The organism is Rahnella sp. R3(2024), assembly GCF_042920125.1.
Classification (GTDB): domain Bacteria; phylum Pseudomonadota; class Gammaproteobacteria; order Enterobacterales; family Enterobacteriaceae; genus Rahnella; species Rahnella rivi.
On the sequence record NZ_JBHGBU010000001.1, the window covers coordinates 3,400,255 to 3,515,597 of the forward strand.

The 115,343-nt window shown below is 53.2% G+C and carries 105 protein-coding genes, 9 tRNA genes, 1 other RNA gene and 1 riboswitch (2 of these 116 only partly in view); of the genes, 62 read left to right on the top strand and 53 right to left on the bottom strand.

The window, feature by feature from the left end:
• Both ABSH60_RS15270 and ABSH60_RS15275 read right to left on the bottom strand, forming a co-directional pair.
• Nucleotides 1-1,055 carry the 5' portion of a sucrose-6-phosphate hydrolase gene (locus ABSH60_RS15270; protein ID WP_390974643.1) on the bottom strand. The gene continues 385 nt to the left of window position 1, outside the view, so 1,055 of the gene's 1,440 nt are visible here — the first part of the coding sequence; it begins with the start codon at nucleotides 1,053-1,055; its stop codon lies off the left edge, out of view.
• The gene (locus ABSH60_RS15275; RefSeq protein ID WP_390974645.1) at nucleotides 1,052-2,302 is read right to left on the bottom strand and encodes an oligosaccharide MFS transporter; all 1,251 of its coding nucleotides are present in this window, start codon (nucleotides 2,300-2,302) and stop codon (nucleotides 1,052-1,054) included. Before ABSH60_RS15275 ends, ABSH60_RS15270 begins: the two co-directional genes overlap by 4 nt.
• A 473-nt stretch (nucleotides 2,303-2,775) precedes the next feature.
• On the opposite strand from ABSH60_RS15275, the gene ABSH60_RS15280 reads away from it, so the two are divergent.
• The 5 genes from ABSH60_RS15280 (at nucleotide 2,776) to ABSH60_RS15300 (ending at nucleotide 6,593) form a co-directional block, all read left to right on the top strand.
• Nucleotides 2,776-3,186 carry a cupin domain-containing protein gene (locus tag ABSH60_RS15280; RefSeq protein ID WP_136374824.1) on the top strand — a complete coding sequence of 137 codons (411 nt, stop codon included), beginning with the start codon at nucleotides 2,776-2,778 and terminating at the stop codon, nucleotides 3,184-3,186.
• A gap of 131 nt (nucleotides 3,187-3,317) precedes the next feature.
• Nucleotides 3,318-4,373 carry an alcohol dehydrogenase catalytic domain-containing protein gene (locus tag ABSH60_RS15285; protein WP_390974647.1) on the top strand — a complete coding sequence of 352 codons (1,056 nt, stop codon included), beginning with the start codon at nucleotides 3,318-3,320 and terminating at the stop codon, nucleotides 4,371-4,373.
• A 260-nt stretch (nucleotides 4,374-4,633) separates the two neighbouring features.
• Nucleotides 4,634-5,659, top strand: a complete 1,026-nt coding sequence (locus tag ABSH60_RS15290; protein ID WP_338019880.1) for a diguanylate cyclase domain-containing protein — start codon at nucleotides 4,634-4,636, stop codon at nucleotides 5,657-5,659.
• Between the two features lie 42 nt (nucleotides 5,660-5,701).
• Entirely contained in the window at nucleotides 5,702-6,052 is a 351-nt protein-coding gene (locus tag ABSH60_RS15295; protein WP_235533382.1) for a hypothetical protein, read from the top strand.
• 22 nt (nucleotides 6,053-6,074) lie between these two features.
• A complete protein-coding gene (locus tag ABSH60_RS15300; RefSeq protein ID WP_390974650.1) occupies nucleotides 6,075-6,593 on the top strand; it encodes a cupin domain-containing protein in 519 nt (172 codons plus the stop codon).
• A gap of 70 nt (nucleotides 6,594-6,663) precedes the next feature.
• Here ABSH60_RS15300 and ABSH60_RS15305 read toward each other — a convergent pair whose 3' ends face one another.
• Nucleotides 6,664-6,909, bottom strand: coding sequence for a hypothetical protein (locus tag ABSH60_RS15305; protein WP_056771428.1), 246 nt, complete (start codon nucleotides 6,907-6,909; stop codon nucleotides 6,664-6,666).
• Nucleotides 6,910-7,250: 341 nt separating this feature from the next.
• On the opposite strand from ABSH60_RS15305, the gene ABSH60_RS15310 reads away from it, so the two are divergent.
• From ABSH60_RS15310 to cspE, 5 genes are all read left to right on the top strand, one after another.
• Nucleotides 7,251-8,264, top strand: a complete 1,014-nt coding sequence (locus tag ABSH60_RS15310) for a Ppx/GppA phosphatase family protein (RefSeq protein ID WP_390974652.1) — start codon at nucleotides 7,251-7,253, stop codon at nucleotides 8,262-8,264.
• Between the two features lie 34 nt (nucleotides 8,265-8,298).
• Nucleotides 8,299-10,353, top strand: coding sequence for a prolyl oligopeptidase family serine peptidase (locus tag ABSH60_RS15315; RefSeq protein WP_390974654.1), 2,055 nt, complete (start codon nucleotides 8,299-8,301; stop codon nucleotides 10,351-10,353).
• A gap of 206 nt (nucleotides 10,354-10,559) precedes the next feature.
• Nucleotides 10,560-11,690 (top strand): ABC transporter substrate-binding protein, encoded by a 1,131-nt coding sequence (locus ABSH60_RS15320; protein WP_056771439.1) that lies wholly within the window; start codon nucleotides 10,560-10,562, stop codon nucleotides 11,688-11,690.
• 203 nt (nucleotides 11,691-11,893) lie between these two features.
• Nucleotides 11,894-12,634: a DUF2076 family protein gene (locus ABSH60_RS15325; RefSeq protein ID WP_390974657.1), complete on the top strand. Its 741-nt coding sequence runs from the start codon at nucleotides 11,894-11,896 to the stop codon at nucleotides 12,632-12,634.
• 176 nt (nucleotides 12,635-12,810) lie between these two features.
• Nucleotides 12,811-13,020: a transcription antiterminator/RNA stability regulator CspE gene (gene cspE / locus ABSH60_RS15330; protein ID WP_056772010.1), complete on the top strand. Its 210-nt coding sequence runs from the start codon at nucleotides 12,811-12,813 to the stop codon at nucleotides 13,018-13,020.
• Between the two features lie 86 nt (nucleotides 13,021-13,106).
• Here cspE and ABSH60_RS15335 read toward each other — a convergent pair whose 3' ends face one another.
• The 4 genes from ABSH60_RS15335 to ABSH60_RS15350 form a co-directional block, all read right to left on the bottom strand.
• Nucleotides 13,107-14,294 carry a multidrug effflux MFS transporter gene (locus ABSH60_RS15335; RefSeq protein ID WP_056771445.1) on the bottom strand — a complete coding sequence of 396 codons (1,188 nt, stop codon included), beginning with the start codon at nucleotides 14,292-14,294 and terminating at the stop codon, nucleotides 13,107-13,109.
• 9 nt (nucleotides 14,295-14,303) lie between these two features.
• Entirely contained in the window at nucleotides 14,304-14,960 is a 657-nt protein-coding gene (locus ABSH60_RS15340; RefSeq protein WP_217204942.1) for a TetR/AcrR family transcriptional regulator, read from the bottom strand.
• Nucleotides 14,961-15,382: 422 nt separating this feature from the next.
• The gene (gene crcB / locus ABSH60_RS15345; RefSeq protein WP_122095890.1) at nucleotides 15,383-15,766 is read right to left on the bottom strand and encodes a fluoride efflux transporter CrcB; all 384 of its coding nucleotides are present in this window, start codon (nucleotides 15,764-15,766) and stop codon (nucleotides 15,383-15,385) included.
• Between the two features lie 64 nt (nucleotides 15,767-15,830).
• Nucleotides 15,831-15,893, bottom strand: a riboswitch (Fluoride riboswitch).
• 22 nt (nucleotides 15,894-15,915) lie between these two features.
• A complete protein-coding gene (locus ABSH60_RS15350; protein ID WP_390974660.1) occupies nucleotides 15,916-17,259 on the bottom strand; it encodes an aminotransferase class I/II-fold pyridoxal phosphate-dependent enzyme in 1,344 nt (447 codons plus the stop codon).
• Nucleotides 17,260-17,490: 231 nt separating this feature from the next.
• Between ABSH60_RS15350 and ABSH60_RS15355 the strand changes: the two genes are divergently transcribed.
• The 6 genes from ABSH60_RS15355 (at nucleotide 17,491) to tatA (ending at nucleotide 22,585) form a co-directional block, all read left to right on the top strand.
• Nucleotides 17,491-18,450 (top strand): nitrate ABC transporter substrate-binding protein, encoded by a 960-nt coding sequence (locus tag ABSH60_RS15355; RefSeq protein WP_136377084.1) that lies wholly within the window; start codon nucleotides 17,491-17,493, stop codon nucleotides 18,448-18,450.
• Between the two features lie 17 nt (nucleotides 18,451-18,467).
• On the top strand, nucleotides 18,468-19,262 hold the full coding sequence (locus ABSH60_RS15360) for a deaminated glutathione amidase (protein ID WP_056771460.1): 795 nt from the start codon (nucleotides 18,468-18,470) through the stop codon (nucleotides 19,260-19,262).
• Nucleotides 19,263-19,455: 193 nt separating this feature from the next.
• Nucleotides 19,456-20,364 carry an ABC transporter substrate-binding protein gene (locus ABSH60_RS15365; RefSeq protein WP_122095887.1) on the top strand — a complete coding sequence of 303 codons (909 nt, stop codon included), beginning with the start codon at nucleotides 19,456-19,458 and terminating at the stop codon, nucleotides 20,362-20,364.
• Complete coding sequence (locus tag ABSH60_RS15370; RefSeq protein WP_122095886.1) at nucleotides 20,361-21,344, top strand: amino acid ABC transporter permease; 984 nt, start codon at nucleotides 20,361-20,363, stop codon at nucleotides 21,342-21,344. Before ABSH60_RS15365 ends, ABSH60_RS15370 begins: the two co-directional genes overlap by 4 nt.
• Entirely contained in the window at nucleotides 21,341-22,138 is a 798-nt protein-coding gene (locus tag ABSH60_RS15375) for an amino acid ABC transporter ATP-binding protein (RefSeq protein ID WP_238485285.1), read from the top strand. The genes ABSH60_RS15370 and ABSH60_RS15375 overlap by 4 nt, the downstream gene beginning before the upstream one ends.
• 240 nt (nucleotides 22,139-22,378) lie before the next feature.
• Nucleotides 22,379-22,585: a Sec-independent protein translocase subunit TatA gene (tatA, locus tag ABSH60_RS15380; protein ID WP_056771468.1), complete on the top strand. Its 207-nt coding sequence runs from the start codon at nucleotides 22,379-22,381 to the stop codon at nucleotides 22,583-22,585.
• 131 nt (nucleotides 22,586-22,716) lie between these two features.
• Here tatA and lipA read toward each other — a convergent pair whose 3' ends face one another.
• The 14 genes from lipA to leuS all read right to left on the bottom strand — a co-directional run bounded on the left by lipA (nucleotide 22,717) and on the right by leuS (nucleotide 37,820).
• Complete coding sequence (gene lipA, locus ABSH60_RS15385; protein ID WP_056771471.1) at nucleotides 22,717-23,682, bottom strand: lipoyl synthase; 966 nt, start codon at nucleotides 23,680-23,682, stop codon at nucleotides 22,717-22,719.
• A 360-nt stretch (nucleotides 23,683-24,042) separates the two neighbouring features.
• Entirely contained in the window at nucleotides 24,043-24,981 is a 939-nt protein-coding gene (locus ABSH60_RS15390) for a YbeF family transcriptional regulator (protein ID WP_056771474.1), read from the bottom strand.
• A gap of 168 nt (nucleotides 24,982-25,149) precedes the next feature.
• Entirely contained in the window at nucleotides 25,150-25,848 is a 699-nt protein-coding gene (gene lipB, locus ABSH60_RS15395) for a lipoyl(octanoyl) transferase LipB (RefSeq protein ID WP_390974664.1), read from the bottom strand.
• Nucleotides 25,849-25,905: 57 nt separating this feature from the next.
• Nucleotides 25,906-26,169, bottom strand: a complete 264-nt coding sequence (ybeD, locus tag ABSH60_RS15400) for a DUF493 family protein YbeD (RefSeq protein ID WP_056771481.1) — start codon at nucleotides 26,167-26,169, stop codon at nucleotides 25,906-25,908.
• A 125-nt stretch (nucleotides 26,170-26,294) separates the two neighbouring features.
• Nucleotides 26,295-27,503: a D-alanyl-D-alanine carboxypeptidase DacA gene (dacA, locus tag ABSH60_RS15405; RefSeq protein ID WP_056771485.1), complete on the bottom strand. Its 1,209-nt coding sequence runs from the start codon at nucleotides 27,501-27,503 to the stop codon at nucleotides 26,295-26,297.
• Nucleotides 27,504-27,642: 139 nt separating this feature from the next.
• Entirely contained in the window at nucleotides 27,643-28,779 is a 1,137-nt protein-coding gene (gene rlpA / locus ABSH60_RS15410) for an endolytic peptidoglycan transglycosylase RlpA (RefSeq protein ID WP_390974667.1), read from the bottom strand.
• 9 nt (nucleotides 28,780-28,788) lie between these two features.
• Complete coding sequence (gene mrdB / locus ABSH60_RS15415; RefSeq protein WP_056771490.1) at nucleotides 28,789-29,901, bottom strand: peptidoglycan glycosyltransferase MrdB; 1,113 nt, start codon at nucleotides 29,899-29,901, stop codon at nucleotides 28,789-28,791.
• Between the two features lie 6 nt (nucleotides 29,902-29,907).
• A complete protein-coding gene (mrdA, locus tag ABSH60_RS15420; RefSeq protein ID WP_136376400.1) occupies nucleotides 29,908-31,812 on the bottom strand; it encodes a peptidoglycan DD-transpeptidase MrdA in 1,905 nt (634 codons plus the stop codon).
• Between the two features lie 43 nt (nucleotides 31,813-31,855).
• Nucleotides 31,856-32,326, bottom strand: a complete 471-nt coding sequence (gene rlmH, locus ABSH60_RS15425; protein WP_056771495.1) for a 23S rRNA (pseudouridine(1915)-N(3))-methyltransferase RlmH — start codon at nucleotides 32,324-32,326, stop codon at nucleotides 31,856-31,858.
• Between the two features lie 3 nt (nucleotides 32,327-32,329).
• A complete protein-coding gene (rsfS, locus tag ABSH60_RS15430; protein WP_056771497.1) occupies nucleotides 32,330-32,647 on the bottom strand; it encodes a ribosome silencing factor in 318 nt (105 codons plus the stop codon).
• Between the two features lie 208 nt (nucleotides 32,648-32,855).
• A complete protein-coding gene (gene nadD, locus ABSH60_RS15435) occupies nucleotides 32,856-33,533 on the bottom strand; it encodes a nicotinate-nucleotide adenylyltransferase (RefSeq protein ID WP_390974670.1) in 678 nt (225 codons plus the stop codon).
• Nucleotides 33,534-33,553: 20 nt separating this feature from the next.
• Nucleotides 33,554-34,579, bottom strand: coding sequence for a DNA polymerase III subunit delta (gene holA, locus ABSH60_RS15440; protein WP_056771502.1), 1,026 nt, complete (start codon nucleotides 34,577-34,579; stop codon nucleotides 33,554-33,556).
• The gene (gene lptE, locus ABSH60_RS15445) at nucleotides 34,576-35,223 is read right to left on the bottom strand and encodes an LPS assembly lipoprotein LptE (RefSeq protein ID WP_217204936.1); all 648 of its coding nucleotides are present in this window, start codon (nucleotides 35,221-35,223) and stop codon (nucleotides 34,576-34,578) included. Before lptE ends, holA begins: the two co-directional genes overlap by 4 nt.
• A 14-nt stretch (nucleotides 35,224-35,237) precedes the next feature.
• Nucleotides 35,238-37,820 (bottom strand): leucine--tRNA ligase, encoded by a 2,583-nt coding sequence (gene leuS / locus ABSH60_RS15450; RefSeq protein WP_390974673.1) that lies wholly within the window; start codon nucleotides 37,818-37,820, stop codon nucleotides 35,238-35,240.
• 270 nt (nucleotides 37,821-38,090) lie between these two features.
• Here leuS and ABSH60_RS15455 point away from each other — a divergent pair, with 270 nt between their 5' ends.
• Nucleotides 38,091-38,585, top strand: a complete 495-nt coding sequence (locus ABSH60_RS15455) for a zinc ribbon-containing protein (protein ID WP_056772013.1) — start codon at nucleotides 38,091-38,093, stop codon at nucleotides 38,583-38,585.
• 52 nt (nucleotides 38,586-38,637) lie between these two features.
• Here the strand turns inward: ABSH60_RS15455 and ABSH60_RS15460 are convergent, their stop codons facing one another.
• The 9 genes from ABSH60_RS15460 to miaB form a co-directional block, all read right to left on the bottom strand.
• Nucleotides 38,638-39,363 (bottom strand): amino acid ABC transporter ATP-binding protein, encoded by a 726-nt coding sequence (locus tag ABSH60_RS15460; RefSeq protein WP_056771512.1) that lies wholly within the window; start codon nucleotides 39,361-39,363, stop codon nucleotides 38,638-38,640.
• Nucleotides 39,360-40,037, bottom strand: a complete 678-nt coding sequence (gene gltK / locus ABSH60_RS15465; RefSeq protein WP_122095879.1) for a glutamate/aspartate ABC transporter permease GltK — start codon at nucleotides 40,035-40,037, stop codon at nucleotides 39,360-39,362. The genes ABSH60_RS15460 and gltK overlap by 4 nt, the downstream gene beginning before the upstream one ends.
• Nucleotides 40,038-40,039: 2 nt before the next feature.
• Complete coding sequence (locus ABSH60_RS15470) at nucleotides 40,040-40,780, bottom strand: amino acid ABC transporter permease (protein WP_056771518.1); 741 nt, start codon at nucleotides 40,778-40,780, stop codon at nucleotides 40,040-40,042.
• A 194-nt stretch (nucleotides 40,781-40,974) separates the two neighbouring features.
• Nucleotides 40,975-41,871: an amino acid ABC transporter substrate-binding protein gene (locus ABSH60_RS15475; RefSeq protein WP_056771522.1), complete on the bottom strand. Its 897-nt coding sequence runs from the start codon at nucleotides 41,869-41,871 to the stop codon at nucleotides 40,975-40,977.
• A gap of 457 nt (nucleotides 41,872-42,328) precedes the next feature.
• A complete protein-coding gene (gene lnt / locus ABSH60_RS15480) occupies nucleotides 42,329-43,870 on the bottom strand; it encodes an apolipoprotein N-acyltransferase (RefSeq protein ID WP_390974676.1) in 1,542 nt (513 codons plus the stop codon).
• Between the two features lie 6 nt (nucleotides 43,871-43,876).
• The gene (gene corC, locus ABSH60_RS15485; protein ID WP_056771527.1) at nucleotides 43,877-44,755 is read right to left on the bottom strand and encodes a CNNM family magnesium/cobalt transport protein CorC; all 879 of its coding nucleotides are present in this window, start codon (nucleotides 44,753-44,755) and stop codon (nucleotides 43,877-43,879) included.
• A gap of 111 nt (nucleotides 44,756-44,866) precedes the next feature.
• Complete coding sequence (gene ybeY, locus ABSH60_RS15490) at nucleotides 44,867-45,340, bottom strand: rRNA maturation RNase YbeY (protein WP_056771531.1); 474 nt, start codon at nucleotides 45,338-45,340, stop codon at nucleotides 44,867-44,869.
• Complete coding sequence (locus ABSH60_RS15495) at nucleotides 45,337-46,335, bottom strand: PhoH family protein (RefSeq protein WP_390975785.1); 999 nt, start codon at nucleotides 46,333-46,335, stop codon at nucleotides 45,337-45,339. The genes ybeY and ABSH60_RS15495 overlap by 4 nt, the downstream gene beginning before the upstream one ends.
• Before the next feature lie 316 nt (nucleotides 46,336-46,651).
• Nucleotides 46,652-48,076: a tRNA (N6-isopentenyl adenosine(37)-C2)-methylthiotransferase MiaB gene (gene miaB / locus ABSH60_RS15500; RefSeq protein ID WP_056771538.1), complete on the bottom strand. Its 1,425-nt coding sequence runs from the start codon at nucleotides 48,074-48,076 to the stop codon at nucleotides 46,652-46,654.
• 192 nt (nucleotides 48,077-48,268) lie between these two features.
• Between miaB and ubiF the strand changes: the two genes are divergently transcribed.
• Complete coding sequence (gene ubiF, locus ABSH60_RS15505; protein WP_390974679.1) at nucleotides 48,269-49,453, top strand: 3-demethoxyubiquinol 3-hydroxylase; 1,185 nt, start codon at nucleotides 48,269-48,271, stop codon at nucleotides 49,451-49,453.
• A gap of 105 nt (nucleotides 49,454-49,558) precedes the next feature.
• On the opposite strand, the gene ABSH60_RS15510 is transcribed toward ubiF, so the two are convergent.
• From ABSH60_RS15510 to nagB, 11 genes are all read right to left on the bottom strand, one after another.
• Nucleotides 49,559-49,633: transfer RNA gene (locus ABSH60_RS15510), tRNA-Gln, on the bottom strand.
• A gap of 60 nt (nucleotides 49,634-49,693) precedes the next feature.
• Nucleotides 49,694-49,770 (bottom strand) — tRNA-Met (locus ABSH60_RS15515).
• A 90-nt stretch (nucleotides 49,771-49,860) separates the two neighbouring features.
• Nucleotides 49,861-49,935: transfer RNA gene (locus ABSH60_RS15520), tRNA-Gln, on the bottom strand.
• A 64-nt stretch (nucleotides 49,936-49,999) separates the two neighbouring features.
• Nucleotides 50,000-50,074: transfer RNA gene (locus ABSH60_RS15525), tRNA-Gln, on the bottom strand.
• A 23-nt stretch (nucleotides 50,075-50,097) separates the two neighbouring features.
• A tRNA-Leu gene (locus ABSH60_RS15530) sits at nucleotides 50,098-50,182 on the bottom strand.
• Nucleotides 50,183-50,190: 8 nt separating this feature from the next.
• Nucleotides 50,191-50,267, bottom strand: a tRNA-Met gene (locus ABSH60_RS15535).
• 228 nt (nucleotides 50,268-50,495) lie between these two features.
• Nucleotides 50,496-52,160, bottom strand: coding sequence for an asparagine synthase B (gene asnB, locus ABSH60_RS15540; protein ID WP_056771545.1), 1,665 nt, complete (start codon nucleotides 52,158-52,160; stop codon nucleotides 50,496-50,498).
• A gap of 349 nt (nucleotides 52,161-52,509) precedes the next feature.
• Nucleotides 52,510-53,262 (bottom strand): HAD-IIA family hydrolase, encoded by a 753-nt coding sequence (locus tag ABSH60_RS15545; RefSeq protein WP_056772017.1) that lies wholly within the window; start codon nucleotides 53,260-53,262, stop codon nucleotides 52,510-52,512.
• A gap of 57 nt (nucleotides 53,263-53,319) precedes the next feature.
• Nucleotides 53,320-54,543, bottom strand: coding sequence for an ROK family protein (locus ABSH60_RS15550; protein ID WP_390974681.1), 1,224 nt, complete (start codon nucleotides 54,541-54,543; stop codon nucleotides 53,320-53,322).
• A 20-nt stretch (nucleotides 54,544-54,563) separates the two neighbouring features.
• Entirely contained in the window at nucleotides 54,564-55,703 is a 1,140-nt protein-coding gene (nagA, locus tag ABSH60_RS15555) for an N-acetylglucosamine-6-phosphate deacetylase (RefSeq protein WP_056771549.1), read from the bottom strand.
• A gap of 84 nt (nucleotides 55,704-55,787) precedes the next feature.
• Nucleotides 55,788-56,588, bottom strand: coding sequence for a glucosamine-6-phosphate deaminase (gene nagB, locus ABSH60_RS15560; RefSeq protein ID WP_056771552.1), 801 nt, complete (start codon nucleotides 56,586-56,588; stop codon nucleotides 55,788-55,790).
• 397 nt (nucleotides 56,589-56,985) lie between these two features.
• Between nagB and nagE the strand changes: the two genes are divergently transcribed.
• From nagE to chiQ, 4 genes are all read left to right on the top strand, one after another.
• Nucleotides 56,986-58,938, top strand: coding sequence for a PTS N-acetyl glucosamine transporter subunit IIABC (gene nagE, locus ABSH60_RS15565; RefSeq protein ID WP_056771555.1), 1,953 nt, complete (start codon nucleotides 56,986-56,988; stop codon nucleotides 58,936-58,938).
• A gap of 224 nt (nucleotides 58,939-59,162) precedes the next feature.
• Nucleotides 59,163-60,833 carry a glutamine--tRNA ligase gene (glnS, locus tag ABSH60_RS15570; protein ID WP_056771557.1) on the top strand — a complete coding sequence of 557 codons (1,671 nt, stop codon included), beginning with the start codon at nucleotides 59,163-59,165 and terminating at the stop codon, nucleotides 60,831-60,833.
• Nucleotides 60,834-61,301: 468 nt separating this feature from the next.
• Entirely contained in the window at nucleotides 61,302-62,714 is a 1,413-nt protein-coding gene (locus ABSH60_RS15575) for an OprD family outer membrane porin (RefSeq protein WP_238485296.1), read from the top strand.
• A gap of 13 nt (nucleotides 62,715-62,727) precedes the next feature.
• Nucleotides 62,728-63,069, top strand: a complete 342-nt coding sequence (chiQ, locus tag ABSH60_RS15580; RefSeq protein ID WP_122096114.1) for a ChiQ/YbfN family lipoprotein — start codon at nucleotides 62,728-62,730, stop codon at nucleotides 63,067-63,069.
• 138 nt (nucleotides 63,070-63,207) lie between these two features.
• Here the strand turns inward: chiQ and fur are convergent, their stop codons facing one another.
• Nucleotides 63,208-63,663 (bottom strand): ferric iron uptake transcriptional regulator, encoded by a 456-nt coding sequence (gene fur / locus ABSH60_RS15585; RefSeq protein ID WP_013576469.1) that lies wholly within the window; start codon nucleotides 63,661-63,663, stop codon nucleotides 63,208-63,210.
• A gap of 314 nt (nucleotides 63,664-63,977) precedes the next feature.
• A complete protein-coding gene (gene fldA, locus ABSH60_RS15590) occupies nucleotides 63,978-64,505 on the bottom strand; it encodes a flavodoxin FldA (protein ID WP_056771565.1) in 528 nt (175 codons plus the stop codon).
• A gap of 418 nt (nucleotides 64,506-64,923) precedes the next feature.
• On the opposite strand from fldA, the gene ABSH60_RS15595 reads away from it, so the two are divergent.
• Nucleotides 64,924-66,588, top strand: coding sequence for a methyl-accepting chemotaxis protein (locus ABSH60_RS15595; RefSeq protein ID WP_390974685.1), 1,665 nt, complete (start codon nucleotides 64,924-64,926; stop codon nucleotides 66,586-66,588).
• Nucleotides 66,589-66,663: 75 nt separating this feature from the next.
• On the opposite strand, the gene ybfE is transcribed toward ABSH60_RS15595, so the two are convergent.
• Together ybfE and ybfF are read right to left on the bottom strand one after the other, a co-directional pair.
• The gene (gene ybfE / locus ABSH60_RS15600; protein WP_056772022.1) at nucleotides 66,664-66,945 is read right to left on the bottom strand and encodes a LexA regulated protein; all 282 of its coding nucleotides are present in this window, start codon (nucleotides 66,943-66,945) and stop codon (nucleotides 66,664-66,666) included.
• Nucleotides 66,946-67,208: 263 nt separating this feature from the next.
• Nucleotides 67,209-67,991 carry an esterase gene (ybfF, locus tag ABSH60_RS15605; protein WP_390975788.1) on the bottom strand — a complete coding sequence of 261 codons (783 nt, stop codon included), beginning with the start codon at nucleotides 67,989-67,991 and terminating at the stop codon, nucleotides 67,209-67,211.
• 236 nt (nucleotides 67,992-68,227) lie between these two features.
• Between ybfF and seqA the strand changes: the two genes are divergently transcribed.
• From seqA to ABSH60_RS15620, 3 genes are all read left to right on the top strand, one after another.
• Nucleotides 68,228-68,785: a replication initiation negative regulator SeqA gene (seqA, locus tag ABSH60_RS15610; protein ID WP_122095872.1), complete on the top strand. Its 558-nt coding sequence runs from the start codon at nucleotides 68,228-68,230 to the stop codon at nucleotides 68,783-68,785.
• Nucleotides 68,786-68,809: 24 nt separating this feature from the next.
• A complete protein-coding gene (gene pgm / locus ABSH60_RS15615) occupies nucleotides 68,810-70,453 on the top strand; it encodes a phosphoglucomutase (alpha-D-glucose-1,6-bisphosphate-dependent) (RefSeq protein WP_056771576.1) in 1,644 nt (547 codons plus the stop codon).
• A 170-nt stretch (nucleotides 70,454-70,623) separates the two neighbouring features.
• Nucleotides 70,624-71,340, top strand: a complete 717-nt coding sequence (locus ABSH60_RS15620; RefSeq protein ID WP_056771579.1) for a PadR family transcriptional regulator — start codon at nucleotides 70,624-70,626, stop codon at nucleotides 71,338-71,340.
• Here ABSH60_RS15620 and kdpE read toward each other — a convergent pair.
• Genes kdpE through ABSH60_RS15650 form a run of 6 tightly spaced genes read right to left on the bottom strand, consistent with a single transcriptional unit; the run spans nucleotide 71,330 to nucleotide 79,219 of the window.
• Nucleotides 71,330-72,019, bottom strand: a complete 690-nt coding sequence (kdpE, locus tag ABSH60_RS15625; RefSeq protein ID WP_056771582.1) for a two-component system response regulator KdpE — start codon at nucleotides 72,017-72,019, stop codon at nucleotides 71,330-71,332. The two genes, ABSH60_RS15620 and kdpE, sit on opposite strands and share 11 nt — an antisense overlap.
• Nucleotides 72,016-74,712 (bottom strand): two-component system sensor histidine kinase KdpD, encoded by a 2,697-nt coding sequence (gene kdpD / locus ABSH60_RS15630; protein ID WP_390974688.1) that lies wholly within the window; start codon nucleotides 74,710-74,712, stop codon nucleotides 72,016-72,018. Before kdpD ends, kdpE begins: the two co-directional genes overlap by 4 nt.
• A 7-nt stretch (nucleotides 74,713-74,719) precedes the next feature.
• Complete coding sequence (kdpC, locus tag ABSH60_RS15635; protein ID WP_056771588.1) at nucleotides 74,720-75,313, bottom strand: potassium-transporting ATPase subunit KdpC; 594 nt, start codon at nucleotides 75,311-75,313, stop codon at nucleotides 74,720-74,722.
• A 17-nt stretch (nucleotides 75,314-75,330) separates the two neighbouring features.
• Entirely contained in the window at nucleotides 75,331-77,397 is a 2,067-nt protein-coding gene (kdpB, locus tag ABSH60_RS15640) for a potassium-transporting ATPase subunit KdpB (protein WP_390974690.1), read from the bottom strand.
• Nucleotides 77,398-77,440: 43 nt separating this feature from the next.
• Complete coding sequence (gene kdpA / locus ABSH60_RS15645; RefSeq protein ID WP_390974692.1) at nucleotides 77,441-79,129, bottom strand: potassium-transporting ATPase subunit KdpA; 1,689 nt, start codon at nucleotides 79,127-79,129, stop codon at nucleotides 77,441-77,443.
• Nucleotides 79,130-79,219 carry a K(+)-transporting ATPase subunit F gene (locus tag ABSH60_RS15650; RefSeq protein WP_071823630.1) on the bottom strand — a complete coding sequence of 30 codons (90 nt, stop codon included), beginning with the start codon at nucleotides 79,217-79,219 and terminating at the stop codon, nucleotides 79,130-79,132.
• A 296-nt stretch (nucleotides 79,220-79,515) separates the two neighbouring features.
• Here ABSH60_RS15650 and ABSH60_RS15655 point away from each other — a divergent pair, with 296 nt between their 5' ends.
• The 5 genes from ABSH60_RS15655 (at nucleotide 79,516) to ABSH60_RS15675 (ending at nucleotide 84,228) form a co-directional block, all read left to right on the top strand.
• Nucleotides 79,516-79,722, top strand: a complete 207-nt coding sequence (locus ABSH60_RS15655) for a YbfA family protein (RefSeq protein WP_056771596.1) — start codon at nucleotides 79,516-79,518, stop codon at nucleotides 79,720-79,722.
• 193 nt (nucleotides 79,723-79,915) lie between these two features.
• Nucleotides 79,916-80,869 (top strand): DUF523 and DUF1722 domain-containing protein, encoded by a 954-nt coding sequence (locus ABSH60_RS15660; RefSeq protein WP_056771599.1) that lies wholly within the window; start codon nucleotides 79,916-79,918, stop codon nucleotides 80,867-80,869.
• Between the two features lie 10 nt (nucleotides 80,870-80,879).
• A complete protein-coding gene (phrB, locus tag ABSH60_RS15665) occupies nucleotides 80,880-82,310 on the top strand; it encodes a deoxyribodipyrimidine photo-lyase (RefSeq protein ID WP_390974695.1) in 1,431 nt (476 codons plus the stop codon).
• A 34-nt stretch (nucleotides 82,311-82,344) separates the two neighbouring features.
• The gene (locus ABSH60_RS15670) at nucleotides 82,345-83,325 is read left to right on the top strand and encodes an MBL fold metallo-hydrolase (RefSeq protein WP_217204925.1); all 981 of its coding nucleotides are present in this window, start codon (nucleotides 82,345-82,347) and stop codon (nucleotides 83,323-83,325) included.
• A 159-nt stretch (nucleotides 83,326-83,484) separates the two neighbouring features.
• Nucleotides 83,485-84,228, top strand: coding sequence for a type 2 GTP cyclohydrolase I (locus ABSH60_RS15675; protein WP_056771606.1), 744 nt, complete (start codon nucleotides 83,485-83,487; stop codon nucleotides 84,226-84,228).
• A gap of 108 nt (nucleotides 84,229-84,336) precedes the next feature.
• Here the strand turns inward: ABSH60_RS15675 and ABSH60_RS15680 are convergent, their stop codons facing one another.
• The gene (locus ABSH60_RS15680; protein ID WP_390975790.1) at nucleotides 84,337-85,737 is read right to left on the bottom strand and encodes an MFS transporter; all 1,401 of its coding nucleotides are present in this window, start codon (nucleotides 85,735-85,737) and stop codon (nucleotides 84,337-84,339) included.
• Nucleotides 85,738-86,040: 303 nt separating this feature from the next.
• Between ABSH60_RS15680 and pxpB the strand changes: the two genes are divergently transcribed.
• The 6 genes from pxpB to ABSH60_RS15710 all read left to right on the top strand — a co-directional run bounded on the left by pxpB (nucleotide 86,041) and on the right by ABSH60_RS15710 (nucleotide 91,427).
• Entirely contained in the window at nucleotides 86,041-86,706 is a 666-nt protein-coding gene (gene pxpB, locus ABSH60_RS15685; RefSeq protein WP_056771611.1) for a 5-oxoprolinase subunit PxpB, read from the top strand.
• Nucleotides 86,700-87,629 carry a 5-oxoprolinase subunit PxpC gene (gene pxpC, locus ABSH60_RS15690; RefSeq protein WP_390974698.1) on the top strand — a complete coding sequence of 310 codons (930 nt, stop codon included), beginning with the start codon at nucleotides 86,700-86,702 and terminating at the stop codon, nucleotides 87,627-87,629. Before pxpB ends, pxpC begins: the two co-directional genes overlap by 7 nt.
• On the top strand, nucleotides 87,619-88,353 hold the full coding sequence (gene pxpA, locus ABSH60_RS15695) for a 5-oxoprolinase subunit PxpA (protein WP_390974700.1): 735 nt from the start codon (nucleotides 87,619-87,621) through the stop codon (nucleotides 88,351-88,353). Before pxpC ends, pxpA begins: the two co-directional genes overlap by 11 nt.
• A 53-nt stretch (nucleotides 88,354-88,406) precedes the next feature.
• Complete coding sequence (gene pcp / locus ABSH60_RS15700; RefSeq protein WP_056771620.1) at nucleotides 88,407-89,057, top strand: pyroglutamyl-peptidase I; 651 nt, start codon at nucleotides 88,407-88,409, stop codon at nucleotides 89,055-89,057.
• The gene (nei, locus tag ABSH60_RS15705; protein ID WP_217204921.1) at nucleotides 89,057-89,851 is read left to right on the top strand and encodes an endonuclease VIII; all 795 of its coding nucleotides are present in this window, start codon (nucleotides 89,057-89,059) and stop codon (nucleotides 89,849-89,851) included. The genes pcp and nei overlap by 1 nt, the downstream gene beginning before the upstream one ends.
• A gap of 142 nt (nucleotides 89,852-89,993) precedes the next feature.
• Entirely contained in the window at nucleotides 89,994-91,427 is a 1,434-nt protein-coding gene (locus ABSH60_RS15710; RefSeq protein ID WP_217204920.1) for a DUF1996 domain-containing protein, read from the top strand.
• Nucleotides 91,428-91,503: 76 nt separating this feature from the next.
• On the opposite strand, the gene ABSH60_RS15715 is transcribed toward ABSH60_RS15710, so the two are convergent.
• Nucleotides 91,504-92,787, bottom strand: coding sequence for a citrate synthase (locus ABSH60_RS15715; RefSeq protein ID WP_056771627.1), 1,284 nt, complete (start codon nucleotides 92,785-92,787; stop codon nucleotides 91,504-91,506).
• Nucleotides 92,788-93,544: 757 nt separating this feature from the next.
• Between ABSH60_RS15715 and sdhC the strand changes: the two genes are divergently transcribed.
• The 25 genes from sdhC to pnuC form a co-directional block, all read left to right on the top strand.
• Nucleotides 93,545-93,934, top strand: coding sequence for a succinate dehydrogenase cytochrome b556 subunit (gene sdhC, locus ABSH60_RS15720; RefSeq protein WP_056771631.1), 390 nt, complete (start codon nucleotides 93,545-93,547; stop codon nucleotides 93,932-93,934).
• On the top strand, nucleotides 93,928-94,275 hold the full coding sequence (gene sdhD / locus ABSH60_RS15725) for a succinate dehydrogenase membrane anchor subunit (protein WP_095921202.1): 348 nt from the start codon (nucleotides 93,928-93,930) through the stop codon (nucleotides 94,273-94,275). Before sdhC ends, sdhD begins: the two co-directional genes overlap by 7 nt.
• 3 nt (nucleotides 94,276-94,278) lie before the next feature.
• The gene (gene sdhA / locus ABSH60_RS15730) at nucleotides 94,279-96,045 is read left to right on the top strand and encodes a succinate dehydrogenase flavoprotein subunit (RefSeq protein ID WP_056771638.1); all 1,767 of its coding nucleotides are present in this window, start codon (nucleotides 94,279-94,281) and stop codon (nucleotides 96,043-96,045) included.
• 20 nt (nucleotides 96,046-96,065) lie between these two features.
• Nucleotides 96,066-96,782, top strand: coding sequence for a succinate dehydrogenase iron-sulfur subunit (locus ABSH60_RS15735; protein ID WP_112168978.1), 717 nt, complete (start codon nucleotides 96,066-96,068; stop codon nucleotides 96,780-96,782).
• 384 nt (nucleotides 96,783-97,166) lie between these two features.
• Complete coding sequence (gene sucA / locus ABSH60_RS15740) at nucleotides 97,167-99,974, top strand: 2-oxoglutarate dehydrogenase E1 component (RefSeq protein WP_056771644.1); 2,808 nt, start codon at nucleotides 97,167-97,169, stop codon at nucleotides 99,972-99,974.
• A gap of 46 nt (nucleotides 99,975-100,020) precedes the next feature.
• Nucleotides 100,021-101,256 carry a 2-oxoglutarate dehydrogenase complex dihydrolipoyllysine-residue succinyltransferase gene (odhB, locus tag ABSH60_RS15745; RefSeq protein WP_056771647.1) on the top strand — a complete coding sequence of 412 codons (1,236 nt, stop codon included), beginning with the start codon at nucleotides 100,021-100,023 and terminating at the stop codon, nucleotides 101,254-101,256.
• Nucleotides 101,257-101,356: 100 nt separating this feature from the next.
• Nucleotides 101,357-102,523: an ADP-forming succinate--CoA ligase subunit beta gene (sucC, locus tag ABSH60_RS15750; RefSeq protein ID WP_056771651.1), complete on the top strand. Its 1,167-nt coding sequence runs from the start codon at nucleotides 101,357-101,359 to the stop codon at nucleotides 102,521-102,523.
• Entirely contained in the window at nucleotides 102,523-103,395 is an 873-nt protein-coding gene (gene sucD, locus ABSH60_RS15755) for a succinate--CoA ligase subunit alpha (RefSeq protein ID WP_056771654.1), read from the top strand. Before sucC ends, sucD begins: the two co-directional genes overlap by 1 nt.
• 717 nt (nucleotides 103,396-104,112) lie before the next feature.
• Complete coding sequence (cydA, locus tag ABSH60_RS15760; RefSeq protein WP_122095862.1) at nucleotides 104,113-105,681, top strand: cytochrome ubiquinol oxidase subunit I; 1,569 nt, start codon at nucleotides 104,113-104,115, stop codon at nucleotides 105,679-105,681.
• Between the two features lie 14 nt (nucleotides 105,682-105,695).
• A complete protein-coding gene (gene cydB / locus ABSH60_RS15765) occupies nucleotides 105,696-106,835 on the top strand; it encodes a cytochrome d ubiquinol oxidase subunit II (RefSeq protein ID WP_056771659.1) in 1,140 nt (379 codons plus the stop codon).
• A gap of 10 nt (nucleotides 106,836-106,845) precedes the next feature.
• Nucleotides 106,846-106,959: a cytochrome bd-I oxidase subunit CydX gene (cydX, locus tag ABSH60_RS15770; protein ID WP_013576433.1), complete on the top strand. Its 114-nt coding sequence runs from the start codon at nucleotides 106,846-106,848 to the stop codon at nucleotides 106,957-106,959.
• Nucleotides 106,959-107,252: a cyd operon protein YbgE gene (ybgE, locus tag ABSH60_RS15775; protein ID WP_056771661.1), complete on the top strand. Its 294-nt coding sequence runs from the start codon at nucleotides 106,959-106,961 to the stop codon at nucleotides 107,250-107,252. The genes cydX and ybgE overlap by 1 nt, the downstream gene beginning before the upstream one ends.
• 151 nt (nucleotides 107,253-107,403) lie before the next feature.
• Entirely contained in the window at nucleotides 107,404-107,808 is a 405-nt protein-coding gene (gene ybgC, locus ABSH60_RS15780; RefSeq protein ID WP_056771664.1) for a tol-pal system-associated acyl-CoA thioesterase, read from the top strand.
• Nucleotides 107,805-108,494 carry a Tol-Pal system protein TolQ gene (gene tolQ, locus ABSH60_RS15785; protein ID WP_056771666.1) on the top strand — a complete coding sequence of 230 codons (690 nt, stop codon included), beginning with the start codon at nucleotides 107,805-107,807 and terminating at the stop codon, nucleotides 108,492-108,494. Before ybgC ends, tolQ begins: the two co-directional genes overlap by 4 nt.
• A gap of 11 nt (nucleotides 108,495-108,505) precedes the next feature.
• Nucleotides 108,506-108,937 carry a colicin uptake protein TolR gene (tolR, locus tag ABSH60_RS15790; protein ID WP_013576429.1) on the top strand — a complete coding sequence of 144 codons (432 nt, stop codon included), beginning with the start codon at nucleotides 108,506-108,508 and terminating at the stop codon, nucleotides 108,935-108,937.
• A gap of 114 nt (nucleotides 108,938-109,051) precedes the next feature.
• Complete coding sequence (tolA, locus tag ABSH60_RS15795; protein WP_056771668.1) at nucleotides 109,052-110,284, top strand: cell envelope integrity protein TolA; 1,233 nt, start codon at nucleotides 109,052-109,054, stop codon at nucleotides 110,282-110,284.
• Between the two features lie 130 nt (nucleotides 110,285-110,414).
• A complete protein-coding gene (tolB, locus tag ABSH60_RS15800) occupies nucleotides 110,415-111,707 on the top strand; it encodes a Tol-Pal system beta propeller repeat protein TolB (RefSeq protein WP_056771671.1) in 1,293 nt (430 codons plus the stop codon).
• 47 nt (nucleotides 111,708-111,754) lie between these two features.
• The gene (gene pal / locus ABSH60_RS15805; protein ID WP_056771674.1) at nucleotides 111,755-112,264 is read left to right on the top strand and encodes a peptidoglycan-associated lipoprotein Pal; all 510 of its coding nucleotides are present in this window, start codon (nucleotides 111,755-111,757) and stop codon (nucleotides 112,262-112,264) included.
• Between the two features lie 9 nt (nucleotides 112,265-112,273).
• A complete protein-coding gene (gene cpoB, locus ABSH60_RS15810) occupies nucleotides 112,274-113,065 on the top strand; it encodes a cell division protein CpoB (protein ID WP_056771676.1) in 792 nt (263 codons plus the stop codon).
• A gap of 197 nt (nucleotides 113,066-113,262) precedes the next feature.
• Nucleotides 113,263-113,338: transfer RNA gene (locus ABSH60_RS15815), tRNA-Lys, on the top strand.
• 72 nt (nucleotides 113,339-113,410) lie between these two features.
• Nucleotides 113,411-113,486, top strand: a tRNA-Lys gene (locus tag ABSH60_RS15820).
• Between the two features lie 63 nt (nucleotides 113,487-113,549).
• Nucleotides 113,550-113,625, top strand: a tRNA-Lys gene (locus tag ABSH60_RS15825).
• A gap of 14 nt (nucleotides 113,626-113,639) precedes the next feature.
• Nucleotides 113,640-113,759: non-coding RNA, RtT sRNA (locus tag ABSH60_RS15830), on the top strand.
• Between the two features lie 280 nt (nucleotides 113,760-114,039).
• Nucleotides 114,040-115,104: a quinolinate synthase NadA gene (gene nadA, locus ABSH60_RS15835; RefSeq protein ID WP_390974709.1), complete on the top strand. Its 1,065-nt coding sequence runs from the start codon at nucleotides 114,040-114,042 to the stop codon at nucleotides 115,102-115,104.
• Nucleotides 115,105-115,143: 39 nt separating this feature from the next.
• Nucleotides 115,144-115,343, top strand: partial view of a nicotinamide riboside transporter PnuC gene (gene pnuC, locus ABSH60_RS15840; protein ID WP_056772028.1) — the start only. It continues 523 nt past the right edge of the window; the window shows 200 of its 723 coding nt (coding positions 1-200); it begins with the start codon at nucleotides 115,144-115,146; its stop codon lies off the right edge, out of view.

Sequence of the window (115,343 nt, forward strand, 5' to 3'; positions counted from 1 at the left end):
ACGCTGTCTCTGAGCAGGCATGGCGAAAGAGGAGAATGCTCACGGCGCAGCGTCCGCACTTCTTCCACCGGAACCATCCGCACGCTGCCATCGTGCAGTGTCAGTTCGCGCGGCAGCGTCATGCAACCCGCCCAGCCTTCGGCCTTTGACGGCATCACGGATTCCCACATGTCCATCCAGGCGATGATCACCCGACGACCGTCGGCTGCGGTAAATGACTGGGGCGCATAAAAATCATGGCCGTGATCCAGCTCGCGGAAACCTTCGCGAACCTCAAACTCCTGCCCCGGTCGCCAGGTTCCGCGCAGGCAGCCACTCTGGAATAAGTTTAGATAATCATCGCCTTGCGCTTTGATGCCCTGCGGGGAACACATCAGAATATGTTCATCGCCAAGCGGGAAAAAATCCGGGCATTCCCACATGTAACCCGTGTTGCGGTCGGCTTTGGCGAGCACGCGGTCGAACGTCCAGTCGCGCAGGCTGTTGCCCTTGTACAACAACACCTGGCCGATATCGCTGTCATCCCGCGCCCCGATCACCATCCACCAGTGGCCGTCTTCGTACCAGACTTTCGGATCACGAAAATGCATGATGTTATCGGGTGGTGTGAGGACCACGCCCTGTTTGGTGAAATGAATGCCGTCCTCGCTGGTGGCAAGGCATTGCACCTCACGGATGGCGCTGTCATTGCCTTCGCCGCTCAGCCAGACGTGGCCGGTGTAAATCAGGCTCAGCACGCCGTTATCGTCCACGGCGCTGCCGGAGAAACAGCCGTCCCGGTCATACTCTTCGCCCGGCGCCAGTGCGACAGGCTGATGTTGCCAGTTCACCATGTCCTGGCTGGTGGCGTGCCCCCAGTGCATTGGTCCCCAGTTCTCGCTAAACGGATGATGCTGATAAAACGCGTGATATCGCCCCTGGTGATAAATCAGCCCGTTCGGATCATTCATCCATCCCGCCGGTGGCGCGAGGTGAAAATGCGGGTAAAAGGATTTGCCGCGCGTTGCTGCTCCGTCGCGCAACGCCTGTTCTGCGCGTTCCAGTCGCTGTTTCATAAAATCTCACTCTTTTTGAATAATACGGAAGGGGTTGTCCGGCTCTTTTCGCCGATGAGCAGGAATCCCGAGATCGTGGTGAGGATGAGCACCAGCATCCCCATAATCATGTAGGTGTCGGCAAAGCCGATCCGGTCGTAGCCGTAACCGGCCAGCGGGGAAAACACACTGGCACACACCTGCGTGATGAACTGGAACCCGACCAGATACAGCGTGGCTGAAAGGCGCGGGTCGAAGCGGGTGGTGATGTACTTAAACATGGCGATCAGCAGGATCGGCAATTCCACGGCGTGCAGCAGTTTCATGCAGGAAATGGTCACCGCATCCGCTGCCAGACCTGAACCAAAAACGCGCAGCGCCATAATCAGCCCGCTGAGCAGCAAGCCGTTTTTTGCCCCGATTTTATTGACGACGAACGGCGCGAGGAACATGCCGCCCGCTTCTAAAAACACCTGGAAGGAGTTAAGAAAACCGTACATCTCATTGCCGTTTTTAACGTCCGGGAACAGAGAAGCGAAGTACACCGGAAACTGCTGATCGTAGACGTTGTAAACGCTGACGCCGGTCACAAACACAATCAGCGCCCAAAAACGCGGCAGGCGGAACAGGGCAATCGCATCAGAAAGCTGAAGATTACCGGGCTTGCCGTACTCGAGCTGATTCAGCGCATCGGTCTTCACCTCACGCAGCCGCCACAGCAGCAGCAGGAAAATGATCGCAGAAGACGAAGCCATCCAGAAGTTAAGGTTCGGGTTGATGTTAAACAGGATCCCGGCGAGGAAGGTGGCGGCCGCCCAGCCGAGCGATCCCCACATTCTGGCTTTACCAAACTCAAACCCCAAGATACGGCTGACACGCTCGGTATAGGATTCGAGCGCACCAATCCCGGCAAAAAACGTCGCGCCCACGTACAAGCCGCCGGCGGCGGCGCCCAGCAGAATATTAATTTGCAGCAACGGGGCAAAGACGAAGATAAAGAAAGGTCCGCTGGCCAGTAACAGTATGCCGATGGCCCACAGCAGGTTTTTACGTAACCCCAGCTTGTCCTGAATAAAACCGTACAGCGGCTGCGCGCACAGCGCCGTCAGGGCAATGGCGGAAAAGAATAACCCCGTTTCCGCGCCTTTAAGCCCGACCTTCTGGCTGAGCCAAAGTGAGATCAGCGAAAAAGCAGATGACCAGGTGTAAAAGAAGCAGAAAAGTAATCCGCTTAACAGCATGTAGTGACTTCGGTGACTTGTTTTCATGGCATATCCGTGCGCATTCGAAGAGGTAGTTCACATTGTTAACGTTAACTTATTGCTTTTCACAGACAGGTGATAACGGATTTATGATGTTAATCACAAATGTTAACGTTAACACATTTAAAGTGTGATCTTCACTGCACATTTTTGCCGATCAGTTCACCGGCAGCGGGGGAACACCGGGCAGCCCGCACAACCCGGCAACTTCGGCGGCTTGCGTGCGAAAGATAACTGTTTATTTTTGGTGCTAATTGTTGAGCCTGTCCGCCGCCTGATTGATGAATTCTCCTCATAGCGCCTTTCACATTTTGCTGCCTAGTCCTGTTCGCCGTATGGCGGTAACGTAGTGCCACTACACTCACGCAGCCCATCATGAAGGAAAAAGTGACATGAACGGCATCAGAGCAACTACGCTTTCACTGTCTGTCATGATGTCCTGTATGGCCCCGGCAGCTTATGCCGAAGCGGAGAATTCAATGAGCGAAAAAATCAAAATCACCCGGAACGGCTCCACCCCATCGCAGCAAGGACCGGAAAGTTACTTCACCGGCAACGTGCGTATTGACGCGCCGTTCAGCGGCACCGAATCTGCCCGCGTTGGCGGTGCGACCGTGACCTTCGAACCTGGCGCACGCACCGCATGGCACACCCATCCGCTGGGGCAGACGCTGATTGTGACCCACGGTCGCGGCTGGTTACAGGAAGAGGGCGGCGAGATCCGCGACATGAGCGTGGGGGATATTGTGTGGATCCCGGAAGGGATCAAACACTGGCACGGCGCGACGCCGGAAAATGCCATGACGCATATTGCGATCGCCGAATCCCTGAACGGCAGTCCGGTCGAATGGCTGGAAAAAGTGACCGACGCCCAGTATCAGAAACGTTAATTCCGTCATCATTAACGCGCAGGCCGGGTTTCCGTCATCGGCAGAAACGCGGTACCGCTTCAGATTTCCAGCCCTGACATGCTTATGTCAGGGCCTTTGTCCGTGCTCACCCCTCATTTCGGAGAAATAACATGACCCTGAAAGTTCTCGGATACGCTGCTCAGTCAGCCAAAGTGCCTTTAGCTCCCTTTGAATTCGAACAACGCGAAGCGCGCGAAGATGACGTTGTCATCGACGTGATGTACTGCGGCGTCTGCCACTCTGATTTGCATCAGGCGCGCAACGACTGGGGATTCAGTACTTATCCGCTGGTTCCCGGCCACGAAGTGGTAGGCCGCGTGGCGAAAGTCGGTAAAAATGTCACTCAGTTCAAGGTCGGTGATTACGCCGGTATCGGGTGTATGGTCGATTCCTGCCGTGTCTGCACCCCGTGCGAAAAAGGTCTGGAGCAATACTGTCTGGAAGGCAACACGCAAACCTACAACAGCGTTGACCGTCACGACCATATGCCGACTTACGGCGGTTACGCCAAAACCATCGTGGCGAGTGAAAGCTTCGTGCTGAAAATGCCGAAAGGTATTGATCTCAAAGCCGCTGCGCCGCTGTTGTGCGCGGGCATCACCACCTGGTCGCCGCTGCGTCACTGGAACATCACCAAAGGCAGCAAAGTCGGCGTGGTCGGTCTGGGCGGTCTGGGTCACATGGCGCTGAAACTGGCCAACGCGCTGGGCGCAGAAGTGACGCTGTTCACCCGTTCCGCCGGTAAAGCGGAAGATGCCCGCCGTCTGGGCGCGCATCACATCGTGGTGTCGACAGACGACGCGCAGATGGCGGCTACCCAAGGCGAGTTCGATCTCATCATCGATACCGTTCCTTATGTCCACGATATCAACCCGTACATGCCGACGCTGAATATCGACGGTACGCTGGTCTTCGTCGGTTTCCTCGGTGATATCAGCCCGATGCTCAGCACGTTGTCGATGATTCTGGGCCGTCGTTCTGTCGCCGGTTCATGCATTGGCGGTATTGCGGAAACGCAGGAAATGCTCGATTTCTGCGCTAAACACGGTATCGGTTCTGACATCGAAATGATCAGCATGCCGGACATCAATGACGCCTACGAACGTATGCTGAAAAGTGATGTGAAATACCGCTTTGTGATCGATATGGCGACGCTGACGGCGTAAGAAAAGAGTCAGTTGCCCCCTCCCGGCCATATTGGAATGCCCATTCTGATATGGCCGTTTTTTATTCATTTGCCAGTGTTATCTCAAATTTCCCCGTTAAATCCCTAAGACGCTCTAAATAAGTCAAAAAGACCCTCTGTTCCTGCCATTGAATACCGTGCTTTTTGTAGATGAGTTATCACTAACTCGACTACTATAAAAAGAATTACATTCAGCGAGCTTTGTCAGGTATGCCATATTATTTCCCGGATGATCACCATGTGCGTGAACGTTCGGATCGTTTTCTGCGACGAATGTATCTCATGCGCATGCTGGGCACTTTCCTGTGCTTTTTCCCGATCGCGTCGGTACTGGTGGAGCGCGGTGCATCCTGGCTGCCTCTCGGGTTGCTGGTACTCAATGTGTTTGTCTGGCCACACGTCGCCATGCGGATTTCCCGCCGCGCTAAAAAATCGAATCAGGCTGAGTTCAGAAATCTGGCTTTTGATGCCGTTGCCGGAGGCGCCTGGGTGGCGATGATGGGGATCTGTCCGCTGCCGTCGGCCATTATTACGTCTATCCTTATTGCTGACCGTTTCTCCGCGGGCGGCTGGCGGTTATTACGCCGTGCGATGGTGTTCTTCTGCGCCGGTTTTATTGTGTGCTGGCCGTTGTCCGGTATGACGTTGTATCCCGTGGTCACCGACAGAACGTTGTGGCTGACGTTGCCGCTGTCGACGATTTACATTATCGCGTTCAGCGCCGCCAACTATTCCATCTCCAGAAAACTGCGTGATAAACAGCATGAACTGGAGAAAACCGCGCTGATGGATCCTTTTCTGGGGTTGCCGAACCGCCGGTTGCTGGACCGACGGCTGATGCTGGAGTTCGAGCGTTCAAAACACGATCTTTCGTGCCTGATGGTGCTGGATGTCGATGATTTGAAAATGGTGAACGACCTGTTCGGCACTGAGGCGGGCGACTATGTCCTGCGGGCCGTTGCGACGATATTGCGTCAGGAAACCGGCGAACATGATTTTCCGGCGCTGTTGGGCGACGATGAGTTTGTGGTGATCTTGCCGGGAATTTCCGAAGAAGAAGCCTACGCGGTGGGGTACCGGTTATTACTCAAGGTGTCGGAGATCCGCCTGTCGCAGGACGCGGGTTTCCAGTGTTCGCTGAGTGTGGGGATTGCCACGTCACGCGGCCGGGAAGATTACCATCAATGGCTGGCCGCCGCCGAGCGCGCGGTCGCCAGCGTGAAGCAAAATGGCAAAAACAGTATTGGCAGTGCAGGCAGGGCATAACCTTTTTTTTCTGATTGGGATAAACATTTTTCGGGATGAATAATGATGAAAAATAGTCAAAAAGTGATGATAGCAACAGTCGTGTTGATGAGTTTACTGGCAGGATGCTCAAGTATTGATGAACCGGTGGGCGATGAAACCTATCGTCCTGCCAATTTCGATGCGTCTTTCGCGCAGGGGCAGGCGAGTTATTTTTCGTCCGTATTTTCCATTCTGGAACGTCACCGCCGCGCGGATACCTATAAAAAGATTTTTGATTTCTGTAGCGGAAAATTCCAGACGCTGGGCGAAAGTAATGACGGCGAAAAGGTGCACATAAAATTTGCCTGTCTGCCTAAAGAGCAGGTGCAAAGCATTTATGCCACGCCGGTGAAATCACCAACGCAGTATTAAATCCAGTTTCCTCAGAGGCATTATGAGCAAGGAAAGACCCGATTTTATCCGTCACTGGACGGAGCTTGAAGGCCCGGACGACGGCAGTTATCCCGGCGATGATGAGCTGATGTCAATTGGCGCGCCGCTCGGTAAAGCACTGGGGCTGACGCGTATCGGTATTCACCACGAACGTTTGTTACCGGGGCGTCGTACCAGCTACCCGCACGCAGAAAGTGCGGAAGATGAGTTCGTGTATGTGTTGCAGGGGCATCCGGATGCCTGGATCAACGGGGATTTGCACCCGCTGAAACCGGGTGATGCTGTCGCATTTCCCCAGGGAACCGGTATCTGTCATACCTTCATTAATAACACCGATGATGAGGTGCATTTACTGACGATTGGCGAAGCCAATAAAGCGGAAAATCGGATTTACTATCCGAAGAATCAGCAATACGAAGCGACACGTAAAGACCGCTGGGTGGATGTGCCGCAGCAGGTATTCGGCGAGCATGACGGGTTATCTGACCAAAAAAGAGATAAAAAAAAGCCGGTGTCATAACCGGCTTTTTTATTCGAGTAATGCATTTAACACTTTCATCGAAGCGGGGATCATCATGTCAAAGACGTCTTCATTGGATGGAAAGCGACTGCCAGCGTTGCTGACAATACGGCATCATGCGGTGGATCTTCAGCGTTTGTGGTTCATGGCGGTTCAGTGAATAACCTTCCGGTGTGATTTCTAAGGTGTCACCGGTCTTCAGGGAGAAATTGTCATCGACTGACAAAATCAGCTTCAGGTTTTTAAATGCCTGAATGCAGATATATTTCAAGCCTGTGTGCGGGATGTTCAGGATATCTATAATTTTCCATTCCATATTTTTACTCCTTTATCGTACTGCCTGATTTAGTGCCTCATTCTTACCTCACAATTCCGTCATTTTTTGTCATCACAAGGTAATGATTTCTTTATAGGCGTTCCTGTTATTTCAATGCTTGAACTGACTCACAAAAAGCCATAGCCAGATCATCGCTGGATCGCATAACTCATTATTTAGGACAAAATGCAGTGTCTTTTCGCTTTTTTTATGCCGCCGGATTGCGCTTTTTGGCAAAGCCAGCGGGTAAACAGAAAGCAAAAAAGCTTGAAATCACAGCGATAAAACAGGTATTCCTGAGTGCTTTATGATTTTTATTATATTTTTCAGGGCAGGATGAAATGAATTTCACACGTAATAGTCTTCTGGGGCTGGTACTGGCATTAAGCACTTTTTCGGCGCTGGCCAGCCAGTGTATAGAAACCCGCGCCGGTATTGATATGGGCTCGGGCACCACTAAAATTCAGGTCGCACAGGTCGATATCTGCCGTCATCAGCTGGGCAAAGTGCTGTATGAAGATCAGCGTCCGCTGGGGTTTAACGAAGATTTAGGCAAATCCGGCAACAATCAAATCAGCAGCGCGATGCAGCAGCAGGGCGTCACTGCGCTGAAAGAGATGGTGGACAAGGCCCGCACTTTCCACCCGCAACGCATCACCGGTGTGGCGACGGCGGTGTTCCGCTCGGCGTCAAACGGGCAGCAGGTGATCGACCTGTTTAACCAGCAGGCACAGGTTCAGCTGCGCATCATCACGCAGGAACAGGAAGCCGCACTGGGGTTCCTCTCGGCAAAAACCGCACTGCATGACAACAGTGTGAAAAATGAAGATCTGCTGGTGTGGGACATCGGCGGCGGATCGATGCAGATGACGGCATTGCGTGAGCAAAACGGCAAAACGGTCACGGACATTTATCAGGGCAAACTGGCGTCGGTGACGCTGAAAGAATTTATTATCAGCGTGCTGAAGAATCAGGCGCTGGATAAAGCCGCGTCTCCGAACCCGATCGGTTCGCTGCGCAATACCGTGCTGCGTTACGTGAATTTCTATGCGAGAACGCACGTCAGCCCGCAAATCAAACAGGATGCGCAGACCCGCCGGGTGATTGGTATCGGTGGTGTTCACGGCTTTTCTGTAAAAGATCAGCTGCGTCCGGCGAACAATACTTACACGTTGGAAGATGTGCAGCGCGTGTCGAAAAATCAGGTATGGAAAGGCGACAGCGAACTCACCGGCGAATATCGCGCCACCGACGTCAGTAATTTACTGCTGGTGGAAGGTTTTATGCAGGCGCTGAACATTTCGCAGGTGACCGTGGTCAAGGCCAGCCTGATTCAGGGCATCCTGGTGCAATAACTTCGCAAACTCATGACTGAAGGAGCAGAACCGCATGACGACTGACTCAACAACCCCGCAGCAGGATGACTTTATCTGGCTGGAAGGCATACGCAACGAACAGGCGCTGGCCTGGGCGCATGAACAAAATCCGGTCACGCTGGCGGCGTTTACTCAAGGCCGCGATTTCGAGCCTCTTCGCCAGAAAGTGCTTGAGGCGCTGAATTCTCCGGATCAGATCCCCGGCATCAGCAAATTCGGCCAAACCTGGTGCAACTTCTGGCAGGATGCGCAGAATCCGCGCGGCCTGCTGCGCATCACGTCGCTGGAGGAGTACCGCAAAGCTGAACCGCACTGGGAAACGCTGCTGGACATCGACGCGCTGGGCAAAGCGGAAGGGAAAGACTGGGTGTACCACGGCGTGTACCCGCTCAAACCCGATTTTAAGCGCGCGCTGATTTTTCTTTCACCCGACGGGGGTGATGCGTCGGAAGTGCGTGAGTTTGATCTGCAAACGCGCGAATTTGTCTCTGACGGCTTTTTCCTGCCGGTGGCGAAAAGTCGCACGGGCTGGATTGATCATGACCATCTGTTTGTCGCCACCGACTTCGGGGAAGATTCACTCACCGACTCCGGTTATCCGCGCATCGTGAAAATCTGGTCACGCGGCACACCGCTCAGCGAAGCCACAACGGTTTACAGCGCCGGTAAAAAAGACATGATGGCGGTCGGCTATCACGACAGTTTTAAAGGCTTCGAACACGATTATGTGGTGCGGGTGATCGACTTTTATCATCGCGAAGTGTTCCTGCTGGATGAGAAAAAGCATCTGGTCAAAATTGATGTGCCGGCCGATGCTAAATTCAGCTCGTGGCGCGAGTGGATCCTGATCCAGCCTGCCAGCGAATGGCAGGTCAGCGGCGAAAGCTGGCCCTCGGGTTCTCTGCTGACCATGAATTTTGACGCCTTTATGGCCGGTGAACGCGCGCTGAAACCGCTGTTTATGCCGACCGCACAGGATCAGCTCAGCGGGTATTCCTGCACCCGCGATCACATCATTCTCAGTATCACGCGCGACGTGGTAAACCGCCTTGAAGTCCTGACGCCGGAACAGGGTGACTGGCGGCGTGAGCCGTTCGGACATGTGCCGGAACTGAGCAAAATCAATGCCTGGGGCGTGGCAGACGATTCGAACCAATATTTCATGAGTGTCAGCGGATTCCTGCAACCGGCCAGCCTGTCGCTGGGGGATCTGGACAACGGCGCACACCAGCCAGCGGAATTACTGAAACAGGATCCGTCGCATTTCGATGCGTCCCGGTATCAGGTCAGTCAGCATTTTGCGCAATCCGACGACGGCACCCGCGTGCCTTATTTTGTTATCTGCCGCAAAGACGTGGTGTATGACGGTAAAAATCCGACGCTGTTGTACGGTTATGGCGGGTTTGAGGTGTCGCTGGATCCGTATTATCTCGGCGTCAGCGGCGTGGCGTGGCTGGATCGCGGCGGTGTATTTGTTCTGGCCAATATTCGCGGTGGGGGCGAATACGGACCGGAATGGCACAAAGCGGCGCTGAAAGAAAAACGTCTGCGGGCATATGAAGATTTCGCGTCAGTCGCCAAAGCGCTGATCGCCAGTAACGTCACCTCTGCGGCGCATCTTGCCGCGCAGGGCGGCAGCAACGGCGGTCTGCTGGTCGGCAATATGCTGACGCGTTACCCGGAATTATTCGGGGCGATTGTCTGCGAAGTGCCGTTGCTGGATATGGAACGTTACACGCAGATTTCTGCCGGTGCTTCGTGGATTGCCGAGTATGGCGACCCGCAGGATCCTGAAGAGTGGGCTTTTATCCGCGAGTTCTCGCCGTATCACAACCTCTCTCCGGCAAAAAAATACCCGCCGGTGCTGTTCTCGACGGCAACCAGCGATGACCGCGTCGGGCCAGACCATGCGCGTAAAATGGCAGCGAAAATGCAGGCGATGGGTATTCCTGATGTCTATTTTTATGAGAATACCGAAGGCGGGCACAGCGCGGCGGCGGACAAGGCGCAGTCTGCCTTTAAACGGGCGATGGTGAGCGAATTCCTGCTGCGGTTTATTGGCCGGTAACCGGTTAACCGGTGCGGTAAATTTATCCTATGACTTAAGCCAAACGGGATGCCTTTCAGGTATCCCGTTCATATTTCGACATGTTTTATCCTCGCTCATCCCTGCAAAACCATTGCCTCATCAATCATTCCTTGTTTATTATTTCCTCCTTTTTGATAACAATTATCAAAATCACTTTTCATTCATTCTCATTTTCGGGGCTTTGCATGTATAAGAACACCGCTCGCGTGCTGTCTGTTGCCGGTCTGATGGCCGCATCGTTCTCCACTTTTGCCACCACGTACCCGCTTACCGTGACGGACTTGGCCGGGCAGAAAGTCACTATCGATAAAGCGCCGCAGCGCGTGATTTTGCAGGATGGCCGTGATTTGCTGGCGCTGGCGGTTCTGGATAAGGCCAATCCTTTCCAGCACGTGGTGGCATGGAACAACCTGCTGAAGAAAACCGACAGCGGCACCTGGGACATGCTGAAAAGCAAATGGCCGGAATCTGCGAAGATCCTCGATATGGGCTTCAGTGATAAAGGGCAGATTGATCTGGAAACCGTGATCGCGAAGAAACCCGATCTGATGATCGCCCAGTTGCGTGCAAAAGATTCCCTGGCGCAGGCCGGTGTGCTGGATAAACTTGCCGGACTGCACATTCCGGTGGTGTTCCTGGACTACGAACTGGACCCGGCAAAAAATACCGCAGCGAGCATCGATCTGCTGGGTAAAGTGATGAATCAGGAAGACAATGCCCGTGCGTACACGCAGTTCTATAACGAGCATCTTCAGAGCATTCAGAAAGCCGTCGCGGGCATTAAAAACAAACCTAACGTCTTCATCGAACCCATTGCCGGTCGCGATGATTCCTGCTGTTTCACCCACGGCAACGCAGGCTGGGGCAAACTGATCCAGGCGGTAGAGGCCAACAATATTGGCAGTAAACTGTTGCCGGGCGCGTCGGGCACCGTGTCGCTGGAGCAGGTGATCAGCATGAAGCCGGACGTCTATATCATGACCGGTTCCGCGCGTCCTAAAGGCGGTTCTGTCACGCACATTCTGCCTTTCGGTTACGGCGCCGATCAGGCCAGCCTGGATAAAGAAGCGAAAGTGCTGACCTCACGTACCGGTGTGGCGCAAATTCCGGCGGTGATGAACGGCAATGTTTACGCGATTTATCACCAGTTCTATAACCATCCGTACAACATCGTCGGGATGGAATATCTGGCGAAATTTATCTATCCGCAGGAATTCAAAACCCTGGATCCTGCGAAGACGTATCACGACATCGTGCGTCAATACACCCAGCTGCCGGATCAGGACTTCATCCTCGGCTGGTCAGCTAAAAAATAAGTCCGGCCTTCTCCCGCCTGCTTTCCGGCAGGCGGGTTTCCTTCTGCGCAGCACTCCCCGAACGCCATTTACATTCGTCACATTCGTTGACACTCGGTTAATTCATACTTTAATTCAATTGTATTAGTGTGATTCCTAAGTTCTGGCTGTGTGTTGCAGCGGGCGACGCACGGCGAATTACGCCATATCAACAAGGTGAATGTATGCAATCTGAAGAACAGCGTTTAATTGACGGGCTTTTTAGTCGCCTGCAACAAGCTGAGTCCAGCACTGCGCCGCGCGATGCGGAAGCGGAACGTGTGATTCAGGATCATATCCGCCAGCAGCCGTCGGCTCCTTATTACATGGCGCAGGCGATGATTATTCAGGAAGCGGCGCTGACCAAACTCAACGGCCAGGTGCAGGCGTTGCAACAGCAGATCGGGCAGTTGCAGCAGGCGCAGCAGACCAAACCACAGAGCAGCGGTTTTCTGGCCGGACTGTTTGGCGGGGGATCTTCCCAGCCTGAACCGCAGCGCACGGCGCAGCAGGGCAGTCAGCCAATTCCCGGCACGCAGGGGTGGGGCGCGCAGCCTCAACAGCCACCACAATATGCCGGACAACAGGCGGCACCGGCTCAGGCGGCTGCGCAGGCGCCGGGTTTTCTGGGCAGCGCGCTGCGCACGGCGGCGGGTGTGGCCGGTGGCGTGGTGCTGGCCGATATGCTGACCGGTATGTTCCATCACAGTCAGCCACAGGAAATCGTCAATATCATTGAGGAACCGCCGGTGCAGGATCTCAATCCTGCTGACAGCAGTTTTCTGGATAACAATAATCAGGGTTTCGACAGCAATCAGCCGTCCTGGGAAGATGCTTCCCTGGGCGACAACAATCTCGATTCCGGCTTCGGTTCCGATGATATGGGTTCTGATGATTTCAACGATGACGACGATTCGTTTTTCTGACGTCTCGCGACAGCACGCCGTGGATGGCTGATTTTGCAGAAGAAAGCGGCAATGAAAAGTCAGGAATGAGAGGTTTATCGCTTATTGCCATCAGAATTCTGGACAAAATGGAGATCTGTTGCTGTACTGTATTTGACACACATTTTGTGTCCAACATTCACGTAAAGGTAAGTTTGATGTCTAAGATTAAAGGTAGCGTTAAGTGGTTCAATGAATCTAAAGGTTTTGGTTTCATTACCCCTGAAGATGGCAGCAAAGATGTTTTCGTTCATTTCTCTGCTATTTCCAGCCAGGGCTTCAAGACCCTTGCTGAAGGCCAACGCGTAGAGTTCGAAATCACCAATGGTGCCAAAGGCCCGTCGGCTGCTAACGTTATCGCTATCTGACTTTAGCCGATTACTTAAAAACCCGCCGAAGCGGGTTTTTTTTTGCCTGTAATACGCAGAATATGTTGCCTGTAATACTGAGAGTATTACGCCGGTTTTTTCACCAGGGTCATAAACAGCACGATGGCAATCGCGTAGCATCCGAGCATGGTCAGCGCCATCGAGAGCGCTGGCATACTGCCAAAACCGGTGACGGGCACGGCAATCGCACCCAGCGCAAACATGCACACGCCCAGCAGTGCCGACGCGCTGCCCGCATTTTTCCCCTGACTTTGCATCGCCAGCGATCCCGCATTCGGGCTGACAATCCCGATCACCATCACCGAGAAGAACAGCGGTATCAGCAGCATAATCAGCGGTGCGCCAAGGCTTGCGGCAATCACCAGCGCGACAGAGGCTACGGCAGCAATACACAATCCGGTTTTAACCAGCGCCATTTCGCCATAGCGACGGCTAAAGCGCGTCGATACCTGGGCTGAAATCACTAACCCGATGCCGTTAACGGCAAAACACAGGCTGAACATCTGCGGGCTGAGGTGGTAAATCTGCTGCAACACGAAGGGCGATGCGCCGATGTAGGCAAACATTCCTGCCATCACGAACCCCTGCGTCAGGCACAACCCCATAAACGGACGGTGCCTGAGCAGCGAAAAGACCGAGCCGAGCATACTGAAAATTCCGCCTTGCGAACGGCGTTCCTGCGGCAGGGTTTCGTGCAATTTCAGCGCAGCGGAAGCAAACAGCATGATGGAGATCACCGCCAGTACGCCGAAAATCCCCCGCCAGTTCATCCAGCTCAGCATCGCACCACCCAGAACCGGCGCAATGATCGGTGCCAGCCCGTTAACCAGCATCAGTAACGCAAAGAACCGTGTGAGTTCATGCCCGTTGTATAAATCTCTGGCGACGGCGCGTGACAATACCGCGCCACCGGCACCGGCGATCCCCTGCAATAAGCGGGCGACGATCAACTGATGGATATCCTGCGCCATGGCGCACCATACCGACGCCGCCAGCAGCAGAGCCAGCGACCATAACAGCGGGCGAATACGGCCATAACGATCGCTGAGCGGACCAAAGATCAGCTGGCCGAAACCGAGGCCGAGTAAACCGGCAGTGAGGCTTAGCTGGGCGCTGGCGGTCGAGGTATTCAGCTCTCCGGCCAGCTCCGGCAGAGCCGGTAAATACAGGTCAGTACACAACGGGCCGAGAGCCGCGAGTGAGCCGAGAACCAGGGCGTAGCCGAGGCGTTTTTCATGCAAGTGAGCGCTCATGGTGAAGAGTTATTCCGGTTTGGGGGAGAGAAAATCCGTGTTGAACAGATCCTGAAAGTAGCGATGGTATAAGGCTTCCAGGCGTTCTGCATCAGCGTGAGCGGTAGTCAGGCGGCGGAATGCGGTGCCTTCGCAGATGACCGCCAGGCTTTCCACTTTCGCGGTCATTTCGGCATCTGAAAACTGCGGGAAACTTTTACTTAAGAAGGATTTTGCTTCATTGAACAGTTGTTTTTCTGAGTCACGCCAGATCTTCTCTACCACCGGATTGCGGGTCGCTTCGGCAGCGACTTCGAGCATCAGGGCGTGGTCTATTTCGGCCTGTTCTTTTTGTTCCATGCAAATGTCTTCTTTAAACGGCGAGCTCAGATTGCCGATGCGCCGGTGCGCCAGATTGTGCGCCACCTGCTGTAAATTATGGGCATTACCGGTGATCAGCTGAATTTTATTCGTCACCATCCGGCGAACAATTTCTTCGATGATGGCGTCTTTATTGGCGAAGTAGCGGTAAATCTGTCCCACGCTGAGCTGTGACGTTTTGGCGATTTCAGCCATACCGGCACCGTGAAAACCATGTTTGCGAAAACACAGGCGGGCGGCGGCGATGATCTGGTCACGTCGGGCGTTGATGCGCGCGTCTTTAGTGCAGGTTTGTGGGGCAAGCATGGATGTCCTGGCGGGTCGCCGTTAATGAGTGTGAACGATCATTCTCAATTATAGGCAATAAGGTCCGGCAGGTAAATATTTGTATGATGAAGACGGCAAAACGGCGCATTCCAGAGAAATGCGCCGTCAGCGAAAAGAGGGGTATCACAACCTGCAGGCGGTGTGATTAAGCGAAGTACGCCTGGAAAAAAGCGGCGACGGTCAGGACGCAAAGGGCCACAACCAGATATTCGGATGACGTTTTTGGAGCAGAGAACATGGCATACCTCATGTGTACATGAATGAACCGGAATTGATGCTGGCCATTATCGCGGCAGAACATGAAGGAAACATTAAGACAAAGGAGAGGAAGCGGAACGCAGGTCACAAAATGAAGCCACGGCGGCGTCTCAGAGCAGAAAAGAGATCGCCGCCGGGGTGAATCAGTGCGCGCTGTACCAACTGACCAGTGCAAACGCCAGCAAGGTCATGGCGAGTGAACCGGCGAGATTGAGCGCCATATTGAGTAAGGCTGCACCAAAACGACCGTCCTGCAACATGTACACCACTTCCAGCGAGAAGGTGGAAAACGTGGTTAACCCGCCGCAAAAGCCGGTGGTGATCAGCATTTTCCATACCGGATCAAGATGCGTCATCCGGCTGAAAATGGCGATACACAGCCCGATGATAAATGCGCCGACCAGATTGACCGTCAGTGTGCCAGCCGGCAGCACCGGGCTCATTCCGTTCATTTTCAGGCTGACATACCAACGGACAACGCTGCCAATACCGCCGCCAATAAAAACTGCAAGTAAGGTGCTGAACATAGAAAACCTTATAAACAGAGAAAAAACAGAAAGGTCCGGGCGCGATGCTACGAACCTCTCGCGAGATTGCGTAGACATCATCAGCCGGTAAAGGCGGTTTGGGAGGAATGTCATCTCCATACAGCAGGGGCTGATTTTAGCGTAAAACGTCAGCCCATCGCCAGCACAATGGCATCGGCAATCAGATCGACTTTATCAGCGTGGATCTGGCTGGTGCTGATGCGGATAAACTGCCCCGGTCCGATGCGGCAGCGCTCGCCCGGCAACACGGCGATACCGCGTGCGGCCAGCGTCACCAGCGCGAACTGCTCTGACGGCACCGGGATCCACATCGCCAGCCCGTCGCGCTCAGGGATGTTCACTCCGCGGATCCGCAGGGCATCTGACATTGCCTTGCGCCGTGCGGCATAAATCGCTTTGGCATGCGTAATCCCTTCCTGAGTGTTTTGATCCTTAATCAACCATGCCAGCGCTTGTTGCAAAATGCGGCTCGACCAGCCTGCGCCAAAGTTGCGGAAAGATTTGATTTGTTTGACGAGATCTTCAGAACCGGAAAGCACGGCCAGCCGTAAATCCGGGCCATAGGCTTTTGAATAGGAGCGCACGTGTACGGTGCGCTCCGGCAGGACGCTGCCCATGCTGACCGGCGGATAAGCGGAGAGCTGTCCGATACCATCGTCTTCGATAATCAGCGCATTGCTCCCGGCGAGAATGGCCGCCAGCGCCGCAAAACGTTCTGCATCAGGTGCATGGCCGCAATGGGAATGAGTGCGGGGCTGGAAAATAAATGCCGACGGGTTTTTGGCCAGCGCGTGGCTCAGTGATTCCGGCGTCGGGCCGAATTCATCACATTTCACCGGCACCACCTGCGCGCCAAGATTATCCAGCATATCCAGCAATCGCGTGGCCGTCGGGTCTTCAATCGCGACCACTGAGCCCTGCATCAGTAAGGTTTGCAGTGCCAGATTCATCGCATCGAACCCGCCGTCAGCCGCCATAAACGCCGGTGCGTCATACGGCCAGTCAGGTTTCACCGCCTCCAGTAAAGCCGGGGCAATGGCTTCGCGCTGATAACTGTTGAGGTTATCGGCGCTGACCCCTTGCTGCATGGCTTCATGCAGATCTGGCAACAGCGCGGGATCGGGCGAAGACAGCGCCAGATCGGCGATGATGTGCTCGCCAAAGTTACCGATTTTTTCAAAACGGGCAGGGCGCGGTGAAAGCATGTCGCCGCAAACCCAGACGCCATTTCTGCCGCGTCCGGCAATGACTTTTTGCCGACGCAGCTGGCCCCAGGCGGCGGAAACCGTGGCCGGGCTGACGCCTAACGCCTGCGCCAGCTCACGAACGGCAGGCAGATGGGTACCAATTTCGATCACGCCCGAGCGGATCAGCGCCGCCGTTTCAATCGCAATACCCCGCATTGAACGGTCCTGCAATTGTATTGCTAAGCATTCTGCGTCCAGCGTTTTTTCCGGGGAGTTTTCAGCCATTTTTTTGCCTTTTGTTCAGTAACAAAGATTCTATTGTACATATTAATTTATGCCATTAGTATCAAACTTAGCCAACGGAGGCGATAAAATAATCATGCTGTCGTGAACATCATCTCCTTCGTAAAAGAATCTAATGCGTTTGTGGACGAGTTTGTGAACGAATGATGAACAAACTGCGCAGCGCAGCATTGTCTTTCTGCATATCAAATGCTGACACTTAAGGGGATAGATGTGACGATTACCATCAGGCTGGCCGTTCGTGACTGGGATTATTTTACGCCACTGGCGTTGGGCGATCTTAAACCTGAAGGGTTTACCCTCGAGATTGATCGTGTGGGTACGCTGGTCGATAACCTGGCGACCAGTGAGAAGTACGACGCCGGTGAAGTCTCTTTCAGCCGTTATGCCCAGGGCCGCGCCCGTGGTGAAACCGATCTGCTGGCCATACCGCACTTCCTGATGCGCGGTTTTCGTCAGCGCTGCATTATCACCCGCGAAGACAGTCCGCTGACCGAACTGTCGCAACTGGCGGGTAAACGCATCGGCCTTACCGGCTGGCAGGATTCAGGCAATACCTGGACCCGTACGCTGCTGGCGCTGGAAGGCGTGGGTATCGAAGACGCTAACTGGTACGTGGGCCGTCTGACGCAGGCGCACCCGATTGTTGATCGTCTGGCGGGTTTTGGCCGCGAAGGGCGTATCGAAGCGGTTCCGGGCGAACGTCCTATGATGGAACTGTTGCAGGAAGGCTGGCTGGACGCGATCTTCACGCCATTTATGCCTGACGGCTTCTTTAAACCGGATTCCGGTTTCCGTCAGTTCCAGCCGGATTTCCGCGCGGCTGAACTGGCCTATTTTAACCGCGTGGGTTACATCCCCGGTATTCACTTACTGGCGATCAAACCGGCGCTGGCTGACGCTCACCCCTGGCTGCCGCAGGCGTTAAGCGACATTATCGATCAGTCTTACGAACTCTGGATGGATAAGCGCGCGAAATACGCCGATACCACGCCGTGGTTGCTGGATGATTTACGCCGCACAGTGGTCGATTTGCCTGCGAACTGGAATGCAAACGGTTTCGCCGCCAACGAAAAAATGATCGACGATTTTGCTTATGAATTACATGCCCAGGGGCTGACCGCTCAGCGCCTGACGCCGGCAGATTTGTTCCCGCAATTTGCCACCCGTTAATGGCCGGAGAAATCATGATGAAAGTTGCATTAGGTCAGTTTGCCGTTTCCCGCGAGTGGGAAGCTAACGTAGAAACCTGCCTTTCGCTGATGGCGAAATCCCTGGAAGCAGGCGCAGATTTGCTGGTGCTGCCGGAAGGTATTCTGGCGCGCGATATCACTGATCCGGATTTAGTTCTGAAAGCTGCACAACCGCTGGACGGCCCGTTTGTCAGTCAGTTGCTGGCCGCCAGTCGTGGCAATCAGATGACCACCATGATGAGCGTGCATACGCCTGCGCCAGACAATCGTGCCTATAACGTGCTGATTTCTATCCGCAATGGCGAAATTATTTCGCAATACCGCAAGCTGCATTTGTATGACGCTTTCTCGTCACAGGAATCCAAAAACGTCACCGCGGGCGATGATGTGCCGCCGCTGGTTGAGGTGGCCGGGTTTAACATCGGCCTGATGACCTGTTACGACGTGCGTTTCCCGGAGCTGGCGCGCCGTCTGGTGCTGGATGGCGCAGACGTGCTGGTGCTGCCTGCTGCCTGGGTAAAAGGTCCGCTGAAAGAAATGCATTGGGACATGCTGGTCTCGGTTCGCGCGCTGGAAAATACCAGTTACATGGTGGCAGTGGGTGAATGTGGCGAGCGTAATATCGGCAACAGTATGGTGGTGGATCCGCTGGGCGTGGCGATTGCCCGCGCCGCCGAAGCCCCCGCCCTGATATTTGCCGAGCTGGACAAAGCACGTCTGGCACATGCCCGAAAAGTGTTGCCGGTGCTGGCAAACCGCCGTTTTGGTTTGCCGCAGCTGCACAACGACTGAGCCTGATCCGGCCGGTCCTCAACGGCTGATATTCAGTGCTCAAGGCAGTAACGCGAGCGCCTCACCAGGGAACTCGTTGTAAAGAAAGACCCCAAAAATATCACTCAAAAGAAGTTCGCCACGGAAGGCTCCAATTATAAATACACAACATTCATAAACTCACAGACTGATTTTTTACACAGAGGAATAAGAGATGATGGCAAAACAATTACGTCAGGCCGCGGTGCTGACTGCTGCTTTACTTTCCGTGTCTTCCTTAAATGCTTTTGCTGCTGAAAGTGTTGCGATCCCGACTCAGACGATGGACCCGGCGATCCACGCCAAATTACCTGCGGACATTCAGAAGTCGGGTGTGATGACCTCTGTGAATAATGGCTCTTTCCCTCCTTATGAAATCGTGACCGGCAGCAACGGCCTCGACGGCGCGAGTGCCGATTTGTCCCATGCGCTGGGAGAAGTGCTGGGTGTAAAAATTGAACATGCCTCGGTGACCGGTTTGTCCGGGATCCTCAGCGGTATGGCCGCTGGCCGCTACCAGATGGGCATCGGCCCGATTGGCGATTATCCTGATCGTCAGGCTAAGAATGATTTCGTCGATTTCGTCAAAGAGTTCGTTGTGTTTGGTGTGCGTAAAGGCAACCCGGAAAAGATCAATGCTCTCGGCGATACCTGCGGCAAACGCATTGCCGTGATGGCGGGAGGTTCAGCGGAACAGGTTATCCGCAAGCAGTCTGAGGTGTGCGTGAAAGACGGCAAACCTGCCGTGACCGTGCAATCTTTCAGCGATCAGCCAACGTCCATTCTGGCGGTGCGTTCCAACCGCTCTGACGCATTTTTCTCTTCTCAGGCGCCGCTGACCTATTTTGTTGAGAAAGCCAATGGCCAGCTGGAACTGACCGGTACCGGCCAGCCGAATGGTTTCGGTGATATTTTCCAGGGCACGGTGGTGCCGAAAGACTCAGCGGTGCGGGATGCGATTCTCGCCGGTTATCAGAAGCTGTTTGATAACGGTACCTATGCCATCATCATGAAAAAATGGGGTCTGGAAGGCAACATGATCCAGGCACCGGGCATCAATCTGGCAAAGGCACAACCTAAATGACCGATAAAACGTATAGTTTAAAGCCGGCAGTCAAGGACGACTATACGCAGGATCCACGTCGTAACGTTGAGTTCTCCCATGCGCCACGCAGCGTTGGCCGCTGGGTGGCATGGATTGTGGTGCTGCTGATCGCCGCGGATGTTCTCTGGGGCATCTCGCAGAATAAAAACTTTGAATGGCACGTTGTTGCCCAATGGTTCACGGAAGGTACGGTGATTAAAGGTCTGGGCGTCACGCTCGGCCTGACCGTTGTTTCAATGGTGCTCGGTGTGTTCATTGGTCTGATGCTGGCGATAGCGCGTTTGTCGAACAGCTTATTGCTGCGGCAGCTGGCGGGGCTTTATATCTGGTTCTTCCGGGGTACGCCGCTGCTGGTTCAGCTGTTGTTCTGGTACAACATGTCGACGTTGTTCCCGCGCGTGGTGTTGGGCATTCCGTTTGGCCCTGAATACATGAGCTGGAATACCAACGATTTGATCACACCGCTGACGGCCGCCATTGCGGGGCTGGCGCTGAATGAGGCTGCGTACATGGCAGAAATCATTCGCGCTGGTTTGCTGTCAGTCGATAACGGTCAGGCTGAAACGGCCCAGGCATTTGGCATGAGCCGTGGCCGTGCGCTGCGCCGGATCATTATTCCTCAGGCCATGCGCTCGATCATTCCGCCTACCGGTAACCAGCTGATCAGTATGATCAAAGCGACGTCGCTGGTCAGCGTCATTGCCATGGGTGACCTGTTATATTCGGTGCAAACCGTTTACAACCGGACCTTTGAAGTGGTGCCGATGCTGATGGTTGCGGTGATCTGGTATCTGTTTATTACGTCGTTGCTTAATCTCGGACAGTCCGCCATCGAGCGTTACTACTCCCGTGGCACGCGCCGCACGTTGCCCAGCGTGAAGCGCCGTCAACATGCTGCGGAAGAAAAGGCCGCGCCGATCATGAATTCACCGGGCATGGCCCGCAAGGAGGACTTATGAGTCATTTACCCTCCGACATCGGGTCATCCGAACCGGCGTCACTGGTGGTTGCCCGTAACGTGCATAAAAGTTACGGCGACAATGAAGTGCTGAAAGGCATAGATCTGGATGTGAAACCCAGCGAAGTCGTGGTCATCCTCGGTCCTTCGGGCTCGGGTAAATCCACATTTTTGCGCTGTATCAATCATCTGGAAGATATCGATCGCGGTTCAATCATGGTGGGCGGCGAGCAGATCGGGTATGAGCTGCGTGGCGAGCGGCTGCATAAATTGTCTGAACGGGCGATTGCACGCCAGCGCCGGGATATCGGTATGGTGTTCCAGCAATTCAATCTTTATCCGCACATGACCGTGCTGCAAAATATTATCGAAGCCCCGGTTGGCGTGCATAAAGAGTCGCGGCAGGAGGCGGAAAAATATGCCCGCGAGCTGCTGGAAAAGGTCGGTCTGAGCGATAAAGCCGATGCTTATCCGCGCCATCTCTCTGGCGGACAGCAACAGCGTGTGGCGATTGCCCGAGCGCTGGCGGTGAAACCTAAACTGATGCTGTTCGATGAGCCGACCTCGGCGCTCGACCCGGAACTGGTGGGCGAAGTGCTGTCGACCATGCGGGATCTGGCGAAGCAGGGCTTGACGATGATTGTTGTGACGCATGAAATTGGTTTTGCGAAAGAGGCGGCAGACCGCGTGGTGTTTATGGATCGCGGTGTTGTGGTCGAACAGGGAACGGCGGGCGAGGTGCTGGTTAATCCACAGCATCCACGCACGCAGGCCTTCTTAAGCCGCTTTATCTGACGGGCAGCGCTGCAACAAAATCCGGGTCAACATCAAGTTTGCAGCGTATTTCCTCCGCCCGATGGCAGAAGTGCTTTATGAGCAGGCAGTTCTCACTCATAATCGCCGTCGCTGGTCATAATGCGCACAATACTGGATCCGTTCTGTTACATTTTCGGTTTGTATTAGCGTCGTGAATGGCCGTTAATAATGACAGGTTGTTACCGCTGTTTTCTGGCACTCAGTGTAAAGAAGGTATGTATGGAAGGTCTAAGTATTACTAAATTGTTAGTGGTCGGCGTGCTGATCGTTCTGTTGTTCGGTACCAGCAAGTTGCGCTCTCTGGGCGGTGACCTGGGTGCTGCACTGCGTGGCTTTAAGAAAGCGATGAATGATGATGCTACCCCGGCACCTGCGACAGCTGAAAAAACGGCTGAAGAAGAAAAGCGCGTAGAGCATAAAGACTGAGTATTCCGTACTGAAGTCTCTGGCGTGGCGGCCAAAATAAAAAAGGTTGTTCTCGCGAACAACCTTTTTTGTATTCAGGTATAAAGAAGTAACAAAATATTAAGCGCTGAAGGTGACTTCAGCGCCTCAGATTATTTAACTTCCATCCCTTTCGCTTGCAGATCGGCGTGATAAGACGAACGCACGAACGGACCGCAGGCCGCGTGAGTGAAGCCCATTTCCATCGCGGCTTCTTTCATCTGATCGAACTCTTCCGGGCTCACGTAACGTTGCACTGGCAGGTGGTGACGGCTTGGCTGAAGGTACTGGCCGAGCGTCAGCATGGTCACCCCGTGACGGCGCAAATCGCGCATCACTTCGATAATTTCTTCGTTAGTTTCACCCAGACCCACCATCAGGCCTGACTTGGTAGGCACTTCCGGATGCGCTTCTTTGAAACGTTGCAGCAGGGTCAGCGACCATTCGTAGTTTGCCCCCGGACGCACCTGGCGGTAAACGCGCGGAACGTTTTCCAGGTTGTGGTTGAAGACGTCTGGTGGTGTCTCATTGAGAATGTCCAGCGCGCGATCCATACGGCCACGGAAATCAGGCACCAGCGTTTCGATTTTAATCGTCGGGTTTTTGAGACGAATGGCGGCAATACAATCGGCAAAGTGCTGAGCACCGCCGTCGCGCAGATCGTCACGGTCAACCGAGGTGATCACCACATAACGCAGGCCCATATCCGCAATGGTCTGTGCCAGTTTTTCAGGCTCGTTAGTGTCTGGCGCGGTTGGGCGTCCATGGGCTACGTCGCAGAACGGGCAGCGGCGCGTACAAATGGCGCCGAGGATCATAAAGGTCGCGGTACCGTGGTTAAAGCATTCTGACAGATTCGGGCAGGCCGCTTCCTCACAAACGGAGTGCAGGCCGTTCTTGCGCAGTGCCGCTTTGATGCCCTGAATTTTGGATGAGTCGGCAGGCAATTTGATTTTCATCCATGCCGGCTTACGTAACATTTCCTGCCGGTCGCTGACCACGGTTTTCACCGGGATTAACGCCATCTTATCTGCATCGCGGTATTTAACGCCGCGTTCCATCTGAATCGGTTTACTCATAGTCTTGCAGCTTCCAGGTTTGTCTCTCGTAACTCGAGATTTTTCAGGACATTCAATGAACTGGCTGATTCATCAAAAAAAGTAGAAATAATGCGGAAATTATATCATTGAAGCATCACTTCGTTCAGCCCTTCGTCATGACATGAAGTGCTAAATGCTGCAAATATTTAACCTGAGTCACACCCTGAAGAGATAATCGCGGGTTATGCATTATCATAATCAATTGAAAATAAAAGGTATTAGCCGGGTGTGGCGGGCGAGAAAGATGGGTGTTAATGGTGTGTAAATTTTTAACTGCCCGTGGAAATTTACAACAGGAAAACCGGTATTTCCCCGGGCGTCGGGTTTATCTTTCAGACGTTACGAACGAGAACGCTTTTCCTGCCCGGCGAACGCAACATCAATAGCATCGATAATCATGCTCAAGGTTTTGTCGCTCTTGGCGGTTTTGTTGTAATACATGATCACGCTGTATGACAGTGTGGGAATTTCGCAGCTCAGTTTTTGCACTTTGAACGTGGGGGCGAACATATCCACCATCTTTTCCGGCAAAATGCCCAGCAGATCAGTATTGGCAACCATTGAGAGAATATTGATCGCGTTATAGCTGGTGAACACAATCGGGCGATCGGGCAAGGATTCACTGAGCTCAAACTGCATTCTTCTCAGGTCGCTGGCATTGGTCATGATCGTCGTTTGCGGCATGGTCAGCGCCTGTTCAGTCGTCAGCGTTTTGCTCACGGTCGGATGGTTCTCGCGGCACACAAATACGGTGTGATCCGACATCAGCGTGCAGCCCCTGAGCGATTTGTTGAACAACGGGCTGGTGTCGATCACTAAATCGGCACGATGCTGGATCAGGGTATCTTCAGGATCACTGAGCGGAAGGTGCTTCAGGGTGTAATTACAGTTTATTTTCTCAAGTTCTTTGAGGATCAGCGGGAAAGTAATCAGCGCAATGTAGGGGAAACAACTCACTGTCAGTACGCGAGATTTATCATTATCGTGCGTGAAGTCCAGCCCGGTGAGAATGGCGCTGAGTCCCTGACTGATGTGTTTATGCAAGTTAGTGGCATAGGCTGTCGGGCTGATGCCCTGGCCGTTGCGAATAAACAAAGGATCAGGGAAGGTATTGCGTAGCTTTTGAATAGACTGGCTGACCGACGACGGAGTCAGGTTCAGCGCTTTTGCTGCATGAACAATGCCTTTGTGCAGATACACCGCTTCAAAAACTGTCAGCAGGTTGAGATCCAAATTGCGGAGCTTATTCAGGCTGGCACTAATATCTTTATCATCCATAAAACATTCCTGACAGTGTTGAAGACTGTCCCGGCGTGCGGGTGGCCGGGGGTGCGCTTATCCGTAAGCGATCAGATGCTTTGCGATACTTAACCCGGTGATACTAAACCAAATCTCGCCGTAAAACTCGTTATTAGTCGTTTTGACTGCCTGATACACAATCTGGCATCACAGGGTGGGGGAGGAATATGCCTCCGGCCGCCATGGAAGATCATCGACCTGCAGATAATTAAGTTGATGATTAAAGGATTTTACCAGTACAGGCATGACGTCATCAACCGTCAGCCCCGGCTTCTCAAGACTGGCCTGCGTCATTTCCAGCCCGGCGTAACCGCAAGGGTTGATACGATGGAAAGGTTCCAGATCCATATCAATGTTCAGCGCCAGACCATGCAGCGAGCATCCTTTGCGAATGCGTAGCCCGAGAGAGCAGATTTTTTTGCCATCCACATACACACCCGGCGCATCGGCACGCGGATAGGCATCAATGGAAAAATGCGCCAGCGTATCGACAACGGTCTGTTCGATGGTGGTAACTAGCTGGCGTACGCCGAGCTTTTTCCGCTTCAAATCTACCATCACGTACATCACCTGCTGGCCGGGGCCGTGGTAGGTCACCTGGCCGCCGCGATCGCTCTGAACAACAGGAATATCACCCGGCATCAGCACGTGTTCTGCTTTGCCCGCCTGACCCTGAGTAAAGACGCGGTGATGCTGAACCAGCCAGATCTCATCAAAAGAGTCGGCTGTACGGTGTTCAGTGAAATGATGCATAGCCAGTGAAACCGGTTCATAAGGCTGCAGGCCAAGCTGGCGCAGTACGATACGTTCTTGCGGATTTTGTGATTGCACGGCGGTTATCGTCATCAGAAGGGAGAAAACCGCGCGAGAGAATAGCTCAGGCGCGGATTATTCAGAAAGGGCTTACAGCACCATGCGGACAATTTCGATATTACCCAGCTCATCGTACAGGGTTTCGACCTGATCGATGTGTGTGGCAGTGATCGTAATAGAAACGGAGTGGAAATTCCCTTTGCTGCTCGGTTTTACCTGAGGATTGTAATCGCCAGGCGCATGGCGTTGCACGACTTCCACAACCTGGTCCACCAGCTCGGGTTGTGCCAGGCCCATTACTTTGTAGGTAAAGGTGCAAGGGAATTCGAGCAGTTCGTTCAGTTTGGTTTTCATGTGCACTCCAGCGTGTTGTACCGCGTATTAAGTATTGTCTCTGAAAGTATAACTCCCGCCGGAGCGGGAGCTAATATCTATACCCACTATATGGGTACTGTTGCAAACTATTTCAAGCAGGCAAATTAACCAAACCAGTGATGGAACATCAGTTTGATGTAATCCACGATACGCCCGAAGAAACCGCCTTCTTTCACTTCGTTCATGACAACCAGAGGGCGCTCATCAATGGTTTTGCCATCAAGCTGGAAGTTGATCGAGCCGACCACCTGATTTTTCTGCAATGGTGCGTGCAGTTCTGGCGTATTGATGACGTAACTGGCTTTCAAATCTTTCATACGACCGCGAGGGATGGTCAGGTAAGCATCTTTTTCCACGCCCAGCGCCACACGATCGGTATCACCAAACCAGACGGGTTCAGATGCGAACTCTTTGCCTGCTTTGAGCGGAGAAACGGTTTCGAAGAAGCGGAAGCCCCAGGTCAGCAGCTTTTTGCTTTCAACCTCACGCCCTTTGTAGGTGTGACCACCCATCACCGCTGAGATCAGACGCATCTGGCCTTCAGTCGCTGAAGCCACCAGGTTATAACCTGCAGATTCGGTATGACCGGTTTTGATGCCATCCACGTTCAGGCTGTTATCCCACAGTAAACCGTTACGGTTCATCTGGCGGATATTGTTGAAGGTGAATTCTTTCTCTTTGTAGGTGGCGTACTCTTCCGGCACATCGCGGATCAGTGCCTGGCCGATTAACGCCATATCACGCGCCGAGCTGTACTGGCCTTCCGCATCCAGACCATGAACTGTACCGAAGTGGGTATTTTTCAGGCCGAGCGCGTTGACGTAGTTATTCATCATGGCAACAAAGGCGTCCTGACTGCCGGCGACATGGTCAGCCATCGCCACGCAGGCATCATTACCTGATTGTAAAATAATGCCACGGTTCAGTTCAGAAACCGGCACGCGATCGCCCGGTTTGAGGAACATCAGGGAAGAGCCTTTAAAGACCGGGTTGCCGGTTGCCCAGGCATCCTGGCCGACGGTGACGATATCGGTCGGGCTGATTTTACCTGCTTTGATGGACTGACCGATCACGTAGCTGGTCATCATTTTAGTCAGGCTGGCCGGGTCACGACGGGCATCGGCATTCATTTCTGCCAACACTTTGCCGGAGTTGTAGTCGATCAGGACATAGGCTTCTGCATCAATTTGCGGAACGCCAGGGATCATTGTTTTTAAATTAACATCGTCGGCATAAGCGGACGCTGCACTGAAGGAGATGACGGTGCCAAATGCGAGGCTTTTGACGAGACGTGAAGTGTTTACAAGTTTCATGATCGGGACAACAACATCCGTAGGAGTAGGTGATAAACGTGCGTCACTATAGCAGAAGAGTCAGACGTCAGACATCTGCGATTACCGGCGCTTACTGATTTTTACTTATGAAACAGGGCTTACGCCCTGTTCAAATCGGTTACATACCGGCTGTGACGAAGGATTGCTGCTGTGCTTCGCTGGCCAGTCGTTGTTTCAACTGTTCGGCCTGCTGGCGGGTGCTGAACGGGCCGAGCTGCACGCGATAGGTGCTGCCATTGGCCTGAACTTTTCCTGGCACCGAGAAACGCTGGCTGAGGCTTTTCTGCCAAAGCTGTGCATTTTGCGGATTACTCAGCGCGCCAACCTGAACCATGTAGCCTGAGGTCGGGATGGCAGACGTGTGCGCAGGCGCGGCCACGGCAGCCGTCGCGGCGACAGGTGCTGCACTGGCCATTACCGGTGCGGCGACAGGTTCACTGCTTTCAAGAACGCCATTACGCAGCGGCGTCGGTGCGCTGAGGAAACCTCCACTGCCGCTGTTACCGGATTGCGTCGCGGCCGTGACGCTGGCATTTCCACTCTCATCATTTGTGAGCGGGGCAGCGCCTTGATTGCTCAGCGTACTGTTGCTGATCGGACGGACATCCGCAGCATTTACCGGTTCAGCAGACAGCGTTGGCGTGCCCATTTCACTGGCCCCTAAACTCGGGCGGGCGGGCAGTGCGTAAGACTGTTTGGCGACGGTCGTGCCGATGGTGCCCGGCCCTGTCATCGTGCCGTCCTGCGCCACATTAATGAAATCGATACGTACTTTCGTGCTGTTGGTCAGATTCAGGCGATCGGCGGCGGCTTGTGACAGGTCGATAATTTTACCCGGCACATAAGGACCACGGTCATTGACACGCACGACCAGCATGCGGCCGGTTGCCATGTTCGTCACGCGCACATAGCTTGGGATCGGCAGTGTAGGGTGGGCGGCGGTCATGGCGGTCGGATCAAATTCTTCGCCAATCGCGGTCGTGTTCCCACCGTTTTCTTGCCCGTACCAGGCTGCCTGACCTACCTGCGAGAAGTTGGACGGATCTTTGACGATTTTATAGGTTTTACCGTTAACGGTATAATCCTGCATCGTGCCCTGGTTATAAGGTTCGTAACGCGGATCAGCCCCGCCGATTTCTACCACAGGGCCATTGTAGGCTTGCTGCGGTGCCGGTTGTTGTTGCTGTGTCTCTTCAGTGGCACAACCACTTAACAGCAAACCGATAATGACAGCTCCAAGCCACTCCTTACGCATTGCTCACCTCTATAAATTTTTTGACATCATTTTTCGATGAGTATGTATCGACATGACGATACCAAACCCTGCCATTAGCACGATGAGTGCTGACCCGCCATAGCTGACCAGAGGCAAAGGTACCCCAACCACCGGGACAATACCACTGACCATGCCGATGTTAACAAACACATAGACAAACAGTATAAGCATCAGGCCGCCGGACATCACCCGCCCAAAGGTTGTCTGGGCATGGGCGGCGATCATCAGTCCGCGCATAATCAGGCATAAGTACAGGCCGAGTAACACCAGAACGCCAATCAGCCCCAGTTCCTCGGCAAGCACGGCAAAGATAAAGTCGGTATGACGTTCCGGCAGGAATTCCAGCTGGGACTGAGTGCCGTGCAGCCAGCCTTTACCGGAGAAACCACCTGAGCCGATGGCAATTTTCGACTGAATAATGTGATAGCCCGCCCCGAGCGGATCGCTTTCCGGATCCAGCAACATCATCACGCGGTCGCGCTGATAATCGTGCATCAGGAAGAACCACAGAATCGGGATAAAGGCCGCGACCAGAATGGCGGCGACGGCAATCAGTTTCCAGCTCATGCCTGACAGGAAGAGCACAAACAAGCCGGAAGCGGCGATCAGAATCGAGGTGCCGAGGTCGGGCTGTGCTGCCACCAGCAGGGTAGGGATGAAAATCAGCGCCAGCGCAATGGCGGTATTTTTCAGCGAAGGCGGGCAGACGTCGCGGTTGATAAAACGCGCCACCATCAGCGGTACGGCGATTTTTGCCAGTTCTGACGGCTGGAATTTGATGATGCCCAGATCCAGCCAGCGCTGTGCGCCTTTACTGATACTGCCGAACGCATCCACCAGCACCAGCAGGAATACGCAGAAAATATAGAGATACGGCGCCCAGCTTTCATAGACGCGTGGCGGGATTTGCGCCATGACCAGCATGATCACCAGACCCATCAGGATCTGGCCGACTTTACGTTCCATCATGCCCATATCCTGACCGCTGGCGCTCCACATCACGAACGCACTGTAGGTCAGTAGCGCAAGAATGATCAGCAGCATCGTCAGGTCGATATGCATTTTCGACCACAATGATCTTTTTTGTTGGTTCTCAGTCATTGCCGGTTAATCACCTTCGGTTCCGGGTGCCACGGGGGCCTCAGCCGGTAATTGTGTCTTGTTGTCGCCCAATAAAATATGGTCGAGGATCTGTCGGGAAATTGTCCCCACCGCCGGACCCGCACCGCCGTTCTCCAGCACCACGGCAACAGCCACGGTTGGCTTGTCGTACGGGGCAAAAGAGGTCATCAGTTTGTGGTCACGCAGATGCTCGGCAATCTTATGCGCATTATAGATTTCATTGGCTTTCAAACCGTAAACTTGTGCTGTACCGGATTTCGCTGCGGCTTTGTAAGGCGCATCAGCAAAATATTTCCTTGCGGTACCGTTCGGCCTGTTGGCTACGCCGTACATGCCGTCTTTGGCAATTTCCCAGTAGCCGGAATGGATATCACCAATTTGCGTGGTTTCTTCCTGGCGATAAGGCACCTGTTTGCCGTCATTTGTGGTACTCAGCAACAGATGCGGTGTCTTGACATCCCCATCATTGATCAACGTCGTCATCGCCTTCATGATCTGTATCGGCGTGGCGGTCCAGTAGCCTTGCCCGATGCCGACCGGAATGGTGTCACCCTGATACCAGGGTTTCTTAAAGCGTTTAAACTTCCAGTCACGGTTTGGCATATTCCCGCTGCGCTCTTCCGATAAATCGATCCCGGTATAATGCCCGTAACCAAATTTACCCATCCATTCTGAAAGCCGGTCGATACCCATATCGTACGCAACCTGGTAGAAGAAAGTATCGGCGGATTCCTCAAGCGCTTTGGTGACGTTCAGACGCCCGTGCCCCCAGTGTTTCCAGTCGCGATAACGCTTATCCGAGCCTGGTAACTGCCACCAGCCCGGATCAAATAATGAGGTGTTTTTGGTGATCACGCCGGAGGTCAGCGCAGACACAGAAATGTAAGGTTTTACCGTTGAGGCCGGTGGATACACGCCCTGCGTGGTGCGGTTGATCAGCGGTTTATCGGCATCATTTAGCAGCCGGCTGTAATCTTTGCTGGAGATCCCCTCGACGAACAGATTCGGATCGTAGCTTGGGTTGGAAACCAGCGCGCGTATCGCACCATCACGCGGATCGCTCACCACTACCGCCGCGCGGCTGGTGGTCAGAAGTTCTTCGATATACTGCTGCAAAGGCAGATCGATGGTCAGATAAATGTCTTTACCTGCCTGCGGCGGTTCTTCATGCAACTGGCGGATCACCCGTCCACGGTTATTAACTTCGACTTCTTCGTAACCGGTTTTGCCGTGCAGGGTGTCTTCGTAATAGCGTTCGATGCCGAGTTTGCCGATATCATGCGTGGCTGCGTAGTTCGCCAGAATCCCGTCTTTATCCAGACGTTCCACATCACGATCGTTAATTTTCGACACATAGCCAATGACGTGCGTCAGCGCAGATCCGTAAGGATAGTAGCGGCGCTGATAGCCTTTTACTTCCACGCCGGGGAAGTGAAACTGGTTTACAGAAAAACGGGCGACCTGAACTTCTGTCAATGCGGTTTTGACCGCAATGGACGTGAAGCGGCGGGAACGCTGGCGTTCTTTCTTAAAATTATCGATATCGTCAGAGGTTAAATCGACGATAGGCTTGAGGGCTTCCAGCGTGGCCTGTAAATCATCCACCTTTTCCGGTACCAGTTCGAGCTGGTAAATGGTGCGGTTCAGCGCCAGGGGGGTGCCGTTGCGGTCATAGATAATCCCGCGGCTGGGCGCAATGGGCACCAGCTTAATCCGGTTATCATTGGAACGGGTCTGGTAGTCCTGAAAACGAACAATTTGCAGGTTATACAGATTGAAGGCCAGGACACCGCTAAGTAGCAGAATGCCGATAAACGCCACCAGTGCACGGCGCACGAAGAGGGCTGATTCAGCCGTATAGTCGCGAAAAGGGTTACGATCTATTTTCATCCCACTACTTAATTCATGTTGCTGACATTCAATTCACCACCCGTTATTCGCGGTGGTATGGATGATTGGTGGTGATACTCCAGGCGCGGTAAAGGCTTTCCGCGACCAGAACCCGAACCAGCGGGTGCGGAAGCGTCAACGGAGAGAGCGACCAGCTCTGTTCCGCCGCGGCCTTACAGGCCGGTGCCAGCCCTTCCGGACCGCCTATCAACAGGCTGACGTTGCGCCCGTCCTGTTTCCAGCGTTCCAGTTGTTGCGCCAGTTGCGGGGTTTCCCACGGTGTCCCTGGAATATCCAGCGTGACAATGCGGTTTCCCTTTCCGACTGCAGCCAGCATCTGTTCGCCTTCTTTTTCAAGAATGCGTTTGATGTCTGCATTTTTCCCACGTTTCCCGGCCGGAACTTCAGTCAGTTCAAACGGCATATCTTTGGGAAAACGGTGCAGATAATCGGTAAAACCGGTTTGTACCCAGTCTGGCATTTTGGTGCCGACGGCGACAAGTTGCAGTTTCACGTATCAGCCCCAGAGTTTCTCGAGCTCGTAAAGCTGACGGCTTTCTTCCTGCATGACGTGAACAATCACTTCACCCAGATCGACAACAACCCAGTCGGCTTCGTTAATGCCTTTTACACCCATTGCATCAATGCCCACGGCTTTGACTTCTTCCACCAGGTGACCGGCGATAGAGACAACGTGACGGCTGGATGTACCGGTACAGATAATCATGCAATCAGTAATACTGGATTTACCTACAACATCAATGGCAATGATGTCTTGTGCTTTCAGGTCATCGACTTTATCGATAACAAAATCTTGGAGCGCTTTACCTTGCAAAGGTTCCCCCTGGGGATGTTTTGAAACACGTTGACTCCATAAGACGTCCGCCGGTGAAGCACCTGAGCGATGATCGTTCTCATGAAGGAGTGGCATAGCGGCAATCTGTAAAACGTCTTAAAGCGTTTAATAATCAATAAATTAAATTGATGAAAGACGCGACGTTATCGGGAGCCGAAATTTAGCGGCGCAGTATACCACGCGATGGCTACGCGCGGTACAAGCCCTGTGATTCTATATAGCGCTCAACGGCGAAAGGCAGCAGATCTGAACAATCAAGACCGGCCTGGCGGCGCTCGCGAATTTGTGTCGCTGAAATATTCAGCAAAGGTGTATGCGCCTGATAAATGAAACCGGCAGGGTGTTGTTTGAGTTTTTGAGGCTCAGTCACCCGGTGGGCATCATACCAGTGCTGGAGCGCCGGTGTATCGAGTTGTTCCTGATAACCCGGTCGTGCCATGACAATCAGGTGGCAAAAATCCAGCAAAGACTCCCAGCGATGCCATTTATGTAACGTCAACAGCGAGTCCTGGCCAATGATAAACGCCAGAGGACAGCTCTCGCCATGTTCTTTACGTAACGTTGCAAGTGTCTCAATGGTGTACGACGGGGTAGCGACGGACAGCTCACGGGGGTCCACTGAAAATAACGGATTCCCCTCCACGGCCAGTTCTGCCATGCGAAAACGCTGTTGCGGGCTGGCACCAGGTTGCGGGCGATGCGGGGGGACATTGTTAGGAAGTAACGTTACACGTTCCAGACCGATGTCCTGCGCCAGACGCGTGACTGGTTTGAGATGGCCGAAATGAACAGGATCGAAAGTCCCGCCAAAAAAAGCCTGTAACGGCGCAGCATCTTCAGAGGAGAGCGTAGGGATAACCGGCATGGAAATGTCCAAGTCCTGCGTCAGTAAGAACTGGCGGGTAAAGGTTTGCCACAAAGTAGCATGGAAAGACTTTCAAGCTCCGGCCAAATGGACTGACCGTAATCCTGCTTGAGCGTAATTTCCATTTGCGTCAGCAAACGTACCGCCCGATAAAGTTCTTCCAGAGATAAACGCTGAAGCGCCTGCGTCACCAGTGTGCGGCGATTTTGCCAGACTTTTTGCTGATCGAACAACGTACGCAGCGGCGTGCTGTCCATTTTACGTTTCAGATTCAGCAACATCAGCAGTTCGCGTTGCACAGTGCGCAACAATATCACCGGTTCGCTGTCTTCCTGTTGAAGCTGACGCAAAATATGCCAGGCGCGTTTACTTTTTCCTGCCAGCAGTGCATCAAGCCAGTGATATGGCGTGAAATGCGCCGCATCATTCACGGCCGCTTCTACCCGGGGTAATGTCAGTTTCCCGTCCGGATAAAGCAGTGAAAGGCGTTCCAGGGATTGTGCTAAAGCCAGTAAATTGCCTTCGTAGCAGTAGCATAGCAGCTGATTAGCGGGCTCATCGAGCTCAAGCGAAAGGGCTTTTGCACGGCGGGTTACCCAGCGTGGGAGCTGTGCCTGCTCCGGCGTCTGGCAACTGACAAACACGCCTTTATCACTCAGCGCTTTAAACCACGCGCTGTTTTCCTGGCCTTTGGTCAGTTTTGTGCCGCGAAGGACCAGCAAAATATCATCGTGCAGCAGCGTGGTCAGCTTCAGTAACGGTTCTGCCATTGGCGCGGTAGGGCCATTTTCAGGCAGCATCAGCATCAGTGTCTGCCGGCTGGCAAACAGGCTCAGTGCCTGACAGGTGCTGAAAATTGAATCCCATTCGGTATGGGCATCGAGAATAAACGTGTAGTGTTCCTGAAAATCAGCCAGCTGCGCCGCTTTGCGGATGCTGTCCTGACTTTCCTGCAAAAGAAGCGGATCATTGCCACATAACACATAACAAGCGCGCAGTCCCTCACGGAGCTGCGCGTCGAGTTGTTCCGGATAGACTCGGATCATTGTGCCGTTGTGCTGGCCGGTGTCGTTGATACCGCAGGGGTAACAGACGACGGGGACGTCATGGCATCAGAGGATTTGCTGGCAGAGGAACCGGTAGTGATCACTTCTACCTGACCATCAACTTGCTCTGCTTTACGCATTTCAGACGCGTGAACCGTTAATAATTTACGGATCAGTTGTTGAGCGGCCTGCTGACGCATCTCCTCCAGGATAATCTCCTGTTCGTTATCTTTTGCCAACGCCGTTAACGGGTTATCAAAGAATGAACGGAAGACAGTCACGTGGAGCGGATAGATGTCTTTACCCGGCATCAGAACCGTCGCGCTGACGCTCATCTGCATCTGATACTCAGCCGTTTTACCGTCCTGGAATACCGATGCAGTAGTCTGACCGCTTAGTTCAGGCCCGATTCGCAGTGATGGAATATCTTTGTGCTTACCGGTTGGATCATCAACGATCGTCACATTGCTTAAACGCAATTGTGTACGGATATCCCGCGTTAACGGCCCGTACGGATCCCCGCTGTCCAGAACGATAGTTTGCAGTTCGTCAGGCACATTGGTTTTTCCACGTAAGTGGAATCCACAGCCTGCGGTAACCATGACTGCTGCGGTCAGCAGCAGTGTCACTATTCGATGTCGCACAGCTCCTCCTTGACTCAACCTACAACCAGGTTAAGCAGTTTGCCCGGGACGTAGATTACTTTGCGAACCGTAACCCCATCCAGATATTTAGCGACCAAATGTTCTTCTGCCGCACGCTCGCGCACTTGTTGCTCGGTAGCATCAGCGGCTACGGTGATTTTAGCACGCACTTTACCGTTCACCTGCACAACGACCAGTTTGGAGTCTTCGACCATAGCCTGTTCATCAGCCTGTGGCCACGGTGCGGTATCCACATCACCTTCGCCGTTGAGCGCCTGCCAGAGGCTGAAGCACACGTGCGGAGTGAACGGATAAAGCATGCGAACCACGGCCAGCAGGGCTTCCTGCAGCAGGGCGCGATCTTGTTCGCTTTCCTGCGGCGCACGGCCCAGCTTGTTCATCAGTTCCATCACAGCGGCAATTGCGGTATTGAAGGTCTGACGACGGCCGATATCATCGGTCACTTTCGCAATGGTTTTATGCACATCACGACGCAAATCTTTCTGCGCTTCGTTCAGTGACGCAACATCCAGCGCGGCGGTGGCACCTTTTTGTGAATGCTCAAAGGCCAGTTTCCAGACACGTTTGAGGAAGCGGTTAGCCCCTTCAACGCCGGACTCCTGCCATTCCAGCGTCATTTCTGCCGGAGAAGCGAACATCATAAACAGACGTACGGTGTCTGCGCCGTATTTCTCGACCATAACCTGAGGGTCGATGCCGTTGTTTTTAGACTTGGACATCTTGCTCATACCGGCATACACCAGCTCACGGCCCTGCGGGTCGGTCGCTTTAGTGATACGGCCTTTCTCGTCACGCTCAACGGTGGCATCTACCGGGGAAACCCAGACGCGTTCGCCGCTGTTGCCGGTGTAATAGAAGGCATCAGCCAACACCATGCCCTGACACAACAGACGTTTTGCCGGTTCGTCAGAATCAACCAGACCCGCATCGCGCATCAACTTGTGGAAGAAGCGGAAGTACATCAGGTGCATGATGGCGTGTTCGATACCGCCCACATACTGATCAACCGGCAGCCAGTAGTTGGCCGCAGCCGGATCCAGCATACCTTCGTCGTATTGCGGACAGGTGTAGCGTGCGTAGTACCAGGAAGACTCCATGAAGGTGTCAAAGGTGTCGGTTTCACGCAGACCCGGCATGCCGTTCACGGTGGTTTTTGCCCACTCAGGGTCGGCTTTGATTGGGCTGGTGATGCCGTCCATGACCACATCTTCCGGCAGAATGACCGGCAGTTGATCTTCTGGTGTCGGGATTACGGTGCCGTCTTCCAGCGTGATCATCGGGATAGGGGCGCCCCAGTAACGCTGACGGGAAACCCCCCAGTCGCGCAGACGGTAGTTAACTTTGCGCTGACCGACACCCTGAGCAACCAGTTTGTCAGCAATGGCATTGAAACCGTCTTCGTGGTTCAGCCCGTCGAATTCGCCTGAATTGAACAGCGTGCCTTTCTCGGTCATCGCTTCTGCGGTGATTTCAGGATGGCTGCCATCGGCGTTCAGGATAACCGGTTTGATTTGCAGGTTATATTTGGTGGCGAATTCCCAGTCACGCTGGTCGTGACCCGGAACGGCCATCACTGCGCCGGTGCCGTATTCCATCAGAACGAAGTTAGCGACCCAGATTGGCAGCTTTTCACCGGACAGCGGGTGAATAGCAAACAGGCCGGTTGCCATGCCTCTTTTCTCCATTGTCGCCATTTCTGCTTCGGCCACTTTGGTATTACGGCATTCGTCGATGAAATCGTTCAGGGCAGGATTGTTTTGTGCACCTTGTTGCGCCAGCGGATGACCCGCGGCTACGGCGACATAAGTCGCGCCCATGAAGGTGTCCGGACGGGTGGTGTAAACCGTCACTTTTTCGTCGCTGTCTGCCACGTCAAAAGTGATTTCCACGCCTTCGGAACGGCCAATCCAGTTGCGTTGCATGGTTTTCACCTGCTCCGGCCAGCTTTCCAGCGTGTCCAGATCGTTAAGCAACTGATCGGCGTAATCGGTGATTTTGATAAACCACTGTGGAATTTCTTTACGTTCTACTTTGGTATCACAACGCCAGCAGCAGCCGTCAATCACCTGTTCGTTCGCCAGAACGGTCAGATCATGCGGGCACCAGTTCACCGCGGAAGTCTTCTTATAAACCAGGCCTTTTTCATACAGCTTGGTGAAGAACCATTGTTCCCAGCGGTAGTAATCGGGTTTGCAGGTCGCAATTTCGCGATCCCAGTCATAGCCGAAGCCCAGCAGTTTTAGCTGGTTCTTCATGTATTCGATATTTTCGTACGTCCATGGCGCAGGGGCAGTGTTGTTTTTCACCGCCGCGCCTTCAGCTGGCAGGCCGAATGCATCCCAGCCGATTGGCTGCAGAACGTTTTTACCGAGCATGCGCTGATAACGGGAAATCACGTCACCGATGGTGTAGTTGCGCACGTGCCCCATGTGGAGGCGGCCTGACGGGTAAGGCAACATGGAGAGACAGTAGTACTTCTCCTTGCCAGGCTGTTCGGTAACTTTGAAAGTTTGCTTCTCTTGCCAGTGAAGCTGAACGTGTGACTCGATGTCTTCTGGACGGTATTGCTCTTGCATGGCGGCCGGTGGTCCTGTGAGTGAAAACAGCTACGCCTGTAGCTCAAAAAGTTTTAATCAAAAGATCCGCATAGCATAGCCGATAAGCAGAGGCAGCAACAACACCCAGCGACGGGCTAACGGGGATTTCTGCCCGCATATGGCCCATTATTCACAATCTGCGAAGCAGGCCGGGATAATCTTCGCCACGGATCAGGGATTTACGACTAAAATAAAGACAAGTAAGCAACTGCCGGGTGAACGGTTATGTGTGTTCAAGGAGAGGAAATGATGAGCAATATTACCCAAAATTACCGTCAGTTAGTCACTTCGCTGACTGAGCGATTAAAAAATGGTGAACGTGATATCAGTGCGCTGGTACAGGATGCCCGCGTACGTTTACAGGAGGAAGGCAAGCTGTCTGAAATCCAGATTGAACAGTTAACCTCCGCCGTGCGGCGTGATTTGCATGAATTTGCCCGTAATTATACCGAGAACCAGCAGGCCGTCGCTGATGACAGCACCGACAGCGTGTTTATGCGGGTGCTAAAAGAAAGTCTGTGGAAAGAGCTGGCGGACATGACGGACAAAACGCAGCTTGAATGGAAAGAAGTCTTTAAAGACGTGAATCATCACGGTGTATATCACAGCGGGGAAGTGGTGGGGCTGGGGAATCTGGTGTGTGAGAATTGCCAGTTCAGCCTGGCGGTGTATACGCCTGAAATCCTGAGCAAATGCCCTAAATGCGGACATACTGAATTTTCACGCCATGCTTTTGAACCTTGATTGATAAGTCAGCCTGCACCGGGCTCTCCCGGTAGCAGGCTGAATCATCTTATCAGTGCAGAATTTTTGCCAGGAAGTCACGGGCACGATCGGATTGCGGATTATTGAAGAAGTCGTCTTTATTCCGGTCTTCCACAATTTTTCCTTCATCCATGAAGATCACGCGGTTAGCCACTTTGCGGGCGAAGCCCATTTCGTGGGTCACCACCATCATCGTCATGCCTTCGTTTGCCAGCTCAACCATGACGTCCAGCACTTCATTGATCATTTCCGGATCGAGCGCGGAGGTCGGTTCGTCAAACAGCATGGCGATAGGATCCATACACAGCGCACGGGCAATCGCCACGCGCTGCTGCTGTCCTCCGGAAAGCTGACCGGGGAATTTGTTGGCGTGCGCAGATAACCCCACACGATCCAGCAGTTTCAGCCCTTTGTCTTTCGCTTCCGCCTGATTACGTTTCAGCACTTTGACCTGAGCCAGCGTCAGGTTGTCAATGATGGACAAATGCGGGAACAGTTCGAAATGCTGGAACACCATGCCGACTTTCGCCCGCAGCTGCGCCAGATTGGTTTTCTTGTCGTTCACCTGCGTGCCGTTAACCAGAATCTCCCCTTTTTGCACGGGCTCGAGGCCGTTAACGGTTTTAATCAGCGTCGATTTCCCTGACCCGGACGGCCCGCAAACCACCACAACTTCACCTTTTTTAACTTCGGTACTGCAATCGGTGAGCACCTGGAAGTGCCCGTACCATTTAGAAACATTCTTCAGTGAAATCATGAAACGGTCCTTTTCTTCAAATAGCGCACCAGCAAGGAAGCGGAAAGGCTGATAACAAAGTAAATAAGTCCTGCAAACAACACCATCTCCACCAGCGTACCGTCACGGTCACCAATGTTGGAGGCGCTGCGGAAGAAGTCTGCGAGGCCGAGCACATAGACCAGCGAGGTATCCTGGAACAAAACGATGGCCTGCGTCAGCAGCAAAGGCACCATCGCACGGAAGGCCTGCGGCAGGATAACCAGCTTCATCGACTGCCACTGGGTCATGCCCAGCGCCAGTGCGGCAGAAGACTGCCCGCGAGCGATACTGATGATCCCTGCACGTATAATCTCTGAGTAATAAGCCGCTTCAAATAACGCAAATGCCACCATCGCGGAAATCAGTCGGATATCGGTTTTCGGTGACAGCCCGAGCACTTTTTGCAGAAAGCCCGGCACAATCAGATAAAACCACAACAGCACCATCACCAGGGGAACGGCACGGAACAGATTGACGTACGCCGAGGCAAACCAGCTGATCGGTTTGAAGGTCGACAGACGCATTACCGCCAGCAGGGTACCCCAGAGGATCCCCACGACAATCGCCAGTGAGGTGATCTTGAGGGTAATGACCATGCCTTGCCACAGATAGGGCAGGCCGGGGCCAATAGAACTCCAGTCAAATTCATGCATATTTATTTACCTCCCATGTTGCCCGGCAGGCGGACTTTACGTTCTACAAAATGCATCAGCAGCATAATCACCGCATTAATGAGGACGTAGGCGACGGTAATGGCAGTAAATGATTCATACGCATGCGCAGAGTAATCAAGCAGCTTACCGGCCTGTGCCGCCATATCCACCAGACCGATGGTTGAGGCAATGGCGGAATTTTTCACCAGATTGACCATCTCGGAGGTCATCGGTGGCACGATCACACGGTAGGCATTTGGCAGCAGCACATAACGGTAGGTTTGAGGCAACGTCAGCCCCATCGCCAGACCGGCATTGCGTTGTCCGCTGGGTAACGACTGGATGGCGGCGCGTACCTGCTCGCACACGCGGGCAGCGGTAAACAGGCCGAGACAGATAACGGAAGAAGTGAAGAACTGCACGTTCGGCGCGAGTTCTGATTTGAACCACATGCCGATGTTTTCCGGCAACAGCTCAGGTACCACCAGATACCAGATAAAGAATTGCACAATCAGCGGCACGTTACGGAACAATTCAACGTAACAGGTACCGATGCCGGAGAGAAAACGGTTGGGGACGGTACGCAAAATACCGAACAGGGAGCCGACGAAGAAGGCAATAATCCAGGCACAAATCGACAACGCGACCGTGACCTGAAATCCATTCCAAATCCAGCCCAGATAGGTGGTATTGCCGAAGGGGGCGTCTTGCAGGAAGATGCCCCAGTTCCAATCTATTGACATAAAAACTCCATGACACGGGTAATAAACTACCCCTCTGAGTGATGACGTAACCATAAACATGGGTGAGTGGCGGAAAAAATGCGGGGTGGGGAACGACCACCCCGCATCTGGTCTGTCTGTCCTTTCGGACCATCATCACAAGCTGGTTGGCCAGCCTTTATTTTTAATACCCGGTACTACCCGTCTGCTTACTATTACAGTGCTTTATCGTTTGGTGCTTTGAACAGGGCTTTCATGTCGTCAGACAATTCAAAGTTCATGTTCAGGTTTTTCGGAGGAATAGGTTTTTTGAACCAGGTTTCAAACCACTTGGTTGCTTCACCGGAGGTTTGCGCCTTCACGATGGTGTCATCAACCAGTTTTTTGAATTCCGCATCGTCTTTACGCATCATGCAGCCGTAAGCTTCTTTCGACTGCGGCGTACCGATGATTTCCCAGTTATCAGGTTTTTTGGCTTTGGCACGTTCGCCCGCCAGCAGTGCATCATCCATCATGAACGCAACCGCACGGCCTGTTTCCAGCGTACGGAAAGAGTCACCGTGGTCTTTGGCGCTGATAATGCGCAGATCCAGTTTCTTCTCTTCGTTCAGTTTGTTCAGCAGCACTTCAGAGGTGGTGCCGGAGGTGACCACGACGGTTTTGCCTTTCAGGTCAGAGAAATCTTTGATGTCTGAGCCTTTTTTGACCAACAGACGGGTGCCGATAACGAAGATGGTGTCTGAGAAGGCCGCTTGTTGCTGACGTTCCAGATTATTGGTGGTTGAACCACACTCAAAATCGTAAGTGCCGTTTTGCAGCAGCGGGATACGGTTTTGCGAGGTGATTGGCATCATTTTTACTTGCAGGTTGGGCAGGTCCAGCTTTTTCTTGACTGCATCAACGATAGCGTTGGAATAGTCCTGTGAATAACCTACGACTTTCTGTTCGTTATTGTAGTAAGAGAATGGCACCGAGGACTCACGGTGACCGACGACGATAACGCCATTATCTTTAATTTTTTTCAGAGTGCCGGTCAGTTCTTCCGCGTGGGCAAAGCTGCTTGCGGCAACGCTTGCCAACAGTACTGATAACGCCAATTTGCGCAATTGCATGTCCAACTCCTTGCTGTCATTAGGGATCCAAACTCAGGGATCAGAAAGTGCTAATGCCTCGTCATATGAAGCTAGAAAATAACTGAATGTGAAATTTATGAAACAACATTGTTTCTTTTTTGAGACGGGGCGCGCACCAAATCAAAGCAGACAACAGGCTATGCACTTCAAAAGTGCATGAGGAACAGCCTTTTTGTACCAAAATGATGCAAGACGTCAAAAAATGTCACTAATCAGATATCTTTCAAACAGATGTAGCAAAACGCGTGCCAGTTGGCCTGATTTAACTTCGAAGGCAAATTAAAATTCAGCGCTTAATACCGCCTTTCAAACAATCGGCAGCAGGTAACAGGGAGAGATTTTGCAGGCAGGGAAGGGGTTGCGACAAAAAAGAACAGGCGCCCGAAGGCGCCTGACAGTATAGCCCTGTCTTAACAGGGCTTATTGATGACTTACTTCAGGGGATGATCTGGCCTTTACGACGTCCCAGACAGATAGCCACAAAGGCCATGAGCAGGGTCACAAACCACACCGGCCACCAGCCCATGCGTGCGTAAGGGGTCATGCCGGTAGTTGGCGTAACCTTCACGTTCAGCACCTGACGGGTAAACTGCGGAATTTCAGCCGTAACGTCACCCTGCGCATTCACAACCGCGGTAACACCGTTGTTGGTGCTGCGCAGCAGAGGGCGCCCCAGTTCCAGCGAACGCATGCGCGCCATCTGGAAATGCTGCCACGGACCAATCGAATGGCCGAACCAGGCATCGTTGGAAATCGTCAGCAGAAAGTTAGTATCCGGTTGCAGGTTATCGCGCACCTGTTCACCAAATACCACTTCATAGCAAATCGCGGTGGTCAGATTAAGGCCGCTGACCATCAGTGGTTTCTGGACGTACGCCCCGCTGGTCAGCCCCGACATCGGTAAATCGAAGAACGGTGCCAGAGGGCGCAGTATGGTTTCCAGCGGCACGAATTCCCCGAACGGTACCAGATGATGTTTATTAAAACGGTTGTCGTCCGGATAGCGATAAGACTGCTCGCCGCCGAGCACAATGGCGCTGTTATACACCTTCATGCCTTCTTCATTGCGACGGGCATCAATAACGCCGGTAACCAGCTGCGTACCGTGCGAGCGGTAAATGTTATCCACCATACTCAGGAAGGCTTGCTGATCGGATTCAATATCTGAAATTGCTGATTCCGGCCAGATGATCATATTGGCTTTGCCAAGGTACGGGCGACTGAGATCCAGATAGGTTTGCAAAGCACTTTCCAGCGCTTTCGGATCCCACTTCATCGACTGTGGAATGTTGCCCTGAACCAGCGCGACATCCACCGTTTTGTCCGTCTGTTCATGATACCAGTGAACGTAACGCAACGGCCACGGCAGCAATAACATGGCCAGCGCAATGATTCCCGGCGTGATGCGCCGCTGGTGGAATGCGTAAACCAGCAGGCCGCTCAACGACGTCAGCAGCAGCGTAATGCCGTCAACACCGGTGATCGGCGCGAGGCCTTTCAGCGGACCGTCGATCTGGCTGTAGCCAAATTGCAGCCACGGAAAACCAGTCAGCACCCAGCCACGCAAAAACTCGGTGATTTGCCATAGGGCGGGCGCGGCAAGCGCCAGTTTCCACCAGGTTGTTTTCGGCCACAGTTTGCTGAATACGCCGGCAAACAGCATGGTGTAAAGCGACAAATACGCCGCCAGCAAAACCACCAGAAACAGGTTGATGGCTTCCGGCATGCCGCCAAAGGTGGCGATACTGACATACACCCAGTTTACGCCACTGCCAAAAAGACCCATTCCCCAGAAGAAGCCGATCAGCGAGGCCTGAGATGGGCGGCGATCCAGCGTTAATGCCAGCAGGCCGCAGAGCGATACAATCGCAGCAGGCCAGAAGTCATAAGGGGAAAAGGAGAACGTGCCACAGGCACCGAATAAGAGCGCCAGCAGGGCGCGAACCCGCTGGCGTTGGTATAAAGAGGCAATTGCCATGGAGAATTATTCTTCCAGTATTGGTTGCGGCGCGTCGTCCGGTATTTTTACGTGAACCTGAATGATACGGCGGCTGTCTGCCATCGCAACCTTGAACAGGTAACCGTCAATTTCAATGCTTTCACCACGGGCCGGTAAATGGCCGAAGGACTGCATGACCAGACCACCAATAGTATCAACTTCGTCGTCACTGTAATTTGTCTGGAACACTTCATTGAAGTCTTCAATCGGCGCGAGGGCGCGAACAGTATACGTGTGACGGCTGAGCTGGCGGATATCCAGATCTTCCGCTTCGTCATACTCATCATCGATTTCGCCGACAATCAGTTCGAGGATATCTTCGATGGTCACCAGACCGGAAACGCCGCCGAATTCATCAACGACAATCGCCATGTGATAACGCTGGGAGCGGAATTCTTTCAGCATGCGGTCGACGCGTTTGCTCTCAGGAACGACCACGGCGGTTCTCAGCACTTTATCGATGCTGAATGGCTCAGACGTTGTGCGCATAAACGGCAGCAAGTCTTTGGCCATCAGGATGCCTTCAATGTGATCCTTATCTTCGCTGATCACCGGGAAGCGTGAGTGGGCAGATTCGATGATGACATCGAGGCACTCTTCCAGCGGTTGATTGCGTTTAAGCGTGATCATTTGAGAACGGGGGATCATGATGTCCCGGACGCGCTGCTCGGCGATATCCATCACGCCTTCCAGCATGTCACGGGTATCGGGGTCGATCAGATCGTTTTGTTCTGAATCACGGATCAGCTCAACCAAATCGCCACGGTTTTTTGGTTCACCGTGAAAAAGTTGGCTAAGGATAAGGGAAAAGAAGCCCTTCTTGGGACTGGGGCTGTCACTATTTTGTGAATGGTCATCGCTCATGGCGTTTGGTTTATTTTACTCGTGTTAGTGAAAAATATTTAGCTCGCTTAGTAAACGCCGATGGAAAGGAGAACTCTCCTTTCCATCGGGTTGCTATAGACAGAACTAATCTCAGTTATCTTCTTTCTCTGAAATATACGGGTCCGGATAACCCAGCCCCTGCATGATCTCAGTTTCAATCGATTCCATTTCTTCGGCTTCTTCGTCAACGATATGGTCATACCCCAGCAAATGCAAACTGCCGTGAATAACCATATGTGCCCAGTGTGCCAGCAACTCTTTTTCCTGCTCTTTGGCTTCCTTCTCGACGACCTGACGACAAATGATCAAATCGCCCAGCAGCGGCATTTCCATGCCCGGAGGAGCTTCGAACGGGAAGGATAACACGTTGGTCGGTTTATCCATGCCACGATACGTCATATTAAGTTCATGGCTTTCAGGGATATCGACCAGACGGATGGTGACTTCTGATTCTTCCTGAAACTGTGGAAGCACGGCTTCCAGCCATGTCTGGAAGTCATTTTCTGACGGTAAACCTGCGGTATCTTCACAGGCAATTTGTAGATCGAGGATTACCGTATTCATTGACTGACCTGTTGGGATGAAATGTGTTCATGTTTACGCTCTGCGCTAATCGCATCGCGGCGTTTCTGATCTTCTTCTTCCCAGGCTTCGTACGCGACAACGATACGCGCCACGACAGGGTGGCGAACCACGTCTTCACTGTGGAAAAAGTTAAAGCTTAACTCTTCAACCGACGACAGCACCTCAATGGCATGGCGCAGACCGGATTTCTGATGGCGCGGTAAGTCAATTTGCGTCACGTCGCCGGTGATCACCGCTTTGGAATTGAAACCAATACGGGTCAGGAACATCTTCATCTGTTCAATAGAGGTGTTCTGGCTTTCGTCGAGAATAATAAAGGCGTCATTGAGTGTCCGGCCACGCATGTAGGCCAGCGGGGCGACTTCAATCACGTTGCGCTCAATCAGCTTTTCGACTTTCTCGAAACCGAGCATTTCAAACAGTGCGTCATACAACGGGCGCAGGTACGGGTCAACTTTCTGGCTGAGATCGCCAGGCAGGAAGCCCAGTTTTTCACCGGCTTCTACCGCCGGGCGGGTCAGAAGAATGCGACGCACTTCCTGACGCTCCAGCGCATCAACGGCAGCGGCCACCGCCAGATAGGTTTTACCCGTACCCGCCGGACCGATACCAAAGGTGATGTCGTGATCGAAAATATTGGCGATGTACTGCGCCTGATTCGGCGTACGCGGTTTCACCATCCCACGTTTGGTTTTGATAATGACCGATTTGCCGTAGTCAGGCACACTTTCTGCCGTTTGCTCCAGCACCCGGCTTTCTTTAATGGCCAGATGGATTTTCTCAGGATCGATATCCTGAGTTTCACCACGCACCGGTGCCGTCTCGACGTATAAGTCACGCAGGATGTCTGCCGCTGCGGCGACGGCCAGGCTTTTACCGACCAGTTTAAATGCGTTATCACGACGGTTGATTTCCACGCCCAACCGGCGTTCCAGTTGTTTGATATTGTCATCAAACGGCCCGCACAGGCTCATCAGGCGCTGATTGTCTTCGGGCTCCAGTAAAATCTCTTGTGTTAAAACGTTCAAACGAATCCTCTGGGCCACTTTGGACCTGTTGCGTTTTACCCGGCTGCGAACTGCTGACAGCCGTTAACCATACCTGAGTTAATAATACATCCCCTTGGCAAAATATGCTGCGCTGCGGCGCGCGTTGCAGGGACCTTCATTCGAATATGCGGCCTGTCGCGAAAAATTAAACCCTTCTGACGGCCGTAATGTGGAAATTCATAAATGAAAACAGGACGCCAAAGCGCCCTGTGCAGGTTTTTTAATGCATTACTTTGATGATTCAGGGTTGATACATTCCAACGCCTAATTCATTTTCTTTACGCGTACGGGCGATCACAGATTGCGGCGATTCATGCAGGCGCAGCGCCATTTGCTCTTCGGTCCGCACGACGACGCCACGTAACGAGTTGGTATACACATCGACGATTTCCACGTCGACAAATTTACCAATCATGTCTGGGGTGCCTTCAAAGTTGACCACGCGGTTACACTCCGTGCGCCCGGTCAGCTCCATAATATCCTTACGCGATGTTCCTTCGACCAGAATACGCTGAACCGTGCCGAGCGTGGCGCGACTAAAGCGCATAACCTGCTGCGTAATTCTGTCCTGCAACAGCGCCAGACGCTGTTTCTTCTCGTCCATTGCGACATCATCGACCATGTCTGCTGCGGGGGTGCCGGGGCGTGGTGAGTAGATGAAGCTGAAGCTGACGTCGTAATTGACCTGTGCAATCAGGTCCATGGTGCGTTCGAAATCATCGTGGGTTTCGCCAGGGAAGCCGATGATGAAGTCGGAACTGAAATGGATATCCGGACGTGCAGCGCGTAATTTGCGGATGGTCGATTTGTATTCCAGCACCGTATGGGGGCGTTTCATCATGGTCAGGATGCGGTCAGAACCGCTCTGAATTGGCAGATGCAGGAAGCTCACCAGCTCCGGCGTATCTTTATACACCTCAATGATATCGTCAGTGAATTCAACCGGATGGCTGGTGGTAAAGCGAATACGATCAATGCCGTCAATCGCGGCAACCAGACGCAGCAATTCTGCAAACGTACAGATCCCACCTTCAAACGCTTCGCCGCGATAGGCGTTCACATTCTGCCCGAGCAGATTAACTTCACGTACGCCTTGCGCCGCCAGTTGCGCGACTTCAAACAGAACGTCATCACAAGGACGGCTGACTTCCTCGCCACGTGTGTAAGGCACGACACAGAAACTGCAATATTTGTTGCACCCTTCCATAATAGAGACGAACGCTGTCGGGCCATCGGCACGGGGTTCTGGTAAACGGTCGAATTTTTCGATTTCCGGGAAGCTGATGTCCACGACAGGGCTGTGCGTTCCGCGCACATGATTCACCATTTCCGGCAGGCGGTGCAGGGTCTGCGGGCCGAAGACGATATCCACGCACGGCGCGCGCTTACGCAGCAATTCACCTTCCTGAGAGGCCACGCAGCCGCCGACACCAATAATCACATCCGGGTTTTTCTTTTTGAGTAATTTCCAGTGGCCGAGCAGGCTGAACACTTTCTCCTGAGCTTTTTCCCTGATGGAACAGGTGTTGAGCAGGAGAATATCTGCCTCTTCAGCATTATCCGTCAGCTGATAACCGTGGGTGCTTTCGAGAAGGTCTGCCATTTTGGATGAATCATATTCATTCATCTGGCAGCCCCAGGTTTTGATGTGCAGTTTTTTAGTCATCAGCGTGTCAGTACTCAATACGGAGGAAAAAACGGATGTTTGGCAATGCCGTAATGCATAGCGCAGTTCAGGGGAACTATTGTAAACCCTCACTCCGGTGGTGACCAGCGCAGGAAAGCAGCTTAGGTTCTGATGCAGACACAAAAATCCGGTACACTTTGCTCAATGAACTGAATAAAAAGCCGGAATAAAATGAATAATCCTGAGAAGTTATTTGATGCAGTGATTGTCGGTGGCGGGATGGTGGGGGCCGCGGCGGCGCTCGGTCTGGCACAGCAGGGCCTGCAGGTGGCATTGATCGAGAATGAAGAGCCTGCCGGATTTGACCCGTCAGCACCGGCTGATTTACGCATCTCCGCCATTGGCTGTGCATCTGCACGCTTTTTAGAGAAACTGGGTGCGTGGCATGCCGTTGAAAAGATGCGTTCAGTGCCTTATCGCCGCCTGGAAACCTGGGAGGTCGATGGCTCCGAAGTGAAGTTTGATGCGCAGTCCCTCGGGTTGCCGGAGCTCGGGTTCATGGTAGAAAACCGTGTGCTTCAGCTTGCTCTGTGGCAGCAGTTTGATGCCTGTCCGAATCTGGCCCGTTTTTGCCCGGCAAAATTGCGCCATCTCTTAAAGCATGACGACAATACCTGGTCGCTTCAGCTAACCAGCGGTGAGCTGCTGCATACGCAGCTGGTGATTGCTGCTGATGGGGCAAACTCGCTGGTGCGCCAGCTCGCAGGGATTGGCGTGGATGGCTGGCAGTATCGTCAGAACTGCATGCTGATTAATGTCGAAACACAAACGCCGGATCAGGATGTCACATGGCAGCAATTCTTTCCGTCAGGTCCGCGGGCTTTCCTGCCACTGTTTGGGCATCAGGCCTCGCTGGTCTGGTATGACAGCCCGCAGCGTATCCGTTATTTGCAAACGCTGAACATGAAACAGCTGACCGCAGAAATTATGCAGGCCTTTCCGGCGCGGCTTGGAAAGGTTCAGGCGCTGTCTGCCGGTGCTTTCCCATTGGTTCGCCGCCATGCCCAGCGCTATGTCTTACCGGGGTTAGCCCTGGTCGGTGACGCAGCTCATACCATCAACCCGCTTGCCGGGCAGGGTGTGAATCTGGGCTATCGTGACGTTGAGTCGTTATTATCCGTGCTGGAAAAAGCGCGTGATCATGATGAAGCCTGGAGCAGCGAAAAGGTGTTGTTGCGTTATCAGCGTCAGCGACGTCTGGATAATTTGCTGATGCAAAGTGGAATGGATTTGTTCTACACCGCGTTTAGCAATGATTTGGCGCCAGTGAAAGCCTTGCGTAATCTGGCGCTGATGACTGCTGAGCGCGCCGGTGGCCTGAAGACGAAAGCATTGAAATATGCACTGGGGATCTGACGATCAGAAGGCTGGCAGAATGTCCTCTGCCAGCTAAAACATGACAGAAAAGTAACGCTCAGAAATGCAAAAGGCCCGCAAAATAATTTGCGGGCCTTTCTAATGTGGCTGGGGTGCCAGGATTCGAACCTGGGTATGCTGGTATCAGAAACCAGAGCCTTACCGCTTGGCGACACCCCAATGGTGTTTCTTACTGCTTTCTACAATTGAACTCTTTAATAAGAATGCTCAGTTGTAAAATGGTGGCTACGACGGGATTTGAACCTGTGACCCCATCATTATGAGTGATGTGCTCTAACCAGCTGAGCTACGTAGCCAAATTTTACTGATTTACTTCAAAACTTCAAGCACTAATTTAACTAACTTAATAATAAATTTCAAGTGCTTACCAGCAAAAAGAAGAAGTATGGCTGGGGTACCTGGATTCGAACCAGGGTATGCTGGTATCAAAAACCAGTGCCTTACCGCTTGGCGATACCCCAACAGTACAACAACTTCAAACTGGGTTTTCTCTGCTGACACATCAATGACATGACAATAAAGAAATGGCTGGGGTACCAGGATTCGAACCTGGGAATGCTGGTATCAAAAACCAGTGCCTTACCGCTTGGCGATACCCCAACTGTGCTACCGATGTCCGGAAATGGTGCGGGAGGCGAGACTTGAACTCGCACACCTTGCGGCGCTAGAACCTAAATCTAGTGCGTCTACCAATTTCGCCACTCCCGCAAAAAAGATGGTGGCTACGACGGGATTCGAACCTGTGACCCCATCATTATGAGTGATGTGCTCTAACCAACTGAGCTACGTAGCCATCTTTTTTCGCGCTACCTTCATCGGCGTTGCGGGGCGCATTATGCGTATATGACCGTTTTGCGTCAACACCTTTTTTGGAGAAAAAGCGTTGATAGCGTTCATTTGTCTGGCTTATAACCACTCTGGTGATTAATTGGGCAAAAGACATTATTTTTACTGGCTTTACCCATAAAAAAATGGGCCAAAAGTGGCCCATTAATGAAGGGAAGAGTAACCCTGGAATCGATTATTTGTAGGCAGACTGGTGTACGCCCACCGCACGGCCAGAAGGATCGTCCATGTTTTTGAACGCTTCATCCCACTCGATGGCTTTCGCAGAAGAACAGGCCACTGAAGGGCCGCCAGGCACGCATTCTGCCGCGCTTGGAACCGGGAATAACTCTTCAAAAATCGTACGGTACAGGTAGCCTTCTTTCGAGGTCGGGGTGTTGTACGGGAAACGGAAATGTGCAGTTTCGAGTTGTTGATCGGTGATCTGCTGAGCAGCCACTTCTTTTAACGTATCGATCCAGCTGTAGCCCACACCATCAGAGAATTGCTCTTTCTGACGCCATGCAACGCTGTGTGGTAAATAGGACTCGAAACATTCACGCAGGATATGTTTCTCCATTTTGCCGTTGCCGCACATCTTGTCTTTCGGGTTCAGTCGCATTGCCACGTCGAGGAATTTTTTGTCCAGGAACGGTACGCGGGCTTCAACGCCCCAGGCAGACATCGCTTTGTTGGCGCGGGCACAATCATACATATGCAGGGCCAGCAGTTTACGCACGGTTTCTTCGTGGAATTCTTTGGCGTTTGGTGCTTTATGGAAGTAAAGGTATCCGCCCAACACTTCGTCGGCGCCTTCACCCGACAGCACCATTTTAATGCCCATCGCTTTGATTTTACGCGACATTAAGTACATCGGCGTCGAAGCGCGAATGGTGGTGACGTCATAGGTTTCGATGTGATAAATCACGTCGCGAATTGCATCCAGCCCTTCCTGCACGGTGAAATGAATTTCATGGTGCACGGTGCCTAAATGCGTTGCCACTTCTTTGGCAGCGCGTAAATCGGGTGAACCTTCCAGTCCGACAGCAAAGGAGTGCAGTTGCGGCCACCAGGCTTCGCTTTGATCTTTGTCTTCAATACGACGACCGGCAAATTTCTTGGTAATCGCAGAAATGACCGAGGAATCAAGACCACCGGACAGCAACACGCCGTAAGGCACGTCAGACATCAGGTGACTTTTTACAGACTCTTCCAGCGCATCTTTCAATGCTTTGGCATCCGTAACGTTGTCTTTGACGTTGTCAAAATCGAACCAGTCGCGATGATAATATTCGCGGATCTCACCGTCCTGGCTCCACAGGTAGCTGCCCGCCGGGAATTCTTTGATCGTGCGGCAAACCGGCACCAGCGCTTTCATTTCTGACGCCACATACATGTTGCCGTTTTCGTCATAACCCATGTACAGCGGAATGATACCCAGATGATCGCGGCCGATCAGGTAAGCGTCTTTTTCTGTGTCATAAAGAATAAAGGCGAACATGCCTTGCAGGTCATCGAGGAAGTCATGACCTTTTTCCTGATACAGCGCCAAAATCACTTCGCAGTCTGAAGCTGTCTGGAATTCATACTTGTCGCCTAACTCAGCGCGCAAAGCCTGATGGTTGTAGATTTCGCCGTTTACAGCCAGAACGTGGGTGTGTGCTGCGTTGTACAGAGGCTGTGCACCGTTGTTGACGTCGACAATGGACAGACGCTCATGCGACAAAATCGCTTTATCGCTGGCAAATACGCCGGACCAGTCGGGTCCGCGGTGGCGCATCAGGCGCGAAAGTTCCAGCGCTTTTTTGCGCAGCTCGACGGAGTCAGTTTTGATATCGAGCACACCGAAAATTGAACACATAAGTCTTTCTCCCTAACGTTTCTCTGGCTGTCATTTTTATGAGGGTCAACGTTGCCGGTCTTTCTGTTTGAGTCTGGCGATGTTGCGTTGCTGACTATGAAAATGCGTCAAAACCCCCATCCTGTGCAAGCGGTTTAATGCTCTTCTGACAAATAGTCTGTTAACCAGTGCAGATCTTTAGCGGATTATTGGTTTTTAGATGTTTTTATTGATGAATCATCAATTTTATCGCGAAATATTGACGGGCATGCAAAAAATGAGAAAAGAGGAGATAAAACAAGCAACAAGACAAAAAAAAGCGAGCCAGAACAAAAGTCAGGGCTCGCTTTCAAGGACTTAAAGGACGTCGTTAAATGATATCGATGTCAGCGACAGAAGGATAAATCCAGGTCGGCCGGAACGGCATGCCTTCAATATCATTGAGCGTTGAAACGCCGGAGAGCACCAGAATAGTTTCCAGACCGGCCTGGAAGCCCGCCAGAATGTCGGTTCGCAGATTGTCACCCACGATCACCGTGCCATCGGAGTGCGCCTGCATTTTGTTCAGCGCTGAGCGAATGATCCATGGGCTCGGTTTACCGACATAAAAGGGTTTGCGGCCAGTGATTTTTTCGATAGGCGCGCACAGCGCACCGCAGGCCGGGGTAAATCCGTGGCCGTGGTTATCCGGGTTCGTGGCAATAAAGCGTGCGCCGTTTGCAACGAAGAACGCCGCTTTATGGATCATATCCCAGTTGTAAGAACGGGTTTCGCCGACGATCACAAAATCAGGATTGATGTCAGTAATGGTGAAACCGGCTTTATACAGTTCGTGGATCAGCGCACCTTCGCCGACCACGTAGGCTTTTTTGCCTTCCTGACGTTTCAGGAAATCTGCGGTCGCCATAGCGGAGGTAAAGAAAGCGCTTTCCGGCACGTCAAGACCGGCCGCACTGAAGCGATTTGCCAGATCCTGCGCGGTTTGAGAAGGGTAGTTGGTGAGAATGACCAGAGGCATTCCCTGTTCCTGAATACGGGCGAGAAAACGATCGGCGCCGGGTACTGCGGTATTGTCGTGCAACAGCACGCCATCAATGTCACAGATAACATTCTTTATAGTCATGATTTCCAAACCCACTTTTCCAGCTCCATTTCTGGCAGCCAACAACTATAGCACGTCTTAATTTTCCAGCAGACGCTGCAAAAGAACGCCATTGAGCATGGCACGTTTGACCAGTGCAAAAGCGCCAATCGCCGACTGATGATTCAGGGCCGATGTCACCACCGGCAGGTTGCGGCGAAAATCTTTCAGAACCTGCGCATTAATGCAGTTTTGAATCGCAGGCAGCAGGACTTTATCGGCCTCAGTAATTTCACCGGCGATCACCACTTTTTGCGGATTAAACAGGTTGATGGCAATCGACACGGCTTTTCCCAGCTGACGGCCTACGTGGTCGATCACTTCCGTCGCGAGGGCATCGTGGCGATTTGCCGCTTTGCAAATAGCGGAAATCGAACAGTCATTGAGGCTGAGTTTGCTGGCATAGCCTTGTGTGAGCAGATGACGCACGCGATTTTCGATGGCCGCGTTGGCAGCAACAGTTTCCAGACAGCCAAAATTCCCGCAATGGCAGCGTTCACCCAACGGGTCGATCTGAATGTGGCCGATCTCGCCCACATTTCCGTTACTGCCCAGAAAAATCTGCCCGTTAACAATAATTCCCGCGCCGGTACCGCGGTGCAAACGAACTAAAATGGAGTCCTGACAGTCGCGGGTTGCACCGAAATAGTGCTCAGCGAGCGCCAGACTGCGGATATCGTGGCCAACAAAACTGGTGACTTTGAAGCGGGCTTCGAGCGCGTCCACTAATTTCCATGCGCCGACGCTGATATGCGGCATGTAACGGACGATACCTTTGTTGGGATCAACCAGGCCGGGAAGGATGACGGAAATCGCAATCAGCTCGCGGATTTTGCGCTGGTTCAGCTCGATAAATTGCGAGATTGCCTCAAAGAGCGCGTTCTCAAGGGTTTCCTGAGTGCGTTCCGGCAGGGCGTAATGCTGTTCGGCCAGTGATTTGGCGCTGAGATCGTAGAGCGTAATCGTCGCATCGTGGCGACCAAGGCGTACGGCGATGGTATGAAAAGGGCGGGTTTCGGTAATGATCGAAATCGCGCGACGGCCCCCGGTGGACGCCTGTTGTTCCACCTCTTTTATGAGGCCACGCTCAAGTAACTGTCGGGTGATTTTGGTCACACTGGCGGGCGCAAGCTGGCTCATGTCGGCAATCTGAATGCGCGAAATGGGCCCCTGTTGATCAATCAGGCGGTAAACCGCCGCGCCGTTTAACTGCTTAACCAGATCAACGTTGCCGATTTGTGCCTGCTGTCCGCCAGTTGTCATCAATGCTGTTATCCGCTCAATTAAACTTCGTCACCGTTAACGATAGTTTTTGTGATTTTAAAATCATGAGTGAACGCGGTGAGGTTGGCGACTTTGCCTGCTTCGATGCTGCCTAACTGGTCGTCGAAACCGATAGCGCGTGCCGGATAAAGTGACGCCATACGCAGCGTTTCATCCAGTGCGATGCCAACATGTTCGACGCTGTTCTGTACCGCTTCGATCATGGTCAGGGCAGAGCCGCTCAGTGTTCCGTTCTCGTCCACACAGAGTCCATCACGGTAGTATATTGTTTTACCGGCAAAAATGAACTCATCAATGTTGGCACCTGCTGGCGCAGTGGCATCTGTGACCAGCACCAGCTTGTCACCTTTGAGCTTTTTCGCGTTGCGGATATTCGCCCAGTCAACGTGCAGACCGTCAGCAATCACGCCGGTATAGACTTCAGGTGTATCGAAAATTGCACCAATCAGGCCAGGCTGGCGGCCGGTAATGGCAGGCATTGCATTATAAAGGTGCGTAGCGAAGGAGATACCCGCGGCGAAACCGGTGCGCGCCTGCTCATACGTTGAATTGGAATGTCCCGCGGACACTACAATCCCTGCATCACGCAGCTGGCGAATGTATTTTGCATCGACCTGTTCAGGTGCCAGCGTCAGCTGGGTAATCACTTCGGCATTTGCACACAGGAAATCAATCATTGCGCTGTCTGGCAGGCGGATAAAGGCCGGATTATGGGTGCCTTTTTTCTCCGGGCTGAGATAAGGCCCTTCAAGGTGCAGACCCAGTGCCTGATTAGGGTATTTTTCCAGATAAGTGCGCATCACGCTGATACCGTGTTTCATGTAGTCATCGCTACAGGTGATCAGCGTCGGTAGGAAACTGGTACAGCCAGATTTTTCGTTGGCTTTCTGCATGATCTCTAACGTTTCTACCGAAATGGCTTCCAGAGAATCGTTGAACTGCACGCCGCCGCAGCCGTTAAGCTGCAGGTCGATAAATCCGGGAGCAAGAATGGCACCGTCCAGATCGCGGGTTTCCACATTTTCTGGCAGCTCGCTGAGCGGGCAGACACGTTCGATTTTGCCATCAGCAATCACGACCGCGTGGTTATCCAGAACGTCATGACCGGTATAGATCCGGCCGTTAATCAATGCGTACATCATGCCCCCTAGTACGTTTGCCCTGCTCCAGTCGCGCGGCCGCTGCGGTGCTGCAACGCGACTGGCTTCGGGCATAATGTTTAGTTAAAGATTTTTCATATTTTCCGCTTCTAACTCGCGGAAATATTTAACAGTTTTGACTTTAAGCTCCATGGTGGACGGCTCGTCACACACCATAACGGCTTTCGCGTGCAGTTGCAGGCAGCTGATGGTCCACATGTGGTTAATGTTACCTTCAACAGCGGCTTCAAGCGCCTGCGCCTTCGCGTGGCCGGTCACCAGGATCATCACTTCTTCCGCATCCAGCAGTGTACCTACGCCAACGGTCAGGGCGTATTTTGGCACCTGAGACACGTCGTTGTCGAAGAAACGGGAGTTCGCAATGCGGGTTTCATGAGTCAGCGTCTTGATACGCGTGCGGGATGCCAGTGAAGAAGCCGGTTCGTTAAACGCGATATGGCCATCATTGCCTACGCCGCCCATGAACAGGTTAATTTTGCCGTAGGATTTAATTTTTTCTTCGTACTTGCGGCATTCTTCATCGATATCTGGCGCATTACCATTCAGCAGATTGATATTTTCACTTGGGATATCAACGTGATCAAAGAAGTTTTTGTACATGAAGGTATGATAGCTCTCAGGGTGTTCCTGCGGCAGGCCAACATATTCATCCATGTTAAAGGTCACGACGTTTTTGAAGCTAACCTGGCCTGCTTTATGCATAGCGATAAGGTGTTTGTAAGCTTCAAGCGGGGTACCACCGGTAGGAAGACCGAGAATGAAAGGGCGCTCAGCAGTGGGTTTGAAGGCATTGATGCGCTCAACGATATGGCGCGCAGCCCATTTGCCGACTTCAGTGGTGGTATTTAAAGGAATAAGTCTCATCACGTACCTCTTGATTTCAGAATATTGAATATACTGTTCATACCCTTAGTCGAAACTGAAGACCTTGGGACATGTGTAGACAAAACAAAAGCAAAAGTTCTTCGATTCAAAGGCGGTCTTGTTAAGCGTAAACCACCGTGAAAGTTTATGGCTGGCACAATACCGTCTAGATTTTTTTAATAATAAAATAAGTTTTGTGTGTTGACCAGTCTGATGGCATGTTATCACCTCTTTTTGGTGACAATTATCACAAAAAGAGAGGTTTTAATTTGCGATACGAAATAATCTTTTTACACTCGCAGAGCAGTTGGTTAAATCGGAACGGTAAACAGTAAAGGTAGTAACCATACTAATTAAACTACTTAGGTGATTCGCCTGACGGCGGATAGGGGGAAATGTGAATATTCTTGGATTCTTTCAGCGTTTAGGCAGAGCGCTACAGCTGCCGATAGCCGTACTGCCGGTCGCTGCGTTATTGCTGCGCTTCGGTCAGCCTGATCTTCTTAACATGCCTTTCATCGCGCAAGCCGGTGGCGGGATTTTCGATAACCTGGCGCTGATTTTCGCCATCGGTGTGGCGTCCAGCTGGTCTAAAGACAACGCAGGTGCCGCAGCATTAGCAGGCGGCATCGGTTACTTCATCCTGACCAAAGCGATGATCACCATTAACCCGGCCGTTAACATGGGCGTGCTGGCCGGTATTATCACCGGTCTGGTGGGCGGTATGGTTTACAACCGCTGGTCTGATATCAAACTGCCTGACTTCCTGAGCTTCTTCGGTGGGAAACGTTTCGTTCCTATCGCAACCGGCTTCTTCTGTCTGGTTCTGGCCGCCATCTTCGGTTACGTCTGGCCTCCGGTGCAGGATGCTATCCGCGCCGGTGGTGAGTGGATCGTGGGCGCGGGTGCATTCGGTGCCGGTATCTTTGGTTTCGTTAACCGTCTGCTGATCCCAACTGGTCTGCATCAGGTACTGAACACCATCGCATGGTTCCAGATTGGTGACTTCACCAACGCTGCAGGCACTGTGTTCCACGGTGACATCAACCGCTTCTACGCGGGTGACGGCACGGCGGGGATGTTCATGTCCGGCTTCTTCCCAATCATGATGTTTGGTCTGCCAGGTGCAGCATTTGCGATGTACTTCGCAGCGCCTAAAGAACGTCGTCCATTGGTTGGCGGTATGCTGGTGTCCGTTGCGGTTACGGCGTTCCTGACCGGTGTCACCGAGCCGTTAGAATTCCTCTTCATGTTCCTCGCTCCGCTGCTCTATTTAGTGCACGCCATCCTGACCGGGATCAGCCTGTACGTTGCCACGGCGCTGGGTATTCATGCCGGCTTCTCCTTCTCTGCGGGTGCGATCGACTATGCGTTGATGTACAACCTGCCAGCGGCAAGTAAAAACGTCTGGATGTTGCTGGTGATGGGTGTGGTCTTCTTCATCATCTACTTCGTGTTGTTCAGTGTGATCATCCGTATGTTCAACCTGAAAACGCCGGGTCGCGAAGATGACACGGTAGACATGGGTGCACCGGAAGCGAACAGCAATACAGAAGAAGGTCTTAACCAGCTGGCGCTGAGCTACATCGGTGCGTTGGGCGGTTCTGATAACTTCAAAGGGATTGATGCGTGTATTACCCGTCTGCGTCTGAATGTAAAAGATGCGGGTACGGTTGACGATGCTGCCTGTAAGCGCCTTGGTGCATCGGGTATCGTTCGTCTGAATAAACAAAGTATTCAGGTTATTGTGGGTGCAAAAGCTGAATCTCTGGCCGATGCCATGAAAAAGGTGATTGCCCGTGGTCCGGTTGCTGCCGGTGTGGCAACTGCCGCCCCAGTCGCCATGAGCAACGCTGCCCCTCAGGCTGTGCCAAACACAGTGAAAACGGTGGTTGAAACCCTGGTGTCTCCGGTCACTGGTGACATCGTGGCGCTGGATCAGGTACCTGATGAAGCCTTCGCCAGCAAAGCCGTTGGTGATGGTGTCGCCATTCGTCCTACCGGTAAAATCGTGGTATCGCCTGCTGCGGGTACTGTAGTGAAAATCTTCAACACCAATCATGCGTTCTGCCTGGAAACTGTTTCTGGCGCTGAAATCGTGGTTCACATGGGGATTGATACGGTTACGCTGAACGGTCAGGGCTTTACCCGCCTGGTCGAAGAAGGTGCCACTGTGACAGCCGGTCAGCCTGTTCTGGAACTGGATCTGGATTATCTGAATGCCAATGCGCGCTCAATGATTAGCCCGGTCGTCGTCAGCAATATCGATGATTACACCGGTGTCAGTGCACTGGCGAGCGGCTCAGTTGTCGCGGGTCAGACCAAGCTGTTCGACATTCAGGGCAAATAATTTTTTGACTGAGTGAGGCGGTGTCAGTCACCGCCGCTGCTGAAAATGTCGTTACAGCGATAACAAAACGGGAAGAGAGCGATCTCTTCCCGTTTTTTATTGTTTTCGGACAGCCTGTGAGGGGATAACCACGATTTAATGCAACTAACGGTTGTTTCCCGACGTGGCTTGTTGGAACATAAGCGGTTATCCGTAGAGTCAATGTTGCGTAGAGGAATTGCACAATGAGTGAGGCTGAAGCCCGCCCAACAAATTTTATCCGTCAGATTATTGATGAAGATCTGGCGACCGGGAAACACAATACCGTTCACACCCGTTTCCCGCCTGAGCCTAATGGCTATTTGCATATCGGCCATGCAAAGTCTATCTGCCTGAACTTCGGCATTGCACAAGACTATCAGGGTCAGTGCAATCTGCGTTTTGACGATACCAACCCGGCAAAAGAAGACATCGAATTCGTTGAGTCTATCAAGCACGACGTCCAGTGGCTGGGCTTCGACTGGAGCGGTGATATCCACTACTCTTCAGACTATTTCGATCAACTGCACGCTTACGCGCTGGAATTGATCAACAAAGGTCTGGCTTACGTTGATGAACTTTCCCCCGACCAAATTCGCGAATATCGCGGTTCCCTGACTGCGCCGGGTAAAAATAGCCCGTACCGCGATCGCTCCGTGGAAGAAAACATCGCGCTGTTTGAAAAAATGCGCAACGGTGAATTCGCTGAAGGTGCGGCCTGTCTGCGTGCCAAAATCGATATGGCATCGCCATTCTTCGTGATGCGCGATCCGGTTATCTACCGTATTAAGTTCGCTGAGCATCATCAGACCGGCACAAAATGGTGCATCTACCCGATGTACGATTTCACCCACTGCATTTCCGATGCGCTGGAAGGGATCACCCATTCGTTATGTACGCTGGAATTCCAGGACAACCGCCGTCTGTATGACTGGGTGCTGGATAACATCACTATTCCATGCCATCCGCGTCAGTATGAGTTTTCCCGTCTGAATCTCGAATACTCCATCATGTCCAAGCGTAAGCTGAACCTGCTGGTGACCGAGAAGATTGTAGAAGGCTGGGACGACCCGCGTATGCCGACTGTTTCAGGTCTGCGCCGCCGTGGTTATACCGCTGCATCGATCCGTGAATTCTGCCGTCGTATTGGCGTGACCAAGCAAGACAACAACGTCGAAATGATGGCGCTGGAATCCTGCATTCGCGACGATCTGAACGAGAACGCACCGCGCGCCATGGCTGTTATCAATCCGGTTAAAGTGATCATTGAAAACTTTACCGGTGATGACGTGCAACAGGTGAAAATGCCAAACCATCCGAGCAAGCCGGAAATGGGCACCCGCGACGTTCCTTTCACCCGTGAGATTTACATCGATCAGGCTGATTTCCGCGAAGAAGCTAACAAGCAGTACAAGCGTCTGGTGCTGGGCAAAGAAGTGCGCCTGCGCAATGCGTATGTGATCAAAGCGGAACGCATTGAGAAAGATGCCGAAGGTAATATCACCACTATCTTCTGTTCTTACGATATCGACACGCTGAGCAAAGATCCTGCTGATGGCCGCAAGGTGAAAGGGGTGATCCACTGGGTTTCCGCCACTGAAGGTAAGCCAGCAGAATTCCGTCTGTATGACCGTCTGTTCAGCGTAGCGAACCCCGGTCAGGCAGAGGATTTCCTGACCACCATCAATCCGGAGTCTCTGGTTATCGCTCAGGGCTTCGTTGAGCCTTCTCTGGCAGGGGCGCAGGCTGAAGTCAGCCTTCAGTTCGAACGTGAAGGTTACTTCTGTGCCGACAGCCGCTATTCCAGCGCGGAGCATCTGGTGTTTAACCGCACCGTCGGTCTGCGCGATACCTGGGAAAGCAAACCGGTCGCCTGATTGAAGTCAGACTTATTTTTAACGCAGCTTCGGCTGCGTTTTTTTATGCCTTAAGCAATATTGAAATTGATTTCTGTCGCGAATTAATGTGTTTATGATGCTCACTTTTTAGCGGCTCTGATTAAATATTGCTGAAAGCTGAAACGTGTAAACCACAGACTTATCCTTTTTAATTATTTGATTTTTAATTGTTTTCACTTTTTCCCTCGCTTTAATTCCCACAAAGTTCTTTCTGTAATACTTTTTCATCTTTATGTGCACTTTGTCATATTTCAGAGATCAATGATGAATTACTCATTGATAATTCGCGTCGCGAAAAATACTCTACCCTTGCTTTTACGGTGACGTCTCTGACGCCCGCTTTTAATACCCGTTTGGGTTTTGCAGTTACTTTTTAGTCAAAAATGAGGAATTTCTATGCACAAGCACCTTAACCGGGGCAGGGGATCGGCTTATCTGAAACCTGTGATGTATTCTCTGGCCGGCACCTTATTGGGTGGCGGATTAATGTTTTCTGAAGAGGCAAACGCGGCGGGCTTTATTGATGATTCGACGCTCACCGGTGGCGTGTATTACTGGCAGCGCGAACGTGATCGCAAAGATCTGAATAAAACCAAAGAAGAAACCCGCCCCGACGGCTCTAAAGTCACCGTCAACAATCCTGACTACGACAAGTACGCCACTAACCTTTCTCATGCCACCGCCAACCTGAATCTGGATTTCTCCTCCGGTTATGCGTGGGATATGTTCGGCATCGACGTTGCGGCTTTCACGGCAATTGAAATGGCCGAAGCCAGCGACAGCGGCCACCCGAACGAAATTGCATTCTCCTCAAAAAATCACGCCTACGATGAAGATTACTCTGGCGATAAAGGCGGAGTCAGCCTGTATAAAGCTGCCGGTAAGTTTAAGTACGGCGGCTTCTGGGGCCACGCGGGTTACATTCAGCCGACCGGCCAGACCCTGATTGCGCCGCACTGGAGTTTCATGCCTGGCACGTATCGCGGCGCAGAAGCCGGATATAAACATGATTTCGGCGAGCCGGGCGAACTGAGTTTCTCCTACATGTGGGCGGATGAATATAAATCACCGTGGCACCTGGAAATGGATGATTTCCGCCAGAATGATAAAAAAACCGGTGTTTCCTATATTCACTCGCTGGGCGCGAAATACGACTTCAAAAATGATCTGGTGCTCGAAGCCGCCTATGGCGAAGCGGAAAGCTACGTCGATCAGTATTTCGCTAAAGCCTCTTACAAAATGGATCTGCTGGGTAACCCGCTGACCACCAGCTACCAGTTCTACGGTGCAGAAGACCGCATCAGTGATAAAAACGATCCTAACAGTTTGTACGACGGGCTGGCATGGTTGCAGGCTCTGACGTTCGGTTATACCACCGGCCAGTTTGACTGGCGTCTGGAAGGGACGATGGTCAAGGCGGAGGGGAATCAGGGCTACTTCCTTCAGCGTATGACCCCAACGTATTCCTCGTCCAATGGTCGTCTCGATGTGTGGTGGGATAACCGTTCCGACTTCAACGCCAACGGCGAAAAAGCGGTATATGCCGGTGTTTTATATGATCTGGCGAAATGGGATCTGCCGGGCTTCGCGGTCGGCGGTTCTTATGTTTATGCATGGGATGCCAAGCCAAGCACCAATGCGGCTTATGACCAAAGCCAGCGTCTGAAAGAAAGTGCGTGGAGTCTGGATGCGCTTTACACCCTTCAGGAAGGGCGCGCCAAAGGCACGTTGTTCAAATTGCATTACACCCAGTATGACAACCATTCAGATATTCCGAGCTGGGGCGGTGGTTACGGCAACATCTTCCAGGATGAAAAAGATGTGAAATTTATCGTTATCGCTCCATTCACTATTTTCTGAGGTCACTATGTCGATGAATAAATTACTGCTGATCGTGACCACGTCTTTATTGCTGGCCGGTTGTTCCCAGACGTCAGGGCAGGCAGAAGATGCCAGACTGCGCAAGGCTTACAGCGCCTGCATCAACACTGCCGAAGGCTCGCCGGACAAACTTGCATCCTGCCAGGCGGTTCTTAACGTTCTGAAGGAAGAGAAAGCTCACCAGCAGTTTGCACAACAGGAAACGGTACGCGTGCTGGATTACCAGCGCTGCCTGACGGCACGCAAAACCGGTGACGGGCAGGCTTACGCCGCCGATTGTGGAAAAATCTGGAAGGAAATTAAAGCCAATAACTCACCCGCGCCTGTGCAGTAGACCTCATTAATTACCTGAAGGTGAGACAGAAAACCCCGGCTTGCCGGGGTTTTTTATGTCTTTCATAGCTGATAAACGGGCATAAAAAAACCGCTTTTCAGCGGTTAATTTTAGGTCGATATCAACGAGCCCGGCAGATTACTGCGCAGGTTTATCATTGTGCAAAGAGTCATCTTCGCGGCAGTCGCCTGCTTCACAGTGGCCGTACAGGTACAGGCTGTGGTTGGTCAGTTTGATACCGTGTTTTTTAGCAATTTCGCGCTGACGACCTTCAATATATTCGTCGCGGAATTCAATAACACGGCCACAATCTAAGCAAATCAGGTGATCGTGATGGTGTTGCTGAGTCAGTTCGAACACGGACTTGCCGCCTTCGAAGTTATGGCGGGTCACGATACCGGCGTCATCAAACTGGTTCAGAACGCGGTAAACCGTCGCCAGACCAATCTCTTCACCCATATCAATCAATTGTTTGTACAGATCTTCCGCACTAACGTGATGACCTTCCGGCGCTTGCAACACTTCCAGGATTTTAAGGCGCGGAAGCGTGACTTTTAAGCCGGCTTTCTTCAGTGCGGTGTTGTTGTCAGTCATGCGGATTCAGTCCTGTTACTATGTGCTAATCAAGTTGAGGCATGGAGCCTGTGGCATCAGCGGCACAAAATTCTTCGATTAGGATCCTTCTTTTAACGGAAGTGTGCCGATCCCCTAAACGATAGCCTGTTAATAAAGATCACTAAATGCCAGTCACATAAGACAATGCAACGACTTGATCGATAGAAAAAACAGATGAACTCAGTGTACCTTGATACCACCGAAAGTAACAATTTTGTTGTGGCTAAATTGTTAATTTCAGTAATAGTTTGGCCCTTCAATTGTAGAATAAATCCTCAGGGCCAACAGGGTTTTTAGCCAATAATTTCTGAAAGGCTCAATTCTTCAGTAATTTGCTTAACCCAGGCGTCAACGCGCTCATTGGTTAATTCCGGCTGACGGTCTTCATCAATAGCCAGTCCGATGAAATGTTTATCATCTGCCAGACCTTTGGATGCTTCGAAGTGATAGCCTTCGGTTGGCCAGTGACCCACAATCACCGCGCCGCGTGGCTCAATGATGTCGCGCACGGTGCCCAGCGCATCACAGAAATATTCTGCGTAGTCTTCCTGATCGCCGCAACCAAACAGCGCAACCAGCTTACCTTCGAAATCTATCTCTTCCAGGCTTGGGAAGAAGTCGTCCCAGTCACACTGAGCTTCACCGTAATACCAGGTTGGAATACCGATCAGCAAAATATCGAATTTTTCCAGATCCTCTTTGCTGCTCTTCGCAATGTCATGCACCTCTGCAACATCTTTACCCAGTTGTTTCTGGATCATTTTTGCGATGTTTTCGGTGTTACCTGTATCGGATCCAAAGAAGATTCCTACTACGGCCATAAGATGTCTAACCTCTTGTTCTCAATGATAAGCCCTACATTGCAGGCAATAATAGTGCTGATAATAGCAAACTCGTGAGGCGGAGAATATGCTTCTGCTCGCCTTCTTAACTGACGAATAAGTTTATCGGGCAATCTTTTTAAGTGGTATCGCCTTCGTGTGCTTTTAATCCAGATAAAATCCTCAAAATTGACGGGGTTAAAAGCAAAGTGAAGAAATATATCTTAACAATACTAAATTTTAAGCACGTCCCGCCGATAGATGATGCGAGAGCAATCTCAACATAATAAAGAAATCGATGCCCGGAGAGGTGTTCAAACATGTCCTGGGGCACTTGCCTGATGGTTACTTGTCTTGATTCTCCGCATCCCCCTCAATCCTCAGACCAGAAACAGTCATGTTTCGAGAGAGGCATATCGTGCAGTTTTTAAAAAATATCACCATCAGGGCCGCGTTATTAACCATTCTTGGCGTTTTCTGCGTTATGTGGGCGGGTGTATCCCTTTACACCGTCAACTCACTGAATACGCTGACGCAAAACACCCGCAACAGTTCTGAGCTCGTCAACAATATGGCGCTGATCAGCAAAGGAAATGATCAGTATTTTCGTACCGTAACCCGCTTAAGCCGTGCGGTGTCGCAGCTTCAGGCCGATCCGACCAAAGGGCCGGAAATTTTTGATACCGCAAAACAATCCCTTGAAGCCCTGACGCAGGCGCAGGCGGATTTCAAAGCGGCCCCGCATCCGGGGCTGGAAGATTCAGCGGTTCAGGAATTACTCACCAGTTGGGAAAGTCTGATAACGCAGGGCGTGAAGCCGTTATTTGAGGCGGCCAGCAGCAAAAATATCGATGCGTACAATCAGCTGGCGCAGTCAGGCGTTCCGGCGTTAAGCCGTGATTTCGGGGCTGCCATGCAAAAAGTCAGCAGCCAGATCGCGGTGGATTTCAGCGCGGCGCAAACAGAGTCTAATCATCTGACTAATCTCAGCAAAGTGATTCAGATCACCGCGTTTGTTATTGGGCTGATTATCCTGCTGCTGACCGATCGCTATCTGGTGATGGCGTTAGTCAAACCGCTGGATAAACTCCGCGATCAGTTCGCGCTGATTGCCAGTGGTGACCTGACGCATAACATGGAAGAGTTCGGTAAAAACTGCGCCGGTAAGTTGATTCCTTTGCTGAACATCATGCAGGCCAGTCTGGTGAATACCGTTCAAACCATCCGTAACTGCACGAACAATATTTACCAGGGCGCGTCTGAAATTTCTGCCGGCAATAACGATCTCTCTTCCCGTACCGAAGAGCAGGCGTCTGCGCTGGAAGAGACGGCGGCCAGCATGGAAGAGCTGACAGCCACGGTGAAACACAATGCTGACAACGCGCATCACGCCAGCCAGCTGGTGATAGAAGCCTCTACCACGGCGCAAAAGGGCGGCACTATTGTCGCGGATGTGGTCAGCACCATGAAAGATATTTCAGGCAGCTCGAAGAAAATCGCGGAGATTACCTCGGTCATCAACAGTATCGCCTTCCAGACCAACATTCTGGCGCTGAATGCCGCGGTCGAAGCCGCCCGTGCAGGCGAACAGGGCCGCGGGTTTGCCGTGGTCGCCAGCGAAGTGCGCAATCTGGCACAGCGTAGTGCGCAGGCAGCAAAAGAGATTGAGTCGCTGATCAGCGAATCCGTTTCCCGCGTTGACAGCGGTTCCAAACTGGTCGAAAACGCCGGTCAGACCATGAATGAAGTGGTGCGTTCGATTACACACGTCACGGATATTATGGCCGAAATCGCGTCAGCATCTGATGAGCAAAGTAAAGGCATCAGCCAGGTGGCCGTGGCCGTGACGCAGATGGACAGCGTCACGCAGCAAAACGCCGCGCTGGTGGAACAGGCGTCTCAGGCCGCCGTCTCACTCGAAGAGCAGGCTGCATTGCTGAACAACGCCGTCGCGACCTTTAAACTCAGCGACAGCGTGACGCGCGTCGGGGCAAAACCGACCGGTAAGATGCCAGCGCCGTTATTGCGACCGGACACAGGAATGATGTCGGCGAAGAGTGCTGAAAACTGGGAAACGTTCTGAGTGGGAAGAAGGAAGTTAGCCGGGAATAAGTAAGAAAAAACAAACGGGTAGCCTGAGAAGGTTACCCGTTTTCAATCAGCCTTCATGACCGTTAAGATGCGCAAGCAGCATCTCTTCAATCAATTCGCTACGACTGATATTGCGTTCTTCTGCCAGCTTATTGAGGGTATCAACAGCATCGGCGTTCATTTTCAGCTCCACGCGACGCAGACCGCTCGCTTTATCGCGGCGTAACTGATTGCGCTTGTTGATCCTGAGCTGTTCATCACGGGATAGCGGATTTGTTTTTGGACGCCCCGGACGGCGGTCATCTGCGAACAGATCAATCGTCGTGCGATCCAGTTGTTCTTTTGCCATAGGTAGCGGTACAACCAGGGAAGTTTTTACATCGGAAAACGGCAAGCCGATTCCTGACGAGCGTTTCACACATTTCGGGCTAAGAAACCCTGACCCAATTCACCTCCCGCCACTCGACCTGAGCGAAACGGGGCGGCAAAAATTATAGCGCGCAATCATACCCTAGCGCGCCTGGGGTTCACAACGCCTGATTGCCCTGATTTCATGATAACTTCTGACGTTGTGCAGACTTTTTGCACAATTTATCCCCAGGATGTTAAACCTCAGGCTGCATCGATGAAACGATGCACAGCGCGCAACACCGCCTCAGGTTTTTCCGCATGCACCCAGTGACCGGCACCGGCCACCACATGCGCTTTCGCCTGCGGGAACTGGCGGGCAATGGCGCTGCGATATTCATCCTGTACATACGGCGATAACCCGCCACGGATAAACAGCGCCGGGTGATCCCACGCCGGGACGTCTTCCCAGCCGGTAATGCTGTCGTATTGACTGAGCAACACCGGCACGTTGAAGCGCCATTCTCCCTGCGCGAACGACTTCAGCAGGAACTGGATCACACCGTCTTCCTTTATATGCTCACGCATACACTCCGTGGCGGAGGTGCGGTCGCGCAGCCCTGCTTTCGTCACTGCGTTGATCGCCGCAAAAATCTCGTCATGGCGGCGCACGTGGTAATCCACTGGTGCGACATCTATGGCAATCAGCTTTTCAATGCGATCGGGAATAAGCGCCGTCAGCGCCATTGCCGCTTTTCCGCCCATTGAATGGCCAATAACGATGATTTTTTGGAAACCGACGTCATCCAGCGTTTCCACTAAATCCTGCGCCATCGCGGCGTAAGACATCTCATCCGCGCGGCCGGACTGGCCGTGATTTCGCAAATCAACCTGCAACACTCTATGCTGTTGTTTCAGGTCGCGGGCCAGAATGCCCAGATTATCAAGGGTTCCGAACAAACCGTGGATTAACAAAACCGGCAGGGCAGTGCTGCCAGCCACTTCAGGTTCTTGCAGGCGATAATGTAATTTCATGGCGAAGTTCATACAGATAAACAATCTCATTAGGTTATCATGAGTGGCGGATAATTTTTCAAAACAGAAAGTTTCTGCCAGATGCCTGAGCGGGATTTCACTATGTGGGACAGAACAGGCCGGGGCCAGCATGCAGCGAAAAGGTAATAATTCTGCTTTTTGCTTCGCGGCACAATTCCCCTGTTCGTTACTGCGTAGAAATTTGTATAATCCTTTTGAATTAAGTAGAAAAACAGTACTGGATAAAGATGAAAACTATTGAGGTTGACGAAGAACTCTACCGCTATATTGCCAGCCACACACAAGCCATCGGTGAGAGTGCGTCTGATATTTTGCGCCGCATGCTGAAATTTACTGCCGGTCAGACCTCGCCTGCCGCGCCCGCGAACACTCCTGTTATTGCCGGCACCGTGGCTGCGGGAAAACCCGCTGCTGCCGCTCCGGCACCGACGTCGCGCGATAAAGTCCGCGCCGTGCGTGAAATGCTGCTGTCTGACGAGTACGCAGAGCAGACCAAAGCGGTCAACCGGTTTATGTTGATCCTGTCTACGCTCTACAACCTTAACGCGAAAGAATTTGCTGTTGCGACCGAGTCACTGACTGGCCGCACGCGGACCTATTTTGCCGGTGACCAGCAAACGTTGCTGCAAAACGGCATTCATACCAAGCCTAAACACGTTCCCGGAACGCCGTATTGGGTTATTACGAATACCAACACAGGTCGCAAACGCAGCATGATCGAACACATCATGCAGTTCATGCAGTTCCCTGCGGAACTGACTGACAAAGTGTGCGGCACCCTCTAATTTCAGCGTCAGGGAGAAGCGCCAATGGCTAATCACCCCCGTGCAGGGCAACCTGCTCAGCAAAGCGATTTGATCAACGTGGCGCAGTTAACGTCACAGTATTACGTTCTGCAACCGGATCCGGCTAACACAGCGCATGCTGTGAAATTCGGCACATCCGGCCATCGCGGGAGTTCGTTGCGTCACAGCTTTAACGAAGCGCACATCCTGGCCATTGCTCAGGCGATTGCCGAAGTGCGTAAAGAGCAGGGCACCACCGGCCCGTGCTACGTGGGTAAAGATACCCACGCGCTGTCCGAACCGGCGTTTATTTCTGTGCTGGAAGTGCTGACGGCCAATGGCGTTGACGTCATTGTGCAGGAAGATAACGGATTCACCCCCACTCCGGCGGTGTCTCACGCGATCCTGACCCATAACCGCAAAGGCGGCGCGCTGGCTGATGGCATCGTCATCACCCCATCGCACAACCCACCGGAAGATGGCGGCATCAAATACAACCCGACCAACGGCGGCCCGGCAGATACCAATCTGACCTCCGTCATTGAGAAACGCGCCAATGCGCTGCTGGCAGCAAAACTGGCCGGTGTGAAGCGTCAGTCTCTGGATCAGGCGTGGAAAAGCGGGCATCTGGTGGCACAGGATCTGGTTCAGCCGTTTATCGAAGGGCTGACCGAGATTGTCGATATGGCCGCGATTCAGAAAGCGGGCCTGAAACTGGGTGTCGATCCGCTCGGCGGTTCCGGTATCGAATACTGGAAACGTATTGCTGAGCATTACAAACTGGATCTGACGCTGGTGAACGATGAAGTCGATCAGACTTTCCGTTTCATGCACCTCGACCACGACGGCGTGATCCGCATGGACTGTTCGTCGGAATCCGCCATGGCCGGTCTGCTGGCGCTGCGTGATAAATTCGATCTGGCTTTCGCCAATGACCCTGACTACGACCGCCACGGCATCGTGACGCCAGCCGGTCTGATGAACCCGAACCATTATCTGGCGGTGGCGATTCAGTACCTGTTCCAGCACCGTCCGCAGTGGGGCAAAGACGTTGCCGTCGGTAAAACGCTGGTATCGAGTGCGATGATCGACCGCGTTGTGGAAGATTTGGGCCGTAAACTGGTGGAAGTGCCGGTTGGTTTCAAATGGTTCGTTGATGGCCTGTTTGACGGCAGCTTCGGTTTTGGTGGCGAAGAAAGTGCAGGGGCTTCTTTCCTGCGTTTCGACGGCACTCCGTGGTCTACCGACAAAGACGGTATCATCATGTGCCTGCTGGCGGCGGAAATCACCGCTGTCACCGGCAAGAACCCGCAGGAACATTACAACGAGCTGGCTGCCCGCTTTGGCGCGCCAAGCTACAACCGTATTCAGGCACCTGCGACTCACGCGCAAAAAGCCGCGCTGTCCAAACTTTCTCCTGAACAGGTGAAAGCCGACACGCTGGCCGGTGACCCGATCACTGCCCGTCTGACCAACGCGCCGGGTAACGGCGCGTCTATCGGCGGCCTGAAAGTGATGACCAAAAACGGCTGGTTCGCGGCACGTCCGTCCGGCACAGAAGAAGCCTACAAAATCTATTGTGAAAGCTTCCTCGGTGCTGAACACCGCGAACAAATCGAGAAAGAAGCGGTAGAAATCGTCAGCAAAGTGCTCGCTGACGCCAAATAAGCCCCTTTCTTCCTCTCATCAAAAGCGCTGATTATTCAGCGCTTTTTTTTTGCCTGCCGTTCAGATACAAAAAGATATATCTAAATGCGCATTCCTGCTTGCCAGTGTCGAAAAACTGATCTAGTTTAGATATATCGAAATAATTCGATATATCTAAATGGGACATACTTATGTTTAGTAAAATGTTTGAAGGCCGCCATCGCGGTCACGGTAGCCGGGAAGAAGGGCATCGCGGCCATTGCCGCCATGAATCAGAATGCAGCGATCACAGTGAACGCCACATGTTACGCCGTGATGGTCGTCATCGTGGTGAAGAACGCGGTGAAGAAGGGCATGAGCGTCGCGGACGTGGCGAAGGTCGCCGCGGGGGGCGTGGTGAGCGCGGAGTACATCGTCTGTTTGAACACGGTGATTTACGCCGCGTGCTGCTGGCGCTGGTGGCGAAAAAGCCGAGCCACGGCTATGAGCTGATCAAAGCCATCGAAGAAGCCTCTTCAGGCCTTTACGTGCCAAGCCCTGGCGTGATTTACCCGACGCTGACGCTGCTGGAAGAGCAGGATTTCCTCGAGCCTGTCGCCACCGGTAATGGCCGTAAAAGTTATCAGATCACTGACGCCGGCAAAGTGGAACTGGCGCAACATCAGGAGGCAGTCGATGCGATTTTTGCCCGTCTGGCGGGGGCGCAGCGTCCGCGCGAAAACAATCTGGCAGAGGGGATTCACGACGCGATGCACCGCCTGCGTCACGCGCTGCGCGGCAACATGATGCGGGCAGATTTAACGCCGGAGCAGGTGGTGCGGGTCAGTGCGATTTTGCAGCAGGCAGCGGAAAGTCTGGAAGCCGAATTTGGCGAAGCCAAACCGGAAACTGACCAGCCTAAGGCATAAAACGATAGCCCACGCCGGTTTCAGTCAGTAAATGACGTGGCCGGGTGGCGTCGGCTTCCAGTTTCTGGCGCAGATGCCCCATGTAGATGCGCAGATAATGGCTGTGTTCGACGTAATTCGGGCCCCAGACGTGGCTCAGTAACTGACGCTGAGTAATGACTTTTCCGCTGTTTGCCAGCAGTTCGGCCAGCAGGCGAAACTCAATCGGCGTCAGATGACAATCTTCTCCGTTACGCTGCACGCGCCGGTTGATCAAATCCACCGTCACATCCGCAAACGTCACCAGCGGGCTTTCCTGCGCGCTGCCCGCATGGCGGCGTAATGCCACGCGAACCCGCGCCAGCAGTTCACCGACGCCAAACGGCTTGGTGAGGAAATCATCGGCACCGGCATCCAGCGCCGCAATTTTGTCTTCCTCGCTGGTGCGGGCCGACAGCACAATAATCGGGATTGCGCTCCAGTGGCGTAAATCGCGGATATAGGTCAGGCCGTCACCGTCCGGTAAACCGAGATCGAGAATGATCAGGTCCGGTTTACGGGTTCCGGCCTCAATCAGCCCGCGTTGCAGCGTTTCACTTTCAAACACCCGCAGGCCTTCCGCCTCCAGTGCCGTGCGCACGAAGCGGCGGATCTCTTTTTCGTCTTCAACAATTAAAATATTGACCGGGGATGCGCTCACGATACCTCATTGATGTCTGATTCCATGTCACTTTCCATCTCCGGCAACGCCTCGAGCGGCAACCTGAAACGAAAACGTGCACCGCCGTTCGGGCCGTTTTCAGCCCAGATCCGTCCGTCGTGCACCTCAATAATGGCACGACATATGGCTAATCCCAAACCGACACCGGGAATGGCCGACTCTTTGTTTCCGCGCGCGAATTTCTCGAAGATGATGTGTTCGCTGCCGGGCGCAATGCCGGGGCCATTATCCCAGACTTCAATCTCCAGCCATTCGTCGAACGGCGTGGCTTTGATGCCGATCGTCGCGCCCGTTCCGGCATATTTATGGGCGTTTTCCAGTAGATTGATCAGCACCCGTTCGATCAGGCTGGCGTCGCAACTCACCAGCACCATTTCCTTCGGCAAATCGATCTCAATGTTGTCGTGCGCCAGCACCGGTTCCAGCATCCGCAGCGCGCTGCCGGTGATCTCCTCCACCGACTGCCACTCTTTGCGCAGATTAAATCCGCCGGACTGAATGCGCGCCATATCCAGCAGATTGTTCACCAGCCGCGTGGTGCTCAGCACCTGCTGGCGGATCTGGCTGGCCTGCGGCGCGTGCTTCGAGCCTTCCGACGCCAGATCCAGCGTCAGGATTTCTGCCTGCCCGAACAGCACCGTCAGCGGCGTGCGCAGGTCATGAGAAAGCGCCGAAAGGAGCGAGTTGCGCAGTTGCTCGCGTTCGGTTTCCAGCCGCGCGGATTCGGCGCGGGCGGCGAGATGCAGACGCTCGAGGGCATTGGCAATCAGCACGGTAAAGGTCTGCAACAGGCGCTGCTGTTCCGGCACCAGTAACTGACGGATGCTCGGCGGTTCGACCGCCAGCAGCCCGCGCGATTCTCCTGAAGCGACCAGCGGCAGCAGCTGATACGGCACGCCGGGCAGGGTGTCAGTACCCGCGCCGGCTGGCAGTTTTTTGTCGAAACTCCAGCGGGCGATCGCGTCGTCCACCACGATGGCGGTGACCTCTCCGGCGGGCTGCGCCAGTTCGCCATTTTCCTGCGGCAGCAGAATGGCGGTTTTCGCGTGCAGACTGGAGGAGATAAAGTGACGGCTGGTTTGCGCGATGGCTTCCGGCGTCAGCGCCTGACTGAGACTTTTCGACATTTCATACAAATGCTGGGCGCGTTTTTCGCGGTGGCGGGCAATGCGCGCCTGATAACGAACCCCGGCGGTGAGATTGCCGATCAGGATCCCGACCAGCAGCATCACGCCGAAGGTCACCAGATATTGCGCGTCAGTCACGGCGAGCGAACCGCGTGGCTGTACGAAAAACAGATCAAAGCTGACGACGTTAATCACCGCCGCCAGCACCGACGGCCAGCGGCCATAAAACAACGCAACGACCACCACGCCGAGCAGATAGACCATTACCAGGTTGGCCTGATCGAAGGTCGGCACCAGCCACTGCGACATCACCGTAATCACTGCGCACAGCGCCACGGCCAGCGAACAGCCCCACAGCTGGCGGCTGAACCGGTCGGCGAAAGTGCGTGAATCTTGTTCTTTGCGCGCCGGTGATGCCGGGGAATCTTCCAGCCCGACAATAATCAGATCAAGATCCGGCCCGATATCGGCCAGCTTGTCGGCAAAACTGCCGCCGGGCTTCCAGCGTTTTTCACGGCGGCGACCCATCATGATTTTGCCCAGACGGTGCTCGCGGGCGTAGCGCAAAATCGCCTGTTCTTCATGTGGCTCGGAAAGCGTGGCGGTTTCTGCGCCCAGTTCCTGCGCCAGTTTCAGCGAATGCAAAATGGCCCGGCGCTGGCCTTCCGGTAAACGGTGCAGACGCGGGGTTTCGACATACACCGCGTGCCAGACACAGCCAAGACGCGCCGCCAGCCGTGACGCGACGCGCACCAGTTTCTCGTTACCGCCGCCGTGCCCGATGCACAACAGCAGCGCATCGCGCGTATGCCAGACGCGGTTGACACCCTGATCGTCGCGGTATTCGCGCATCTGATCGTCAACGCGATCGGCGGTGCGCCGCAGGGAAAGTTCGCGCAGGGCAATCAGATTGCCTTTGCGGAAGAAGTGTTCGATGGCGCGCTCGGCCTGACCGGGAATATAAACTTTGCCTTCTTTCAGGCGCTGACGCAGGGAATCGGGAGGTAAATCCACCAGCACCACTTCGCTGGCGTCATCAAACAAACGGTCGGGAACGGTTTCGCGAATAATAATGCCGGTGACGCCGCTGACCACGTCGTTCAGACTTTCCAGATGCTGAACGTTCACGGTGGTAAAAACGTCGATCCCGGCATTGAGTAATTCTTCGATATCCTGCCAGCGTTTAGGGTGGCGCGAACCGGCGGCATTGCTGTGCGCCAGTTCGTCCATCAGGATCAGGGCAGGGCGGCGGGCCAGCGCGGCGTCGAGGTCAAATTCATGCACCTGACGGCCACGATGTTGAATGCGTTTTGGCGGTAACAGCGAAAGCCCCGGCAGCAGTGCCTGCGTTTCCTGCCGTCCGTGGGTTTCCACCACGCCAACCAGCACGTCGAGGCCGGTGGCGCGCAGGCGCTGTGCTTCCTGCAACATGGCGAACGTTTTTCCGACGCCCGCACAGGCGCCGAAAAAGACTTTCAGTTGCCCGCGCGGCTTCTCATTGGCAAGCGCCAGCAGGCTGTCAGGATCGGGGCGATCGTCAGTCATATTTTCCTTATTGAGCTTTCAGTGCATCCAGCGCCTGGTTCAGCCCGAGCACGTTGACCACGTCGGGGCCGAGGAAACCTATCAGCGGTGATGATGTATTATCATCAATCAATTTATTCACTTGCGCCAGTGGCAGTCCGCGCGCGGTGGCAATGCGCGGTGCCTGCCATTGCGCGGCCTCAACGGAAATCTGCGGATCCAGCCCGCTGCCGCTGGCGGTCACCAGATCCACCGGCACCGTCGCCGGGCTTTGCGGATTGGCTTTGCGCAGCGCCGCCACGCGGTCTTTCACCGCCTGATCCAGCGCCGGGTTACTGGCTGCCAGATTACTGCCCGCCGAGGCCATCGGGTTATACGGCGAATCAGACGTGACAGAAGGGCGGCCCCAGAAGTAATCATTGCGGGTAAAATTCTGCCCGATGAGCTGTGAGCCAATCACTTTATTGCCGCTGTCTTTCATCAGCGAACCCATCGCCTGCGCGCGGAACACCAGCTCGGAAACGCCGGTGGTCAGCAGCGGATACGCCACGCCGGTCGCCAGCGTCAGCAGAACCGTCATCACCAGAGCCGGACGGACATAGGACATTTTTGTTACGGACATAGTGGTCTTCCTCAAAATCAGCTCAGATGTAAAACGGTCAGAATCATGTCGATAAGCTTGATACCGGCAAACGGCACCAGCAGACCGCCGACGCCATAAATCCACAGGTTGCGGCGCAGCAGCGCGGCGGCACTCATGGCTTTATAGCTCACGCCTTTCAGCGCCAGCGGGATCAGAAACACAATCACCAGCGCGTTGAAAATGACCGCTGACATAATGGCCGAAGACGGCGACGTCAGGTGCATGACGTTCAGCGCATTCAGCTGCGGATAGGTCGCCGCAAACGCCGCCGGGATGATGGCGAAATACTTCGCCACGTCGTTGGCGATACTGAATGTGGTGAGCGATCCGCGCGTCATCAGCATTTGTTTACCGATGTGCACCACTTCGATCAGCTTGGTCGGGTTGGAATCGAGATCGACCATGTTCCCGGCTTCTTTCGCCGCCTGGGTGCCCGAGTTCATCGCCACCGCCACGTCAGCCTGCGCCAGCGCAGGGGCGTCGTTGGTTCCGTCACCGGTCATCGCCACTAAACGGCCTTCCGACTGATACTGACGAATCAGGGCCAGTTTGGCTTCCGGCGTGGCTTCTGCCAGAAAATCATCCACGCCCGCTTCAGCGGCAATCGCCGCTGCGGTCAGACGGTTATCCCCGGTGATCATCACCGTTTTGATGCCCATTTTGCGCAGCTCGGCAAAGCGTTCCTTGATGCCGCCTTTGACGATATCTTTCAGCTCCACCACGCCCAGCACTTTCCCGCCTTCCGCCACCACCAGCGGCGTGCCGCCTTTACGCGCGACGTTTTCCACCAGGCCATCGACGGCTTTCGGGAAGGTGCCGCCGTTGGATTCCACGTGACGACGGATCGCATCGACCGCGCCTTTACGGATGCTGCGCTCGCCGACGTTAACGCCGCTCATGCGGGTTTGTGCGGAGAAGGGCACAAAGGTCGCATTCAGCGAATGAATGTCGCGTTCGCGCAGGTTAAAGCGCTGCTTCGCCAGCACCACGATACTGCGGCCTTCCGGCGTTTCATCGGCCAGCGACGATAACTGCGCGGCATCGGCCAGTTCCTGTTCCGTCACCTGAGGCGCGGGCAGGAACTGCGATGCCTGGCGGTTACCGAGCGTGATGGTGCCGGTTTTATCCAGCAACAGCACATCCACGTCACCGGCGGCTTCCACCGCACGGCCACTGGTGGCAATCACATTGGCTTCCAGCATGCGGCTCATGCCCGCCACGCCGATAGCCGACAACAAGCCGCCGATGGTGGTTGGAATGAGACATACCAGCAGCGCCACCAGCACGGTGACGGTCACCGGAATACCGGCATGGCTGGCGCCCACGCCGAACAGCGAGAACGGGTACAGCGTGGCCGTTGCCAGCACGAACACCAACGTCAGCGCCACCAGCAAAATGGTCAGCGCCACTTCGTTTGGCGTTTTGCGGCGTTTCGCGCCTTCGACCATGGCAATCATGCGGTCGAGGAAGGTATCGCCGGGGTTCGCCGAGCACTCGACCACCAGCCAGTCAGACAGCACGCGCGTCCCGCCGGTGACCGAGGAGAAGTCGCCGCCGGATTCGCGGATCACCGGCGCGGATTCGCCGGTAATGGCGCTTTCATCCACCGATGCGCCGCCGACCAAAACCTCACCGTCGCACGGCACGGTATCACCGGCCTCGATCAGCACGTAGTCGCCTTTACGCAGTGTATCGGCGGCGACTTTAATCACCGGCGATTCAGGGCGCGGTTCGTAGATCTTCTTCGCCCAGCTGGTTTTCTGCACGCCTTTCAGGCTCTGTGCCTGCGCCTTGCTGCGGCCTTCCGCCAGCGCTTCGGCGAAGTTGGCAAACAGCACGGTGAACCACAGCCACAGCGACACGCTGCCGGTAAAAGCCGCGCTGCCATCGGTGCGATGCATCAGGATCGCCAGCCAGATAAGCGTGGTCAGAATGCTGCCCAGATACACCACGAACATCACCGGATTACGCCACTGAACGCGGGGATCCAGTTTTTTCACCGAATCCAGCAGGGCAGTGCGGATCAGACGGGGTTCAAATAACGCACGTTGTTTACGACTCATCTTTTTAGTCTCTATATTCATCAGTTCAACGAGTTACGCAGCATTACTGTGCTGACCAGACTTGCAAATGTTCCGCCACCGGCCCCAGCGCCAGCGCCGGAATAAAGGTCAGTGCGCCGACCAACAACACGGTGCCGACCAGCAGGCCGATAAACAGCGGGCCGGACGTCGGCAGGGTGCCGTTGCCTGCCTGCTGGCGCTTTTTCGCCACCAGCGAACCGGCAATCGCCAGCACCGGAATGATCACCCCGAAGCGGCCGAAGAACATGCAGGCTGCCAGCAACAGGTTGTAGAACGGCGTGTTGACGCTCAGCCCGGCAAACGCGCTGCCGTTGTTGTTGGCGGCGGAAGACACCGCGTACAGCACTTCACTGAAACCGTGGGCGCCGGGGTTTAAAATCCCTGCGCGACCGGCATCGGTGACCAGCGCCAGCGCAGTGCCGAGCAGCACCAGCGTCGGTGTCACCAGGATCGCCAGCGCCGTCATTTTCATGTCGTAAACGTCGATTTTCTTACCGAGATATTCCGGTGTGCGGCCAATCATCAGCCCGGCGATAAACACCGTCAGCAGCACGAACAGCAGCATGCCGTACAGGCCGGAACCGACGCCGCCGAACACCACTTCACCAATCTGCATCAGCCACATCGGCACCATGCCGCCGAGCGCGGTAAAGGAATCGTGCATGGCGTTAACCGCACCGCACGACGCTGCCGTTGTGACCACCGCATACAGGCTGGAGGCCAGAATGCCGAAGCGGCTTTCCTTACCTTCCATATTGACATTGGTGCTGGCACCGAGCGCGGTGAAGTGCGGATTGCCCTGGAGTTCGGCGTACATCACCACCACCACAGAAACCACGAAAATCACTGACATCGCCCAGACCAGCGCGTGGCCCTGACGGTTGTCGCCGACCACGCGGCCAAACGCGAAACACAGCGCGCACGGGATGATGAAAATCGCCAGCATCTGCACCATGTTGGTCAGCGCCGTAGGGTTCTCAAACGGATGGGCAGAGTTAGCACCGAAGAAACCACCGCCGTTGGTGCCGAGCATTTTGATCGCTTCCTGAGACGCCACCGGCCCCATCGGCAACGTCTGTTGCAGACCTTCCAGTGTGGTGATGTGCTGATACGCTTCGAAATTTTGCAGCACGCCCTGGCTGACGAAAAACAGCGCCAGCAGGAACGACACCGGCAGCAGCAGATACAGCGTGATGCGCCATAAATCCGTCCAGGCGTTACCGAGGGTCTGCGCTGAGGGGCGCGCAAAAGCGCGGATCAGGGCAAACGCGACGGCGATACCGGTCGCGGCGGAGAGGAAGTTCTGCACGGTCAGCCCGACCATCTGGCTGAAATAGCTCAGCGTGCTTTCGCCGCTGTAGGCCTGCCAGTTGGTGTTGGTGACAAAACTCACCGACGTGTTAAACGCCAGATCCCATGACAGCCCGCCAAAATGCTGCGGGTTCATTGGCAACGCGCCCTGCGACATCAGCATGGCCATCAGGACAACAATGCCCAGAATGTTAAATACCATGATCGCCAGCGCGTACTGCCACCAGGTCATTTCGGCATGGCTGCTGCCAGAGGTGCGTAAAACACCGTTTTCTATGCGCTGAATAAATGCGCCGGGCTGTCCTTCAATCAGTTGTGCAATAAAGTTACCCAGTGGTTTTGCCAGCAGCAAAAGCACCAGCATAAAACTGGCAATCAGTAAGAATCCGGTTGCAGCCATTTAAAAATCCTCCGCATTCAGCAGGGCATAAACCAGATAGCCGAGCAGCAGAAGAACCAGTAATGCGCCGCAGATTACGCCAACACTCACAATCCACCTCCACAGGTGTGTTTTTATGTTGTGGCGAGAATAAGGAAAGGCGGGAAAAGATCCTGAAAAGAAAGCGGCCCAACGTGTAAAAAAAGTATAAAAATGCGCAAAAAATGAAACTCAAAAGAAACCGAAATTGCGTATTTATTTAACCATTCTGTAACTCAATTACACCCGCAGGCCAAAAGTGGCGAATATTTACACTTAACAGTGGTCAGATGAGTGGTAAAATTTCATCAATTGCGGTATATTTTTCGCCAATTACAGTTTCCGAAAAATATGACAGGAGCAACGCCATGAATGATTACACGCCATATACAATGACCCGCATACTGGCCCGCCGCGCTTTTGTTATCGCAGCCGGTGTGCTGGCTCTGCCGGTCATGCTGTTCCGCGCTGACCGCGCCCGTTTTTACAGCTATTTACACCGCGTCTGGATGAAAACCAGCGACAAACCGGTCTGGCTGACCCACGCTGAAATGGCGACACAAGATTTTTATTGAGTTAGCCCCCTCCCGGCCTCTCCCCTTCGCAGGCTGAGGAACCCAGGAAACCCCGCTTTCACAGCGGGGTTTTTTATTGCCCGCGATAAAACCTGTACAACATTATTTTTATGTATAACTTGTGCTAAGGTTATACATACAGGTGATGAGTTACGGGCACCTCCTTTTCATCTTTCAACGTCCGGAGCTGACAATGACTAAAACGATTCCCATTGGCATCAGTGCATGCCTGCTGGGCGACAGGGTCCGCTTCGATGGCGGGCATAAACGGCTGGCATTCGCGGTGGAGCAACTGGCGCCGTATGTGCGTTTTGAACCGATCTGCCCTGAAATGGCGATTGGCCTGCCGACGCCGCGCCCTGCGCTGCGGCTGGTCAGAATGGATGACGGCGTTGCCATGCGTTTCAGCAATGACGAAACCATTGATATCACTGAAAAGATGCAGAGCTATTCTGAGACGCGCGTCGCCCCTCTGACCGCGCTATGCGGCTACATCGTCTGCGCCAAATCGCCAAGCTGCGGCATGGAACGCGTGCGGGTGTACAGCGCCAACGGTAAAGATGCGAAGAAAAGCGGTGTGGGGATCTACACCGCTGAACTGATGAAACAGCATCCGTGGCTGCCGGTGGAAGAAGACGGGCGGCTCAACGATCCGGTGCTGCGCGAGAATTTTGTCGAGCGCGTATTTACGCTGTTCGAGCTGAATCAGCTGCGTGAAAGCGGCCTGACGCGCGGCAAACTGATGGCGTTTCACAGCCGTTACAAACTCTCTTTACTGGCCCATTCTCAGCCTGAATACCGTGAGCTGGGGCGCTTTGTCGCCGCCATGGCCGAATGGACATCCCTTGAAGACTACTTCATCGAATACCGTCAGCGGCTGATGAAACTGCTTAATCACAAAGCCACCCGTCGTAATCACACCAACGTGCTGATGCATGTGCAGGGCTATTTCCGTAAACAGCTCAGTTCGGCACAACGTCAGGAACTGGCGGGTCTGATTGACCGTTACCGTCAGGGCATGCAACCGCTGCTGGCGCCGATCACTTTGCTTAAACATTACATGTCGGAATATCCGGATGAATACCTGGCAGGACAGCGATATTTCGAGCCCTACCCGGAAGCGTTAAGACTTCGATACGGACATTAAAAGGAAACGTATGACCACGCATTTAGTCTGGTTCCGAAATGACTTACGGATAACCGATAACCGCGCGTTACACGCCGCCTGTGAAGATCCGCAGGCTCGCGTCATTGGCGTTTTTGTCGCAACGCCGGAACAGTGGAAACAGCATGAGATGGCGCCGCGTCAGGCCGCGTTTATTTATCAACACCTTCAGGCGCTGCAACATGCGCTGGCTGAGCGCGGGATCCCGCTGCATTACCATCAGTGTGATGATTTTGCGCAGAGCGTCAGCTGGCTGAAGGATTTTTGTGCCAGCGAACAGGTGGATGCGCTGTTTTACAATAAACAGTATGAAATCAATGAACGGCTGCGTGATGAGGCGCTGGAGAAAACCCTGAGCGCAGAGGTGTTATGCCGCGCTTTTGACGACAGCCTGCTGTTGCCGCCGGGTTCTGTCACCACCGGCAATAACGAAATGTACAAAGTCTACACGCCGTTTCGCCGGGCATTTTTATCCCGCCTGACCGAGTCCGACAGCCGTTCTTTGCCTGCGCCGAAAGCGCGTGAACATGGGCAGAAAACGGTGTTGCATAAGCTGATGCCCTTTGACTATCCGCTGGAAAACATCGACGACGCTTTCCCCATTGGCGAGGAAGCGGCGCGCAATCAGCTGCGCAGTTTCTGCCGTGAAAGGGTGCAGGATTATCTCGAACTGCGCGATTTACCGGCGGTCGATGGCACCAGTTCTCTGTCTCCGTATCTGGCGATCGGCGTGCTTTCTCCGCGTCAGTGCGTTAACCGTTTGCGCACAGAGTGCCCGCAGGTGCTGGAGAGAACCGACGGCGGCGCGTTTGGCTGGCTGAACGAACTGGTGTGGCGCGAGTTTTACCGTCACCTGATTGTTGCCTGGCCGAAGCTTTGCAAGCATCAGCCCTTTGTGGCATGGACTGACGGCGTGCGCTGGCGCCATGCCCCGGACGAATTACAGGCGTGGAAAGAAGGCAAAACCGGTTACCCGATTGTGGATGCCGCCATGCGTCAGCTCAATGCCACGGGCTGGATGCATAACCGGCTGCGTATGATTGTCGCCAGTTTTCTGGTGAAGGACTTGCTGATTAACTGGCGTGAAGGCGAGCGATATTTTATGTCGCAACTGCTCGACGGGGATCTGGCGGCGAACAACGGCGGCTGGCAGTGGGGCGCGTCAACCGGTACCGATGCCGCACCTTATTTCCGAATTTTTAATCCGACAACGCAGGGCGAACGCTTCGACAAAGCCGGACGATTTATCAAGGCCTGGGTATCAGAATTGTCGGACGTGCCGGAAAAAGACATTCATCAGCCCCATCGCTGGGCAGAAAAACACCATCGCGTGCTAGACTACCCGTTGCCGATTATTGATCACGCACGGGCGCGAAAAGACACGCTGGCGGCGTTTGAGGCGGCAAAAAACCGGTCAGACTGACCTTTTGCTAATCACCACGACAAGGAGCGATGTGATGAACAAACACCTGCTGGCGCTGATGCTGACGTGCTGGGCAAGCCAGGCCATGGCGGCCTTTGATGTGGTTGCGCTGGGCGTCAACGGAGGGGTCGAAGAGGGCAATCTGACGTCGTATCTGGTGCGCAGTGACGATCAAAAACTGTACCTCGGGCTGGATGCCGGTTCGGTGATGCCGGGGATCCGTAAGGCGCTGGAGAAGGGCAGTTTCCCTCAGGTGACGGCTGAAAATGCCGCGCCGCTGACCCCGCAGGGTGCCGTGTTCCGCAACCTGATCGGCGGATATTTTATCAGCCACGGACATCTTGACCATCTGGCGGGGCTGATCATCGGCTCGCCGGAAGACAGTAAAAAACCCATTTATGGCACCGCCGACACCATCGGCACCCTGCGTCAGCATTACTTCAATGGCCGCGTCTGGCCGAACTTCACCGACTCTGGCAGCGGTCTGCGCATCGGCACGTATCGCCTGAACTTACAGCGCCCTGAACAACGTTTTTCCCTCGGCCTGACGGGGCTTGACGGCAATATTTATCCGCTCAGTCACGGCGGTACGTCTTCGAGCATGATCCTGGTGAGCCGCAACAATCAGTCGTTTGCCTTCTTCGGGGATACCGGCCCGGACGAAGTGGAAAAATCGAAGAATCTGGACACCGTCTGGCGCGTGCTGGGCAGCGAAATCAAAGCCAAACGCCTGAAAGGGCTGATCATCGAAACCTCCTATCCTGACGATGTTCCTGACAGCAAACTGTATGGCCATCTCACACCGCACTGGCTGCTGAAAGAGCTGGCGAGCCTGCAACAACATGCGGGCGGCGACGGTTCGCTGAAAGACCTGACGGTGATTATCAGTCATGTTAAACCGAGCCTGAAAGCGGGCGCGGATCCTGAAAAAGAGATCATGGCGCAGCTGGAAAAAGGCAACAATCTGGGCGTGAAGTTTGTGCGGATGCAGCAGGGCGACAGGCTCGAGCTGTAAACGCAGGTAAGGGGAAACGGCCACGTTTCCCTTTTTTATTTCAGTCCGTGAATATCAGTGGATCTCAGAAGACGCGCCGGCAGACAGCGGGCATTTGGGGCATTGGGGAGATGTCGGTTATCATCGTGAGAATCGTCCCTATGTGAGAAGCCGAACACCATGAACAATCTCCAGCTCGAAGCCCTGATTAACCAGAAACTGGATGTCAGTAATTTCCATGATTATGCGCCCAATGGCCTGCAGGTCGAAGGGCGTCGCAACGTGCAGCGCGTGGTCACCGGCGTGACGGCCTCTCAGGATCTGCTGGATGCAGCGATTGCGGTGGAAGCAGATGCGATTTTGGTGCACCACGGTTATTTCTGGAAAAATGAACCGGCGGTGGTGCGCGGAATGAAGCGCAACCGGCTGAAAGCCCTGCTGGTCAATGACATCAATTTATACGGTTATCATTTACCGCTCGATGCGCACCCCGAACTGGGCAATAACGCGCAGCTGGCGGAGTTGTTCGGCATTGATGTGCAGGGAGAAGTGATGCCGCTGGTGCCTTATGGCGAACTGAAAAAGCCGCTGTCCGGTGAAGCATTACGTCAGCGCATGGAAGTGATTTTGGATCGCAAAGTGCTGCACAGCGCGCAGGGCGGGCCGGATGAGATCCGTCGCATCGCCTGGTGTTCCGGCGGTGGTCAGGGGTTCATTCAGCAGGCGGCAGACTTTGGTGTAGATGCTTTCATCAGCGGTGAAGTTTCCGAGCAAACCATTCATATTGCCCGCGAAATGGGGCTGCATTTTTACGCCGCCGGCCATCACGCCACGGAACGTTATGGCGTGAAAGCGCTGGGCGAATGGCTTCAGGATTATCACGGATTAGATGTCATGTTTATCGACATCGACAATCCGGCTTAAGGGCTGACGTATTTGCCATGGGGGATCCGAGCAGAGCAGGTGACCTTCACGTACGCTTGGTACGCGTCGGTTCCTGTGCGCTGGCCGGATCCCCACGGGTGGCAAGCTTTACGTCTCTGACTTAGCTGACGCATTCTCTGTCGTTTCATCAGGCACGCTGTCTTCAAGCAAGGTAAATGCCCGCTGTAAGCCGGTATCCACGTCGGGGTCTGCGCCCTGCGGCGGATACGGGCTCTCTTCTTCCTCATCGGTTGCCACTTCACTTTCTTCCACCACCGGTTCGGTGACGTTTTCCGGCGCGGGCATGGTTTCCTGAATCATCTGCTCGTCAAAGGCCGGATTCAGCGCCGGAGAAAGAGGCGAACTGCTCAGACTGTCCGGCATCGCAATATGCGGCAGCGGCGCATCCACCGCCATCACCGTCTCTTCTTCTTTGGCCGATGTCCGGCTCAGCGCCACAATGGCGGCACCGCACAGCGCGAAAAAGGCGTACAGAATATTGCCGCCCAGCGGCTCCATCAGCGCGCCGACGGCCAGCGGCCCGATACAGGCACCGACGCCGAATGCCATCAGCAGACAGGCTGAAAGTGAGACGCGCCGCTCCGGTTCGATCATGTCATTGGCGAGAGCGACCACCAGCGGGTACAGCGTGAACTGCATCAGGCTGACCACAAAACCGATGCCCAGCAGCAGCGGGAACGAGATGTGAGTCAGCAGCGCCAGCGGCAGGGCGGCGACCGCCAGCAGGATCGCGTTTATGCGCATCAGCATGTTGCGGTTATAACGGTCCGACAGCCAGCTCAGCGGGAACTGCGCCAGCAGACCGGCGAAAATCGCCAGCGCCATAAACAGACCGGTTTGCTGCGTGGTGAGCGATTGCTGGCTGGTATAAATCGGCGCCATGCCGTAAAACGACCCGACAACCATGCCGATGACCAGGGTGATCGCCAGCACTTTAGGGATCGCGCCGATAAAGAATTTCAGTTCCATGGGGGCGGGCGACATATGGCCGACGTTGGTGCGCGTGGTCAGGGCGATAGGCACCAGACAGAGTGCAAAACACAGCGCAATCATGATAAGCGTGCTGACGCCCAGGCCGCTGTCGAGCATCAGCACCACCTGGCCCAGCGACATCCCGAGATACGACGCCACCATGTAAAAACCAAACACCACGCCGCGCTGATTCGCTTCTGCCTGATCGTTCAGCCAGCTTTCCAGCACCATATATTGCACCATCATGCACAGGCCGATGATCAGACGCAGCACCACCCAGACCGGAATAATGTCGGTCAGACCGTGGCCGAGGACGGCGGCGGTGATGATGCCGGAGCAGGAGACATACGCACGAATGTGGCCGACGCGGGCGATCAGGATATGGCCGACTTTGCCGCCAATCACCAGCCCGATGTAGTTAGCCGCGATGATCGCACCAATCATGGCACCGCTGACGTGTATCGCTGACAGTCGCAGGGAGATGTAAGTGGTGAGCAGGCCGGAACCGAGCAGCATCAGTAATGTGGTGGTATAAAGCGGAAAAAAGAGTGCTAAAGGTTTTCTCACGGGTCGTCCCTTTCTTGTTGTGACGTTCTTGATGTAAAGAATGCGTTATCCAAACGCTAAAAAACTTCAACACCCCCGAGAGTAGCAGGTGCGGGCGGCAGGGGAAACCTTCACCGCCCTGAACATGCCGTGGACAAGTTGACATCATCAGTCGCTTTCCCGCATAACTACCCTTAATCTAAAAACAAATTCCGATATATTGAGTTGCTGAATAACTTGATGATCCACAACCCTTCTTTGAGGAGTGTCTGAGTGCAACGAGCACGATGTTACCTGCTGGGTGAACGCGCGGTAGTGCTGGAGCTGGAACCCCCAGTGACCCTGGCCAGCCAGCAGCGGATCTGGGGACTGACCCAACGTTTACAGGATCGCACGGCCTATCCTGGCGTTCGCGAAGTCATTCCCGGCATGAATAATTTGACGGTTCTGCTCACCGATGCGCAGAGCTCTGCGCTCGACGCGATTGAACGTCTGCAAAACTGGTGGGAAGAGAGTGAGGCCATTGAACCGGAATCACGGCTGATTGAGATCCCGGTGATTTACGGCGGGAAGCAGGGCCCGGATCTGGAGAATGTTGCCAGCCATACCGGTATGACGCCGCGTCAGGTGGTGGAATGCCATTCGGGCATTGATTACACCGTCTATTTTCTGGGCTTCCAGCCGGGTTTTCCTTACCTCGGTGGGATGCCGGAACAGCTGGCGACGCCGCGTCACGGCGAGCCCCGTCTTTCCGTGCCCGCGGGTTCTGTGGGCATCGGCGGCAGCCAGACCGGCATTTATCCGCTGGCCACGCCCGGCGGCTGGCAGTTGATCGGGCTGACCTCGCTGGCGATGTTTGACCCCACGCGCGCCTCGCCGACCTTATTATTACCCGGTGACTGCGTGCGCTTTGTGCCGCAAAAGGAGGGCGTATGCTGAAAATTTTACGCGCCGGGATGTTTACGACCGTGCAGGATTTGGGCCGCAACGGCTATCGCCAGCAGGGTGTAAGTCAGTCCGGTGCGCTTGACGGCCCTGCACTGCGCATCGCCAATCTGCTGGCCGGAAATGATGAGGACGCCGCAGGGCTGGAGATCACCCTCGGGCAGTTCAGCGCGGAGTTTCATCGCGAAGGCTGGATAGCGCTGACCGGTGCAGGCTGCCACGCCCAGCTTGACGGGAAAGACGTCTGGACCGGCTGGCGTTACGCGGTGAAGCCGGGCCAGGTTCTGACGATGAAAATGCCGACGCGCGGAATGCGCAGTTATCTGGCGATTTCCGGTGGCATTGATGTGCCGCAAGTGATGGGCTCGCGCAGCACCGATCTGAAAGCTCAGTTCGGTGGCTTTAACGGGCGTGCGCTGCAGGACGGCGATCTGCTGCCAACCGGTGATACTTTCCACACACCGAAAAGCACCGGCGGCATCAAACAGTTGCTGTTCGGCAATCGTATCCGCGCATTAGCCGGGCCGGAATATCAGGAGTTCAGTGCCGAATCACGCGAAGCTTTCTGGCGTGCCTCATGGCAGCTGAGCCCGCAAAGTAACCGCATGGGATATCGCCTGCATGGCCGCGCGCTGAAACGGGAAACGGATCGCGAAATGCTGTCTCACGGCCTGCTACCGGGCGTGGTGCAGGTGCCGCACGGCGGTCAGCCGATTGTGCTGATGGCCGATGCGCAGACCACCGGCGGTTATCCGCGTATCGCCTGTGTGATCGAGGCTGATCTCTATAATCTGGCGCAGATCCGCCTCGGCGAGCCCATTCATTTTGTGAAATGCACGCCGGAAGAGGCGCAAAAAGCGTTACGCGAACAGTCGCTGTTTATCGGACAGATTAAGCGGGGATTGTATGATCGTTGATCTTAATGCCGATCTGGGTGAAGGCTGTGCCAATGATGAGGCGCTGTTGCAGCGGGTCAGTTCCGCCAATATTGCCTGCGGGTTTCACGCCGGAGACGCCCTGACCATGCAACAGTCGGTGCGCCTGGCGATGAAATACGGCGTGGCAATTGGCGCGCACCCGAGTTTTCCCGATCGCGAAAACTTTGGCCGCAGCGCCATGCAATTGCCGCCGGAAACGGTGTATGCGCAGGTGGTGTATCAGCTCGGCGCGCTGGCGGCCATTACCCGTGCCGAAGGCGGGAAAATGATACATGTCAAACCGCACGGGATGCTCTACAACCAGGCAGCGACCGACGCCGTGCTCGCTGATGCCATTGCCCGCGCGGTCTTTGACGTCGACCCGACGCTGCGGCTGGTGGGGCTTGCGGGCAGCGAACTGATCCGCGCCGGTGAGCGCGCGGGCCTGCAAACGCGTCAGGAAGTGTTCGCCGACCGTCGCTACCAGAGCAACGGTGCGCTGGTCCCCCGCAGTCAGCCCGATGCGATGATCGACAGTGACCAACAGGCGCTGGAGCAGACGCTGACGATGGTTCAGCAGCAGAAAGTGCTCAGCCGCGAAGGCGTCTGGGTGCCGGTGAAAGCCGACACGGTTTGCCTGCACGGTGATGGTGAGCACGCACTGACTTTTGCGATGCGGTTGCGTGAGGCGTTTGATGAACAAGGGATAGAAATTCATTCATAATGATCTCATGACCCCAGACGAGGTTCCGTTTTGCCCTACAACAAGGATCTATCATGCGTAAAGTCTTAGTGACCGGTTTCGAACCCTTTGGCGGCGAGCGCGTCAATCCGTCGTGGGAAGTGGTGAAACAACTGGGTGACCTGGAGTTGTCGGGCGCGCAGATTGTGGTGCGCCAGCTGCCTTGTGTGTTTGGTAAAGCCATTGAAGCGCTGAATGCCGCGATTGATGACGTGCATCCGGAAATGGTGTTGTGCGTGGGGCAGGCGGGCGGACGCAGTGATTTTAGCGTTGAGCGTGTGGCGATTAATATCGACGATGCGCGTATTCCTGATAACGAAGGGAATGAGCCGGTGGACGCAGCGATCGTCGCTGACGGTCCGGCCGCCTATTTTTCTTCGCTGCCGATTAAGACGATTGTGAACGGGCTGCGGGAATCGGGCATTCCGGCGTCGGTATCTCAAACGGCGGGAACCTATGTCTGCAATCACGTGATGTACGGGCTGATGCACCGTCTGGCGCAGCCGTCCTGCAACGTGGTGAAGGGCGGTTTTATCCATATTCCTTATTTGCCGGAGCAGGCGGCGAAGCATCCGGGCGAGCCAAGTATGTCAGTACACACTGTCATGAACGCCCTTGAACTGACTATCGCCATCGCGCTGCATACCGAGCAGGATTTGCGAATTGCTGAGGGTGCGACTCACTGATGCCTGAAGGTCCTGAAATTCGCCGCGCGGCCGATCTGCTGGTGCGCGCGGTCGTGAACAAACCCCTTACGGATGTCTGGTTTGCCTTTCCTTCGTTGAAACCTTATCAGTCTGCTCTGCGTGGCACGAAAATCACGGCCATTGAAACACGCGGTAAAGCGTTGCTGACGCACTTTTCCAACGGTCTTACCCTGTACAGCCACAATCAGCTTTATGGCGTGTGGCGGGTGGTGAATGCCGGTGAAACACCGAAAGAAACCCAGCGGTCGTTACGCGTTCAGCTGCAAACCACCGATGCGGCGATCCTGTTATACAGCGCGTCCGAAATTGGGATTTATGATACGGCAGAGATAGAGAATCATCCGTTCCTGCGGCGTATCGGCCCTGACGTACTCGATGCCTCTCTGACAGTCGCACAGGTTCGTGAGCGTTTACTCTCCCCTAAATTTCGCAACCGTCAGTTAGGCGGCATGTTGCTCGATCAGGCCTTTCTCGCCGGATTGGGAAACTACCTGAGGGCGGAAATTTTATGGCTGGCAAAACTGTTGCCGGGGCATAAACCCAAAGACCTGAAAGAGGCAGAACTGGACGCGCTGGCGGATGCCTGCCTGTCAGTCGCGCGGTTGTCCTATGCCACGCGCGGGACGATGGATGAAAATGTGCATCACGGCGCACTGTTCAGATTTAAAGTTTTTGGCCGGACGGGGAAACCGTGCGAGCGGTGTGGCGATCCGATTGAAAAGGGCAGTGTGTCATCCCGGCCATTTTTTTGGTGCCCTGTGTGCCAGATATAAAATGTTATTTACCGCGATGAGATTTGTGCTGTTCATGAATGAGCGGGTATGATTTTTAATGCCCTCAGGGGAATTATACAGTGAAGAACGCAATATCTTTCTCTTATTGCCTCTTTGCAGTTTAATTAACTGAGGGTGTTTTATGCGTAAACGTACCAGTGCGTTATTTATTTCCATTTGTAGTCTGAGCGTTGTTCCTTTTTTCAGCCATGCTGATTATTATCAAACCAGTGTGCAATGTGCTTATTCTCACACATTAGGGGATGACGCTATTATGATGTTTAATATGCCGGGGCATGCGATGTGGCATGACTTTTTCGGTAATACCAGTACAGATGCCTCATCGACATATACAACCTTACGACAAAAAGCCACCACAACCTGTACAGATCTGGCCGACTCATCAGCCTACTGGGCACCTTCCCTGAAATTGCCGGATGGTACAGAAGTCCGGCCTCAGTATCAGAAAACCTATTATCAGACCGTCAACAGCCCGCAAAACCCGCTGACCTCATTTCCGGACGGTTTACAACTTTTAGCCGGTAATCACCAGGGCACGTCACCAAACCCGCGTATTAGTTTTTTATGTAATGATGGCACGGGTTATTCCAGCAGCGCTGAACGCACCTGTACCAAGCCTGCGAACGGAGACACCCTGCAGTTTAATATCGGGATTCAGTTCCCTAACTGCTGGGATGGTAAAACCATCGCCGCAAAACCTTCAGGTACGGCACATAAGCCTAACGCGGTATACGCTGACAATAATGGCGCCTGCCCGGCTGATTATCCGAAGCATATTCCTACGGTAAATATGAATGTCGCCTATCTGTTCCCCGGGCTGACATCTCTTGACCTGAGAACGGTTCAGCTGTCACTGGATCCGATCATGAACGGCGATCAGCGTCTTGAACAATGGGGCAGTGTTTATACCGCGCATGGAGATTTTGTCAACGGCTGGACAGAAGATGCGGCGAAATTTATGACGGAACGCTGCATGAATAATAATTATGATTGCACAAGTTATATGCCTTATGCCTATAACGATCCTATTGCTGATACTTATGTAAGTAATCAGGAAGAGAGTGATAAAAACTTTGGTTCAGCCACACAGTTATTAGTACAGGGTAATACGAAAAATACGTCAGAAACTAATAATCCGCAAAAAATGACATTGCTAAAATATCAGATCCCGCCAATGCCAACGACGTATTCAGATGAGCTGACAGCGCTGTTTAAATATAAACTCCATATTTATGGCGGAAGAACTACGTCAACCGGCGGTATGACAATTTATATGTACCCGACCACCACGGACTGGGATGAAAATACCGTCACCTGGAATAATCATCCTGTTTGTGATTACCAGACGGCCTCTACCTTGTATCTGGATGAGAAAAATCAATACCGCGATTTTGATGTCACGACATTGGTTAAACAGGCCCAGCAAAAGGGACAACAGCAGATCGCTTTTTGTATCAGCACAGGCGGGAACAACAACACCAATATTTTCACCTTTAACACCAAGGAAACAACGTATCCACCACAACTGATGCTGGTCGGCGTGCAGAACGAATAAAGAAATAATGTTTTTCAGCCATAAAAAACGCCAACGTAAAAGTTGGCGTTTTTTATACTGCTGAAAAGAGACGAGCTTATTTTTTCAGCTGGGAGTGGAAATCACGTTTGTCGTAGCCGGTATACAGCTGGCGTGGACGGGCAATTTTGATGCCGTCCTGGTGCATTTCGCTCCAGTGTGCAATCCAGCCGACCGTACGCGCCATGGCAAAAATGACGGTGAACATGGAAGACGGGATACCCATCGCTTTCAGGATAATGCCTGAATAGAAATCGACGTTCGGGTAGAGTTTTTTCTCGATGAAATACGGGTCATTCAGCGCGATGTGTTCCAGCTCCATCGCCACTTCCAGCAGGTTGTCTTTCAGATCCAGCTCTTTGAGCACTTCATGACAGGTTTCACGCATCACGGTGGCGCGCGGGTCGTAGTTTTTGTAAACACGGTGACCGAAGCCCATCAGGCGGAATGAATCATTTTTGTCTTTTGCACGTTTCACAAATTCTGGAATGTGATCAACGCTGCTGATTTCTTCCAGCATTTTCAGTGCGGCTTCGTTGGCACCGCCGTGAGCAGGCCCCCACAGCGACGCGATACCGGCGGCGATACAGGCAAACGGGTTAGCACCAGAAGAACCGGCGGTACGCACGGTAGAGGTTGAGGCGTTCTGTTCGTGGTCAGCGTGCAGGATCAGAATGCGGTCCATGGCACGTTCCAGAATCGGGTTCACTTTGTATTCTTCACATGGCGTAGAGAACATCATGTGCAGGAAATTCCCGGCGTAAGAGAGGTCGTTGCGCGGGTAGACGAAAGGCTGGCCGATGGAATATTTGTAGCACATTGCGGCCACGGTCGGCATTTTTGACAGCAGACGGTAGGCGGCGATTTCGCGGTGACGTTCGTTTTCGACGTCAATGGAATCGTGATAGAACGCAGCCAGCGCGCCGGTCACACCGCACAGGACGGCCATCGGGTGAGAATCACGACGGAAACCGTGGAACAGACGGGTGATCTGCTCGTGCACCATAGTGTGACGGGTCACATTGGTTTTGAATTCTTCAAATTGCTTCGGCGTTGGGGTTTCACCGTTTAGCAGCAGGTAGCTGACTTCGAGGAAGTTGGACTCTTTCGCCAACTGATCAATCGGGAAGCCACGGTGCAGCAAAATCCCTTCGTCACCATCAATGTAGGTGATTTTGGATTCGCAGGATGCGGTAGACGTAAAACCGGGATCATAGGTAAAAAGGCCTTTTGAACCGAGGGTGCGGATATCAATTTCATCCTGGCCCAGCGTGCCGGACAGCACATCCAGTTCAATCGGGTCGTGACCTTGTAGGGTAAGTGTCGCTTTCTTATCAGCCATTTACAGTCTCCTTAGCGCCTTATTTTTAAAAATCGATAACAACAGAAATGCCTGGAAGCGACGCCTTGTAAGGTCATTATTATTATCAGCCTTAACTCTGCGATCGTATGGGAAGGGAACGTAGAGCTGAGTCGAATCGCAGTCTCAGACTGCTCTGTGACAAACAAGCGGCGTTTCATCGTTGTTAAAGATTCGGTAAATCATTACTGTTCTGTCGCTCAGTACCAGTGAAGAGTATGAGGATTTACACAATCACCACTTTTGCATAACTTGGCCCGACAGGGAAGACCCCGTCTTACGATTGTGTGATCCACTGATTCTCTTAATACTTTCCCCTTTTTGGTGCGTCAGGGTAACGCCGGTATGTGCTCAGTATCACAGTCCTTCAGGGATGGGACATATGTAATGGAAATGTTGATCAAATGTCAAACTCGATAATTTATTTTGTGCGATTTGTTGAATTTGGGAGCTAACTCACTGTTTCGCAGAAATGTGAATAAAGCATTTGTAGGGCAATTGTAATGGGAATGTGATCAACCTATACTTCAACGAGGTCTCCGGGCAAACCCTGAAGTAGGAGCACCCAGCGTTGTTTTCTGAGCATTTTACGTTTCCCAAACGCAAAACTTTGAAAATGCATCACGCGCCGTTTAAGCACATTGGATGTCGTTGTTTGAGCGCGAGGGATGAAGGCTAAACAGTCTTAATGCTGTCTGACACTGCTCCAGACCGGAGGAAGTAAAATAATAAGAGCTGTGTGGGCAAAACCGTGAAAAAACAAAGACCTGTCAATCTGGATCTGCAAACGATCCGGTTTCCCGTTACTGCGATAGCGTCCATCTTACACCGAGTCTCTGGCGTAATAACCTTCGTCGCCGTCGGTATCCTCCTCTGGCTGTTAGGCCTGTCTCTCTCTTCTCCTGAAGGGTTTGCGCAAGCGGCTGCCATCATGAATAGCTACGTCGTCAAATTCATCTTTTGGGGAATACTTACTGCGCTGGCCTATCACGTCTGCGGTGGCATCCGCCACTTGCTGATGGATTTTGGCTATATCGAAGAGAGTTTGGCTGCCGGTACCCGTTCTGCCCAGGTGGCAATCGGTCTGACCGTCGTGCTGTCAATTCTGGCTGGAGTCCTCGTATGGTAAGCAACGTTTCTGCATTAGGACGCAATGGTGTGCACGACTGGTTGTTGCTGCGTGCTTCCGCGATCATCCTCACCCTTTACATCCTTTATATTCTGGGCTTCGTGGTTCTGGCTCAGGAACTGACTTTTGATGTCTGGCATGGCTTCTTCTCTTCCTCCATCACCAAAGTATTCACACTGCTGGCGCTGTTGTCGATTTTGATTCACGCGTGGATCGGCATGTGGCAGGTGTTAACGGACTATGTCAAACCGGTAGCTGTCCGACTTGTGCTGCAACTGGCCATTGTCGTGACGTTAGTGGTTTACCTACTTTACGGAACAATTGTTGTTTGGGGAGCGTAGTAAATGAATCTGCCAGTCAGAGAGTTTGATGCTGTGGTGATCGGTGCAGGTGGCGCCGGTATGCGTGCAGCATTACAGATTTCACAAACGGGCCAGTCCTGTGCCCTGATTTCCAAAGTCTTCCCGACCCGCTCGCATACGGTGTCAGCGCAGGGCGGTATTACCGTTGCGCTGGGTAACACCCATGAGGACGACTGGGAATGGCATATGTACGACACCGTAAAAGGTTCCGACTACATCGGTGATCAGGACGCCATTGAATATATGTGTAAAACCGGGCCAGAAGCGATTCTGGAACTCGAGCACATGGGGCTGCCTTTCTCCCGTCTTGAAGACGGTCGTATTTATCAGCGTCCGTTTGGCGGCCAGTCGAAAAACTTCGGCGGCGAACAAGCGGCACGTACTGCGGCGGCGGCCGACCGTACCGGTCACGCGTTGCTGCACACGCTGTATCAGCAAAACCTGAAAAACGGCACCACGATTTTCTCCGAATGGTATTCACTGGATCTGGTGAAAAATCAGGACGGCGCGATCGTCGGCTGTACCGCCATCTGCATCGAAACTGGTGAAGTGGTGTATTTCAAAGCCAAAGCGACCGTGCTGGCAACCGGCGGCGCGGGCCGTATTTACCAGTCCACCACGAACGCCCATATCAATACCGGTGACGGTGTGGGTATGGCGCTGCGCGCAGGCGTGCCGGTGCAGGATATGGAAATGTGGCAGTTCCACCCGACCGGCATCGCCGGCGCGGGCGTTCTGGTCACAGAAGGTTGCCGTGGTGAAGGCGGTTATCTGCTCAATAAGGACGGCGAACGTTTCATGGAACGTTATGCGCCGAATGCGAAAGACCTGGCCGGTCGTGACGTGGTGGCGCGTTCCATCATGATCGAAATCCGCGAAGGTCGTGGCTGCGAAGGTCCGTGGGGCCCGCATGTCAAACTGAAACTCGATCATCTGGGTCGTGAAGTGCTGGAATCCCGCCTGCCGGGTATTCTGGAACTGTCCCGCACCTTTGCTCACGTTGATCCAATCAAAGAGCCGATTCCTGTTCTGCCAACCTGCCACTACATGATGGGCGGTATTCCGACCAAAGTGACCGGTCAGGCGCTGCGTGTGAACGAGAAGGGCGAAGACGTGGTGATCCCAGGTTTGTTTGCGGTTGGCGAAATTGCCTGTGTTTCCGTACACGGCGCAAACCGTCTGGGTGGCAACTCACTGCTGGATCTGGTGGTGTTTGGTCGCGCCGCCGGCATGCACTTGCAGGAATCGATTGCCGAACAGGGCGACAGCCGCGATGCGTCTCAGGACGATATCGATGTCTCTCTGGAACGCCTGAACCGCTGGAACAACACCCGTTCAGGTGAAGATCCGGTGGCGATCCGCAAAGATCTGCAAGCCTGTATGCAGAATAACTTCTCGGTCTTCCGCGAAGGCGATGCGATGGCAGAAGGCCTGGAACAGCTGAAAGTGATCCGTGAGCGCCTGAAAACGGCCCGTCTGGACGATACTTCAACAGAATTCAACACGCAGCGCGTTGAATGTCTGGAGCTGGATAACCTGATGGAAACCGCGTTCTCAACGGCTGTCTCCGCCAACTACCGCACCGAAAGCCGTGGCGCACACAGCCGCTTTGACTTCCCGGATCGTGATGATGCGAACTGGCTGTGTCATACGCTGTATCAGCCGGAAACCGAGAGCATGACACGCCGTGAGGTGAACATGCAGCCTAAGCTTCGCGCGGCGTTCCCGCCGAAAGCGCGTACTTACTAGGGCGTGAGCTGGGACATTATATGAAACTCGAATTTTCGATTTATCGCTATAACCCGGACGTCGATGACGTGCCGTACATGAAAGACTATGTGCTGGAAGCTCAGGAAGGGCGCGACATGATGTTGCTGGACGCGCTGATTTTGCTGAAAGAGCAGGATCCGACGCTGGCCTTCCGCCGTTCGTGCCGTGAAGGCGTGTGCGGATCTGACGGTCTGAACATGAACGGCAAAAACGGTCTGGCCTGTATCACGCCGGTATCGACCTTACGTCATGGCAGCAAGAAAATTGTTATCCGTCCGTTGCCCGGCTTACCGGTTGTCCGTGACCTGGTGGTGGACATGGGGCAATTCTATAAGCAGTATGAGAAGATTAAGCCTTACTTGTTGAATGATGGGAAAAATCCTCCGGCGCGTGAACATTTACAGATGCCGGAAGAGCGCGAAAAGCTGGACGGATTGTACGAATGTATTCTCTGCGCCTGCTGCTCGACGTCATGCCCTTCCTTCTGGTGGAACCCGGACAAGTTTGTCGGTCCGGCAGGTCTTCTGGCCGCTTACCGTTTCCTCATCGACAGCCGCGACACTGAAACACAACCGCGTCTTGACGATCTGAACGATGCTTTCAGCGTATTCCGCTGCCACAGCATCATGAACTGTGTGAGTGTGTGTCCGAAGGGGCTGAATCCGACCAAAGCTATCGGTCATATCAAGTCGATGCTGCTACAACGCGGTGCCTGATGAGATAAGCCACGCGACAGCGGGAACTCAGGTTCCCGCTTTCTTTAGTTACAAATGCAGTAACTGAGGCGCTGATAGCAAATAAGTAAATTTTTAATAACAAAGTAGCAACAAGTGCAACAAAGTTGCGCCTGACTGGAGTAAGATAGTCGGGTAAAAATCAGGGGCATCAATCTCAGGCGTATTTGCACTAAGAAGGGGGAAAGACAGCAGGGCAACTTCACAAGTCAGTCACGCGCATGGCGGATTTTTGAAGGTTCCTTGAAGAGCCAAACGCTCAACCAACGAACTGTTTTAGTAAGGAAAACCGTTTTACCGCGGTGTATCACGGTCATTATTATTAACCACGGCGAAAACTAAAGCTTCAAAGCTTAAGGGATCACGATGCAGAACGGCGCAATGAAGGCCTGGCTGGATTCCTCCTATCTGGCGGGTGCAAACCAGTCTTACATAGAACAACTCTATGAAGACTACTTAACCGATCCTGGTTCCGTTGACGATAGCTGGCGTTCAATTTTTAAACAGCTACCAACAGTGGGTGTGAAACCAGAGCAACTCCATTCTCAAACACGGGACTACTTCCGCCGTCTGGCGAAAGACGCGTCACGTTATAACTCCTCCATCAGCGATCCTGAAACGGATGCCAAGCAAGTTAAGGTGTTGCAGTTAATCAATGCCTTCCGCTTCCGTGGCCATCAGAACGCAAACCTTGATCCGCTCGGCCTGTGGAAACTGGACGATGTGCCTGATCTGGATCCTGCGTTCCACCATCTGACTGAAGCTGATTTCCAGGAAACCTTCAACGTCGGTTCTTTTGCCATTGGCAAGGAAACCATGCAGCTCGGCGAGCTGTATAAAGCCCTGAAGCAAACCTATTGCGGCTCCATCGGTGTGGAATATATGCACATCACCAACACCGAAGAGAAACGCTGGATCCAACAGCGTGTCGAATCCGTGGCCGGTCGTGCGAATTTCACTGATGAAGAGAAGAAAACGTTCCTGAAAGAGCTGACCGCAGCAGAAGGTCTGGAACGTTATCTGGGCGCGAAATTCCCCGGTGCCAAACGCTTCTCGCTCGAAGGCGGCGATGCTCTGGTGCCGATGCTGAAAGACATGATCCGTCACGCGGGCAAAAATGGGACGCGTGAAGTGGTGCTGGGTATGGCGCACCGTGGTCGTCTGAACGTGCTGATTAACGTGCTGGGGAAAAAACCTCAGGACCTGTTTGACGAGTTCTCGGGCAAACATAAAGAACACCTGGGTACCGGTGACGTGAAATACCACATGGGCTATTCGTCTGATGTGGAAACCGAAGGCGGAATGGTTCACCTGGCGCTGGCGTTTAACCCGTCGCACCTGGAAATCGTCAGCCCGGTAGTCATCGGTTCCGTTCGTGCACGACGTGACCGTCTGGACGAAGCGCGCAGTAACATGGTTCTGCCTATCACCATTCACGGTGACGCGGCAATTACCGGCCAGGGTGTGGTTCAGGAAACGCTGAACATGTCACTGGCTCGTGGTTATGAAGTGGGCGGTACCGTGCGTATCGTCATTAATAACCAGGTGGGCTTTACCACCTCGAATCCAAAAGATGCGCGTTCTACTGATTACTGTACTGATATCGCGAAAATGGTGCAGGCGCCGATTTTCCACGTCAATGCGGATGATCCGGAAGCTGTGGCTTTCGTCACCCGTCTGGCGCTGGATTTCCGCAACACCTTTAAACGTGACGTCATGATCGATCTGGTTTGCTACCGTCGCCACGGCCATAACGAGGCCGACGAACCAAGCGCAACCCAGCCGCTGATGTACAACAAGATCAAGAAGCACCCGACCCCGCGCAAAATCTATGCCGATATCCTGACTGAGCAGAATGTTGCGAGCCTCGAAGACGCCACGGAAATGGTCAATCTGTACCGTGATGCGCTGGATGCCGGTGAGTGTGTGGTGGAAGAGTGGCGTCAGAACGATATGCACACTTTCACCTGGTCGCCGTATCTGAACCATGAGTGGGACGAAGCTTATCCGAACAAGGTTGAGTTTAAACGTCTGCAGGAACTGGCGCGTCGCGTCAGCCATGTGCCGGATGCGATCGAAATGCAGTCACGCGTTGCCAAGATTTACGGCGACCGTAACGAGATGGCCGAAGGGAATAAGAAGTTTGACTGGGGCGGTGCCGAGAACCTGGCGTACGCCACACTGGTTGACGAAGGCATTCCTATCCGTCTGTCCGGTGAAGACACCGGCCGCGGCACCTTCTTCCACCGTCATGCGGTGATCCATAACCAGAAAAACGGTTCGGTGTATGTGCCGTTGTCGAACATTCATAACAGCCAGGGCGAATTCAACGTCTGGGACTCCGTGCTTTCCGAAGAAGCGGTGCTGGCGTTTGAATACGGTTATGCCACCGCTGAACCGCGCACCCTGACTATCTGGGAAGCGCAGTTCGGTGACTTCGCCAACGGTGCGCAGGTGGTGATCGACCAGTTCATCAGCTCCGGCGAACAGAAATGGGGCCGCATGTGTGGCCTGGTGATGCTGCTGCCGCACGGCTACGAAGGGCAGGGGCCGGAGCACTCCTCCGCGCGTCTGGAACGTTATCTGCAACTTTGCGCTGAGCAAAACATGCAGGTGTGTATCCCGTCGACCCCGGCACAGGTTTACCACATGATCCGCCGTCAGGCTCTGCGCGGTATGCGCCGTCCGCTGATCGTGATGTCACCGAAGTCTCTGTTACGTCATCCGCTGGCGGTTTCCACGCTGGACGAACTGGCTAACGGCAGCTTCCTGCCGGCGATTGGTGAAGTGGACGAACTGGATCCGAAAGAGGTTAAGCGCGTCGTGATGTGTTCAGGTAAGGTCTACTATGACCTGCTGGAACAACGTCGTAAGAACGAAAAAACCGACGTCGCGATCGTCCGTATCGAGCAGCTGTATCCGTTCCCGCACAAGGCAATTCAGGAAGTGCTTGAGAAATTCTCACACGTTCATGATTTCGTCTGGTGTCAGGAAGAGCCGCTGAACCAGGGCGCGTGGTATTGCAGCCAGCACAATTTCCGTGAAGTGATTCCTTTCGGGGCTTCTTTACGTTACGCAGGACGCCCGGCCTCTGCCTCTCCGGCAGTCGGCTACATGTCCGTTCACCAGAAGCAGCAGCAAGATCTGGTTAACGATGCGCTGAACGTTAAATAACCGCGTTGGCGTCAGTTAACTAAATGGAACATAAGAAGGATTGATAATGAGTAGCGTAGATATTCTGGTCCCTGACCTTCCTGAATCCGTTGCGGATGCGACGGTTGCCACCTGGCACAAAAAACCGGGCGACAGTGTTGAGCGTGACGATGTACTGGTAGAAATCGAAACCGATAAAGTGGTTCTGGAAGTCCCGGCGAGCGAAGCGGGTATTCTTGACAGCATCATCGAAGATGAAGGCGCAACGGTCATTTCCCGTCAGATTCTGGCGCGCATTCGTCCGGGTAACAGCTCTGGCAAACCAAGCACTGAGAAAAGCTCCGATAAAGAAGCGACTCCTGCTGCACGCCACACAGCTGCGCTGGAAGAAGAGAGCAACGACGCCCTCAGCCCGGCTATCCGCCGCCTGATTGCCGAACATTCTCTTGATGCCAATGCCATCAAAGGCAGCGGTGTTGGCGGACGTCTGACCCGTGAAGACGTTGAGCAACATCTGGCAAAAGCTAAAGAGGCAAAACCTGCCGCCGCACCGGCCTCCGCGCCTGCTGCTGGCAACGATGCTCCGGCACCGGCTTTGGGTTCACGCAGCGAAAAACGCGTACCGATGACCCGCCTGCGTAAACGCGTGGCCGAGCGTCTGCTTGAAGCGAAAAACAGCACTGCGATGCTGACAACCTTCAACGAAATCAACATGAAACCCATCATGGATCTGCGTAAGCAGTACGGTGATGGTTTCGAAAAACGTCACGGCGTGCGTCTGGGCTTCATGTCCTTCTATCTGAAAGCCGTGGTTGAAGCACTGAAACGCTATCCGGAAGTGAATGCTTCTATTGATGGCGAAGACGTGGTTTACCACAACTACTTCGACGTGAGCATTGCGGTATCGACGCCGCGTGGCCTGGTTACGCCGGTTCTGCGTGATGTGGATACGCTGGGCATGGCTGACATCGAGAAGAAAATCAAAGAGCTGGCGATCAAAGGTCGTGACGGCAAATTGAAAGTGGAAGAGCTGACCGGCGGTAACTTTACCGTGACTAACGGCGGCGTCTTCGGCTCCCTGATGTCTACCCCGATCATCAACCCACCGCAGAGCGCGATCCTGGGTATGCACGCCATTAAAGATCGTCCGATGGCAGTCAATGGTCAGGTGGTGATTTTGCCAATGATGTATCTGGCACTGTCCTACGATCACCGTCTGGTGGATGGCCGCGAATCCGTCGGCTTCCTGGTGACCATTAAAGAGATGCTGGAAGATCCGGCTCGTCTGCTGCTGGACGTTTAGTCCCCGGTTGCGGTAAGTAAAAGAGATCTCGACCCTCAGTGGCACGGTTCGCCGTGTCACTGATAAAGCCCTCCTACTGAATATGAATGGATAGAACATCATGAATTTACATGAGTATCAGGCGAAACAGCTTTTCCTGCGCTACGGCCTGCCAGCACCATCAGGCTTCGCCTGTTCCACCCCGCGTGAAGCGGAAGAGGCTGCATCGAAAATCGGTGCCGGTCCGTGGGTGGTAAAATGTCAGGTTCATGCCGGTGGTCGCGGTAAAGCGGGCGGCGTGAAAGTCGTGAAAAGCAAAGAAGAAATTCGTGCTTTCGCAGAACACTGGCTGGGCAAACGCCTGGTCACTTACCAGACAGACGCACAGGGCCAGCCGGTTAACCAGATCCTGGTTGAAGCAGCCACTGACATTGATAAAGAACTGTACCTCGGTGCGGTAGTCGATCGCAGCTCCCGTCGCGTGGTGTTCATGGCGTCTACTGAAGGCGGCGTGGAAATTGAGAAGGTGGCGGAAGAAACCCCGCACCTGATCCACAAAGTGGCACTGGATCCGCTGGCAGGTCCGCAGCCGTATCAGGGCCGCGAACTGGCATTCAAACTGGGTCTGACCGGTAAGCAGGTTCAGCAGTTCACCAAAATCTTCATGGGTCTGGCGAACATCTTCCTTGAGCGCGATCTGGCGCTGATCGAAATCAACCCTCTGGTGGTTACTACCGCGGGTGATCTGATTTGCCTCGACGGCAAACTGGGTGCAGACGGCAATGCCTTGTTCCGTCAGCCAGAACTGCGCGAAATGCGCGACCACAGTCAGGAAGATGCCCGCGAAGCGCAGGCTGCGCAGTGGGAACTGAACTACGTTGCGCTCGACGGTAATATCGGTTGCATGGTCAACGGTGCCGGCCTGGCAATGGGTACCATGGACATCGTGAAACTGCACGGCGGCGAACCGGCTAACTTCCTGGATGTTGGCGGCGGCGCGACCAAAGAGCGCGTGACCGAAGCCTTCAAAATCATCTTGTCAGATGAAAAAGTGAAAGCTGTCTTCGTCAACATCTTCGGCGGTATCGTTCGTTGCGACCTGATCGCCGACGGTATCATCGGTGCGGTGGAAGAAGTGGGCGTCAGCGTGCCGGTTGTGGTACGTCTTGAAGGTAACAATGCCGAGCTGGGTGCCAAAAAACTGGCAGACAGCGGTTTGAACATCATTGCAGCGACCAGCCTGACAAATGCGGCTCAACAAGTTGTCGCGGCAGTGGAGGGGAAATAATGTCCATTTTAATCAACAAGAACACCAAAGTTATCTGCCAGGGTTTCACCGGTAGCCAGGGGACTTTCCACTCCGAACAAGCCATCGCTTACGGAACAAAAATGGTCGGCGGCGTAACGCCGGGTAAAGGCGGCACTGAGCATCTGGGTCTGCCGGTGTTCAACACCGTGCGCGAAGCCGTAGAAACCACCGGCGCTACGGCGTCTGTGATTTATGTTCCGGCTCCGTTCTGCAAAGACTCCATCCTGGAAGCGCTGGATGCAGGCATCAAACTGATCATCTGTATCACTGAAGGCATCCCGACGCTGGATATGCTGGTCGTGAAGATGAAGCTGGATCAAAGCGACGCGGTGATGATCGGGCCAAACTGTCCGGGCGTTATCACTCCAGGCGAATGCAAAATCGGCATCATGCCGGGACACATTCATCTGCCGGGCAAAGTGGGCATCGTTTCCCGCTCTGGTACGTTGACCTATGAAGCGGTTAAGCAGACCACGGACTACGGCTACGGCCAGTCAACGTGCGTCGGTATCGGCGGTGACCCGATCCCAGGTTCTAACTTCATCGATATCCTGAAATTGTTCCAGGAAGATCCACAGACTGAAGTGATCGTGATGATCGGTGAAATTGGTGGTAACGCGGAAGAAGAAGCGGCTGCATACATCAAGGCACACGTGACTAAACCGGTTGTGGGTTATATCGCGGGTGTGACTGCGCCAAAAGGCAAACGTATGGGCCATGCTGGCGCCATCATTGCCGGTGGTAAAGGCACTGCAGACGACAAATTCGCCGCGCTTGAAGCCGCTGGCGTGAAAACCGTTCGCAGCCTGGCTGATATCGGCGAAGCGGTGAAATCACTGCTGCCACAGTAAGAAAAATGCTCTCCGCGGGTAAAAATCCTGGCGGATGAGGCAAAACAACGTTTCGACATGTTGGTCACCTTCGGGTGACCTTTTTTATTGCTGCTATAATGTTTAACAATAACTGATTTCAGTCATTTTTATTAACAACGCACGATAGGTTCATTGAGAATAAAAGGTTAATAAATAGGATTGCTAAAGTAGCAATTTGGATATTATCTCCAACCATAAAAACACAATTAATTAACAATAAAGTCATCAATAAAGACTATTGAAACTCACAAGTAACATCCTGAAATATTTTTTCGAAATTTGCTGCCACTAATATAGAAATAAACAATGAGATAGGCTTAAATTGCGTCAGATCAATTTCAGCACATGAAGCAGATCTGCACGCTAATTGACCTGTACGCGTAAATCCGCTTTGGGTCACTAAAAAACCTATTTATTGTGTGGAATTAGTGGCGTAACATATTGGCTCTGTAACATCAGTTTTTTGTATGTTTACTTTCCCCGAAATTTCTCCCGTCCGCCAGGCCCGGTTCGAGGCTTAAAGGCGAGTTTTTTTCCGGGGTTCAGAATGCCTGCGAGAGGGCGTATCCGCCTGATTTCCGGTATGTCTGTTCTGCACACATTTGATTTGAATTCTGGTAGTCATGAGGCGCAACGGGCAACCGTTTCGTCAGAGATCGCAAGTTGGGGTCTTCCTCCGAGGAGCAAGGGGTCAAGATGTTTGATATCGTTGAACTGTCGCGTTTACAGTTTGCTTTAACAGCCATGTACCATTTCCTATTTGTCCCATTAACGCTGGGTATGGCGTTTTTACTGGCAATTATGGAAACGGTTTATGTGCTTTCGGGCAAACAAATCTATAAAGATATGACCAAATTCTGGGGCAAACTCTTTGCAATTAACTTTGCATTGGGCGTTGCCACCGGGTTAACCATGGAATTCCAGTTCGGGACTAACTGGTCATATTTCTCACATTACGTCGGTGATATCTTTGGTGCGCCTCTGGCGATTGAAGGTTTAATGGCGTTCTTCCTTGAATCTACATTAGTTGGCCTGTTCTTCTTCGGTTGGGATCGACTTTCAAAAGTTCAGCACATGACCGTGACCTGGTTTGTCGCGCTCGGTTCGAACTTATCCGCTCTGTGGATCCTGGTGGCGAACGGCTGGATGCAAAACCCGATTGCATCGACCTTCAACTACGAAACCATGCGTATGGAAATGGTCAGCTTCTCCGAGCTGGTGCTGAACCCGGTTGCGCAGGTTAAATTCGTTCACACCGTAGCGTCAGGGTATGTGACGGGTGCGATGTTCATCCTGGCTATCAGCTCTTACTACCTGTTAAAAGGCCGTGACATCGGTTTTGCGAAGCGTTCATTCGCCATCGCAGCGAGTTTCGGTCTGGCTGCCGTGCTCTCCGTTATCGTGCTGGGTGATGAATCCGGTTATGAAATGGGTGACGTGCAGAAAACCAAACTCGCCGCTATCGAAGCCGAGTGGGATACCCAGCCTGCACCTGCCAGCTTCACGCTGTTCGGTATGCCGAATCAGGATAAAATGGAAAATGAATATTCTATTCAGATCCCCTACCTGCTTGGCCTTATCGCAACGCGTTCTGTGGACACGCCGGTCACCGGTCTGAAAGACCTGATGGCGCAACACGAAGTGCGCATCCGCAACGGGATGAAAGCCTACACTCTGCTGGAAGAACTGCGTTCAGGTAACACAGACCCGAAAGTGCGCAGCGACTTCGAAAACGCTAAGCAGGATCTGGGCTACGGTATGTTGCTTAAACGCTATACCGACAATGTGGCTGATGCGACAGACGTCCAGATTCAGAAAGCGACCAAAGATTCTATCCCACGCGTCCTGCCGTTGTACTTCGCCTTCCGTATCATGGTTGCCTGCGGCATCCTGATGCTGGTGCTGATTGGTCTGTCCTTCCTGGCCGTTGTTCGCGGCAAGATTGGTCAGAAACGTTGGTTGCACCGCGCGGTGTTCCTCGGCCTGCCATTACCGTGGATTGCAGTGGAAGCGGGTTGGTTTGTGGCGGAATACGGTCGTCAGCCTTGGGCGATTGGTGAAGTGTTACCGACTGCGGTTGCACACTCTTCGCTGACGGTAGGTGATGTGCTGACCTCAATGATTCTGATTTGTGGCCTGTACACCCTGTTCCTGATCGCTGAAATGTTCCTGATGTTCAAATATGCACGCCTGGGCCCAAGCAGCCTGAAAACGGGCCGCTATCATTTTGAACAAACTCCAGCGCCACTTGAGCAAACTCGGTAAAAGGGAGTCGAATTATGTTTGATTATGAATCGCTAAGGTTCATCTGGTGGGTGCTGATTGGCGTGCTGTTTATCGGCTTCGCAGTCACCGATGGGTTTGATATGGGCGTAGGCATCCTGGTGCGGATTATCGGTAAAACCGACACTGACCGCCGGGTCATGATTAACGCCATCGCCCCGCACTGGGACGGCAACCAGGTTTGGTTGATCACCGCAGGCGGCGCGTTGTTTGCTGCCTGGCCGATGGTCTACGCTGCCGCATTCTCCGGCTTCTATGCCGCGATGGTGCTGGTGCTGTGTGCTTTGTTCTTCCGTCCGCTGGGCTTTGACTATCGTTCAAAACTGGACAGCGCGCGCTGGCGTGGCATGTGGGACTGGGGCATCTTCATCGGTAGCTTCGTGCCTGCATTAGTGTTCGGTGTGGCATTCGGTAACCTGCTGTTGGGTGTGCCGTTCCATATCGACAACGATCTGCGTCTGTTCTATACCGGCAATCTGTTTGGCCTGCTGAACCCGTACGGTATTCTGGCCGGTCTGGTCAGCCTGACCATGCTGATCACCCAGGGCGCAACCTATCTGCAAATGCGTACCGTGGGTGAACTGCACCTTCGTACCCGCACTGCATCGCAGATTTCTGCGCTGGTGATGATGGTGTGCTTCCTGCTGGCAGGGATCTGGTTAGTAAAAGGTATTGATGGTTTCACCGTGACTTCCGTAATGGATCACGCGGGCCCGTCTAACCCGCTGCGCAAAACGGTTTCTCATGAAGCAGGTGCATGGCTGGCTAACTACAATAAGATGCCAGGCCTGTGGGCTATTCCGGCTCTTGGCGTGATTCTGCCACTGCTGACTATCCTGTTCTCACGCATCAATAAAGGTGCACTGGCGTTTATCAGTAACTCACTGACCATCGCCTGTGTGATCCTGACGGCGGGTATCACGATGTTCCCGTTCGTGATGCCATCCATCACTGAGCCAAACGCCAGTCTGACCATGTGGGATGCGACATCCACACTGCTGACGCTGAGAGTGATGACCGTTGTAGCCTGTATCTTTGTGCCTCTCATCCTGATTTACACCTCATGGGCGTATTACAAGATGTTCGGTCGCCTCGATAAACACTACATCGAGAACAACAAGCATTCGTTGTATTAAGGAGAACACCATGTGGTATTTTGCCTGGATCCTCGGCACCTTACTGGCTTGCTCGTTTGGTATCATTACCGCGCTGGCGTTTGAGCACAGCGAAGCCAATAAAGCTGCGAAAGAAGAGAAGTAATGAGTGTGATCGCGGATAAGCTCTACGCCGTCACCGACAAGGGCCCCTTGCGGGCCCTTTCACTGGTGATGTCACTGCTGCTTGCCGGCTGCGTTTTCTGGAAGCCGGGCATGTTTGCCTCGTCGACCAGCCAGCTGGAAGTCTGGCATGGGATCATTCTGATTTGGGCCGTGTGCAGCGGCGTTATCCACGGTGTCGGGTTTCGCCCGCACAAGTCGTTGTGGAAAGCGTTCTTTTGCCCTCTGCTGGCCATGATTGCGTTGGCCGCCGGTCTGTTTTACTTCTTTAGCTGACTTTTATTGTCGATTAAATACACAGATTTACAGTAAAACTCCTATGGGCCGTTCTGGCCCATAATTATTTTCATTCCAGCAATGCAACCCATTCCCAACCCCAGTCCTCTTGAGTATAGTAGTGCCGTCAAATTGCATTACGGGATGTAGAGTGAGTAATTCGTTGTTCCGATGGCCGGTTCGTGTCTACTATGAGGACACAGACGCGGGAGGTGTGGTCTACCATGCCCGATACGTCGCCTTTTATGAAAGGGCTCGCACAGAGATGTTGCGCCAACGCAATTTTCACCAGCAGCAGTTGCTGGGAGAACACGTCGCTTTTGCTGTCCGCCGCATGACGGTCGAATACTTTGCACCAGCTCGTTTAGATGACATGCTGGATGTTCAGAGTGAGATTACGTCCATTCGCGGAGCTTCTCTTACTTTTGCACAACGAATTCTTGATTCGCATGGAAACCTTCTGAGTTCTGCAGAAGTGTTAATTGCGTGCATTGATCCACACCAAATGAAGCCACGTGCGCTTCCTAAGTCTATTGTCGCGGAGTTTAAGCAGTGACTGACATGAACATGCTTGATTTATTTTTAAAGGCCAGCATCCTGGTTAAGCTGATTATGCTTATCCTGGTGTGCTTCTCTGTCGCGTCTTGGGCGATCATCATTCAACGTACGAAGGTACTGAATGCCGCCACCCGTGAGGCAGAAGCGTTTGAAGATAAATTCTGGTCCGGTATTGAGCTTTCCCGTTTGTATCAGGAAAGCCAGGGCCGTCGCGAAACCCTGAGCGGGGCAGAGCAAATCTTCCATTCCGGTTTTAAAGAGTTTGCGCGTCTTCATCGTGCGAACAGCCATGCGCCTGAGTCTGTGATTGAAGGCTCTTCACGCGCGATGCGTATTTCCTTTAACCGTGAACTCGAATCCCTTGAAATGCACATTCCTTTCCTCGGTACCGTCGGTTCAATCAGCCCGTATATCGGCCTGTTTGGTACGGTCTGGGGGATCATGCACGCCTTTATCGGTTTAGGTTCTGTGAAACAAGCCACCTTGCAAATGGTTGCACCAGGTATTGCAGAAGCACTGATTGCCACCGCAATTGGTTTGTTTGCTGCTATCCCGGCGGTTATGGCGTATAACCGCCTCAACCAACGCGTAAACAAGCTTGAGCAAAACTACGATAACTTCATGGAAGAATTTACGGCCATCCTGCACCGTCAGGCTTTCTCTCGCGAAACCAGCAGTAACTAAAGGGGGAGAGTATGGCTCGTTCACGAGGTCGTCGTAACCGTCGCGAAGGTAAGTCGGAGATCAACATTGTTCCGCTGCTTGACGTACTGCTGGTTCTGTTACTGATTTTTATGGCAACAGCCCCCATCATTACCCAGAGCGTGGAAGTGGATCTGCCAGACGCGACGGATTCCAAAACGGTATCCAGCGATGATAACCCGCCAGTGATTGTTGAAGTCTCTGGCGTGGGGCAATACACCATCGTGGTGGATCATCAGCGTATGGAACAGTTGCCTGAACAGCAGGTTATCGCGGAAGCGACCAGCCGAATTCAGGCCAATCCGAAGACAGTCTTTCTGATCGGCGGTGCAAAAGACGTGCCTTATGATGAAATCATCAAGGCGCTGAATATGTTGCATCAGGCCGGTGTGAAATCTGTCGGATTGATGACACAACCTATCTGAGGATAGGTAATTTGTAACACTTATTTGAAACCCGGCTTTCCCTGCCCTGTTAAAAAAGACGACAGGCAACGAAGGAACCCGGGTTTTTAGTAATCCTGTCTTGGGAAATCTATTTTGGTAAAGGCAACTGCAACTGAACAAAACGATAAGCTCAAACGCGCCGTTATTGTTTCGGTCGTTCTGCATATCATCATTATAGGCCTGCTGATTTTGGGATCGCTGGACGAAGATACCAGCATGAGTGGCGGCGGTGGAGGTAGTGATATTTCCGCTGTGATGGTCGATCCGAGTGCCGTGGTTGATCAGTACAATCGTCAACAGCAGCAACAGGCTGATTCCCAACGTGCTGCACAAGCGCGTCAGAAAAAATCAGAACAGCAGGCTGAAGAGTTACAGCAGAAACAGGCCGCAGAACAGCAGCGCCTGAAAGAGCTCGAAAAAGAACGTCTGCAAGCGCAGGAAAATGCGAAACAGCAGGCGCAGGAACAGGCCCAGCAGCAAAAGCAGTCCGAACAAGCTGCTGAACAAGCCAAAGAACAACAGAAACAAGCAGAGGCTGCTGCCGCACAAGCGAAAGCTGAAGCCGCCAAAGCAGCCGCACAGGCGAAAGCGGATGCCGCGAAAGAGGCGGCTAAAGCACAAGCTGACGCGCAGAAAAAAGCCGCTGCAGATGCTAAAAAAGAAGCAGAGGCTGAAGCTTCTGCCGCCGCCGCTGCCGCGAAGAAACAAGCCGAAGCAGATGCGAAGAAAGAAGCAGCTGCCGAAGCTAAAAAAGCGGCGGCTGCCGAAGCCAAAGCACAGGCTGCTGCGGATGCGAAGGCACAAGCTGACGCTGATGCAAAAGCTGCCGCTGATGCGAAAGCGTCGGCTGCTGCGGAGAAAAAAGCGGAAGCTGCCGCTGCGGCCAAGAAAGCTGCAGCCGATAAAAAGGCTGCTGCTGCAGCGGCTGCCAAAGAGGCGGCTGATGCGAATAATTTATTTGATGGCCTTGCCGACTCTAAAAATGCACCGAAAGGGGCAACGGGGGGCGGTGCTTCTGCTCCGGCAGGGAAGGGCACTCAGAAAAAGGCAGGCGCATCAGGTGCAGATATTGCGAACTATGGTAGCCAGATTAAGGCCGCCATTGAGAGCAGATTCTATGACGCGTCATCCTATGCAGGTAAAACCTGTTCGTTGCGCGTTAAAATGAATCCGGATGGCTCGCTTATCAGCGTGTCGGCGGAAGGTGGGGATCCTGCACTTTGTCAGGCAGCGCTTGCCGCGGCCCGACAGGCGAAGTTCCCGAAACCGCCTTCTGAAGCAGTCTATGAAGTCTTTAAAAATGCTCCGATAGATTTTAAACCGTAGAAAGACGAAAATAATTTCTTTTCAGATTTTTACGATAGATTGCAGGGTGTAATTCTAGTTTTGTATGCGTTGGTTTGTTAAAATTCTGCTAAATTATCGCGGGCAGATACGTCCAGATAAGGGAGATACAATGAAGCAGGCATTTCGAGTAGCGTTCGGCCTTTTAATGATGTGGGCATCTGTAGCACATGCAGAAGTTCGTATCGAAATCACCCAGGGTGTGGATTCCGCTCGCCCAATTGGCGTTGTGCCATTCAAATGGGTTGGTCCAGGTACACCACCTGAAGACGTTGGTGGCATTGTTGCTGCTGACTTACGTAACAGCGGCAAGTTTAACCCTATTGATGCATCTCGTATGCCACAGCAGCCGTCCACCGCAGCAGAAGTCACGCCTGCCGCCTGGACCGCCCTGGGTATTGATGCGGTGGTTATCGGTCAGGTTCAACCTGCTGCCGATGGCAACTATGTAGTGTCTTATCAGTTAGTTGACACCTCTGGCGCACCTGGCACCGTTCTGGCACAAAACCAGTACAAAGTGACCAAGCAATGGCTGCGTTATTCTGCCCATACGGCCAGCGATGAGGTATTTGAAAAACTCACTGGCGTGAAAGGCGCATTCCGTACCCGTATTGCTTACATCGTTCAGACTAACGGCGGCAAGTTCCCGTATGAACTGCGCGTTGCTGACTACGACGGTTACAACCAGTTCGTTGTTCATCGTTCACCAGAACCTTTAATGTCACCGGCCTGGTCACCAGACGGCAGCAAACTGGCTTATGTGACCTTCGAAAGTGGCCGTTCTGCCCTGGTTGTGCAGACGCTGGCTAATAGCAATATTAGACAAATTGCCTCCTTCCCACGTCACAACGGTGCACCTGCGTTCTCTCCGGATGGCAGCAAACTGGCTTTCGCCCTGTCTAAAGACGGTAGCCTGAACCTGTACGTAATGAATCTTGGCTCTGGTCAAATCAGCCAGGTGACTAACGGTCGCAGCAACAACACCGAACCAACCTGGTTCCCGGACAGCCAGAACCTGGCGTTTACTTCGGATCAGGGCGGTCGACCACAAGTGTATAAAGTGAATATTAATGGCGGTGCGCCACAACGTCTGACCTGGGAAGGTGCTCAAAATCAGGACTCTGACGTCAGTGCAGATGGCAAGTTCCTGGTAATGGTAAGCAGCGCCAGCGGTACACAGCACATCGCTAAACAAGATCTGGCAACGGGAGCCGTTCAAACATTGACGGACACGTTCCTGGATGAAACGCCTAGCCTCGCACCAAATGGCACCATGGTTATTTACAGCTCTTCACAGGGTCTGGGTTCCGTGTTGCAGTTGGTATCGACTGATGGACGTTTCAAAGCGCGTCTTCCGGCAACTGATGGACAGGTCAAATTTCCTGCCTGGTCGCCGTATCTGTGATGCATATACAACTATGTATGGCAAAAAATTATAAAAGGATCGAATAGATGCAACTGAACAAAGTTCTGAAAGGGCTGATGCTGGCATTGCCTGTACTGGCAGTCGCTGCTTGTAGTTCTCACAAGAACGCAGACAACGACCAATCAGGTATGGGTCTGAACACCGGCGCTGGCACTGAAAACGCAAACATGTCTTCAGAAGAGCAAGCACGTCTGCAGATGCAAGAATTGCAGAAAAACAACATCGTTTACTTCGGCCTGGACAAGTACGATGTGTCTTCTGAATTCGCTCAGATGCTGGATGCACACGCAGCTTTCCTGCGTAGCAACCCATCTTACAAAGTGACCGTAGAAGGCCATGCTGACGAACGTGGTACTCCTGAGTACAACATCGCGCTGGGCGAACGTCGTGCTACTGCAGTTAAAATGTACCTGCAAGGTAAAGGCGTTTCTGCAGACCAAATCTCTATCGTTTCTTACGGTAAAGAAAAACCAGCTGTACTGGGCCATGACGAAGCGGCATACGCCAAAAACCGTCGTGCCGTACTGGTTTACTAAGAGAATAGTATGAGCAGTAACTTCAGAACTCACTTGTTGAGTCTGTCGTTACTGGTTGGCGTAGCGGTCCCATGGGCCGCTACTGCCCAAGCGCCAATCAGTAATGTCGGCTCAGGCTCGATTGAAGATCGGGTCACCTCTCTGGAGCGTATTTCTAACGCTCACAGCCAGCTATTAACTCAACTCCAGCAACAACTTTCTGATTCCCAACGTGATATGGATACTCTTCGTGGTCAAATCCAGGAGAACCAGTATCAGTTGAGTCAGCTTGCTGATCGCCAGAAGCAGATCTTTAACCAGATGGACAGCTTAAGCCAGGGTAATGCCGGAGCCGCCAGTACGGGCGCTGCTGCAGCCACAGGTGATGCGTCTGGGTCTGCTGCCGCAACGCCGGATGCGGGGGCTGCACAAGCGCCTGCAAGCACCGGTGACGTGAACAGCGATTACAATGCTGCGGTTTCACTGGCGCTGGAAAAGAAACAGTATGATGAAGCCATTGCGGCTTTTCAGAGTTTCGTCAAAAAATATCCTGATTCGACTTATCAGCCTAACGCCAACTACTGGTTAGGACAGTTGTATTACAACAAGGGTAAAAAAGACGACGCTGCGTATTATTTTGCAGTCGTGGTCAAAAACTATCCTAAGTCTCCAAAAAGTTCTGACGCAATGTTCAAGGTTGGGGTGATCATGCAGGAGAAAGGTCAGGCTGATAAAGCCAAAGCCGTCTTCGCACAGGTCGTGAAACAGTACCCAAATACCGATGCGGCAAAACAAGCGCAAAAACGTTTATCTGCAAACTAGTTCTTCATTCAGGTCTGGAAAATGTACATATCGTGCATTTTCTGGGCTTGAGTGTGTGAAACGCCATCAGTTAGCACTCTTTCTGAAAATTAAAGTTGCACTGAAAAGTTAAATAAGTAATATATGCCGCCGTTGCCCAGACAACTCCAAACGGCTAACGCTGTCAGAGATTTAGGCAATATGCAGTAGGTTTAGAGGGGCCGTTAGCTCAGTTGGTAGAGCAGTTGACTTTTAATCAATTGGTCGCTGGTTCGAATCCAGCACGGCCCACCAAATCTAAACCATTATTGCATGTGGCTTGCACACCAACTGCAAGACACGAAGGCAGACGGAAGTATTCAGGAAGGGCCGTTAGCTCAGTTGGTAGAGCAGTTGACTTTTAATCAATTGGTCGCTGGTTCGAATCCAGCACGGCCCACCACTTTTAGGTGTAACCCCTGAAGATTTTGAAAGCCATTAGTAAATCAGTATCCAGCATTTAGATGGGCCGTTAGCTCAGTTGGTAGAGCAGTTGACTTTTAATCAATTGGTCGCTGGTTCGAATCCAGCACGGCCCACCACTTTTAAAGTGGATAATGTAGTGAAGCAGTGCAGGATGAGAACCATGGGTTCGAGCCGAGCGAAGCGAGACGACAACGCGCAAGCGTTGCCCGCAGGGCGAGGTGAAACCGAGTCAATCCAGCACGGCCCACCCTCTAAATTGCAGAATTCAGAAAAAAGCGCCTTTTGGCGCTTTTTTCGCATCTGACGCCCGAAACTTCCTTCCATCGCGGTCTTCGTTTTTCCTGTAATTTGCTCAAACCTCGTCTCTTTTAAGTCCAGTAAACATTTTAAGCTCAACGTCTATAATTTGGACGACTTCACTCGTGTTTTACGGTATTTTGTTTAGCATACAAAACTACTCTGCTTCATCATGAACCAGAGAGTGGCTTCCCGCCTTCAGGCATACGGCCTGACTGAATGAGATGACGAGTATGAGCGAAACATTGGATCTGAATGCGACGGTTTATCCTTTCCCCCCGAAACCCGCCGTTCTGAATGCAGATGAAAAGACTTTCTATAAAGAGAAGATCAGAAAACTGCTAAAAGAACGTGATGCCGTGATGGTGGCGCATTATTACACCGATCCTGAGATTCAGGCGCTGGCCGAGGAAACTGGCGGTATCGTCGCGGACTCTTTAGAAATGGCGCGTTTTGGCAGTCAGCATCCCGCTTCCACGCTGCTGGTAGCCGGCGTGCGCTTTATGGGCGAAACGGCCAAAATCCTTAGCCCTGAGAAAACGGTGCTGATGCCTACGCTTAATGCGGAGTGCTCGTTGGACCTCGGTTGCCCGGAGCAGGCGTTCTCAGATTTTTGCGACCAGCATCCTGACCGCACCGTGGTGGTCTACGCTAATACCTCTGCGGCGGTAAAAGCACGCGCCGACTGGGTGGTGACTTCCAGCATCGCGGTTGAACTTATTGAGCATCTGGACAGTCTGGGTGAAAAAATCATTTGGGCGCCGGACCGTCATCTCGGAAATTACGTGCGTAAACAAACGGGTGCCGACGTGTTGTGCTGGCAGGGGGCCTGTATCGTCCATGACGAGTTCAAAACACAGGCCCTGACCCGAATGAAAGGTTTGTACACGAATGCCGCTGTGCTGGTGCATCCGGAGTCTCCACAGGCGATCGTAGACATGGCTGACGCCGTCGGTTCTACAAGCCAGCTGATTCAGGCAGCCAGGACGTTGCCAAACATGCAGCTGATTGTGGCGACCGATCGTGGAATTTTCTACAAAATGCAGCAAGCATGCCCGGACAAAGAATTGTTCGAAGCCCCGACTGCGGGCGAGGGCGCAAGCTGCCGCACCTGTGCGCATTGCCCGTGGATGGCGATGAATGGCCTGAAAGCCATTGCAGACGGGCTTGAGTCCGGCGGTGCACAACATGCTATAGAAGTAGATGAAGCGCTGCGGGTGAAATCGCTGATACCGCTGAACCGTATGCTGGCGTTTGCGGCGGAACTGAAATTACGCCCTCAGACGAAAGCGCTCTAAGCCACAGCTTTGTAACTGTCGAAAAGGAAATGTGCAATGATGGATTTTTTAAGTACCAGCAATATCCTGGTGCATATTCCGCTGGGAAAAGGCGGATATGACCTGTCATGGATCGAAGCTGTCGGTACACTCTTCGGCTTATTGTGCATCTGGTATGCCAGCAAAGAGAAACTGATCAATTACCCGTTTGGCCTTATTAACGTCACGCTGTTTGCGATCATCTTCTTCCAGATCCAGCT

Excerpts from the sequence above, each read along its gene's own strand:
- ABSH60_RS15275 (WP_390974645.1), bottom strand. The coding sequence starts at position 2,302 with ATGAAAACAAGTCACCGAAGTCACTACATGCTGTTAAGCGGATTACTT.
- ABSH60_RS15280 (WP_136374824.1), top strand. The coding sequence starts at position 2,776 with ATGAGCGAAAAAATCAAAATCACCCGGAACGGCTCCACCCCATCGCAG.
- ABSH60_RS15285 (WP_390974647.1), top strand. The coding sequence starts at position 3,318 with ATGACCCTGAAAGTTCTCGGATACGCTGCTCAGTCAGCCAAAGTGCCT.
- ABSH60_RS15295 (WP_235533382.1), top strand. The coding sequence starts at position 5,702 with ATGATGAAAAATAGTCAAAAAGTGATGATAGCAACAGTCGTGTTGATG.
- ABSH60_RS15300 (WP_390974650.1), top strand. The coding sequence starts at position 6,075 with ATGAGCAAGGAAAGACCCGATTTTATCCGTCACTGGACGGAGCTTGAA.
- ABSH60_RS15305 (WP_056771428.1), bottom strand. The coding sequence starts at position 6,909 with ATGGAATGGAAAATTATAGATATCCTGAACATCCCGCACACAGGCTTG.
- ABSH60_RS15310 (WP_390974652.1), top strand. The coding sequence starts at position 7,251 with ATGAATTTCACACGTAATAGTCTTCTGGGGCTGGTACTGGCATTAAGC.
- ABSH60_RS15315 (WP_390974654.1), top strand. The coding sequence starts at position 8,299 with ATGACGACTGACTCAACAACCCCGCAGCAGGATGACTTTATCTGGCTG.
- ABSH60_RS15320 (WP_056771439.1), top strand. The coding sequence starts at position 10,560 with ATGTATAAGAACACCGCTCGCGTGCTGTCTGTTGCCGGTCTGATGGCC.
- ABSH60_RS15325 (WP_390974657.1), top strand. The coding sequence starts at position 11,894 with ATGCAATCTGAAGAACAGCGTTTAATTGACGGGCTTTTTAGTCGCCTG.
- cspE (WP_056772010.1), top strand. The coding sequence starts at position 12,811 with ATGTCTAAGATTAAAGGTAGCGTTAAGTGGTTCAATGAATCTAAAGGT.
- ABSH60_RS15335 (WP_056771445.1), bottom strand. The coding sequence starts at position 14,294 with ATGAGCGCTCACTTGCATGAAAAACGCCTCGGCTACGCCCTGGTTCTC.
- ABSH60_RS15340 (WP_217204942.1), bottom strand. The coding sequence starts at position 14,960 with ATGCTTGCCCCACAAACCTGCACTAAAGACGCGCGCATCAACGCCCGA.
- crcB (WP_122095890.1), bottom strand. The coding sequence starts at position 15,766 with ATGTTCAGCACCTTACTTGCAGTTTTTATTGGCGGCGGTATTGGCAGC.
- ABSH60_RS15350 (WP_390974660.1), bottom strand. The coding sequence starts at position 17,259 with ATGGCTGAAAACTCCCCGGAAAAAACGCTGGACGCAGAATGCTTAGCA.
- ABSH60_RS15360 (WP_056771460.1), top strand. The coding sequence starts at position 18,468 with ATGAAAGTTGCATTAGGTCAGTTTGCCGTTTCCCGCGAGTGGGAAGCT.
- ABSH60_RS15365 (WP_122095887.1), top strand. The coding sequence starts at position 19,456 with ATGATGGCAAAACAATTACGTCAGGCCGCGGTGCTGACTGCTGCTTTA.
- ABSH60_RS15370 (WP_122095886.1), top strand. The coding sequence starts at position 20,361 with ATGACCGATAAAACGTATAGTTTAAAGCCGGCAGTCAAGGACGACTAT.
- ABSH60_RS15375 (WP_238485285.1), top strand. The coding sequence starts at position 21,341 with ATGAGTCATTTACCCTCCGACATCGGGTCATCCGAACCGGCGTCACTG.
- tatA (WP_056771468.1), top strand. The coding sequence starts at position 22,379 with ATGGAAGGTCTAAGTATTACTAAATTGTTAGTGGTCGGCGTGCTGATC.
- lipA (WP_056771471.1), bottom strand. The coding sequence starts at position 23,682 with ATGAGTAAACCGATTCAGATGGAACGCGGCGTTAAATACCGCGATGCA.
- ABSH60_RS15390 (WP_056771474.1), bottom strand. The coding sequence starts at position 24,981 with ATGGATGATAAAGATATTAGTGCCAGCCTGAATAAGCTCCGCAATTTG.
- lipB (WP_390974664.1), bottom strand. The coding sequence starts at position 25,848 with ATGACGATAACCGCCGTGCAATCACAAAATCCGCAAGAACGTATCGTA.
- ybeD (WP_056771481.1), bottom strand. The coding sequence starts at position 26,169 with ATGAAAACCAAACTGAACGAACTGCTCGAATTCCCTTGCACCTTTACC.
- dacA (WP_056771485.1), bottom strand. The coding sequence starts at position 27,503 with ATGAAACTTGTAAACACTTCACGTCTCGTCAAAAGCCTCGCATTTGGC.
- rlpA (WP_390974667.1), bottom strand. The coding sequence starts at position 28,779 with ATGCGTAAGGAGTGGCTTGGAGCTGTCATTATCGGTTTGCTGTTAAGT.
- mrdB (WP_056771490.1), bottom strand. The coding sequence starts at position 29,901 with ATGACTGAGAACCAACAAAAAAGATCATTGTGGTCGAAAATGCATATC.
- mrdA (WP_136376400.1), bottom strand. The coding sequence starts at position 31,812 with ATGAAAATAGATCGTAACCCTTTTCGCGACTATACGGCTGAATCAGCC.
- nadD (WP_390974670.1), bottom strand. The coding sequence starts at position 33,533 with ATGCCGGTTATCCCTACGCTCTCCTCTGAAGATGCTGCGCCGTTACAG.
- holA (WP_056771502.1), bottom strand. The coding sequence starts at position 34,579 with ATGATCCGAGTCTATCCGGAACAACTCGACGCGCAGCTCCGTGAGGGA.
- leuS (WP_390974673.1), bottom strand. The coding sequence starts at position 37,820 with ATGCAAGAGCAATACCGTCCAGAAGACATCGAGTCACACGTTCAGCTT.
- ABSH60_RS15455 (WP_056772013.1), top strand. The coding sequence starts at position 38,091 with ATGAGCAATATTACCCAAAATTACCGTCAGTTAGTCACTTCGCTGACT.
- ABSH60_RS15460 (WP_056771512.1), bottom strand. The coding sequence starts at position 39,363 with ATGATTTCACTGAAGAATGTTTCTAAATGGTACGGGCACTTCCAGGTG.
- gltK (WP_122095879.1), bottom strand. The coding sequence starts at position 40,037 with ATGCATGAATTTGACTGGAGTTCTATTGGCCCCGGCCTGCCCTATCTG.
- ABSH60_RS15470 (WP_056771518.1), bottom strand. The coding sequence starts at position 40,780 with ATGTCAATAGATTGGAACTGGGGCATCTTCCTGCAAGACGCCCCCTTC.
- ABSH60_RS15475 (WP_056771522.1), bottom strand. The coding sequence starts at position 41,871 with ATGCAATTGCGCAAATTGGCGTTATCAGTACTGTTGGCAAGCGTTGCC.
- lnt (WP_390974676.1), bottom strand. The coding sequence starts at position 43,870 with ATGGCAATTGCCTCTTTATACCAACGCCAGCGGGTTCGCGCCCTGCTG.
- corC (WP_056771527.1), bottom strand. The coding sequence starts at position 44,755 with ATGAGCGATGACCATTCACAAAATAGTGACAGCCCCAGTCCCAAGAAG.
- ybeY (WP_056771531.1), bottom strand. The coding sequence starts at position 45,340 with ATGAATACGGTAATCCTCGATCTACAAATTGCCTGTGAAGATACCGCA.
- ABSH60_RS15495 (WP_390975785.1), bottom strand. The coding sequence starts at position 46,335 with ATGAGCCTGTGCGGGCCGTTTGATGACAATATCAAACAACTGGAACGC.
- miaB (WP_056771538.1), bottom strand. The coding sequence starts at position 48,076 with ATGACTAAAAAACTGCACATCAAAACCTGGGGCTGCCAGATGAATGAA.
- ubiF (WP_390974679.1), top strand. The coding sequence starts at position 48,269 with ATGAATAATCCTGAGAAGTTATTTGATGCAGTGATTGTCGGTGGCGGG.
- asnB (WP_056771545.1), bottom strand. The coding sequence starts at position 52,160 with ATGTGTTCAATTTTCGGTGTGCTCGATATCAAAACTGACTCCGTCGAG.
- ABSH60_RS15545 (WP_056772017.1), bottom strand. The coding sequence starts at position 53,262 with ATGACTATAAAGAATGTTATCTGTGACATTGATGGCGTGCTGTTGCAC.
- ABSH60_RS15550 (WP_390974681.1), bottom strand. The coding sequence starts at position 54,543 with ATGACAACTGGCGGACAGCAGGCACAAATCGGCAACGTTGATCTGGTT.
- nagA (WP_056771549.1), bottom strand. The coding sequence starts at position 55,703 with ATGTACGCATTGATTAACGGCCGGATCTATACCGGTCATGACGTTCTG.
- nagB (WP_056771552.1), bottom strand. The coding sequence starts at position 56,588 with ATGAGACTTATTCCTTTAAATACCACCACTGAAGTCGGCAAATGGGCT.
- glnS (WP_056771557.1), top strand. The coding sequence starts at position 59,163 with ATGAGTGAGGCTGAAGCCCGCCCAACAAATTTTATCCGTCAGATTATT.
- ABSH60_RS15575 (WP_238485296.1), top strand. The coding sequence starts at position 61,302 with ATGTATTCTCTGGCCGGCACCTTATTGGGTGGCGGATTAATGTTTTCT.
- chiQ (WP_122096114.1), top strand. The coding sequence starts at position 62,728 with ATGAATAAATTACTGCTGATCGTGACCACGTCTTTATTGCTGGCCGGT.
- fur (WP_013576469.1), bottom strand. The coding sequence starts at position 63,663 with ATGACTGACAACAACACCGCACTGAAGAAAGCCGGCTTAAAAGTCACG.
- fldA (WP_056771565.1), bottom strand. The coding sequence starts at position 64,505 with ATGGCCGTAGTAGGAATCTTCTTTGGATCCGATACAGGTAACACCGAA.
- ybfE (WP_056772022.1), bottom strand. The coding sequence starts at position 66,945 with ATGGCAAAAGAACAACTGGATCGCACGACGATTGATCTGTTCGCAGAT.
- ybfF (WP_390975788.1), bottom strand. The coding sequence starts at position 67,991 with ATGAACTTCGCCATGAAATTACATTATCGCCTGCAAGAACCTGAAGTG.
- seqA (WP_122095872.1), top strand. The coding sequence starts at position 68,228 with ATGAAAACTATTGAGGTTGACGAAGAACTCTACCGCTATATTGCCAGC.
- pgm (WP_056771576.1), top strand. The coding sequence starts at position 68,810 with ATGGCTAATCACCCCCGTGCAGGGCAACCTGCTCAGCAAAGCGATTTG.
- ABSH60_RS15620 (WP_056771579.1), top strand. The coding sequence starts at position 70,624 with ATGTTTAGTAAAATGTTTGAAGGCCGCCATCGCGGTCACGGTAGCCGG.
- kdpD (WP_390974688.1), bottom strand. The coding sequence starts at position 74,712 with ATGACTGACGATCGCCCCGATCCTGACAGCCTGCTGGCGCTTGCCAAT.
- kdpC (WP_056771588.1), bottom strand. The coding sequence starts at position 75,313 with ATGTCCGTAACAAAAATGTCCTATGTCCGTCCGGCTCTGGTGATGACG.
- kdpB (WP_390974690.1), bottom strand. The coding sequence starts at position 77,397 with ATGAGTCGTAAACAACGTGCGTTATTTGAACCCCGTCTGATCCGCACT.
- kdpA (WP_390974692.1), bottom strand. The coding sequence starts at position 79,129 with ATGGCTGCAACCGGATTCTTACTGATTGCCAGTTTTATGCTGGTGCTT.
- ABSH60_RS15655 (WP_056771596.1), top strand. The coding sequence starts at position 79,516 with ATGAATGATTACACGCCATATACAATGACCCGCATACTGGCCCGCCGC.
- ABSH60_RS15660 (WP_056771599.1), top strand. The coding sequence starts at position 79,916 with ATGACTAAAACGATTCCCATTGGCATCAGTGCATGCCTGCTGGGCGAC.
- phrB (WP_390974695.1), top strand. The coding sequence starts at position 80,880 with ATGACCACGCATTTAGTCTGGTTCCGAAATGACTTACGGATAACCGAT.
- ABSH60_RS15670 (WP_217204925.1), top strand. The coding sequence starts at position 82,345 with ATGAACAAACACCTGCTGGCGCTGATGCTGACGTGCTGGGCAAGCCAG.
- ABSH60_RS15675 (WP_056771606.1), top strand. The coding sequence starts at position 83,485 with ATGAACAATCTCCAGCTCGAAGCCCTGATTAACCAGAAACTGGATGTC.
- ABSH60_RS15680 (WP_390975790.1), bottom strand. The coding sequence starts at position 85,737 with ATGCTGCTCGGTTCCGGCCTGCTCACCACTTACATCTCCCTGCGACTG.
- pxpC (WP_390974698.1), top strand. The coding sequence starts at position 86,700 with ATGCTGAAAATTTTACGCGCCGGGATGTTTACGACCGTGCAGGATTTG.
- pxpA (WP_390974700.1), top strand. The coding sequence starts at position 87,619 with ATGATCGTTGATCTTAATGCCGATCTGGGTGAAGGCTGTGCCAATGAT.
- pcp (WP_056771620.1), top strand. The coding sequence starts at position 88,407 with ATGCGTAAAGTCTTAGTGACCGGTTTCGAACCCTTTGGCGGCGAGCGC.
- nei (WP_217204921.1), top strand. The coding sequence starts at position 89,057 with ATGCCTGAAGGTCCTGAAATTCGCCGCGCGGCCGATCTGCTGGTGCGC.
- ABSH60_RS15710 (WP_217204920.1), top strand. The coding sequence starts at position 89,994 with ATGCGTAAACGTACCAGTGCGTTATTTATTTCCATTTGTAGTCTGAGC.
- ABSH60_RS15715 (WP_056771627.1), bottom strand. The coding sequence starts at position 92,787 with ATGGCTGATAAGAAAGCGACACTTACCCTACAAGGTCACGACCCGATT.
- sdhD (WP_095921202.1), top strand. The coding sequence starts at position 93,928 with ATGGTAAGCAACGTTTCTGCATTAGGACGCAATGGTGTGCACGACTGG.
- sdhA (WP_056771638.1), top strand. The coding sequence starts at position 94,279 with ATGAATCTGCCAGTCAGAGAGTTTGATGCTGTGGTGATCGGTGCAGGT.
- ABSH60_RS15735 (WP_112168978.1), top strand. The coding sequence starts at position 96,066 with ATGAAACTCGAATTTTCGATTTATCGCTATAACCCGGACGTCGATGAC.
- sucA (WP_056771644.1), top strand. The coding sequence starts at position 97,167 with ATGCAGAACGGCGCAATGAAGGCCTGGCTGGATTCCTCCTATCTGGCG.
- odhB (WP_056771647.1), top strand. The coding sequence starts at position 100,021 with ATGAGTAGCGTAGATATTCTGGTCCCTGACCTTCCTGAATCCGTTGCG.
- sucC (WP_056771651.1), top strand. The coding sequence starts at position 101,357 with ATGAATTTACATGAGTATCAGGCGAAACAGCTTTTCCTGCGCTACGGC.
- sucD (WP_056771654.1), top strand. The coding sequence starts at position 102,523 with ATGTCCATTTTAATCAACAAGAACACCAAAGTTATCTGCCAGGGTTTC.
- cydA (WP_122095862.1), top strand. The coding sequence starts at position 104,113 with ATGTTTGATATCGTTGAACTGTCGCGTTTACAGTTTGCTTTAACAGCC.
- cydB (WP_056771659.1), top strand. The coding sequence starts at position 105,696 with ATGTTTGATTATGAATCGCTAAGGTTCATCTGGTGGGTGCTGATTGGC.
- cydX (WP_013576433.1), top strand. The coding sequence starts at position 106,846 with ATGTGGTATTTTGCCTGGATCCTCGGCACCTTACTGGCTTGCTCGTTT.
- ybgE (WP_056771661.1), top strand. The coding sequence starts at position 106,959 with ATGAGTGTGATCGCGGATAAGCTCTACGCCGTCACCGACAAGGGCCCC.
- tolR (WP_013576429.1), top strand. The coding sequence starts at position 108,506 with ATGGCTCGTTCACGAGGTCGTCGTAACCGTCGCGAAGGTAAGTCGGAG.
- tolB (WP_056771671.1), top strand. The coding sequence starts at position 110,415 with ATGAAGCAGGCATTTCGAGTAGCGTTCGGCCTTTTAATGATGTGGGCA.
- pal (WP_056771674.1), top strand. The coding sequence starts at position 111,755 with ATGCAACTGAACAAAGTTCTGAAAGGGCTGATGCTGGCATTGCCTGTA.
- cpoB (WP_056771676.1), top strand. The coding sequence starts at position 112,274 with ATGAGCAGTAACTTCAGAACTCACTTGTTGAGTCTGTCGTTACTGGTT.
- nadA (WP_390974709.1), top strand. The coding sequence starts at position 114,040 with ATGAGCGAAACATTGGATCTGAATGCGACGGTTTATCCTTTCCCCCCG.